This window comes from Corynebacterium marambiense (genome assembly GCF_016342275.1).
Taxonomy (GTDB): Bacteria; Actinomycetota; Actinomycetes; order Mycobacteriales; family Mycobacteriaceae; genus Corynebacterium; species Corynebacterium marambiense.
In genome coordinates this window covers 115,344-230,686 of the sequence record NZ_JAEIOT010000015.1, presented here as the reverse complement: position 1 = coordinate 230,686, position 115,343 = coordinate 115,344, and the positions used below count along the sequence as shown (strand labels likewise).

The window sequence follows — 115,343 nt, the reverse complement described above, 5'->3', positions numbered from 1 at the left end:
ACAGCTCTCCGGCCGTGGTCTCGGGCACACCGGTGGCACCCTCGACAAGCTCGAGGCGATCCCCGGCTGGCAGGCCGACATCTCCACGGAACGCATGATGAAGATCCTCCGTGATCCGGGGTGCGTCGTCTGCGCCGCCGGAACCGGCCTCGCCCCGGCCGACCGCAAGCTCTACGCACTGCGCGACATCACCGGTACCGTCGATTCGATCCCGTTGATCGCCAGCTCCATCATGAGCAAGAAGATCGCGGAGGGGACCTCGGCCCTGGTCCTCGATGTCAAGGTCGGCGACGGTGCCTTCATGAAGGACCTGGACACCGCCCGCGAACTCGCCCGCACCATGGTCGACCTGGGCCGCGCCGCGGACGTCGACACCCGCGCCCTGCTCACCGACATGTCCACTCCCCTGGGCCGCACCGTGGGCAACGCCCTCGAGGTACGGGAATCCCTCGAGGTTCTCGCCGGTGGCGGACCCGCGGACGTCGTCGAACTCACCGTGGAACTCGCCCGGGAGATGCTCAACGCCGCAGGGGTCCGGGACGCCGACGTCGAGGCTGCACTGGCCGACGGCCGGGCCATGGACACCTGGCGAAAGATGATCCGCGCACAGGGCGGCGACCCGGACGCGGAGCTGCCCACGGCTACCCACACCCACGAGATCACCGCCGACAGAGATGGCGTTCTGGAGCGCCTCGATGCCCTCCCCGTCGGTGTCGCCAGCTGGCGCCTCGGCGCCGGGCGCGCCCGCAAGGAAGACAGTGTTCAAGCGGGGGCCGGTGTCGAGATCCACGTCGCCCCCGGGGACGCTGTCACCGCCGGCCAAAAACTGTTCACGCTGCACACCGACACCCTCGAACGCTTCGAGCGGGCCATCGAATCCCTCAACAGGGGCTACAGTCTCGCACCGGCGGGAAGCGACATCCCGGCACGCGAATCCGCCATCCTCGACCGCATCAACTGACCCATCCAAGGAGACCTGAGAAGACATGAGTACCCACACCCGCGCAGAGATCGCCCACATCATCGACCACACCCTCCTCAAGCCGGAGGCCACCGCCGACCAGGTCGCAGACCTCGTCACCGAGGCCGCGAAGCTGAACTGCTACTCCGTCTGCGTCTCCCCCTCCCAGCTGCCCGTCGAGGTACCCGAAGGGCTGCACGTCGCCACCGTCGTCGGATTCCCCTCCGGCGCGGTCAAGCCCGAGATCAAGGCCGCGGAGGCCGCCCGCGCGGTCAGCGACGGCGCCGACGAAGTCGACATGGTCATCAACATCGCCCTGGCGCAGGAGAATCGCTTCGATGAGCTCGAGTCCGAGATCCGCGCCGTACGCAAAGCCTGCCCCACGCCAGTGGTCCTGAAGGTCATCATCGAGTCCGCTGCACTGGACGACGACGCGATCGTCGCGGCCTGCCGAGCCGCGGAGGCCGCCGGTGCCGACTTCGTCAAGACCTCCACCGGGTTCCACCCGGCCGGTGGCGCCAGCGTCCACGCGGTGAAGCTCATGGCCGACACCGTCGGTGGTCGGCTCGGGGTCAAGGCCTCCGGCGGCATCCGCAGTGCCGAGGACGCCGTCGCGATGGTCGAGGCCGGGGCCACCCGGCTCGGACTGTCCTCCTCAGCCACCGTCCTCGACGGACTCACCGACTGACTCGTACCACCCCTATTCCGCCAGAAAGGCGTGATCTGCATGACCCTCATCGACCGGGCGCGCGACTGGGCGTCCCACGACCCCGATCCCGCGACGCGGGAGGAACTCAACCAACTCATCGACGCGGCGGCGAGCTCCACCGCGGACAGTGCAGCCGTCACAGAACTGGAGTCCCGCTTCGCGGGCCCCCTGATGTTCGGCACGGCCGGACTGCGGGGCAGAGTCGGTGCCGGGGAGACCCGGATGAACCGCGCCGTGGTCACCCGCGCGACCCACGGACTGATGTCCTGGTTGAACGATCAGGTCGACGACACCCCCACGGTGGTGATCGGCTGCGACGCCCGCCACGGTTCCGCCGACTTCCGGAAGGCCGCGGCGGGTGTGGTCGCCGCAGCGGGGGGACGCGCACTGGTGCTGCCCGCCCAGTTGCCCACCCCGGTCACTGCATTCGCGGTCCGGCACCTGGGCGCCGATGCGGGAATCATGGTCACCGCCTCCCACAATCCCCCGGACGACAACGGCTACAAGGTCTACCTGGGTGGCCGAGTCGCTCCGGGGCCCGCGGAAGGTGTCCAGCTGATCAGCCCGGCGGACGCCGAGATCGCCGACGCCATCGCCGCGGCATCTCCCGCGGACGAGATCGCGCTCGCGTGGGAGAAGGTGGAGCACGTCGATGTCCTCGATGCCTACCTGTCCCGTGCCGAGGAGATCGGGCGGGCGTTCCCGGCGACGGATGAGTCCCGCTCGGACCTCAAGGTGGTGCTCACACCGATGCACGGAGTCGGTGGGTCCACCGCTGTCAGCGCCCTGGAAGCGGCCGGGTTCACGGACGTGCACCTCGTTCCCGGCCAGGCTGAGCCGGACCCCGACTTCCCCACCGTCGCGTTTCCGAACCCGGAGGAACCTGGGGCACTCGACCTGTCGATGGAGCTGGCCCGGGAGATCGACGCCGACATCATCATCGCGCTCGACCCGGACGCCGACCGCTGCTCCACAGCCATCCCGGACGCGGACGCACCCGCCGGGTGGCGGCAACTCACCGGTGACGAGATCGGGGCTCTCCTCGGCGAGTTCCTGGCGGCCCGGCGAGAAAACGGTGATACCGGGGAAGGCACAGTGCTGGCGAGCTCCATCGTCTCCGGTCGTCTGCTCGCCCGGATCGCGGAGGCCCACGGTCTGCGGCACGAGGCGACCCTGACCGGATTCAAGTGGATCGCCCGAACCCCGGGCATGATTTTCGGCTACGAGGAGGCGATCGGGTACTGCTGTGACCCCACCCGTGTCCGCGACAAGGACGGGGTAACCGCCGCGGTGACCCTGTGTTCACTAGCCGCCGGGGTGAAGTCCGACGGGCGGTCCCTGCAGGACGAGCTCGATGACCTCGCACGGAGACACGGTCTCCACGCCACGGCCCCACTGACGTTCCGGGTGGCGGACACGTCGCTCATTGCGGAAGGCATGCGCACGCTGCGTTCCGCGCCGCCGAGTCAGCTCACGGGCTCTCCCGTCGTCGAGTGTGCGGATCTCCTCGACGGCTACCGGGGTTTACCCCCGACCGACGGCATGCTCCTGGTCACCCGCGACGACGATCGCGTCATCGTGCGACCCTCCGGAACCGAACCAAAGCTCAAGTGCTATCTCGAGGTGGTCCTGCCGGTAGCGGCCAACGATAGCGTCCCGCACGCAGCCGCTGCCGCCCGTCTGGAGCAGCTCAAGACGGACATGGCCGCAGCCACCGGGATGGGATAATGATCCCGCCCGCAGCCAGGCTTTGACCAGTCCATTCCCAGCCCAACCCGGAAAGGACACGGTCCTCTTCCGGGTTGTCCCATTTCCCCAGGGGTCTGCCTTATAGTGTCCCGTAGAAACAGTCGGGTGGCGCGGCGGTCCTGCACCCGCGTCCGACGATGACGAGGAAGGACGTCTCGGATGACACCACCCCGGGGACGGCACGCCCGCAACGATGACGACGTTGTTGCCCCCGCTCCTGTTGTCCGACTGGACACCGAGTCGTTCCGGGTGCCCACCGGTGCCGAATTCATCGCGATCAGCCACGGGGCCCCGACCACCTCATCGTGGCCCCCGCCGACGCCAGGCGGAAAGCCTGCGACAACACCCACCGGTCTCCCGAGGCCGGAACCCACCGACTTGTTCCGGCAGAAGGTGAACTCGCACCGGGATACCGTGCGCAACACCCCAGCCCGTTCCCTCACCCCACCGGCAGAGCCCGAGCCGCCCGTTTCCCCGGGGCCCGTGGCCGACACTCAACCTGAGCCCACCCGGCGCAGACACCACCGGGCGGCACGCCCCGGAAGGGCGTTCTTCAGCCTCTGGCGGTTGCCCTCGGGGACTGAGGCGTATCTTCTCCGCCCGACGGCGCAACGTCAGTTGAGCTACTGGCTGGTGGCGACCTTCCTCTGCTGCGTCGCCCTGGGGATCGGCCTGGCGCTGCTCATCCACGGCCTCACGGACAATATCCGGAACAACGTCCACACCGGGTGTCTGTTGTCCACAGTCGCACTGTGTCTGTTCTTCTGGGCCAGCGCGTTTCTCCGACCCGGGGATGTTCTCCGATGATCGGTTACACAGCAGCGGCGATCTTCGCAATCGGGCTCTCACACATGTTGGTCACTCTCATCAGCCTCGCGGGCGCGCGAACCACGGCGCGACGGGCGTGGACGACCGCCCTGAAACCTCGACCCCGTGGCCCGGTAGCCGAGTTCGAACTGCTCACCGAATCCGGATGCCCCCCTCTGCGGGATCTTCCGGCACTGGACAACTACATCCTTGGGCGCGCTGACGACGCGGTGCTGGACGTGGAACTCGGAATGATCCGTTCAGATCTCCGTCGTCGGGCACATCTGTGGGGCACCGCGGCGAAGGTGCTCTGGATCGTCGCTCTCGTGCTAATCGCAGGGCGCCTGCCGGGCCTCCTTTCCGGATCAATGTCCGATCGGGCAGAGATCACCGCCTGTCTGACCATTGTGGGACTCATCGCCGGAGCTTCCTGGGCGACCACGGCGGCTTCCGTTCTCCGGAGCCACGCAATCAAGATCCCGGCCCCATTCTGATCGACCACCGGCCGACGGCGGGCCACACCCGGTGTCCCCGACCCAGCCGCGCACCATTTTTTCGGCGGCGACTATCAGAATCGCGCACTTTTACACTGGAAAGCAAAACCCGCTTCATATCTGGCAATAAATACAATCACCCTCCCGCCGCTGAAACCTCGGAAGGTGTCCAGCCCCTTCCCTTTGGGTGGACACCATCAATTACAATCTCCAAGGATATTCTGTAAAACACTTTGACTCCGGTAGGGGTGTGACCGCCTCCGGTTCGCAGTACCGGATTCCAATACTCCACCCCTAAACTCCCTTGACCCTGCAGCTCCCGGCACCTTTTCTGAAAAAGATGTCTACCAACTGATGTTCTTCGATGGTGACAGGTCGAGACAGTCGGGGCTAAATCTCACCTGCCGCGGCCGCAATCTCACCTGCCGCGGCCGCACAGCTCCCCTCAAACTGCGGAAAATCGAACAAAGAAAAGGGCCACCACTATCATTTGTCGACACATGTATGTTTCCGCTCTTTCGTTCATACCCGGACGCCAGTCACCTAGTCTGCGACGGTTCCGCACTGCTCCTCGGTCGTTGTCTTCTTTACGATCCACACCGCCCCCGGACAGAATCCACCTATCCCCAGATTTTCTGTGTGATTCATCCCAGTCGGGTCCAATCCAGCGAGCTGATCCCGGTCTGTGGACCATCGCTTGGCCCGGGTCAGCTCCGCGACCACAGAAAACGAGATCCGGAAGACACAAACCGGTTCTTCTGGTTTTAGAGTGCGTTGATCTGGTTGGGGAGTCACCCGGAGTGGGCGAAGGGACGCAGGATGTTGGTTGGGCTTGCGGAAAACCCACGGCGATGCCGCGAAGGTATCCGAGGCGTGCGTTGATCGCTTCGACGAGGGCTGTTGCTTGTGCCGGTGTCGAAATAAGCCCAGATCTTGCGGCGTCATGTCCACAGTGACCGGCCGAGATGGACAAGTTCCGGCCAAGAGCCTTTGGCACACCGCGATGGATCGAGCGAAGCACCTTGTCCATGGCGATCCTGCCGTCCCGGCGCCGAGGATCAGCACAGGTATCGATGAGTCGCTGGTAGACGCGGTAGACCACCACCCCAACGCGTCAGTCATCGGCGGTCAAAGCAAGTGTCGAGACGGGTGTATTACCGCTCGGTGCACAACCCGGTGCGGATCAGGATCATGCGTGCAGCAAGCACTGCCGCCGCGGCCGCGGTGTGCTATCCGGCGAACCCGCCCATGGTCACGACCTTGACCCGGTCCCGCAACTGCCGATCACAAGCACCCAACCAGCCGGTGAAGGCCTTCGCGCAGCGGACCTGGACCATGTCTCCGGCAGACAGGCCGACCCGCTACCCGTCGACCACCGGTGTGAAGGTCCACCAAAACGGTGGCGAACGCGCTGCTGCCCTCCCCGCGAACCTGTGCTCATCGACGCCCAGCACCCGTCCCCCCTTCAAGGTGATGCCCATCGTCGTAGACCAGATCCCGCACGGCTTCTACTGCGAGGCCGTTAACCAGGGCCCCACCCACACCGAGTGCTGCTACGAGGATCGCGGGAAAACCCTGGCGCGGTCGACCGCCGAACCGTTGCAGGATCCACCTCGTGCCCCGGCAGGTAATCGTGGCCCTCGATTCTGCCGGAAGCGGTAACTGCGCTCGGAATACCCTCGTGCCGCAGTTGCCGCAGATGAACCCGGGTCACCACACGTGCAGCCCGGTGGGCTGCCCGACAACCAGCGAACCGGTGACCGGGCACTCGAGATGATCACGCAACCGGCCCGCGACCTTGTGTCCCGGGGTATGCCGGGTCCATGGTGACCGGGGCACAGAAACAGGTACATCCGGTCGTCCTCGACCACGGTATCGGTGATCGTCACCCCGCAACTCCACGGTGCGGCACATGGTCTCCGCGAGCAGACTGGCGGTAAGTAGTGTTCACGGCAGGTCCTGGTGGTGTGGGACACAGGCGTAGACAACCCTCATCTTCACATCCCCAGGACCGCCGACCTCACCCCGGTCACCACCACGGTCCTGCGCCCATGACACACCCCCAAACGAAAGAGCCCACAAACCACCCACGTGACGCTGGCGGCGCTCCTCTCCGCCGTGGGCTACTGCCGACGCGGCCGAGGCCTCCACGGACGCCCGAACATGCGAGGCGGGCGCCGACGGGCCGTCAACTTCCGTGCCGCAGATGGCTCCGAAACCGCCTTCCCCGTCTACTGCCACAACCTCGGCTACCCCATGGCTGCGGCCGAGGATCGGGTGTCACAGTCCCCACCGACAAGAAGACCTCAATCTCCAGCGCACGGGAACGGGACCTGGACAACTATCCGCAGCTCCGAGCGTGGGGCAAGGATGATGACCCAGCTCACCGTGTGGCACGCGACCAACGGGCCGCCATCTACTGACTCCCACTCCTCGATCAATCCGGTGTCACACTGAGCGGGCTCACGCAGCGTGGGACCGAGTCGCCCATCCGCGACATGCGGGATGAACTCCCCGAGAAAACCTGACGAGGCCGGGAGACCCCGTCACCATGAAGTACACCCGCGCCCCAGAAACCCCGGTCGCGTCTTCCACCACGCTCCCTTGGTCAGTTCTCCTCCTGATTCCGCTCGGCGTCCTCGGCATAACCGGATGGGCGACATCCAGTTCGTCTTCCAGCGACACCGCCACCGCCCCGACCGGCGCCACGGTGCCCACCGACTCGGCGACGACCGCCACCTCAATCCCCTCCTCGACGACTGAAGCTCCCCGGAAAACGAACGGCGGCGGGTCACCGACACGCAGCCTGGACACCACCCGACCGAGAATCCCGGAACCCCGGAGTCTCGGGAACACCTTCGCGGACGTCACGGTGTTCGTACTCGCTGCACCCGTCCCGATGATCCTCGGAAGAGTCTTCGCGGTTGGCCATCGACGTGCCTGACGCACCCCGAGCCCCAGCGCCTGGTTGATATACGATCAGCGCATGCAGCTGCTGACATTCCGAACCGACGGCGGCACCCTTCCGGGGTGTGTCGCTGATCCGGCTAGCGCGGAAGCTACCCTCACCGAGGCACTGCGCTCCGGTGACGCCGCATCCGCGGTTTTCTCCGTGCGTCCGATCACCCTCCCCGGAGCGCTGAACGTCGGTGATCTGCTGCGACACCACAACTGGCGCGAGCTGGCGTCCGCGCGGTCCGGTGAGCCGGTGGAGATCACCGGATCAGACATCGCCCCCGTCATTCCGCGCCCCGGGAAAATCCTGTGCACCGGACTCAACTACGCCGACCACATCACGGAGATGGGGCACGATCTCCCCGACGTCCCCACTCTCTTCGCCAAGTTCCCCGACGCCCTGACCGGTCCCTTCGACCGGGTCACCGTCCCCACGGAGAATGCGAAGGCCCTCGATTTCGAAGGTGAACTCGCGGTCGTCATCGGCCGGCATGTCCCACTCGGTGGGGCACCGGACACCGGGACCGCGGAGGACGCGATCGCCGGATACGCGGTGTTCAACGACTTCACCATGCGGGACCTGCAGTACCGGACCGCCCAGTGGCTGCAGGGTAAGAACCTGGTGTCTGCCTCCGGTTTTGGCCCGTGGCTCACCACCAGTGACGCATTCACTCCGGGCGAGGCCACTCTGGTCACGCGCGTCAACGACGTGGAGAAACAGCACGCGGACATCCGGGAGCTAGTTTTCGACCCGGTGGCCCTGGTGCAGTTCATCACCACGTTCATCGACCTTCACCCTGGCGACGTCATCGCGACCGGGACGTCTGGGGGAGTCGGCTGGGCACGATCGCCCCGGGAGATGCTCACCGACGGTGACACCGTCACCATCGAGATCTCGGGGCTCGGTGGGATCTCCAACCGGATTGTGGTCTGCTAGGTCACGGTCGGGGAGATCACCGCACACGTCGCGGGGGTAAGCTCGGGGCCCATGAGACGCTTCCTGATCGCACTGTTCGGCTTCGCGGGGATCATGCATTTTCTGCGTCCGGAGGGTTTCGACAAGCTCGTTCCCGAGCAGCTGCCCGGTGATCGAAGGACCTGGACATACGGCTCGGGATACCTCGAACTCGGCACAGCGCTCCTGCTCGCGGTCCCGAGGACCCGGCGTCTCGGGGGCCTGGCGACCGCCGTGTTGATGGCGGGGGTCTGGCCCGGAAACATGAAGATGGCGTGGGACTTCCGAAACAGGGCGCCGTGGCTGCAGGCCATCGCATATCTTCGTCTCCCCCTGCAGATTCCGCTGATCCGCGCCGGGTGGCGGATCTGGCGCGAGAGGTAGTCCCCGTGCGGTCGGTGAGCGCATGAGTCGGTACTTCATCGTCGATGTCGAAGCCACCTCGGCGACCCCGTTCTCCGGTGTCATGACGGAATTTGCGGTGGTCCACTTCCGGAACGTTCCCGAGGTCGATCGGTGCCGGGACACCTTCCACGCCGTCTTCGTTGAGACTCTGCCTGCCGACGGGCCAGTACCGGTTCCTGATCCGACAGCACCGACCATCGACCCACTGCCGATCGCCCGGTCGCTCGAGCGATGGCTCGCGGCCCGGACGGACGCCCGTCCGACCTTCGTCAGCGACAACCCGGCCTTCGACTTCATGTGGATCGCGTGGCTCTTCGACAGCCTCGGCCGGGACAATCCCTTCGGGTTCTCCGCCCGCCGCATCGGGGATTTCCACGCGGGGCTGAACGGGGACTTCGATGACGCCCACCGGTGGAAGACGCTGCGTCGCACTCCGCACACTCACCATCCGGTGGATGACGCCGTGGGAAACGCCGAAGCCCTGCATGAACTGGTGCGCCATCCGAACAGGCCCGTACCGGAGCGGTTCCCGGGACGGCCCACATCCGAATGATGCCGATGGCTCGGCGGCTCTGTGCGGAAGGACATTGATGCCGGACCGGTGCAGGCCCGGTCAACGGCACCGGATACCGGGATCATTACCCGTGGCAGTCGCCGCCGCGCTGGCACAATGGCGGGGGGTGAAACCAAACCGGACTCCCCGGATCCGTGCCGTCCCAGAACTACCGAGGAAACACATGAATAAGCAGCTTCCCGTCACCGTCGTCGGTTCCATCAACGCCGATCTCACCGTCTCAGTCACCCGGCGCCCCGGCCCGGGTGAGACCGTCATGGCGTCGGGCGGAGGTATCTCGCCCGGTGGCAAGGGGGCGAATCAGGCGGTCGCCGCCGCGCTGCAGGGTGCAGAGGTCTGTTTCGTGGGTGCCGTGGGCGATGACGCGTACGCGGCACCGGCGACAGCGGTCCTCCGATCCTCTGGTGTGAACCTGACTGCGGTGGAAAAGGTTCCCGGCGCGACCGGCCTCGCGGTGATCACCGTGGATGAGACCGGGGAAAACTCGATCATGGTCATTCCCGGTGCGAACGGCGCGGTGGACGCGGATCTCGTCGACCGGTGGCGGGATACGGTGTCGGCTGCGGGGATCGTACTGTTGCAGGGTGAGATACCGGCATCCGGTTTTCTCGCCGCCGTGCAGGCGGCCACGGGGCGGGTCGTGGTCAATCTCGCGCCTGTGGTGGAGGTTGACCGGGACGCTTTGCTGCGGGCCGATCCGTTGCTGGCGAATGAACACGAGGCCGGCCTGATCCTGACGCAGCTGGGGTGTGACGGTGCCGCCGCGGTTGCGGCCGGCCCGGAGTCCTGTGCCCGGGTGCTCGTGGAGGCGGGTTTCTCCTCGGTCATTCTGACGCTCGGCGCGGAGGGCGCCCTGGTGGCGACGCCCGAGGGCTGCGAGCGGATCCCGAGTCCGTCGGTCACCCCGGTGGACACGACCGGTGCGGGGGACGCGTTCGCCGGGGCGTGCGTGGCCCGACTCGCCGCCGGGGATGATCTCGTGACGGCCACGCGGCACGCGGTGCGGGTCGGCGCGTTCGCGGTCACGGGGCACGGCGCCCAGGATTCCTACCCGGAGCCCGGTGTGGAGCTACCCGGTCAGGAGTAGGCCTGCGGCAAAATCCGTTCGAGGTCCAGCACATGCTCCTCATCGATACGGAAGCCGTCGAACAGGCCCTCGAGTTCTTCCGGGATATCGGCACCGTGTCCGGTGCCGTCAAACGCCCCGGTGTCGAGGTGGTCCTTGTCATTCACGTGGTGTGTCCTCCGTGACGGTGTCTGTCGTCTCCGAATCATCCCCGGTGTGCGGGTGCCTCCACCCTAGCGCGTGGGAGCGCCCGCATCTCGCCCGGTGTCTCAGTGGTCGCGGACCAGCTCGATGAGGCGACCGAGGATACCGGCGCCGTCGTGGTGGATGCCGTCGTGCTGGAACCGGTTGGTGATGTGGGGTCTCAGGTCCCGGTAGACCTCCGCGGTCTCCAGCGACAGCTGCATGGGAACGTAGATGTCGTCGACGTAGATCGCCGCGGCGGCAACAGCCGGTGACGAGGCGATCGCGTCGGCGTCGTAGAGGCTGGACCAGTCGTCCTTCGCCGCGAGGTCCTCGGCGACGTTCCGGAACGGAATCAGCGCGGGGTCCTCCTCAAACTGCCAGGGGTAGACGTGTTCGCCGGTGAGGTAGAAGGGCACGGAGCGGTCGCGGGGGTCGGCGTTCTCGGCGAAGCCCTCCACTGCGGTGCGCAGGCGGTGCGCGGACCAGTGGGTGGCTCCGGGGACGGTGCCGCCGTAGATCGACTCGTGGATCACGGCGTAGAGCGGGTGGCGCTCCAGGCTGACGCGGGCGCCGACGTCGTCGAGGAAGTCCCGGCGCAGCCGCTTCTCTCCCCGCACCTCGTGGAAGGGCTGTTCGAAGAGGTAGGAGAGGGTGTCGAAGCCGGTACCGCGGCCGAGTTCGGTGCCGATGAGCCTAAGCCTGCGGGAGCTGAGGCGTTCCCCGGTGGGGAGTCGTTCGTCGGAGTTGTCCAGGTGGTGGCAGACCTCGCGGATCCGGTCCTCGACCCCGTCGAAGCGCGCGTAGAAGTCCCGGTGGCGGCGGGCCAGCTGGGTGTAGGTTGCGCGGTAGACATCATCGATGCTTCGGCTGATCGTCGGCAGCCCACCGGTGAGCAGCGCGGTGTCCACACGATCGGGGTGGCGGGAGAGGTAGGTGGTGATGCAGAAGCCGCCGAAGCTCTGCCCGTAGAGCGACACCCGCTCCACCCCGAGGTGCTCGCGGAGCCGCTCGCAGTCCTCGACGATGAGGTCAGCACGTAGCAGCGTGAGCCGTTCGGTGAGGTCCGCGGCGTCGATGTGCGGGGAGGCTGCGTCGATCCGCCCGGACCTCCCGGTTCCCCGCTGGTCCAGGAGGACGAGGCGGTGGGTTTGCAGGACCTCCGAGATCCAGCCGCTGATTCCGGTGGGTCGGGGTGCCGGGTTGCCGGGGCCGCCCTGCAGGAAGATGAGGACGGGAAGATTCTCCCCGCCGTCGGGGATGATCTCACGGGCGTAGAGGTCGAGGTTTCCCCGCCCCGGGTCCGCCGGATCCCAGGGGACCGGGAGGGTGTGGCTGCGGAAGGTGTGTCCGAACCGTCGGCTGGTGGTGGTGACCGTCATAGGGCCCCAGACTACCGGCCGGGCCGGTGCCCGGAGGACTACATTCGGGAGGTATGGATGCACATGATCTGATCACCTCGAACGGCCTGACCTTCCACCCCGCCGGCGCCCACCTCGTGTCGGTGGAGACCCCGGGCGGTGAACTGCTCTTCGTCAGCTCCACCACCGGCTGCGGGGCCGGCACCCCGATCCGCGGCGGCGTGCCGCTGCTCGCCCCGTGGTTCGGGACGCTGTTGGGGGAGGAACCCGCCCACGGGTTCGCGCGGCGCATGGCGTGGGACTGCCGGAAGACGGATACCGGGCTCGCCGCGACGTTGGACCACGACGACTGGCACCTCTCGTTCCGCGCGGACCCGACCACCAACGGTGTCTTCGTCGAACTGTCCGCCCGCAATGATGCCGATGCCGAGCGGCTGCTGCAGCTGGGGTTCCACCCGTACTACCTGATCGACGACATCGATCAGGCGACGGTGACCGGACTCGATGGTTCCCCGGCTCTCGACCGCGTCACCGGCCACACCGGCACCGTCAAGGATGCGATTTCCTTCGACGGCCTCTACGACACCATCGTGACCGCGCCCGCGGGCCGGACCGCGACACTGTCCGACGGCACCCGGACGGTGGATGTGACGGGCCGTGGAACGGACTCGATCATCGTCTGGAATCCCGGCGCGGTAAACGCCGCGGGCATGCGGGATCTCGGGGAGGGCGAATGGCAACGTTTCGTGTGCGTCGAACCCGCCCTCCTGGGGCCGGATCTCGCGGGTGTGTCCGTGGCGCCCGGGGAAGCGGTGACGATCGGGATGACTGCGCAGCTCACCGTCCCCGAGGTGGGCTGAGAGCCTCTCAGACGCTGGTAAGGTTCCACTTCGTCGGCCCGCCCGCTGCGGGGAACACATCGAAGGAGAACCATCGTGCCCCAGGTCAGCGTCGTGACGCAGTCTGTTCCCGGCCCGGGCGGCGGGTCGGGATCGCGGGTCGCGGGTATCGACGTCGCGCGGGCGCTGGCGATCGTCGGGATGATGTTCGCCCACATCGGCGGGTCCAGGGATTCCTTCGTCGGAGATGCGGCGCACCTGCTGGCGACGGGTCTGCCGTCCGCTCTCTTCGCGGTGCTCACCGGTGTCTCGCTGGGTTTCATGGGGAGCGCGGGCGCTTGTGCCGGGGGCGAGCGCCTGGCTGCTTCACGGAGCAGGCTCTATGTCCGGGGGATGCTCGTCGTCGTGATCGGCCTGGCGCTGACCTACATGCAGTCCAGGATCGCCGTCGTACTCATGGCCATCGGTATCGAGATCATCCTGCTCGCCCCGGCCGTGCGGTGGCGGACCCGGACCCTCCTCATCTGGTGGGCTGTGCTGTTCCTGCTCGGCGCGGCGGTGACCACCCTCCTACGCTTGGGTGACCTCTATTCCGAGCTGATCACCCTCGGTTATCCACTCCCGGCCTGGCTGCTCTACGGGATCACCGGGATCCTGCTACACCGTCATCTCATCTATTCCGGGCCTCGAACGTGGACGATCGCCACGGTGATCGGGGCGGTGGTCGTGGCGGTGGGTGTCTGGTGGTGGCGCCTCGACGTGCTCGACATCGGGCACGACTCACCGTTCTTCGATTTCCGCGACCCCGATCTCACGGTTGCCCGGGATCTGTTTCTCTCCGCGGCCCCGCACAGCGGTGGCCTGGGGGATGTGGTGGTCAGCGTCGGTGCCGCCGTCGCCACCGTCGGTCTCTGCCTGCTGGCGTGTCACGTCCGCTGGGCCGAGGTGCTGCTCTACCCGCTGCGCGCCACGGGTTCGATGGCGCTCACCGTCTATGTCGCGCACATACTCACCGCGACGCTGCTCACAGGATTCTCCCTCATGACGTTGATCGGGCACGGGGACTCCCCCTCCGGTGCCGATGGGTTGGGTGCCGACCACGGGCGGACCGTGTACACCCCGTTGAACGACGCGGATCCGACGTCCGCACCGACAGCGGAGCTCCCGGACGAACCTGCGCGGGAGGATTTCTCCGCCGAGCAGGAACGTCTCTTCGCCGAGTACATCGAGGAACAGGACGACGACGTCGACGCGGGCGCCCCGCTGCCCGCTGCAGGGAGTGGATTCGATCTGGACGGCTTCGCGGTCACTGCCCTCGCGGCGCTGCTGCTGTCCTCCCTGTGGCGATGGCGGTTCCGCCGGGGCCCGCTCGAGGGGCTGCTGCGCTGGATCATCGGGAAGGCGACCCGCAGCGATCTTCCGCCCCGGGTCACACCCGCCAGTCCCTGACCTCCCGCCACTGCTGCTCCATCCGGGCGTAGGCACCGCCCGCTGCACTCAATTCCTCCCGGGTCCCCGATTCGACGATTCGGCCCTCCGCCATGACCACTACCCGGTCGGCGATCTCCAGCACGGCGGGCCGGTGGGTGACGACGACGGTGGTGCGCCTCCCTTTCACCCGGGCGAGGGACGAGACGATGGCGCGCTCGTTGAGGGCGTCGAGGTTCGCCGTCGCCTCATCGACGACGAGCAGGTCGCCGGGGGCGGTGAGTGCCCGGGCGATGCCGACCCGCTGACGCTCACCGCCGGAGAGCCGATTCCCAGATTCCCCGACCCTCGTGTCCGGGCCGTCGCCGGATGAGCCGGGCACCGAATCCAGCTGGGCGGCACTGATCACTTCGTCGAGTTCTGGGCCGGTGATCCGGAGGTTGTCCCGGATCGTCGCGTTTCCCAGCACGGTGTCCTGGAACACCGCCGTGGTCATGGCCCGCAGGTCAGCGGCGCTGACCGGCAGCTCCCCCACCGACACGGTGCCGGTCGTCGGTTCGACGAGACCCGCCAACACGTCGAGAAGTGTGGATTTGCCACACCCGGAGGCCCCGACGATGACGGTCGTCGTCCCGGGTTCGAGATCCAGGTCCACCCCGGTCACCGCAACGGTGCCGTCCGGGTGGGTGACGCCGATTCCGCGGGCGCGGATGGCCCCGGGGGCGGGGCGTCGCCCGGGGCCGGTTGTGGGACGCTCGACGAATTCGCGGAGCTGGCGCAGCGTCGCGCCGACAGTGTGGAGGGAGCTGGCGAGCATGGACACCGCCGTGATCTGTTCGATGACGCGCATGAGGACGATGACCATCACGGCCGCCTCGACGCCGTCCAGTCGCCCGTCGTCGTACGCCAGCCAGGTCGCCGCGCCGAATCCGAGAAGAGTCAGCTGCAGGGCAGTGCTGGTGAGCATCTGCCCCGGGATCTGCCACAGCAGGAGTCGACGCACCGCACGGACCCCGCCCGCGACGGCGTCGTCGACGTGGGTCGATCCGCGTTCCACCCGTCCCGCGGTGCGCAGCGCCGGTTGGGCGACGGCGAACTCGACGAGCCGCTCGTCGAGTTCGAGGGTGGCCCCGGTGAAGGCATCGTCGGCGCCGCGTTCGATCCTCTCGGACACCAGTACCGCGCCGAGGAGGAGCACCGCGCCCGCGATGGTGACCGGCGCGAAGCGCCAGTCGATGAACAGGAGCGCGACCGCGAGGAAGCAGGTGAACGAGACGGCGGTCAGGATGGGGGTGATGAGCAGGACGACCATGCTGGTCAGTTCGATGCCGCCGCCGCCGACGAGGGAGCGCAGTTCTGATTTCCGTGCCGGTGTCAGCTGCTCAAGCGGGGTGTCCCGGATCGCCCGGACCCCGTGCCGTCCGACGGCCCGCATGGCGTGCAGTCCGAGCTCGACGCCGGTTCCGGCTGCGCTGCGTTCGATCATCCAGATGGCGGCGGTGACCGCGATCAGCGCCGCGGTCCAGGGACCCGCGCCTGCGGCGTTGTGGTCGAAGAGGTGGTGCAGCAGGGGTATGAGCAGGACGACGGCGGCGACCTGCAGGCCGGAGGAGAAGACGGTCAGTGCGGTGAAGCGGCGGAACGCGGTGGTTCCCGCGGCGCCGGTGATGCGGCGGATGTCGGTGACGATCATCGTGTGCTCCCCGCCTTCCAGAGATCGGCGTACGTTCCGTCGGCGGCGAGGAGTTGGTCGTGGGTGCCAGATTCGGTGATGCGTCCGTCCCTCATGACGACAATCCGGTCGGCGCCGGTCACGGTGTGCAACCGGTGGGCGATCATGAGTACGGTCTTGCCTGCCAGCAGGCGGTCGAGTCCCCGGCGGATCGCCCATTCGCTCTCCGGATCGGCGGAGGCCGTCGCCTCGTCGAGCACCACGATGTCGGTGTCGGCGAGCAGTGCCCGCGCCACCCCGATCCGTTGTCGTTGCCCGCCGGACAGGCGGTTGCCGTCGATGACGGTGTTGTAGCCGTCCGGGAGCGTGTCGATGAAATCGGCGATGCCGACCGCCTCGGCGGCGACGATGATGCTGTCGCGGTCCGCACCCGGTGCGGCGAGCGCGATGTTCTCCGCCACGCTGGTGTGCAGCAGTTGTACGTCCTGCAGCAGCACGCTCACCCTGCCGTAGAGCTCCTTCTGGCTGAGGTCGCGGATGTCGCGGCCGTCGATGCTGATGGATCCACCGTCGACGTCCCATAGCCTGGCGAGCAGGGCGGCGACGGTGGATTTTCCGGCACCCGAATCACCGACGATGGCGGTGACCGTTCCGGGTTCGAGGGTGAGCGAGAAATCCGGGAGGACGGGCTGTCCGGGCCCGTAGCCGAAGCGGACGTGGTCGAAGACGACGTGGCCGGGGCGCCCCGGGCGGTCCGCGGCTTCCGCGAGGGTGGGCGTGGCGAGCAGGAGGTCGAGTCCGGCGACCGCGTTGAGGCCCTGCTGGAGGGCACCGATGCTGTGGGAGACCGCGAGCAGCTGACCCGCGAAGGAGGTCCCGAGGATGAGGAAGGGAATCAGGTCCGTCGGGTCGATCCAGCCGACGAGGAGGAACAACCACGCAGCGGTGCAGAGCAGGGCGATGACGGTGGCCGGGCGGTTGAGCATGACCATCGTGACTTTTGCCGGGGCGGTGTCGTGCTGCCAGGTGCTGACGAAATCATCGATCTCACGCATGGTGCCGTCGACGTCGACGATCGCGTCGTCACCGAAGATGCGGGATTCCCGTTGGGTCTCGAGGTGTGTCTGCACCACGGCGTTGGCCTCCGCGACGAGACGCTGGGAAGTGTCGAACCGATCCCTGTCGCGGGTCATCATGCGCGACATGACCACGATGAAGAGCACGACGGGGATGAGCAGCACGAGGCCGAGTCGCCACTGCACGGTCATGAGATAGACGAGGACGGCGACGGGTGTGACCGCTGCTGCGACGACCTCCGGGACAGCGTGGGTGACGAGGTGGTGTAGCGCGGCGACGTCGCCACCGATCAGTTTCCGTACGCCCGCCGATTCCCGCCGGTTGAACCACCCGAGGGGTAACCGCGTGACCTTCTCTAGGAGCCTGAGCCGCAGGGCCGCGGCGAAGTGCGCGTCATAGAAGTGGAGGGCCGTGGTCAGACCCACGGTACCCAGGCCGCTAATCCCCATCACCACGAGGGCGGTGACCGCGGCCCGGAAGAAATCCTGCTCCGGGGCGCCGTCCAGGAACATCTGCGCGATGTGGGCGAACAGAATCAGCGGGACGATCTGCAGCACCGACAGACACCCCTGGGCGATCCCGGAGAGAATCAGGGCGGTCTTCGCGCCGGCGAGCACACCGCGCGTCGGTGTCGCGGGTGTCGCGGCTGCGTCGTGGGGTGATGCGTGCTGTTCCGGTGCATCGGTGTCGCGGTAGGCGCCCATAGCCCGCCCGCGGATCCAGTAGCCCTGCGCGTGGAGCAGAGCCTTCGTCGCCCCACACTCCCGCCGGAGATATGTCCGGGCGTGCCTGACGGAGGTGGCTTCCGCGGTGAGCCAGGTGTACCAGCCGGACCAGTTTCCGCCCCGTATCGCCTGCACGAGCGCTTGTCCGTCGGGGAGGGCGTCGATCCAGGTTGCGGTTATGTTGTCTCCCGCTGGGAGCGGGAGCTGTTCGTCCCGGTCGCTGATCTTCTCCAGACAGATGACGACGGGCACCGAGGGATCGATCGCGGCGGCGATGTCGCAGATCGCGGGATAGCCGGAGGAATCACCGAGCAGCAAATATCCGGGTGGCTGCGGATCGAGTTGGACGAAGGGCTCCTCCGACATCCGCATCGCGCTGATCTCCACACCGGCTTCCGCGTGCCTGGCCCAGTGGGAGGCGGGGCCTGCGGGTTCGTGGAGGACGAACTCGAGGGTGAACTCGCCAGTAGCCGGATCGGCGTCCCTGATGGTGTAGCCGCGCTGGAATTCCTTCGCTCCCCCGCCCGGGTCCGGGAACCACGCCCGGATCCAGGCACCTGGTTTCTCTCCCTCGGGATTGAGCAGGGTGTCGGACCGGAGTCGGAGCCGAACGTAGTTGTCGGTGACCCACTCTCTGTCGATGAGACGGACCCTGTGGTCCTTCGCCCCCATGGCCTTCATGATCGAACCGGATACGCCTTTGCCCATACGTGGTCTCCTGTGTGCGCTGCGGAACTGGATTCACCGCAGATTTCTTGCATTGTGAGCGCAAGAATACACAATAGGCGAGCCTCGCCTCATCTTCCGGGGATTCACGGGGCACCCGCCCGGCGGAGCGGCGGGTGCGGTGTGATCAGCCCTTCCGCACCTTGATCCGCCAGCCGGCGTCCCCGGTGGCCCGGAACTCGGTCACCTCGTGCCCCGCCTCGGCAGCCCAGCGCGGAATCGCGTCGGTGGCCTGGGTGCAGTCGAAGTCGATGACCAGCGCCTGCCCCGAACGCAGTTCATCCATCGCCGAGACCGCCTCGATCAGTGGGAACGGGCACACAGCACCGAGGGTGTCCAGGGCGAACTCCCCCGGCACGATCTCGGCAAGCCCCGCCGGAGCGGCCTGTGCCTCCCGGACCTTCAGCGCGACCGGCGCGACGGCGTACGCGGGGGCGGCCACGGACGTGGTGGTAGCCTCCGGGTGGGCGGCGCGCCCATCGACACTCTCATCGGTACTGTAGGTCCCGGTCGCCGTCTTCCGCCCGGAGGGCTTCAGCCAGATCTTCGCGGCGACGCCGACGCCGACGGCGAAGAACGCGAGCGCGACCCAGCCCTGGTAGGTAAACAGAGAGGTCTGGACCATGCCGTTGCCGACGGTGCACCCGCCGGCCCAACTGGCACCGACGCCCATCCCGATGCCGCCGACCACGGCACGCGACGAGGTTCGAGCGTCGGGCACGCGGACGCGGAACTCACCGGAGACCCTCGCCGCGACGAGCGCCCCGACGAGGATCCCGAGGACGAGGAGTGCACCCCAGTCCAGGAAGGAGCTGTCCCCGGTGACGATGTAGTTGGCGACGTTCTTCGACGGCGTCGTGATCCCGAGACCGTCGTTGCGGCCGGTCGCGGCGGACAGCGGCCAGGCGATGACGCCGATGATCCCGATGATCACCGCGGCGAGGTACACGTGCAGCGGCCTGCGGTGCAGCGGCTGGGCGAGGGAGACCTGTCGCGGGCCGGAGAACTCCGTCTGGAGGAAGCGCGCCGCGAGGTAGGCGGTCAGCACCCCGAGACCGATGACGAACCACCAGGGGGAGAGCCCGAAGGTGGCGGGCACGGTGGTCTGGTCGACCGTGAACTGCCTGAGCCAGGCGTTGACCCCGCTCAGCGGGCCGGTCTTCATCGCGGCGGCGGACAGCGCGTACCCGACCAGGGCGAGCCAGGAACCGACCAGCCCCTCCCCCGCGCGGTACCACGTGCCCGAAGCGCAGCCGCCAGCGAGGACGATGCTGACGCCGAAGATGAAGGCCCCGACGATGACGGCGGCGGGCGCGAAGGGCGAGTAGTCGGGCGCGATGACCCCGGTCGAAGTGAGCGCCGTGAGCCCGACGGCGTGCACGGAGATGACGATGAGCAGTGCGGTGAACGGGCGCCACGTGCTGCGGGTGAAGATGTCGCGGAGCATGCCCGTCACGCAGAACCTTCCGCGCTGCATGACCGCGCCGAGTACGACGCCGAGGATAAGTCCGGTGATGAGCATGGGAACCTCCTGGGGTTCTTCTGGTGTGTCTGTTGCCGCTGAGTCCCGTCCGTGGGGAATCCAATACCGGAACCATACAGAGCTGTCTATTATTTGTGAACATTTCTGTTCATTTTCACTTTCGGCAACGCACCGATGGAGTGTTTCCCGTGCTCGTAGACACCCCGGAAATCCGGTAGACGATAGAATTCGGGCAGAACCCCGCTGGCGGCACCAGTGCCGCTCCGCGGGTGTCGGCTGACACCGTCCCCCGGGTCCGCCCCACCAACGACGAAAGGCATCCCATGCACAAACTCTTCACCACACGTACCACGGCACTCGCTGCCGCATCCCTCATCTTCGTGGCACCGCTCGCCGCGTGCTCGAATTCCGAGACCTCCGAGACAACCGACACGTCCGAGGTCAGCTCCAGTATCTCCGAGATGAGCAAGTCCGCGTCCGCAGGTCTCTCGGAGAAGTCCTCCGAGAAGTCAGAGCCGTCCTCCACCTCGGCGAAGGCTGCCTCCGGGTCTTCCGACGTCGAGATCACCGTCGACAATGCAGACGGCATCAAGGCCGGCGATACCGTCGCCGTTGAGGTCTCCGGGCTGAACCCCGAATCCGGCTACTACGCCGCGATCTGCGCGGCGAAGGGCCCCGAAGGTTCCCCCGTTCCGGTCTGCACCGGCGAGATGGGCGACACGGAGAGTCAGGCGTGGTTGCAGAACGAGCGCGGCAACGCGAAGATCTCCGAGGACGGAACCGCCTCCTTCACCCTGACCGCGAGCCCCTCCGGTGACGGCGTCGACTGTCTCACCGACGAGTGCGTGCTCAAGGTCTTCGGTGACCACTCCGAGGGATTCAAGGACGTCGCCGAGGTCCCGGTGACCTTCGCGTCCTGATCTACGCAGAACAATGATGACGGCCCCCTCTACGGTGGGCCGTCATCATTGTTCTGGCCGGGAACAGGTCCCGGATCAGGATCACTCCCGTTCAGCGTAGGGGTCGGTGACACCGATGTACTGGATACTGGTGTACTCGTCGAGTCCTTCGGCGCCGCCCTCCCGACCAAGACCGGACTGCTTCACCCCACCGAAGGGTGCCGCCGCGTTCGAGATGATCCCGGCGTTGAATCCCATCAGCCCGAAGTCGAGGCCGTCCGCCATCCGGTACATCCGTGAGGCGTCGGTGGTGAACACGTAGGACGCGAGCCCGTATTCCGTGTCGTTCGCCAGGGCCAGGGCCTCGTCCTCGTCGCGGAACGTGATGATCGGCGCGACGGGACCGAAGATCTCCTCGGTGAGCACCCTGGCTCCCGCTGGCACATCCACCAGGACCGTCGGCGGGTAGAACCAGCCCGGCCCCGGGACGGGACGACCACCGGTGAGCACCGTCGTACCACGTTCGACGGCGTCGTCGACCAGGCCCGCGACCCGGTCTCTGGCCTGCCGGGAGATCAACGGCCCGCAGGTGATTCCGGGTTCCATCCCGTTCCCGAGTTTGACGGTGTTCATCCGCTCCGCGAACAGGGCGGCGAACTGGTTTACCACGCTCTCCTGCACGAGGAACCGATTCGCGGCTGTGCACGCCTCACCGATGTTGCGCATCTTCGCGGCCATCGCGCCGTCCACCGCCGCATCGAGATCCGCGTCGTCGAAGACGATGAACGGGGCGTTTCCCCCCAGTTCCATGGAGGTGCGCAGCACGCCGTCGGCGGCCTGCCGCAGCAGCAGCTTGCCCACACGCGTGGAACCTGTGAAGGAGACCTTGCGCAGACGGGCGTCGGCAAGCAGCGGGGCCGACACCGCCGCGGGGTCAGCCCCCGGCAGCACCGCAAGGACGCCTGCCGGAAGGCCCGCATCCATCAACGTCTGGGCGAGGAACTGGCTGGTCAGCGGAGTCAGTTCAGCGGGTTTGAGAATCATCGTGCACCCGGCGGCCACCGCAGGGGCGATCTTCCTGGTCGCCATGGCGAGCGGGAAGTTCCACGGGGTGATCAGCAGGCACGGACCCACGGGTTTGCGGCGGGTGAGCATCCGCAGCCCACCCTCGGGGGCGGCGTCGAAACGGCCGTGAGCCCGCACCGCCTCCTCGGCGAACCAGCGCAGATACTCCGCACCGTAGGCGACCTCACCGCGGGCCTCCGCGAGGGGTTTACCCATCTCGAGGGTCATCAGCGTGGCGAACTCCTCCGCGCGTTCCCGCACCAGCTCGAAGGCGCGACGCAGAATCTCCGAGCGTTGTCTGGCCGGGGTCCGTGCCCACCGGTTCTGCACCCGGCACGCCACGTCGAGGGCAGCCAGGGCCTCCCGCTCCCCCGCCGACGCGACCGTCGCGAGGCGTTCCTCCGTCGCCGGGTTGACCACATCGAAGGTCGCTCCGTCGGCGGCCTCGATGAACTCGCCGTCGATCAGCAGCCCCGTGGGAACACTCCGCACCAGGGCGGAGACGTCGATGGTGTCGGTGTTCATCACCTAATCCTCTTTTCTGAAATCGGTGACCAGGGCCCGGGACGCGGTGGCCGCCAATTGGACATCGGCACCGATGTTGACGAAATCGGCTCCTGCGTCGATGTACTGTCGCGCCTGCTCGATGTTGAAGGCGTTGACGCCGACGAAAACACCCGCGTCCTTCGCCGCGCACATCGCCCGGGAGACGGCGTCGAGCACATCCGGGTGGGACTGCTGGCCGATAACCCCCATTGAAGCGGCGAGGTCGGATGGGCCGATGAACACGGCGTCAACCCCGTCGACGGACGCGATCTCGGCGGCGTTCTCCACCGCCTGCGGCGACTCGATCTGCACGATGCAGCTCACGGTCTCCCCAGCTGTGCCCAGGTAGTCCGGCACCGCATTCCACCGGGAAGACCGGGCCAGCGCACTACCCACCCCACGGACACCTCGGGGCGGGTAGTGCATCGCCGCGACGGCCGCCTCCGCATCCTGTCTGGTGTGCACCATCGGCACCATGATCGACTGGGCGCCGAGGTCGAGGTACTGCTTGATCAGGGCGGTGTCGAGCACCGGTACCCGCACGACCGGGATCGCCGGATAGGGGGCAACGGCACGCAGCAGACTGGTGATGGTTTCCAACCCGATCGGGGAATGCTCGCCGTCGATCAGCAGCCAGTCCGCACCGCTGCAGGCCATGATCTCCGCCATCGCGGGCGACCCGGAGCACACCCACAGACCGGTGAGCGGCCGGTCGGCACCCACGAGACGTCGACCGAAGGGTTCGGGGAGGCTCACTCGAAACGACATGTCACGCTCCCCAACTCGCCATAGTCCGCGTGGACCGTGTCCCCGGGGTCCACCCACATCGGGCGGGTGAAGGAACCGGCGAGAATGAGCTCCCCAGGTTCCAGGTGGTCACCGTGTTCGGCGAGCTTGTTCGCCAACCAGGCGACACCCGTGGCGGGGTGACCGAGGACCGCAGCCGCGACGCCGGTCTCCTCGATGGTCTCGTTGCGGTAGAGCAGTGCGGGAACCCAGCGCAGGTCCACCGCATCGGGCGCCACCGGGCGCCCCCCGTAGACCATCGCCCCCATCGCCGCGTTGTCACTGATGGTGTCGACGATGGTGCGGCCCTCCATCTCGATCCGCGAGGACAGGATCTCCAGAGCCGGTACGACGTACTCGGTGGCGCGCAGCACATCGAAGACCGTGCAGTCCGGCCCCCGCAGGCCCTCCTTCAGTTGGAAGGCGAGCTCGACCTCGATACGCACATTGGAGAACTGACCGTGCTCAATGACCGAGCCGGACTCGTACACCATGTCCGCGAAGATCGCGCCATAGTCCGGTTCGGTGATACCCGTGGCGACCTGCATCACCTTGCTGGTGAGCCCGATCTTGCGGCCGACCGGGCGACGCCCGGCGGCGATACCGCGGCGCCGCCACTCGTTCTGTACGGCGTAGGAGTCCTCCACCGTCATCTCCGGGTGTCGGGCGGTGAGCAAGGGAATCATCGTGCGATTGTTTTCGGCGTCGCGGAGTTCATCCGCGATCGCCTCAATGGTCCTGCTGTCGAGCATGGTGCCTCCTGCGTGGGCCGGTTGTTCGGGGAGTCGATTGGTGGCTAGAGCTGGTGGCCCAACTTGTACTCGCCCTTCTTCCAGTCAGGCATGTCCTCGTCATCGGCGCGGGTGTAGGAGAACCCGTCGGCGCCGATGGTCTGCTCCATTTCGGAGGCGTCGGTGCGTTCCACGAGGGGAACGAGGTTGCCGTCGAGGTCGAGGACCCGGGAGGCGTCGGTGTACCAGCTCGGTACGACGGGGGTTCCCCACCAGTCGCGGCGCTGGTTGTCGTGGACGTCCCAGGTCACACGCGGGTTGTCCGGGTCACCCGTGTAGTAGTCCTGGGTGTAGATCTCCACGCGGTGTCCGTCGGGGTCCCGGAGATAGAGGTAGAAGGCGTTGGACACGCCGTGGCGCCCGGGCCCGCGCTCGATGCGGTCCGACAGCCGCAGGGCACCCATCTTGTCGCAGATCGCCAGGATGTTGTGCTTCTCGTGGGTGGCGAAGGCGACGTGGTGCATGCGGGGGCCGTCGCCGCCGGTCATGGCGGTGTCATGGACGGTGGGCTTGCGGCGCATCCAGGCCGCGTAGACGGTGCCGTCACCGTCCTGGATGTCCTCGGTGACGCGGAACCCGAGATCCTCCATGTATTTGACGGCCTTCGGAACGTCCGGGGTGACCTGGTTGAAGTGGTCGAGCCGGACGAGAGCACCTGGGGTATAGAGATCGTAGCGCCAGCAGAGCCGCTCGACGTGTTCGACGTCGAAGAAGAACTCGTAGGGGAAGCCCAGCGGGTCCTGGACGCGCACGGAATCACCGATGCCGCGGACGAAGCCATTCGGGTTGCGCTCGACCCGGCAGCCGAGTTCCCGGTAGAACGCCTCGGCACGGTCGAGGTCCTCGGGGCTGCGGACGCGGTAGCTGAACACCGCGACGGCGGCGGTCTCACCCTTACGGAGGATGAGGTTGTGGTGGATGAACTCCTCCATGGAGCGGAGGTAGATCGCCTCGTCATCCTCGTAGGTGACCACGAGGTCGAGGACGTCGACGTAGAAATCGCGGGACCGCTTCAGGTCGGTGACGACGAGTTCCATGTACGCGCAGCGCAGGACGTCCGGCGGCGGCGAGGTCGGGGTGGTGATGGGGTTGGACACGTACTCTCTCCTTGGTGCTCAGGGGCGCCTGTCGACGCCCGTCCCTCCCGCAGCGGGTGCGGTCGGGGGCGGCGTCTGACGGCGGTGGTGGGTAAGTCTGATCAGTCCTGCTTGCCGAAGACGGGGTTGTGCACCTCGCCGAGGTTGATGTGAACGGCCTGCTGGTCGGTATAGAAGTCGATGGAGCGGTAGCCGCCCTCGTGCCCGAGACCGGAGGCCTTCACGCCGCCGAACGGGGTGCGCAGGTCACGGACGTTGTTGGAGTTGAGCCACACCATTCCGGCCTCGACATTCTGGGCGAAGTTGTGGGCGCGTTTGAGGTCGCCGGTCCAGACGTAGGCGGCCAGCCCGTAGCGGGTGTTGTTCGCCAGTTCGAGGGCTTCCTGTTCCGTGTCGAAGGGGGTGATGGCGACGACGGGGCCGAAGATCTCCTCCTGGAAGATGCGGGCGTCGGCGGGCACGTCTGCGAAGACGGTGGGCTGGACGAAGTTGCCGTTCTCGAAGCCCTCCGGGCGGCCACCGCCGGCGACGAGTCGGCCCTCGGTCTTGCCGAGTTCGACGTAGGACATGACCTTGTCGAAGTGTTCGGGGTGGACGAGGGCGCCGACCTCGGTGGCGGGATCGGAGGGCAGGCCGACCTTCACGCGCTTGGCCTGGGCGGCGTAGCGCTCGACGAACTCGTCGTAGATGGAGCGCTCGACGAGGATGCGGGAGCCCGCGGTGCAGCGCTCGCCGTTGAGGGAGAACACGCCGAAGATGGTGGCGTTGATCGCCTCGTCGAGATCGGCGTCGGCGAAGACGATGGCCGGGGACTTGCCGCCGAGTTCCATCGACAGGCCCTTGAGGTGGGGGGCTGCGTTGCCGAAGATGATCTGGCCGGTGCGAGACTCCCCGGTGAACGAGATCAGCGGGACATCGGGGTGCTTGACCAGGGCGTCACCGGCATACTCACCGAAGCCGTTGACCAGGTTGAACACCCCGGCGGGGACGCCGGCTTCCTCGAAGATACCGGGCCAGAGGCTCGCGGACAGCGGGGTGAACTCGGCGGGCTTGAGCACCACCGTGTTGCCGGTGGCCAGAGCGGGGGCGAGCTTCCAGGATTCCAGCATGAACGGCGTGTTCCAGGGAGTGATCAGCCCGGCGACGCCGATCGGCTTGCGGTTGACGTAGTTGATCTGGCGACCGGGAACCTTGAAGGCGTCATCAGTCTGGGCGACGATGAGGTCCGCGAAGAAGCGGAAGTTCTCGGCGGCGCGGCGGGCCTGCCCCTTGGCCTGGGTGATCGGGAGACCGGAATCGAAGGACTCCATCTCGGCGAGTTCGGCGTCGCGGGATTCGACGATATCGGCGATGCGCATGAGGATGCGCGCCCGCTCGCGGGGGAGCATCTGCGGCCAGGGGCCGTCGTTGAAGGCGGCCGTTGCGGCGGACACAGCGGCGTCGATGTCGGCCTGTTTGCCGGAGGCCGACTGGATGTAGGTCTCGTTGGTCACGGGGTCCAGGACATCGAAGGTGTCCCCGTCGGCGGAGTCGACGAATTCGCCGCCAATGTAGTGGCGGATCTTCTCGGGCAGGTTCGCGGGGAGGCGGTCGGTACTCATCTGTCTGTGTTGTCCTTTGTCTTGGCTGTTTCTTCGGTGTTCAGATAGTGGTCAAGTGTGGTGAGTCGGTGCTGGCGGACGATTCTCTCGATGTAGTCGGCGTCCGCGCCGGCCTCAATCATGGTGAGGATCCGGTAGTGCTCGACCACGGATTCCTCGGCACGGTCGGGGACGAACGCGAAGATCGACTCCCGCAGATAGTTGAGGCGACCCCATTCCTGGGTGACCAGGTCGACGAGGTGGCAGTTGGGGCACCGTCCGACGAGGGTGCGGTGGAACTTGCGGTTGAGGGTGGTGAACTCGACCGGGTCGAAGTCCCGGAGGGTGGCCTCCATTTTCTCGTTGAGTTCCCTGGCCTTGGCCAGTTCCCCGGCGGTGAGGAAGGGCGCGGCAAGCGCCGTGGCTGCGCCTTCCAGGACTGCGAGGCTCTGCATGCAGTCGAGGTATTGGCGCTGGTCGATCATCCGCACCTTCGCACCGACGTTGCGTTCGAAGGTGACCAGGCCCTCGGCCTCAAGCTGGCGGATTGCCTCGCGGACGGGAACGACGGACACACCCAGGTCCTCGGCGATCGCGGAGAGGATCAGCCGGTGTCCGGGGGCGAATTCCCCGGACATGATCTTCGCGCGGATCAATTCGTGGGCCTGCTCCGTCTTGGACAGCTTGGTCAGATCAGATCTGTCCGCAGAGGATGAGCCGATCATGGTGTTGCGTTCCCCTCCTTGTTTTCTTCCAAGGCTGCAGAGTCAGCGGTGTAGCGTTCACGCCACGCCCCGACCGGTGGGAAAAGACCGTCCACGGGGTTGCCCTCAGCGACGCGGGCTGCGACCCACTCGTCCTCCCGTTCCTTGGCGAGTGCCGCGTCCGCAACCTCGTCCGCGAGGTCCCGGGGAATCACGATGACGCCGTCATCGTCGCCGACGATGATGTCGCCGGGCAGGACGGTGGCGTTGCCGCAGGCGATGGCGGTGTCCGATTCCCACGGGACGTGGCGGCGTCCGAGGACCGCGGGGTGGGCGCCGCGGCCGAACACCGGCAGGCCGATCTCGCGGACGGGTCCGTAGTCACGGATCCCGCCGTCGGTGACGATCCCGGCGGCGCCGAGGCACTTCGCGCGGAGTGCGAGCACATCGCCGAGGGTCCCGGACTCGGGTTCATTGCGGGCCTCGATGACGAGGACCTGACCGGGCTTGAGGGCATCGAAGGCACGCTTCTGGGCGTTGTATCCGCCGCCGTGGGACTTGAACAGGTCCTCGCGACCGGGCAGGAAGCGCAGCGTCTTGGCGACACCGACCATCTTCGTTCCCCGGGTCTGCGGGTGCACCCCCTCGATGACGACCTGGTTCAGGCCGCGGGAGCGCAGCTGCGCGGACAACCCGGCGGTGGGCGCCGCCAGCAGCTTTTCACGAAGTTCGTCGCTGATGGCGGTGGGATCCTCCGGCAGGCCGGCAGCCTCCCTGGAACCCCATGCCTCCTCGCGCTGCTTGTCATCGATGGCGGGGGTCATACCGATCTCGGGATCGGCCTTCCCCTGCCCCTGTTCCACGGTGGTGCGCAGTTTCCCGGAGGTGGGGTGACCGGGGGTGTTCGGGGCGTCGACCTCGACCTCGACCACATCTCCGGGGGCGATGACCGTCGAGCCGGCGGGGGTGCCGGTGAGGATGACGTCCCCCTCCTCCAGTGTGAAGTGTTGGGAAAGGTCAGCGACGAACTGCGCCAACGGGAAGATCAGGTCCTCTTCCGTCGTCCCGCCCTCCTGGACGAGTTCACCGTTGACCCAGGTCCGGATACGCAAGGCGGTGGGATCGACCGTTCGGGCGTCGATGAGTTCGGGCCCGATCGGGGTGAACCCGTCCCGACTCTTGGAACGGATGTTGGACCCCTTGTCCTGGGCACGCCAGTCGTAGACGCCGAGATCGTTGGAGGCGGTGACCGCCGCGACGTGGTCCCAGGCTTCATCGAGGGTGACACCACGTGCTGGTCGCCCGATGACCAGCGCGATCTCCCCCTCGAAGGCGAGCAGCTCGCAGCCCTCGGGCCGGGTGACCACGTCGCCGGAGGCCCCCAGGGAGCTGGGGGCCTTGAGGAAGTAGGAGGGGCGGGCGGGACGTCGACCGCGTTGGTCCGCACGGGAGAAGAACGCGGTGTGTACCGCGATGATCTTGCCGGGCCTGACTGGTACGGGCTGGGGGTGATTCACAGGTTCTCCTTCATTGGGTCTTGATCCCTCACCAAGATCGTATATGATCCTGAGTCAGACCGGCAAGTAACGCAGAACACACTATGCCTCTATGTCACCCCAGACCACAGAACAAGCCCCGAGGAGATTCAGTGCACCATTCACCACCGGAAGAAGAAATCACCCCCGCCCGGGATACCGAGCACAGGCGCGTCGCGGCGGCGACGATCATCGGAACCGCCATCGAGTGGTACGACTATTTCCTCTACGCCATGGCTGCGGCCCTGGTGTTCCGCCAACTCATGTTCAGTGGCTTGAGCTCCGGAGCATCAACCATCGTCGCCTTCCTCACAGTGGGAATCAGCTTCCTGTTCCGCCCACTGGGGGCATTCCTCGCCGGGCACTACGGCGACAAGATCGGGCGCCGCAAGGTGCTCATGTTGACGCTCATCGTGATGGGCACAGCCACCGCCCTGATCGGCCTACTGCCCACCTACGAAACAATCGGCGCAGCCTCCCCGATCCTGCTGATCACACTTCGCATCATCCAGGGCATCTCCGCCGGTGGCGAGTGGGGCGGCGCAGTCCTCATGGCCGTCGAACATGCTCCCGTCAGACAACGCGGGCTCTACGGCGCCTGCCCCCAGATCGGTGTCCCCGCAGGTCTACTCCTGGCATCCGGCGTGCTCGCGGTGATGAGCCAGATCGCCCCCGGCGACGCCTTCCTCACCTGGGGCTGGCGCGTCCCCTTCCTGCTGTCGTTCCTGTTGATCATCGTCGGCGCCTGGATCCGGCACAGCGTGGAGGAATCCCCCGTATTCGTTGAGATGGCCGAGCTCGCGGAGACCGAGTCCGCGCCAGTCAAAACCCTGTTCCGCAAGCACTCCCCACTGGTATTTGTCGCCGCACTCATCTTCGCCGGCAACTCGGCGGTGGGCTACATGACCACCGGCGGATACATCCAGGGCTACGCAACCGACCCCGACGGCCCCGTCGGCCTGTCCCGGGATGATGTGCTGTGGGCCGTCACCGGTTCGGCCGTCACCTGGCTGATTTTCACCCTGTTCGCCGGCTGGTTCAGTGACCGGGTGGGACGCCGCACCTCCTACATCATCGGTTTCATCCTTCAGTTCCTCGGTGTTCTCGTCGTGTTCCCACTGGTCAACACCGCTAATGTCGGCCTGTTCTTCCTGGGCATCGGCTTCCTGACCTTGGGGCTCGGCCTGACCTACGGCCAGCAAGCCGCGCTCTACGCCGAGATCTTCCCCGCTTCCATCCGGTTCTCCGGCGTATCCATCTCTTATGCCATCGGCGCAATCGTGGGCGGTGCATTCGCGCCGATGATCGCCGCCTGGCTGGTCCAGACCACCGGTACCACCAACGCCGTCACCGTCTACCTCGGCGCGATGACCCTGATCGGGCTTGCCGCCGTTCTCTCCCTCCGGGACCGGAGTGGAATCCCGCTCGGCCCCGAGCACGAAGCGGAACAGAACGTCAGCCCGATTCGTTGGTTGAGCCGCACCTGATACCCCTTTTCGGGGTATTCCATAAAAGTGGAATAAACTCCTTCCACTTGTCAGATCATATCTGATCCGGGCATCTGGTCTTCCCGCACCGCACCACCGGCCCCGTCACCATCACAGGAGAAACACCATGCAGTTCCACCACCACGGATATGTTTCCGGCGATCCCCGCAGGCACCCCGCGGCGGGCACCGGTCTCGACCGGCCCACCGACTTGCCCGACACAATGGACGTCCTCGTTGTCGGTGCCGGGCCCGCCGGAATGATCACCGCAGCCCAGCTGTCGATGTTCCCGCATCTATCCACCAGGATCATCGACCGCCGACCGCACCGCCTCGAGGTCGGCCAAGCCGACGGCATCCAGGCACGAAGCGTTGAGACCTTCCAGGCGTTCGGATTCGCTAGTGAAGTCACCGACGAGGCCTACCGGATCACCGAAATGGCGTTCTGGAAACCGGACCCCGCCAACCCGGACCACATCTACCGAGCCAACCGCGCAATCGATGATGAGACCGGGGTCTCCGAGTTCCCGCACCTCATCGTCAACCAGGCCCGTGTCCTGGACTACTTCGCGGAATTCATGGACAACTCTCCGTCGCGGATGCGCCCGGACTACGGCTGGGAGTTCGTCGACCTCACCGTCGCCGACGATCCCGACGCCACCGACTACCCCGTCACGGTCCGTCTGCGACGCACGGGCGACGATAATCCGGACGCCGGGACCGAACGCACCATCCGCGCCCGCTACGTCGTCGGCTGTGACGGCGCGCGATCCGGCGTACGCCGGGCGATCGGCCGCAAACTTGAGGGCGACCAGGCTAACCACGCCTGGGGCGTCATGGATGTACTCGCCGCCACCGACTTCCCCGACATCCGGCTGAAGTGCGCCATCCAGTCCCGCTCCGGCGGCAGCATCCTGCTGATCCCCCGGGAGGGCGGGCATCTGTTCCGCATGTACGTCGATCTCGGCACCGTTACCGAGGAGCGCAAGGCCACCATCCGCTCGACGACGATCGAGGAGATCATCGCGAAGGCCAACGAGATCCTCACCCCCTACCGCGTCGATGTCCGGCACGTCGCCTGGCATTCCGTCTACGAGGTCGGCCACCGGCTGACCGACAAGTTCGACGATGTTGATGACGGTGAGCGCACGCCCCGGGTCTTCATCACCGGCGACGCCTGCCATACGCACTCCGCGAAGGCCGGCCAGGGCATGAACGTCTCGATGCAGGACGGCTTCAACATCGGATGGAAGCTCGGGGCGGTTCTCTCCGGGACCTCCCCCGCCGAACTGCTCCACACGTACTCGGCCGAGCGCCAGGTCGTGGCGAAGGATCTCATCGACTTCGACCGCACCTGGTCCACGCTCATGGCTACCCCGCCGGAGGAGTTCGACGATCCATCCTTCCTCGAGGACTTTTACGTCAAGACCGCCGAGTTCCCGGCCGGCTTCATGACGGAGTACGCCCCCTCGCTGATCACCGGCGGCACCGAGCACCAGGAGCTCGCCACCGGCTATCCGGTGGGTAAACGATTCAAGTCCGCGATCGTCAGCCGTGTTTGCGACACCAACCCGATCCACCTGGGGCACCAGGCGACCGCCGACGGCCGCTGGCGCGTGTACGTGTTCGCCGATGGTGCACCCGCGGGAACGCAGGACTCCGCCGTGGCAACGTGGGCGGAGTGGGTGGCCACCGACCCCGACTCGCCCCTGGTGTGGGGTCCGAAACCGGGGCCGGACGATGACAGTCTCCTCGATCTGCGGGTGATCTACCAGCAGCTCCACGCGGACATCCTGATCAACGAGGTCCCGCGCGTGTTCTTCCCCGAGGTCGGGCCCTTCCGGCTCACCAACATGGAGAAGGTCTTCGGCGTCACCACCTCCGACGACATCTTCACCGACCGCGGGATCAGCAGGGACGGCGCGGTCGTCGTCGTGCGGCCCGACCAATACGTCGCGGCGGTCCTCCCCCTCAATGAGCCAGAGGCCCTGGGCGCGTTCTTCCGCCCGGTGTTCGGCGGCTGACGGCTCTTCGACCCGACTTAAGCGCCTGGGTGCCTACCGACCCGGCGGCATGCGGGGACGAGTTCAATTAATGCGCTGAGCAGCATCCCCCCAGCCGCCATTCGGTCCGGGTGCTGAACGACCGGGAAAACGGCGTTTTTCCACGCCCTATCCGAGGATCAGATCGACGGAGGGAGCTCCTGCGGAGCGAACACCATCACCTCGACGCGGGCCTGGCCCTCACTTCTTTCGTGTCCTTCCCACGGGATAATTTTCATCCTCTCCGGTCGAACCTGCCCCACTACGCCAGCATGAATGAGCTCATCCAGCACAAGAGTTCCCCGATGGCCTCCTGCCCCCCGGCTTCATCGGCAGTAACGACCGGCGGGTCCCGGCTTCCCCCACGCAGATCCGGTAAGAGCTACGTCACAACCGCACCTGGCGGATTCACCACTCCACCGTGAGTGAGGTACGACTAGTGTTGTGCCATGAATAAAACCCGTGAGGTGATTCCTGGCCTGCTGCTCTGTCTGGTGGGGGCAGCCGCGTCCTTCGTGGTGGACACCTTCATCGAGAAAGCTACCGGAATCAGTGTCCTACTGCTGGTGGCAATTATCCTGGGCAGCATCGTCGGCAATATCTGGACGATCCCCGGACGGATGCTGCCCGGTGTCGCAGTCTCATCGAAGATCATCCTCAAGATCGGTGTCGCACTCCTCGGCCTCGGCGTCCCAGCAGCCACGGTGCTCGCACTCGGTTGGCCCGTTCTCATCGTCGCGGTCCTCACCGTCGTCCTCGGGTTCGCAGCGACACTCATCCTTGCTCCCGTCTTCGGCCTCCGCCGCCAACAGGCTCTGCTCATCGGAGCTGGTTGTTCCATCTGTGGTGCGGCGGCGATCGGAGCGGTCGACGGTGTCCTGACGAAGAAGAAGGAACACGAGTTCGTCACCGCCATAGCGGTGATCGCTCTCCTCGGCACGATCCTCCTGGCACTGGCGCCCGTCATCGGGTATCTAGCCGGGTGGGATCCTCGGCAGGAAGGGATCTTCATCGGTTTGAGCGTCCACGAGGTCAGTCAGGTCGTCGCAGCGGGAGGCCTCGCAGGAGCAGCAGTACTACCGATTGCGGTAACCGTCAAACTCGGTCGTGTCCTTCTCCTCGCCCCGATGATGATGATCCTCGCGGCACTCGAACGTCGGCACGCGGCCCGAGCCGCCGCCGCCGGGGAGATCACCGGAGCTCTTCCCCCGCTGGTCCCCGCATTCGTCGCAGCCTTCATCGGGCTGGTCCTCCTCCGAACCTTCGTCTCCCTCCCGACGTCCCTCATCGACACTGTCGGGGCCACCCAACACTGGATGTTCGCTGCAGCGATGTTCGCTCAGGGGACCGGCGTGACAGCGGCCACCATCCGGGCGGCCGGTTCGCGACCATTCCTCTTCGCTATCGCGGTGACAGTCGTCGTCGCCACCACCGGGGTTCTCGGAGCTCTCCTCGCCTAGGCTGAGGCCCACCCGGCAGCCCCCACCATATGGTTCCCACCAGCGAATAAACACACCAGGTGAAAACCAGCTAACTAGGGGAGCTTGCACCACTTTCGACACAAAGACATACTCGGGAGGAACAGGCTCCGGACAGCGCCCGTTCACCTGCTGTTCCACTCCTTCAACCGGAGTCCTCGCGACCGGCCTGGGCAGGGATTCCCGCCCCGACGATGTCACGGCATGCGGAAGGAACACCCGAAACGGGATTCCCGAACACGTCTTCTGGACAGGAGTTCTCAGATGAACCACCGCACAGATTCTCCCCGCACCCGACACCTCCGAACGGTCGCTTTTCTCGACATGGAGAACCTATGTGACACGAACACACCGGATGAGCTGATCGCCGGACGAATGACAGACGTCATGCTCCACACCTATCCATGGGGCCCCCGGGACCTCTGGTACGTCGGTTCCAGGCGGTCCAACCTACTCGCCGCGCAGATCGGGGTACGTGGATTCCGGGACGCCACCTTCCTCGCGGGATTCCACGGATCCGCCAGAACAAGAGAACAGATATCCCGGATGATCGACGACTTCCTCGAAGACGGACACCGGGACCACACCGTCATCGCAAGCGGCGATGATTGCTTCCTGGAGGACGTGCACAAACTCCAGGAACACGGTATCCACGTCACCGTGATGAGCCGCGGAAAACTCCTCTCCTGGCGGCTCGCTCTCGCAGCCGACGACGTCGTTCTACTCAATCAGTTCCCGGACATCCCCCTCGCCGACCCTTATCAGGTATTGAGGGACAGCGCCTGATCTACACAGGAGACGGTCTGCAGAGCGAGATATCCCTCGGCATCCGGATCCCCTCTGCGAGCAGCAACACACGTAGCTCCACATTGAGGCATCGTGTTTCTTGGCCGACGCGATCCTGCTTCACGCAGCCTCCGTGTTCCACAACCCGGAACGAAGCCACCTTCGCCAGTGTGGCACCTCCTACATTGGGCACACAGCATGACCCACCCCACAGCCCAAGGAGCACGCCGTGCCTGACATTGATTCACTCATCGATCCCGTCGGAGGATACGTCTCCGGCAGGATCTTCGTCGACGACGACATCTACCAGCAGGAACTGGAACAGGTGTGGCAACGCACCTGGGTGTTCCTCGCACACGACTCCATGCTGCCGAAGAAGGGCAGCTACCTCCAGACATACATCGGTGAAGACCCCATTGTTGTCGTCCGGCAGAAGGACAACAGCATTAGAGCTTTCCTCAACCAGTGCCGCCACCGGGGCATGCGCATCTGCCGCGCCGACCGGGGCTTGTCCAAGGGGTTCATGTGCTCGTTCCACGGCTGGGCGTACGATCTGGCCGGCAATCTCATCGACATCCCGCACGAGGACACCGCGTATCCGCAGGGAATCGACAAGTCCAAGCTCAGTGCAATCAAGGTGCCCCGCATCGAGAACTACAAGGGATTCATCTTCGGTTCCTGGGATGACACCATCCCTCCGCTCGAGGAGTACCTCGGAAACGCCAAGTACTACCTGGACGGATACCTCGACCGCTACGAGGGCGGTATGGAGGCGATCGCGGTCCACAAATGGGTGCTGCCCGCGAACTGGAAGTTCAACGTCGAGCAGCCGACCTCCGACATGCAGCACTCCGAGATCAGCCACATCTCGGCGGTGGAGGCCCTCGCCAGCGGGTCCGACACCTTCGACCGGAAGAAAGGCCGCGAGAAGATCCCCACCGGACGCCAGTTCTTCAGCCCCTACGGTCACGGCGGCGCCTGGTTCGGTCGCCGCGGCAAGGAGATCCCGAACACCGCGCCCGCGTTGATCGAATGGGAGAACTCGGTCCGCGGAGCCATCGAGGAACGGTTGGGCGAGTTCCGCGAGATCCGCGGGCACATGAACGTCTTCCCGAACTTCATGCTCCTCGGCAACTACACGTTCCGGGTGACCCATCCGCGCGGACCGAACGAAATGGAGATCTGGTCCTGGGCGTTCGTCCCCAAGGACGCCCCGGAATCCGTCAAGGAGGCGATCCGTGTCGACGTCATGCGCACCTTCTCCCCCGGCGGCATGTTCGAGCAGGACGACGCCGAGAACTGGGAGGAGATGCAGCACATTCTCCAGGGTGCGATGGCCCGAAAAACCGGGTTCACCTACAACATGCGCGGAGTTCCCGTCAGTGCGGACGAGGACGGCTACCCGGGTGGTTCCACCGCCCACGTCTACTCCGATAATGCCGCGCTCAACATGTACGGGTTCTACCGGGATCTCATGAGCGGAGCCAGCTGGGAGGATCTCAAAGCCGTGCGTGGTGGCGAACCGGAGATCAGGAACGCCGACTACTCCGCGGTCATGGCGGAGGGGGTCGACGCACTCAACACCGAGGCGGAATTCGGCATCGACGAAGCGAATGCGGCACTCGACGCGGCGGCCGATGCGGCCGCACGGATCCCGGCGGCGGCGCGCGTGGAAGCCACACCGACCGGAGCCGCCGGCAAGGCGGACGCCACAGCCCGGGGCGTCGACGGAAGCAGCACCCCAACCCGTGAACACGACGGCCCCACGGCGGCGACGATGCGTGACATCGTCCGCGCCGAGGCAGCGGCCGAGTCTCGTCAGCGCACGATGGCCGGTACCGCCGCTCACCCCACAGCAACCGATCCTAAGGAGCAGCAGTGACCAGCCCGAACCCGACACTGGCGGAACGTATCCCCGTTACCGCGGAGACCGAACGGGCGATCACCCGTTTCCTCTACGACGAAGCTGAACTCGTCGACAACATGGAGTGGGACGCCTGGCTCGAGACCCTGCACCCGGATGTCTACTACTGGGCGCCGGTCCGGGAGAACAGGGTGTTCCGGGAACGGAAACACGAGTTCTACCCGCGGGGGACCTCCGTGTACTTCGAGGAGAACTGGGAGTACCTCCGCCAACGTGTGTTCCGTCTGCAGACGCAGAAAGCCTGGGCGGAGGAGCCCGCGTCCCGCACGCGCCATCTCGTGACGAACGTCCGGGTCGACGGGCGGGAAGACGGCAACTTCAACGTCCGGTCGAACTTCTACATCTACCGCTCCCGCGGGGAGCGGTACCAGGACCACATCTCCGGTGAGCGCCGGGACATCATCGTGCGCGACGAGTCCGCGCGCTGCGGTTTCCTCATCCTCGAACGGGAGATCCGGTTCGACATGGCGACCATCCTGATCAAGAACCTGAGCCTCTTCTACTAGGAGAACCATGAAGACAACGAACCTCCTGCGCGTCGGCGTCGTCGTCACCGACCTCGATGCCGCGATGGACAGCTACCGCCGTATCCACGGCATCACCGACTGGGACGTCTCCCGCGTGGACGCGGAGCAGACCTCGTCCGCGGTCAGCTACGGCCGCACGACCTCGACCACCCCCGGGACCTGGCGGGCCGCGGTCGGGACGACCTGGCCCGCACCTGCCGCGACGGGCCCCGGGGGCGGCCCCGCCCGGCCCGTGACCTTCGAACTCATCGAGCCCACGGGCGGGGAATCGCCATTCAACGAGTACCTGCTCACCAAGGGGCCCGGGATCTGCTTCATCCGGGTCCTCGCCACCGGCGACGACGTCGCCGGACATTTCGGCAGGCTCGGTGTCCCCGCCATCTACAGTGCCGACATCGGCGGCTCCCGACGGACCTTCTACGACACGCGGGCCGCTCTCGGGGGATTCCTCGTGGAGATGGTCACCGGGGCAGCCGAACCGACGGCGGACGCCACCGACCGGGAACCCACCGGCGGAGTCCTTCCCCCGCTCCAGGGAATCCACCATTTCGGCGTCATCGTTGACAACGTCCTCGAGAGCCTCGAGGCGTACCGGGACATCTTCGGGATCACGAGATTCGAGTGCAAAACCTGGCAGACAGGTCGCGGTCGACTGGATGATCCCCAGTATCGCGGGGAGAAAGTCGATCACGGCTACTTCACTGCGCAGGGCACGGCGGGGGACTTCGGTTTCGAGATCATCCAGTGCAAGTACGGACCGAGTCACTACGACCGCGAATTCTCGGACATCCGCGGCCCCGGGATACACCACATGTTCAGCTGGATGACTACGGACGAAGGGGAATGGCAAGACACGGTCGCGGCGATGACCGAGGCAGGCCACGGCCTGTGCATGGGATCTCCCCTGCGGGGACACGCCGCCGAGTTCGGTTACTTCGACGTGTTCGATGCTCTCGGCGGATACCTCATCGAGGGAGTGCTGCGCCGACGTCCGCCGGCGCCGGAGTACCTGCGACCCGACTGGGTCGTCGACTTCGGGCAGCAGCAATGATCCGCGTCATCCACACCTTCGGCCCCCTTCCCGACGGTCTCGTCGACGAGGTCCGCGCGCTCCGCGGGCGGGTGGAGCAGGCGGAAGTCTATTCCACTCTCGCAGCCGACGAAGAGGAACACGCACTCGCACTGCTACTGCCCGACGATCGCGCGTACGGGGACCTGCTCCGCGGGATCACGGATCATCCGGTCCTGCACGATCTGCTCCGCAGCGACGGGACCGGGACCGCGATCTACCGGCAGGTTCCCTATGCGCTGGAGGGCGCCGTCTGGCGGCCTCTCGAACGCCCCGATCCGGCAGTGCTGTGGCCCGCCCGCGGGCCGGTGGACATCGTGATTCAGGGTGCCTACGAGGACGAACCAGAGATGCGCGGCCTAACCGCGAGGGAGATCTCCGACACTCGACGGGAACCCGGCTGCCTCGCCTATGCGTGGTACGAGAACATCGAGCTTCCGAATCACCTCATGCTCCTGGAGACGTGGGCGGATCAGCAGATCTACGATGCGCACTGGTTTGGGCGCACGGAGACGGCCGCGTACCGCGGTGATTCGGGTCGGCGTCCCACGCCACCGGAAAGAGGGGAACCAGTCCGGGAGTTCTACCGGAGCCAAAGGTTCGAGTTCCACTACGGGCGGATGCTGCCGATCGATGTCCGCGCCTACTCCCAGACCGTGGAGTGGTCGGCGAGCTGACCGTCGAGACGTCCGCCGGGGTGAGGCGCCATCCGCGATTCGCGGATGGCGCCTCACCCATTCAGTCAGGGCACCCGTGAGACCGGGCCGCGGCCCCGCATTCCGCCTGATGAAACGCCGTACCACCCACCGGAACGAGTTGTAGCTCACAGTCGACACGGATGTTTCTCTTGGATCACACACCGTTCCCTACCTTCATCTGGAGCACCCATGACACAGTCCACCCCGGCGGGCACCGACCCGACGGATCTCGCTGCGACGGCCAGCGCGGTCGTCCCGGAGAGCACCGATCCCCGCGAGCGACGGCGCGCCGTTGTCTCCAGTTTCCTCGGCAGCACCGTCGAGTACTACGACTTCCTCCTCTACGCCGCGGCAGCCGGCCTCGTGTTCCCGAAGCTGTTCTTCGGTTCACTGAGCCCGGAGCTCGGCACGACACTCTCCTTCCTCATCCTGCTGATCGGCTACATCTCCAGGCCGATTGGCTCGATGGCCTTCGGCCACTTCGGTGACAAGTACGGGCGAAAGAACGTGCTCGTCGTCACCCTGCTGACCATGGGCCTCGTCTCGGTGACCATCGGACTCATGCCTTCAGCGGATCAGATTGGGGTCGCCGCACCGATCATCCTCGTCGTCCTGCGGACGGTGCAGGGGCTGGCTGTCGGCGGTGAATGGGCGGGCGCGACGCTCATGGCGATGGAACACTCCAAACGGAAGAACAAGGGTTTCGGCGCGTCCCTCGCCATCGCGGGTGGCCCCGCGGGCGCCGTGCTCTCCACCCTCGTTCTCGCGGTCTTCTCCAAGATCTCCGGGGACAACTTCGCGAACCCCGAGAAGTACTTCGTCACCGACTGGGGCTGGCGCGTGCCCTTCCTGTTCTCCGCAGGAATCGTCATGTTCGGCCTCTACCTTCGTTCACGGGTGACCGAGTCGCCGGAGTTCGAGGCCGCCCGGCGCGAGGGCCGCGTGCACACCGGCGTACCGCTGGTGAAGATGCTCCAGAATTCACCCCGCGAACTGGTCCTCGGTTCCCTCGCCGGCATGGCCGGACTGTTCATCCAGGGGCTCCAGGCATCCTTCATGGTGCCCTACATCGTCCGCCAGAGCGCTGACTCCGCCGACCCCATCTCCCGGGGAGATGCACTGATGATGCTGACCATCGGCTCGGTGGTCGCGATCTTCGTCATGCCGGGACTCGCGGCGCTCTCAGATCGGTTCGGGCGTCGCCGCGTGATGCTGCTCGGCGGTCTGGTCTCGGTGGTGGGTCTTTGGATCGTCCTCCGGATGATCCAGACAGGCGACCCATCCAACGTGTGGATCGGCATGATCCTGATGGTCTGTGTCGTCCAGCCCGCCCAGTACGGCCCCATCGGCGCCTTCCTTTCCGAGAAGTTCGATCCGGCCCACCGCTACACGGGAGCCGGAATCACGTTCCAGGTCTCCGCGATCCTCGGCGCCGGAACCGCCCCGCTCATCGCCAACAAACTGATGGGCACGAACACGGATCTGACCCCGGTCGCGATCTACGCGACCATGCTCTTCATCATCAGTTCGATCGCGATCTACGTCTCCAAGGAGACCGCCCACCGGGAGACCCCGGAGGAGCATTTCCAGGAGACCGCGGTTTTCAAGGCCTGACCGCCACTCAGCCGGTGTTCCGCTCCGTGGAACACCGGCTGAGGGCAGTTCCCGGGGGCCATACGATCGGTCCTACCACCGGTGATACCGGTTGATACCGGTCTCTACCCGTCACGCGCCGGTCGAACCCAGGCCCCGGGCCCCAACGGCGTTCACCACCCCACGCTCCAAGGAGAATAAAGATGACCCCCCGTAGTTACACCAGCACCTGGGACGATCTCGCCGAGGTGGCATTCGATCAGGGATACATTGAGGCCGGCGGCTACCGTACGCGGTACCTCCACGCCGGAACTCCGGACAAGCCCACCCTGTTCATGCTTCACGGGATCACCGGCCACGCAGAGGCCTACGCGCGGAACCTCGCCGCCCACGCGGAGCACTTTAACGTGTACGCCATCGACTTCATCGGCCACGGTTACAGCTCCAAGCCGGAGCACCCGCTGGAGATCAAGCACTACATCGGCCAGGTCCTCGCCATCATGGATGAGCTCGGCGTCGAGAAGGCGTACTTCTCCGGTGAATCACTTGGTGGATGGACCACCGCCCGCCTGGCGCAACAGCACCCGGAGCGCGTCGAGCGCATCGTTCTGAACACAATGGGCGGAACGATGGCCAATCCGAAGGTTATGGAACGCCTACTCACCCTGTCCACCGAAGCCGCCGAGGATCCGAGCTGGGAGCGCGTCAAAGCCCGATTGGAGTGGCTGATGGCGGATCCGACGATGGTCACCGCCGATCTCATCCGGACCCGGCAGCGGATCTTCGAGCAGGACGACTGGAAGATGGCCTGCCAGATGAACATGGCACTCCAGGATCCGGAGATCCGCCGCCGGAACATGCTCTCGGACGATGATCTCCGCGAGATCCAGGCGCCCGCTCTCGTCCTGTGGACCACCAAGGATCCCTCCGGCCCGGTTGACGAGGGACGCCGGATCTCGGAACTCATCCCGAACGGTCAGCTCGCCGTAATGGAGAACTGTGGACACTGGCCCCAGTACGAGGACACCGAGACCTTCAACAAAATCCAGCTGGACTTCCTGCTCGACCGGACGTCCTGAACAGCGAATCAAGGAGAACCACATGAGTATCCAGCTGCTGGCCATGTCGCACAGCCCCTTGCTCGGCATCGCCGACGCACCCTCCGATGTTTCCGCCGAGCTCGACGAGGCCTTCGCTACGGTTCGCGCTGCGGTCGATGAGTTCGACCCCGAGCTCGTCGTCACTTTCGCCCCCGACCACTACAACGGATTCTTCTACGACCTGATGCCGCCCTACTGCATCGGCTACGAGGCCCTCGGCGTCGGCGACTACGACTCCCAGTCGGGTCCACTCGACGTGCCCACCGGAATCAGCGAGGAGATGGCGCAGTTCGTCATAGACCGGGATGTCGACATCGCGATCTCCCGCCGTATGGAGATCGACCACGGTGCCGTCCAACCGCTCGAGGTGCTCTGGAACGATATCGCCGCGAAGCCAACCATCCCGATCTACGTCAACGGTGTCGCCCGGCCCTTCGTCCCTATGCGCCGGGTCCGCAGAATGGGCCAAGCGGTGGGCGAGTTCCTGGCCGGCCGCGACGAGCGGATCCTGCTCATCGCATCCGGTGGTCTCAGCCACGATCCCCCGGTCCCGCAGTGGGCCACCGCCACGGATGAACAGCGCGCTCTCCTGCTCGCAGGCCGCCACCCAACCGAGGAGGCACGCAACGCACGCCAGCAACGGGTCATCGACACCGCGAAGAAGTTCGCCGAAGGTGAGGCCGACATCCTCGACCTCAACCCCGAATGGGATCGAGGTTTCATGGCCGCCTGCGCGGCCTCTGATCCAGAACGGTTCGACCGGTACACCGCCGATGAGATGGATGCCGAGGCAGGCCACTCCTCCCACGAGGTCCGCTCCTGGGTCGCAGCGTTCTCCGCGCTCCACGCAGCCACCGGCGGCTACCGCGTGACCTACGAGTACTACCGGCCCATCCGGGAGTTCATCGCCGGCTTCGGCATCATGTCCGCCCGATGACACGAGCCCCATTCCCACCATCTCTCCCCCTCTAATCCAGCCCGAGCAGGAGTCACGTTCACCCATGACAGATCAGTACCAGCGGATGGCGGATGAACTCGCCGCCGCCTACCGCACCCGACGGCCCGTCGCCCCACCCCGCACCGTGATCGACGGTCTCGACGTCGACGGCGCCTACCGCATCCAACAGCTGACGGAGGCCGCATTCACCGCCGCCGGTCAGCGGATCGTAGGCAGGAAGATCGGTCTCACCTCGGCCGCCATGCAACAGCAGCTCGGTGTTGACAGTCCCGACTTCGGGTTCTTCACCCAGGACATGGTCCACCGTGCCGGCGAACCGATCGCCGCGGATCAGTTCATCGCCCCCCGGATCGAACCGGAGCTCGGTTTCCGGCTGGGTTCGGACCTGGCCTCCAACGCGACCTTCGACGATGTCGTCGCCGCCATCGATGAAACGTATCTCGCGGTGGAAATCATCGATTCCCGGGTCCGCGACTGGGACATTCGACTCGTGGACACCATCGCCGACAACGCGTCCTGCGGTGCGGTCGTCATCGGCGGTTCCCCCGTCGATGTTCCGGTGGACCAGCTCCCGTCGGTTGCCGCCGCGATGCGTGTGGACGGCGAACTGACCGGTGAAGGCACCGGCGCCGCCGTGATGGGGCATCCCCTCGAACCACTGGTCTGGCTCGCGGGAGTCCTGGGTGAACAGGGGGTCACGCTCCGCCGCGGCGACCTGATCCTCACCGGTAGCTTCTGCGCCGCCGCCCCCATCGCGCCCGGCACCGTCGTGGAAGTCGACTACGGATCTCTCGGAACCCTGACCACATCCTTCACCTAAAGGGAAGAAAGCACATGAGCGACAAATACACCGCAGCCATCGTAGGCCCCGGGAATATCGGGACCGATCTGCTGATGAAACTGCTGAAGAACTCCCGCAACATCGAACCTGTCTACATGATCGGCGTGGATCCCACCTCCGACGGTCTCGCCCGCGCGGAGAAGCTCGGCGTCGAGGCGTCACCGGGTGGTGTCGACTGGTTGCTCTCCCGTGACCGGCTCCCGGACATCGTCTTCGAGGCGACCTCCGCCGGCGCGCACCGTGCGAACGCCCCCCGATACCGGGAGGCGGGTATCCGGGCCATCGATCTGACCCCTGCCGCCGTGGGACCCCATCTGTGCCCGTCCGTGAACATGGACACGTTGCGCACGGTGGACAACGTCAACATGATCACCTGCGGTGGTCAGGCGACCACCCCGATCGTCGCCGCCGTCTCGAGGGTGGTGCCCGTCGAATATGCGGAGATCGTGGCGTCCATATCCTCCAAGTCCGCAGGTCCGGGAACCCGCGCCAGCATCGACGAATTCATGGCGACGACCTCAGCTGCCCTGGAGAAGGTCGGCGGCGCGAAACGCGCGAAGTCGATTCTCATCCTCAACCCGGTGGAACCGCCGATGCTCATGCGCAACACGGTCTACTGCGCCCTTCCCCCGGAGGCTGCGGAGCCCGGACCGCTCCAGGACCGGATACGTGAATCCGTGCAGCAGATGGTCGCCGACGTCCAGAAATACGTTCCCGGCTACCACCTCACGGCGGAACCCCAGTTCGACACCGCGCGTTCCGACTGGCGGGGATGGGGCCGGGTGACCGTCCTCATTGAGGTACGGGGCGCCGCCGACTACCTGCCGGAGTACGCCGGAAACCTCGACATCATCACAGCGGCGGCGGTCGCGACCGCCGACACCTACGTCGACCTCCTCCGCCGGAACGACGCCACCACCGCACCGGTCAGTGCAGCCCGGTGATCCCGACAGAGAAGAAGAGAACCGACATGACCAGAATAAGACTGAACGACACGACCCTCCGCGACGGCTCACATTCCGTCCGCCACCAGTACACGCCAGAACAGGTGCGCGCAGTGGTACGGGCGTTGGATGACGCGAACATCGAGATGATCGAGGTCACCCACGGTGACGGTCTCGGTGGATCGTCCTTCAACTACGGGTTCTCCCACACCAGCGACCTCGATCTCGTCGAGGTCGCGGTGGACGAGGCCCGCCACGCAAAGATCGCTGTCCTCCTGCTCCCCGGACTCGGAACAGTGGCGGACCTGAAGGAAGCCCATGCGCGCGGTGCCGGTATGGTCCGCATCGCCACGCACTGCACCGAGGCGGACATCTCCATCCGGCATTTCCAGGCCGCCCGGGAACTCGGTCTGGAAACAGGTGGCTTCCTCATGCTCTCCCACCGGATCAGTCCGGCGGAACTCGCGGCGCAGGCCAGGATCATGGTCGACGCGGGATGTCAGTGCGTCTATGTCGTCGATTCCGCAGGAGCGCTGATCATGGAGCAGGCGGAAGATCGCGTGAAGGCGCTCGTGGATGAGATCGGTGACGAAGCCCAGGTCGGCTTCCACGGACACCAGAACATGTCCTTCGGGGTCGCGAACTCCGTGCTCGCGGTTCGCGCCGGGGCCCGCCAGATCGACGGATCACTCGCCGGGCTGGGCGCCGGTGCAGGCAACTCCCCCACCGAGGTTGTCGCCACGTCCTTCGCGGTCCTCGGAATCGAGACCGGTGTGGACGTGGAGAAAATCCAGGCCGCGGCCGAGGATGTCCTCAAGCCGATGGTGTCGCGCCTACCCGCCATCGACCGCAGCTCCATCGTGCAGGGCCAGATGGGTGTCTACAGTTCCTTCCTGCTGCACGCCGAGCGGGCGAGTGAACGATATGGTGTCCCCACAGCTGACATCCTGCGCGAAGTTGGTCGCCGGGGTTATGTCGGTGGCCAGGAGGACATGATCATCGATGTGGCGGTGCATCTGAGCGACGCCGCAGCGTGAACGTAGATCCAGAAACCGGGGTGTGCCCCGCCCGTTCGCCGGGCGGGGCACACCCCGGTTTTCTTGTGCGGTCGCGTTGAGATCCTGCTGCGGCGCCCATCTCGCCGGGCAGTGCCGGTCTCGGTTCCGCTGGTCCCCGGAGAGAGCGGAATCAGGCAGAGGACGCCACCTGCTCCTGTTGCATCTGGTGGAAGAGAACGGCCTTTCCCGCTGCAGCACAGATCCGCTTCAGAGCCGGGATGTGAGCTCCGGGATCAAACTGGCTGGCGGGGCCGGAGACCGACATGGCGGCCACCGGCAGGTTGTAGCGGCCGTAGATCGGCGCAGCGACGCAACTCAGCCCGACGAGGATCTCTTGGCGGTCGAATGCTACTCCATCGCGGCGGACCTGCCCCAGTTCTTCGCGGAACGCATCCGGGTCCGTGATCGTATAGGGGGTCCACCGGTGGAGGCCGCCCTTGATGGCGGCTTCAATCCGCATCTCGTCCCAGGCCATCAGAGCCTTTCCCACTCCCGTGCAGTAGGCCGGGGCCCTGCCTCCGATCCGCGACGGTGAGGTGACGCGCCGCGCGGAGAAGAGCTTGTTGACGTAGACCACCTCGTTCCCCTGGAGGAACGCGAGATGAACGGTCTGACGGGTCTCCTCGAAGAGTCCGGCGAGGAAGGGGGTGAGCACCTCACTGATGAACTCGGTGTGCCGCGAACCACGTTCGCTCGTCAGCTCGTAGCAGAGTGGTCCCAGGCGGTAGACCTCCCCCGACCGTTCCACGGCGCCGTTGGCCACCAGTGTGCTCAGCAGACGGTGTGCCGTGGACTTTGGCAGGTCGGCCCGGCGCGCCAGTTCGCTCACCCCGACGCCGAGTGAATCATTGTCACTGAAACTCCGGAGCAGGCTGAATGCCTTGTCGACCGCACTACGGGGGTCGGACTGGGGGCTGGTGGGCGTCATCGGTTCTTCTCCTGGTGAAACGTCGTCCTGGCAGTCGTGGCGACTCGGTGCCATCTATTGTGCTCGTCGTCACACAACTACGGTGGGCGCCGTTCCACGATGTGGCACACCGGCGGGGGTACCGCACAAACCCCCACCTCCTCCACAAAAAAGGTGACGACGTGAGATAAGACTATCCCGAGCAGCGTATGCCCGAGATGTGCACCGGTTCGACAGGGGGGAGCGTCCGTGAGCGCAGGACGACAGAAAACTCCCGTGCACCGCGAAGGTAGTGGAGCAAAACCATCGCAAATCGGGGGCCCCCATAACAGACAATTAACAGGCTGGAGATGACCGGTGGAAACCCTTTCTGACTAGGCGCTTCCTCTGCTCGGGACAGTCCCATCACCGAAAGATCCATGTCCACCGCCCCACCCGAATGTCGGGACCGTTCCACCCAACGGAACAAGACCTGACCCCCAACCAACTGTGTCGGCAAGCTGTAGACACATTCAGATGTGAGTCATATAACACCCGCCCCGCCGGACCCGATCACTACCCGACTCATCTCACAGTCCAGATCGATTCCGGCTCCCTGAACAGACGAGGAGATGAGACCTTCACCGTGTCTGCATCCACCAGCCCACTCCCCCGCGGAACCCTGTCCCGCCCCACCGGTCTCGACCAACCACTCGACGTCTCGGGCATGGTTGACCCCGACGGTGGTCTGATCGACCGTCGGATCTTCGCTGATCAGCAGGTCTATCAGCAGGAAATGCGCCGAATCTTCGCACGAAGCTGGTTGTTCATCGCCCACGAGGATCAGCTCCAGAAACCCGGTGACTTCTTCCAGACGTACATGGGTGAGGACCCCGTCATCGCGACGATGAATAAGAAACGTGAGTACCGGGTCCTGCTCAACAACTGCCGCCATCGCGGCGCCCGCGTCTGCCGTGCGGACTACGGCAAAACCAAAAACTTCACCTGCACCTACCACGGCTGGGCCTACGACCTGGACGGCAACCTGTCCAACGTTCCTGCCCAGGACTCCTACCCGGATACCTTCAACCCCGCCGACTGGGGCCTGGTCACTGCGCCCCGCGTCGAGAGCTACAAGGGCCTGATTTTCGCGAACTGGGACGCGGACGCGGAACCACTCGCCGATGCCCTCGGCGACATGAAGTGGTACATCGACGCGTTCATGGACCGCGACCCGGAGGGCACCTGTGTCGTCGGTGGGGTGACGAAGTGGGTGCTCGAAGGCAACTGGAAACTCGCCGCCGAGCAGTTCGCCACCGACTGGTACCACGTCAACATGTCCCACGCCTCCGCACTGATGGTCATGTCCCCCACCGGTAAAGGGCCGAAGAAGGAAATCGCCCAGCGGTCCGGCAAGCAGTACACCGACGACCACGGGAACGGCGCCGGGTTCCCCGTGCACCCGAGGAACCGGTTCGACGCCCAGCCAGTCCACGAGTACTACGACTACGACTTCCTCAGGGAACGTCTCTCACCGGAACAGGTCACCGGACCACTCACCAACGGGCACGCGACGGTGTTCCCGAACTTCTCCTACCTCCCGGTCAACGGCTCCATCCGCGTGTGGCACCCCAAGGGACCAAATCGGATGGAGGTCTGGTCCTGGACGGTCTTGGACAAGTCGATGCCCGAGGACGTCCGCCGGGCACAGCGGCTCTACAACCTCCGCACCTTCGGTCCCTCCGGCATCTTCGAGCAGGACGACGGGGAGAACTGGTCCGAATGCCAGGCCAACGCCCACGCCTTCATGGTCGGAAACACGGCCCTGAACTACCAGATGGGCATCGGCACCGAACAGGAGAACCCGGGATACCCGGGCACGACCTCCGAGCTGTACTCCGATGCCGCCGGCCGGGGACTCTACCGCCGCTGGCGCGAACTGATGTCCACCCCAGCCTGGCACGAAGCGTGATCCGAGCAGCCCCTCATTCTGAAAGGTCCGAACATGTCTGAACCCATCAGAGTCGGCACAGTCGACGACATCGATCAGGAAGAAGCCCTGGTCATCGATCCGGAAACGTCCGGTCATCCCGTCGGTATCGCCGTCTTCCACACCGATGAAGACGAGTTCTATGCGCTCGACGACATCTGCACGCACGCCGACGCTTCCCTCGCCGACGGCTGGATCGAAGGCAGTGAGGTCGAGTGCCCCATGCACGCCGGGAAGTTCTGCCTGAAGTCCGGCAAGGTCCTCTCGATGCCCGCCGTCGAAGACACCAACACGCACAAAGTGGAGATCCGGGATGACGAAATCTGGCTCTACCCGGGCGTCCCCGCAGAGGAGAACGACGATGAGTGACTCCCAAGGACGGAACCCCGAATCCGTGACCGTGATCGGCGGCGGCATCGGCGGGTTCACCGTCGCCAGTGAACTCCGCAACCACGGCTACACCGGCCCGGTCGTCATCATCGATCCCGAGGGACACCCCTACGACCGACCCCCGCTCTCCAAGGAAATGCTCACCGGAGAGAAGAACGCCGAACAGCTGCTCCTCGCGGCACGCAGCTGGTACGGGGACAATGACATCGAGCTGCTCCGCGACTCGGTCGTCCGCATCGATCCGGAGGCCCGGACCCTGGTGCTGGAAAATTCCGGGGAACGCCCCTTCCACGATCTCGTCATCGCAACCGGCGGCATCCCCCGGCAACTCCCCATCCCCGGTTTCGACAATCCCGATCTCCTGGTCCTCCGCAGTTTGGACGACGCCCGGAAACTGCGCCAGAACCTGAAGCGCGGAACACACCTGGCGATCATCGGCGCGGGCCTGATCGGTGCCGAGGTCGCATCCTCCGCGATCAGCCTGGGGGCCACCGTCACCCTCATCGATCCGGCGCCGGTCGCCCTCGTCCCCGCCGTCGGTGCGGAGATCGCACACCGCCTGCACGACCTGCACGCCGCCAACGATGTCGCCTACGTGCAGGGCATGACAACGGGTATCCACGAGAACCACGGCACCTTCACTATCGACGTCGACGGGCATGACAGCATCGAAGCTGACTGCGTCCTGCTCGCGGTGGGCATCGTCGCCGAAGAGCGCCTCGCGCAGTCCGCCGAACTCGACTGCGACGGCGGCATCCTGGTCGACGCCGCGCAGCGAACCACGGCAGACGGAATCTGGGCCGTGGGCGACTGCGCCCGACTGCGCACCGCGGACGGCCACCTGGAGCGCAGGCACGAGCATTGGGAATCCGCGGTGTTCGAAGCGCAGACCGCCGCCGCGTCGATTCTCGGCCGCCCGCTACCGGAGCACGGTGCGAGCTGGTTCTGGACCGACCGCTACGGGGTCCACGTCGAATGCGTCGGCTCGATGACGGCCGAGGGAAACACCATCATCCGACCCGATGGTGACGGCAATCCCGACATCGTCTTCCGGCTGAACCCGGACGGGACCATGGCCGGTTGCGCCGCCTACGACAACGGCATGGCCGTCCGCGCGGCCCGACGGATCATCGACCGCGGCATCGTCGCGGACCCGGAGAAACTCGCTGATCCGGGAATCAACATCAAGAAACTCGCCCGGTGACCGACCGGACGCGGAGAAGGAGAACACCATGACCGACTACCTGCGGCGCGAAGACATCACCGTCGGCGAGCGCGTGGACCACGCCCTCTACTACGAACTCGTCAACTTCTACAACGACGAGGCCGACCTCCTCGACGAGGGGCGGTACGTCGACTGGCTCGAACACTTCGCACCCGACCTCTACTATTGGGCCCCCACCCGGACGAACCGGCTCCGCCGCCAACAGGCACTCGCGATCGCCGGGCCGGACGAGGCAGCATTCTACGACGAGACCCACGATTCCCTGGCCTGGCGCATCCGCCGCTTCGACTCCGGAATGGCCTGGGCAGAGGACCCGCCGTCCCGAACCCGGCACCTCATCACCAACCTGAGTGCCCGACACGCGAGCGGCGAAGACGAACCCGACATCATCGAGGTCCGAACGAACTTCCTCGTGTGGCGGACCCGACTCGAACGCGAACGCGACATCTTCGTCGGCACGCGCACGGATCTCCTCCGTCGGACCGACAAGGGCTTCCGGATCTTCGACCGCCGGATCCTCCTCGACATCAACGTGCTGCCGAGCAAGAACATCTCCACGTTCTTCTAGAGAGGAGACACCATGACACCCGGCAGAACGACACTGATCACCGGCGCCGGCTCCGGACTGGGGGCGGCCCTGGCCGCGCGCTTCGCACGGGAGGGCTCCAACGTCGCGGTCCTCGACATCGACCTGGACAGGGCTCGGGCCGTCGCCGCGGACATCGAATCCAACGGCGGATCCGCGCTCCCCCTCGCCGCCGATGTCCGGACACCGAAGGACCTGCACGCCGCGGTCGATGAGACCATCGGTACCTTCGGGCGCCTCGACACAGTCATCCCCAACGCGGGGATCTGGGACTACCAGCGCTCCCTCACCCGCCTGGACGGCGAGGAACTCTCGGCCATGTTCGACGAGATCTTCGCCGTCAACGTCAAGGGCTATCTCCTCACCGTCGAAGCGACCTGGCGGGAACTCGTCAAGACCCGCGGCTCAATCGTGATGACCCTGTCCAACGCGTCCTTCTACGCCGACGGCGGCGGTCCGGTCTACACGGCCAGCAAGTTCGCCGACCGAGGCCTCATGCTCCAGTTCGCCCACGAACTGGCGCCCAAGGTCCGCGTCAACGGTGTCGCCGTCGGCGGAATGCAGACCGATCTCCGCGGCCCCAAGGCGATCGGTCTCGACTCCCGGAGCTTCTCCGACACCATCGGACGCCGCTCCGGCACCTCAAACCCCTACATCCCGCTCCACGACATCTCCACGGATCCGACGGGATTCACCGGCCCCTACGTCCTGCTCGCGTCACCCACCGACGCCGGTGCAGTCACGGGCGCCATCATCAACGCCGACGGCGGAATCGCCGCCCGAGGCTTCAGAAACTCAGCAGGAGGCGATGACCTGTGATGATCACGGGAGTCCACCACAGTTCCGAGAAACTCGACGTCAACCCCTGTTCCCAGATCCTCCGCCACGCCCTCTACCAGCCCGAAGAGGTGGCGGTCGTCTACGAGGACGAGTCCACCAGCTACGCGGACCTGGTCGCGGAGATCCGCGCCTGGGCCGCCCACCTCGATGAAGCCGGTGTCAGGCAGGGCGACCGCGTGGCGTTCCTGGGAATGAACTCGAAGTCCTTCGTCCTGACGATGCTGGCCAGCTGGTGGCTCGGTGCCACCTTCATGCCCTTCAACTTCCGGCTCTCCGCACCGGAGGTCACCCAGCTGCTGCTGCAGGGCACCCCGCACACCATCGTCGTGGAGGGCAGCCACCTCGACATGGCCAGGCACATCTACGGAATCGACAGGCACCACGTGCTCGTCATCGACGATGACCCGCACGCGGCGGCCGACGGCGACATACCGATCTACTGGAAGCGAACGTCCTGCGCGCTGCCGGATCTCGACACGACAATGGTCACCCGCCCACGCCCGATGACGATGGCAGACCTGGCGCTACTGCTATTCACCTCCGGCACGACGGGGCTCCCCAAGGGCGCCCAGCTCACCTTCGGCAACCTCTGGTGGAATGCCATCAACGTCGACACGATGGTCGACTCGCGCCCGGGTGACACCACGCTCGCGACCGCACCGTTGTTCCACGTCGGGGCATTGAACTCCTTCGCGATCCGGGCTCTCGTCCGCGGAAACAGACTGCTCATCCACCGCCACTTCGACCCCGCCCGGGTACTGCGGGATATCGACCACTACCAGGTCGGGTCGGCGTTCCTCGTCCCCGCACAACTCGACGCGATGTACTCCCACCCAGACTTCGCGAACTCCGAATTGAAGACGCTCCGAGCCACGATCTGCGCGGGCGCACCCGTACCCCCGGTCCTCATCCGTCGATACCTGGCCAAGGGCGTCAACGTGCAGCAGGCCTGGGGATTGACCGAGACCGCCCCGTTCGCCACCTATCTCCCGCCCCGGATGACCGAGCAGAAGGCAGGCTCCTGCGGGATCCCGATGCCCTATACAGAGATCAAACTGGTCAACCCCGACACCGGCGAAGAGGTGAAGAACGCCGGTGAGACCGGTGAACTGTGGGTCCGGGGTCCGAACGTCGCCACCGGATACTGGAACAACCCCGAAGCCACCGAGAAGGCCTACACCGCGGGCTGGTTCCACTCCGGTGATCTCGGGAGCAAAGATGAAGACGGATACTACTACATCATCGACCGACTCAAGGACCTCATCATCACCGGTGGCGAGAACGTCTACTCGGCGGAGGTGGAGCGCGTCCTCGCCGAAATTGACGGTGTCCGCGGAAGCGCCGTCGTCGGACAACCCGACCCGAAGTGGGGTGAGATCGTGGTCGCGGTCATCGAATCGGAATCGGGCCATGAGTTCTCGCTCGAGGAGGTGCGTGACCACTGCGGGCATCACCTCGCCCGGTACAAACTCCCGAAGCGAGTGATCATGGTCGATCAAATCACACGCAACTCCGCCGGAAAGGTCGACAAGATCGCCATCCGGCAGATCGTCCGCGATTCGAAGGAGCAGGAGCAGTGAGCGCGGTCCACATCTCCCAGTCTCCACTCCGCCACACCTACCCCTACGGTAGCGACGACATGGAGCTGCCGTTCGGGACGGTCGAGTCGATGCGCACGGGTGTGGGCGAGGTTTTCACCGCGCACCCGGAGTGCCGACGCATAGTCATCGCAGTGCCGGAAGGAGACCTCATGGCCATCTCCGAGTGCGAGGCAGCGGGTCTCCGCTACGTCGTCGACGTCGAGACCCGAGAAGGCGCCGACGTATCCCTCATGGTCGCCGAGCCCGACTGGCTCACCCGACAGTCCACCGACATCTCTGAACTGGAGCTGAAATGAACTTCACCGAACAATGGGAACGTTTCTACGCAAAAGTAGACGACGTCGCTGTTACGCTCAAGCTGTACCCGGTGTCCGGCGACAAGGAACACGTCACCGTGGGCATGCCGCTACACAAGGCGATCACCCAACCCGCCGGGATGTTCTCCGCACCGGCACTCTTCGGGCTCGCTGACATCACCGGAACATGGCTCGCGATGCAGCAGGTCGAGCCGGGGGTGTTCCCGCTGGCGGTCTCATCCTCGGTAAACGTGGTGTCGAACACGCGGGAGGGGGACGCCGTGGCAACCGCCGACATCGTCCGCGCCGGTCGTACCGTGATCGTCACGGACACCACGGTACGTTCCTCCGTTGACGATTCCGTCCTCGCGAAGGTGGTGACCACTTACACGGTTCCGCGAGGTAGGTAATTTGGAAATCGTTAACCTCAGTGCAGGTCGCACTTCTCCACCTTGGGGTTGACCATCCGGACGCCCCACAGGGAGAACAGCGAGATGATGATGAGGTAGACGCCGATGGACAAGGACGTCCCGGTCTCGTTCAGCAAGAGCTGCGCGATCATTGGGGCGAATGCACCTCCGATGATGGATCCCGCCGCGTATCCGATGGAGATGCCCGAGAGCCGGACTTTCGCAGGGAACATCTCGGCGTAGAGCGCGGCCTGTGGTCCGTAGGTGGCGCCGAGAAGCTGCCCGAGGATCACCACCGCGAGTCCGAAAAAGAACACGTTGGCGGTGTCGATCATGATCCACATGGGGATGGCGAACAGTGCCATGATGATGTAGCCCCAGGTGAACACGTTCCGTCTACCGAGCCGGTCGGAGAGAGCACCCCAGAGGATGGTGCCGACGGTCCAGGATACGGCTCCAGCCAGGGATATAAATAGAACCGTTGACCGGGGCATTCCCAGTACTTTCGCCCCGTAGGAGCTGAAGAAGGCGATCGCCAGGTAACCGGCGGCGTTGTCTGCGGCGAAGATCATGGCGCAGAGGATCACCGGTTTCTTGTGCCCGGAGAAGAGAACCTTCAGGGGCGCCGAGGATTCCTTCTGAAGTTTCTCCAGCTCGGCGAAGACCGGGGATTCCTCGCACATTTTCCGGATCAGGTAGCCGATGATGATCATGACCACCGATGAGAGGAACGGGATGCGCCAGCCCCAGGACTCAAACTGCTGGGGTGTGGTGATCGTGGTGAGCACGAGCATGAACAGGGTCGCGAGGATCATGCCGCACGGCACACCTACTTGTGGAAAGGAACCGAAGTAGCCGCGTCGGTGGACGGGGGCGTGTTCGACAGCAAGGAGTGCGGCACCGCCCCACTCACCACCTGCGGAGAAGCCCTGGAGGAGTCGGAGGCCGATGAGGATGAGGGGGGCGGCCATGCCGATCTGTTCGTAGGTGGGCAGGAAACCGATGGCGACGGTAGCACCCCCCATTCCCAGCAGGGTGAGGGTGAGCACGAATTTTCGGCCTTTCCGGTCCCCGAGGTGTCCGGCGACAACGGCGCCGAGGGGACGGACGAGGAAGGACAGACCGAGGGATGCCCAGGAGACGATTTGTGCCAGGGCCGGTGAGTTGTTGCCTGCGGGGTTGAAGAACTGGGAGGCGAAGATCAGGCCTGCAGCTTGCGCGTAGATGAAGAAGTCGAACCATTCGACGGTCGTTCCGACCATCGAACCGGCAAGAACCTTCTTGTGTTCTTTTGTCAGTGGACCGGAGAAGGAGTTCTTGGGTTGCCCGGTCGTGATATTGGTCGTCATGGTGACCTTCCTGGCGGGTGAGAGGGATGGTGTCCCGGTGGGCGATCAGTCTTTGGGCCGGTTATCGACGAGGCGCTTGGCTTTTCCTTCACCACAGTCGACGTGGTCGTGGATCTCGACGATGACGCTGATGCCGATTCGATTCTTGATCTGACGGACGAGGTGATTTCTGGACTGTTCCCTTTCCTCGCTGGTTCGGTCCGGTGCGGATTCCACGAGCAGGCGCAGTGCATCCATTCGCCCCTTGCGCTCAAGAACACACTGGTAGCGGGGGCGCAGGTTCGTGTCCTCGGTGATGAGCTCCTCGAATTGGCTGGGGAAACAGTTGACTCCGCGGAGGATGATCATGTCGTCGTTGCGGGCGGAGATGCGTTGCAGGCGGCGCATGGAGCGTGCGGTTCCGGGCAGCAGGCGGGTGAGGTCGTGGGTGCGGTAGCGCACGACCGGGAATGCCTCCTTCGTTAGCGGGGTGATGATGAGCTCGCCAAATTGTCCGTCGGGGACCGGCTGGAGGGTTTCGGGGTCCACGATCTCCGGGTAGAAGTGGTCTTCCCAGAGGGTCAAGCCGTCCTTTGTCTCCACGCATTCCTGGGCGACGCCGGGACCCATGATCTCGGAGAGTCCGTAAATGTCGGTGGCGTCGATGCCCAGTCCGTCCTGGAGCTCACGGCGCATGCCCTCACTCCAGGGTTCCGCGCCGAAGATTCCGTGGGTGAGAGAGGTGGTTGCCGGGTCGATGCCCTCTTTCCGCATCTGGTCGAGCACGTTGAGCATGTAGGACGGGGTGGCCATGATGGCATCCGGCTTGAAGTCCTGGATGATCTGGATCTGGCGTTCCGTCATGCCGCCGGAGGTGGGGATGGCGGTGGCTCCGAGCTTCTCGACGCCGTAGTGCGCGCCGAGTCCACCGGTGAAAAGGCCGTAGCCGAAGGCGACCTGGACCTTGTCGCCGGGGCGGACGCCACCTGCACGCAGTGAGCGGGCGACGAGATCGGCCCAGGTCTCGATGTCTCGGCGGGTGTAACCGACGACGGTGGGTAGCCCGGTGGTGCCGGAGGATGCATGGACGCGAACCAATTGGTTGCGGCCCACGGCAAACATACCGAAGGGATATTCGGCGCGGAGGTCGTTTTTGTCGGTGAACGGGAAGAGCGCGAGATCGGCCAGCTCGCGGAAATCGTCCGGGTGAACGCCCTTCTTATCGAAGGCGCGACGGTAGTGCGGGACGTTGTAGTAGGCGTGCCGCAGGGTGTTCTTGGCGCGGGCGGTCTGTAGCGCGGTGATCTCGTCGCGGGAGGCGAATTCAATGCCGGTTTCCGGGCCGTGGATCGTGGATGTGATGTCGTACAGGGAGGTCACAGTCGATTCTCTTCTCTGGGTGGGGGCCTGCGACACGGATTTCGGTCGTAGACCGTCAGATGGAATCCCTCGCTGCACCGACGGGGAGTGCCGTGGCGGTGGGGCGCGCGGGGAGATTGGCGGGTGTCCGGGGTTCAGCGGCGAGAGCAGCGAACCCCCATTTACCGACCACTTGGTCAGTTTGTGTGATCCACGATACATAGAGAGGGTGATACGGACCACTCTTTTTCCAGAAATTCCCGAATCAACCACAAAACCACCCCCGAACAACAATCCTAAAGATCGCCAAAAATGGCCAGACAAATGCGAATACTCTGCACTTCACACGTGTCCCGACCACCCCCACACACAGCAGATGAGCGAACCCCTCAACCGCAGGACCCGACGGAAAAGGAATCAGGAGCGCGGAACGAGTCCGCCGAAAGCCATCTTCCCGATCAGTTCCGCCAACTCTTCCGGAGATAGATCACCATTGGGGCGATACCACTCCACCAGGGAGTTGACCATGCCGAAGAGTAGGCGCCCGACCGTCGGCGGATCGACATCTGCACGAAGGTCCCCGTCCGCCTGCGCACCGGAAACCAGGTCAACGACGGTTCGCGTGTAGGCGCGTCGTCGATCCATTGCACGGAGCTCCACATCGGAGTTACCCCGGAGCCGGAGAAGCAGAGTCACGGAGGGCGCCTCCGCACAAAGCGCAAGGGTGGTGCCACGAACCAGGAGGCGCAGCCGTTCCATATCAGTCCCATCGAACTCCGTAACCTCGTCGATAACCCCACCGAGCGCCCCCAACGCGTGATCGAGAGCCTCTCCGAGCAGTTCTTCCTTGGACGAGACATGGTGATAGAGCGCAGACTTCGTCACCCCGAGACGATCCGCGAGCGCCCCCATCGACGTCGCTTCATAACCTGCAGCATTGAATGCATCGACTGCCGCGCGCAGTATGTCCTCCCGCGAATACCCGGGACGCCCCCGACCACCGCCCGATTCCAGCACAGCCCGACCCCGTCGCATCTCATCCGCCTTCCAGTACCACCACCGATACATTCCACCCCAGGTCAGAGTATTGGATGCCGGTGGCAACCGCCACCAGCCAAGACCGGTGGAAACCATCCCAACACCGGACACCATCCCCTTTCGCAGGCGAGGGTGACGGGGGTGAGTTGCAGATCACAAAAGCCATTGACACACATCACACTCGTTCATATACTGACCGAACGATCAGTTTTTCAGACATGCAATCGTCGGGCACCGGCCTCCAGCCGCCAGACCGCCCCGCACCAGCGGCGAACGCCGCACCGTCACCCGCAGCATCTCGAACACGCCCGGACACTCTGCGGGACTCCGAAGGAGAACACCGTGACATTCCCCGCCACCCCCCGAACCAGCACCACAAACCCCGTGACCAACAACGAGGGCCAGCAGCATTTCGACCGGATCATCACCGAGGATTCCCGCATCGAACCCACCGACTGGATGCCGGACGGTTACCGCCGCACACTCACCCGACAGATCTCCCAGCACGCCCACTCGGAGATCATCGGCATGCAACCCGAGGCGAACTGGATCACCCGCGCCCCCTCCCTCAAGCGGAAGGCCATCCTCATGGCCAAGGTCCAGGATGAAGCCGGACACGGTCTCTACCTCTATTCCGCTGCGGAAACCCTGGGCACTGGCCGTGACGAACTCGTCGAACAGCTACTCACCGGGCGTGCCAAGTACTCGTCGATCTTCAACTACCCGGCGCGGACCTGGGCCGACATCGGGGCCATCGGCTGGCTCGTCGACGGCGCAGCGATCTGCAACCAGGTTCCCCTCTGCCGCTGCTCCTACGGCCCCTATGCTCGGGCAATGATCCGGGTCTGCAAGGAGGAGTCCTTCCACCAGCGCCAGGGCTGGGAGATCCTCTACTCCCTGTCCCACGGCACCGAGGCGCAGAAACAGATGGCGCAGGAGGCGATCAACCGCTTCTACGGACCTGCACTGCAAATGTTTGGGCCTCCGGACGATGATTCCCCCAACTCGCGGCAGTCGATGGCGTGGAACATCAAGCGTTTCTCCAACGATGAGCTGCGCCAGCGGTTCGTCGACATGATCGTCCCGCAGGCCGAAGCACTCGGGCTTCACTTCGAGGATCCCGATCTCAGGTGGAACGAGGAGCGAGGTCACTACGACTTCGGTGAGCTCGACTGGTCCGAGTTCAAGGCCACCATAAAAGGCTCCGGTCCGTGCAATGTCCAGCGCCTCCAGAGGCGTCGGCAGGCGTTCGAGGAGGGCGCGTGGGTCCGCGAAGCCGCCGCCGCGTACGCCGAGAAAACCGCCGCAACAAGCCCGGCGGAACGTGGCCTTCGCGTCGCCTGAGTCCGACCCACCACCTCGTATCTGATTCCCCCTCACCAGCCCAGACGAAAGAGGAACACCATGCCCGATTCCACCACCTGGCCCCTCTGGGAAGTCTTCGTCCGTTCTTCCCGTGGGCTCTCCCATGTCCACGCGGGTTCCCTCCATGCACCCGATGCAACGATGGCGCTACGCAACGCCCGGGACCTTTACACCCGACGCAACGAAGGCTCAAGCGTGTGGGTGGTCCCGTCCGATGCGATCACCGCCTCCGACCCGGACGCCAAGGGCGGCTTCTTCCAGTCCGCGCAGGGCAAGAACTACCGGCACGCCACCTATTACACGCGGAGCGAAGGGGTGAAGCACCTGTGAGTACACCGAACACTGACACCGCAACGCATCACTGGATGGGTGATGCCATCACAGCCGAGGACATCCAGGCCTCGGGTGCGATCGCTTCCGATCCCGTCGCCCGTTACGCGCTGATGCTCGGGGATGACTCCTTGATCCTCGCCCAGCGTCTGGGGTGGTGGGTTTCCCGCGCTCCGGAGATGGAGGAGGATATCGCCCTCACGAACATCGCCCTTGATCTACTCGGCCACGCTCGATTCCTGCTCTCCTACGCCGGCACCGCGTGGGGCAAGACGGAAGACGATCTCGCGTACTTCCGTTCCGAGGAGGAATTCCGTTCCTGCCGACTCGTGGAACAGGAGAACGGGGACTTCGCCCACACCATCGCCAGGCAGTTGCTCTTCTCCTACTACGCCTACGGTCTCTACACCCGTTTGCAGGATTCCACGGATGAGACGCTGTCGGCCATCGCAGAGAAGGCCATCAAGGAGGTCGAGTATCACGTCGACCATTCCAGCCAGTGGCTCCTGCGGCTCGGTCACGGTACCGAGGAATCGCATCGCCGGATGCAGACCGGGTTGAACTACATGTGGCCCTACCTCGATGAACTCTTCGAAGATCTGCCCGTGCACGCGGAACTCAAAGGAATCGCCGTCCCCCCGTCAACGTTGCGGGAGGAGTTCGATGGACGGATCGCCCACATCGTCGCCGAGGCTGGCCTGGAGATCCCCGATTATCCGCAGGCCCGGTCCGGTCAGCGCACCGGGCGGTTCTCCGAACACCGTGGCTTCATCCTCGCAGAGATGCAGTGGTTGGCTCGTCAGCATCCGGGCGCGACCTGGTGATTACCGTGTCCGCAACGAACACGAACACCGTCCATCCGCTCCGACCGGAGGACCCGGCCGCTGCGCTGCTGTGGGACACGGCATCGACTGTCCCGGACCCGGAGATCCCCGTGGTCTCCATCGCTGACCTCGGGATTCTGCGTGACGCGCGTTTCGACGGCGAGATCCCCGTCATCGTGATCACCCCGACGTACTCGGGGTGCCCCGCGATGGGCACGATCACCGCGGACGTCACCGCCGCGATCACCGGGGCCGGTTATCCCCGTCCCCGTATCGAGACCGTTCTCCGGCCCGCCTGGTCCACCGACTGGATCACCGAACTGGGGAAACAACAGATGCGTGAATACGGTATCGCGCCTCCCGTAGCTCGGGAACGAAGCACCGGCCCCATCCCCATCACCCTCACCCCGGCGGTACGGTGCCCGCTCTGCGGCTCAATGAACACCACAGAATCCAGCCGTTTCGGCTCCACCTCCTGCAAGGCGCTCTACTCCTGCCGGGAGTGCCACGAGCCGTTCGATTACTTTAAGGGGCACTGACTTGTCCACCACCACAACCGGAACCCGACGGAAAACCTCCTTCAACCCCCTCGAAGTCACCCGTGTCCGGCGCTTGACCGAGGACTCCGTCGAGGTCACGTTCACTGTTCCCGAGCACCTCGCCGACGACTACAACTACATGCCTGGACAGTATGTGGCGCTACGGGCCGACATCGACGGGCGGGAGGTGCGTCGCTCCTATTCCATCTGTGACATCCCCCGTCGCGGAGTGATCCGCGTGGCGGTGAAGAAGACTCCGGGCGGCGTGTTCTCCACCTGGGCAAATGAGATCCTGGAGCCGGGGTTCACCATCGATGTGATGAATCCCCAGGGGGCGTTCACCTCCAAGGTCCACACCACCTCGATGAATGATCCGGAAGGGATCGCGGAACGCGCACGGGACACGGAGCGCACGACCGCGACCGCAACCCACCTCGTCGCCGTCGCGGCGGGCTCCGGCATCACCCCGATCATGGCGATCGCGCAGACCGTCCTCGCCGCGACCGATAACGCCACCTTCGAACTCGTCTACGCCAACAAGGGGTCTGGCGACGTGATGTTCGCCGAGGAACTCGGCGATCTCAAAGACCGCTACCCCACCCGTTTCGCCGTGCACCACGTTCTCTCCCGGGAGAGCCGCGTGAATCCACTGTTCTCCGGGCGTATCGACGCCGAAAAGCTGCAGTTGCTGCTGGGCCGGGTTTTGCAGCCGGAGCACGTCGACGAGTGGTTCCTCTGCGGACCCTTCGAACTGGTGCAGCTCTGCCGGGACACACTCACGGACACGGGTGTCGACGCCGAGAAGGTCCGTTTCGAATTATTCACCACCGGGCAGTCCACCTCCGGTCCGCAGCCGGGCCAGACCGGCCGCGCTGTCGAGGCCGATCCGGAGGGCGACAACTATGCCATCGAGTTCCGCCTGGATGGGCTGAGCGGCACCGTCGAATCGCCGAAATCCGCCCGGGAGACGATCCTCAACGCCGCGCTGCGCAAACGTCCCGATGTGCCCTTCGCCTGCGCCGGCGGAGTCTGCGGGACCTGCCGCGCGAAGGTCGTCGCGGGTGAGTACGAGATGGACGAGAATTTTGCCCTCGAACCCGATGAGGTCGAACGCGGCTACGTACTGACCTGCCAGACCCGCCCCACCACGGATTCCATCACCGTCGACTACGACGCCTGACCCCTCACGAGGACTCCCCATGATCGAACTCGATTTCCACCCCGCCGGAGACACAACCGTCGCCGTGGTCACCCTGAACAACCCGAAGGCGATGAACGCTCTCGACTCCGCGGCAGTCAGTGACCTGGCCGACGCCTACACCCGAGCCGCAGACGAGGGCGTCCGCGCACTGCTGCTCCGCGGGGAGGGACGGGGGTTCTGCGCCGGGCGCAACATCGTCGGCATCGACCCCGCCACCGATGACGCCACCGCATACCTGGACCACGAGGTCACACCGCTGCTCAAGCAGATGGCCGCGTTCCCCGCCCCCACATTCGCAGCAGTCCAAGGCGCATGTCTCGGCGTCGGGCTGGGGCTCGCACTGGCAACCGACATCGTCTATGTCGCCGACGACGCCAAGATCGGTTCCCCCTTCGCCAACCTCGGCGCGACCCTTGATTCGGGCGGGCACTGGCTGTTCGTCGAGCGGTTGGGCCCCCACCGGGCAATGGATCTCATCGTCACCGGGGATCTGATCAGCGGTCAGGAGGCGGTGTCCGCCGGTCTGTTTTCCAGGTCTGTCCCCGCCGAGGATCTGGATTCCTTCACTCGCGCCGCCGCCGAGCGTGCCGCCTCCGGTGCGACGAAGGCGTTCCTCGCGTCCCGCGAACTCGTCCGCATGATCCGTGACGAACGTGTCGGTCTCTGGGAATCCGTGCACGCCGAGAACATCGCCCAGGGCGAGCTCTGTTCCTCCGCCGACTACGCCGAGGGTTTCGCGGCGTTCAAGGCAAAGCGGCACCCCACGTTCCACGGGTACTGATCCCTGCCCGGTCACCGCACAACCCGCCCGATCACCCAGGAGAAACTATGACCGCACCACACCGTGACTCCGCGTTCATCGTCACCGGTAAACGCACACCTGTCGGCCGCTACGGCGGCGCACTGTCCACCGTCCGGCCTGATGACCTCGCCGCCCTGTGCCTCCGCGCTGTCGTCGAGGATGCCGGGATCCCGCCGGAGGCGGTCGATGAGGTGATCCTCGGCAACGCCAACGGCGCGGGTGAGGAAAACCGCAACGTCGCCCGACTCGCCTGGCTGCTCGCCGGATACCCGGACAGTGTTCCCGGCATCACCGTGAACCGGCTCTGTGCCTCCGGAATGTCCGCCATCACCCTCGCCGCGACCATGATCCGCGCCGGAGAGGCCGACATCGTCATCGCCGGTGGCGTCGAGTCGATGTCCCGCGCCCCATGGGTACTGGCGAAACCCGAGGGCCCGTTCGCGAAACCTGGGGAGATTGCCGACACCTCCATCGGCTGGCGTTTCATCAACCCCGTTCTCGCCGCGCGGGACAAGGCGACGTTCTCCATGCCGGAGACCGCCGAGGAGGTCGCCCGGGTCTGCGGGATCAGCCGCGCAGACGCCGACGCCTTTGCCGCACAATCACAGCAGCGTGCAGCGGCTGCCATCGATGCGGGGCATTTCGGCGACGAGATCATTCCCGTCGAGGTCACCGGACGTAAGGGATCGGTGACGGTGGTGGACACCGATGAGGGCCCACGCCCGGGCACCACCACTGAAGTACTCGCCCGCCTGAAACCTGTCGTCACCGGAGGTGAGGTCGTGACCGCGGGCAACAGTTCCTCACTGAACGACGGCGCCTCAGCGGTGCTGGTGTGCTCCCGACACGCCGTTGAACGCTTCGGGCTGACCCCTCGTGCCCGGGTCGTCGGTGGCGCGTCCGCCGGTGTCGCACCTGAGATCATGGGCCTCGGCCCGATCCCTGCGACCCGGAAACTCCTCGACCGCATCGGCTGGGACATTGGCGATCTGGAGGCGGTCGAACTGAACGAGGCGTTCGCCACGCAGTCGCTGGCCTGCATCCGTGATCTCGGACTCGACCCGGAGATCGTCAACGCGTGGGGCGGGGCTATCGCACTGGGACACCCGCTCGGGTCCTCCGGTTCCCGGATCGCCATCACCCTGCTCAACCGCATGGAGCACGAGAGGGCACGGCGTGGGCTGGCCACGATGTGCATCGGCGTTGGGCAGGGTGCCGCACTCGCCCTCGAACTGTGCGGGGAGGACCGATGACGTACACCACCCTCGACGTCTCAAGGCGCGCTGATCGGCTGGTCGTGGCGATGAACCGGCCCGAGGTGCGCAACGCTATCGACGACCAGATGGTCGCTGAACTGCACGAACTGTGCGGTGAACTGGAACGCAAACCGAAGATCCTGATCCTCACGGGCACCCGGGTCGACGGGCGCGGGATCTTCGCCTCCGGCGCGGACATCGAACAGTTGAAGGAGCGGTCGCGTGACGACGCCCTGCGGGGCATCAACTCGGCGATCTTCAACCGCATCGCCGCGCTCCCCATGCCGGTCATCGCCGCGTTGGATGGTTGGGCGCTGGGCGGGGGCGCGGAGCTCGCGCTCGCCGCCGATTTCCGGATCGCGACCCGGAATCTGAAGTTCGGCCAGCCGGAAACCGGTCTGGGCATCATCGCCGCCGCCGGTGGGCTGTGGCGGCTGAAGGAGATCATCGGCCCCACCGTGGCCAAGGAGATCCTGCTCGCCGGCCGGATTCTCGACGCCGGAGAGGCACTGGACCTGCACCTGGTCAACGAGGTCGTCGATGCCCCGGAGGGGCTGATCGATGCGGCCGATGCCCTGGCCGACCGGATCGCGAAGCAGGATCCGCTGGCGGTCCGCCTGTCGAAGCAGTTGTTCGCCATGCCAGCCTCGGCGCATCCGGCCATCGACAACATCACCCAGGCCATCTGTTTCGAATCCGAACAGAAACACGTTCGTATGCAGGCGTTCCTCGACCGCCGAAACAACAAGTAGCCACGAGTAGAACAAAGGAACCCTATGAACGACACACCCCGCATCCCGAATCGTGTCGGTATCCTCGGCGGCGGACGCATGGGCGCAGGTATCGCCCATGCCTTTCTCGCCGCAGGCAGTACCGTCACCGTCATCGACATTAACGACGACGCCGCCGCCGCTGCGCGACACCGTATAGAGAAGGCGGTTCACGGTTCCATCGAACGCGGAGCCCCTGGGCCTCCCTCGGAATGGCTCGACCGGTTGAGCTGTGGAACCGACCATGCCGACTTCACCGACTGTAACCTCGTCGTGGAGGCCGTGCCCGAAGATCCCAGGCTGAAAGCCGACGCCTTCGCCTCCATCCGGGAGCATGCACCGGACGCGGTGATCGCGACGAACACCTCGTCGCTGTCCGTGACGGAGCTGGCCGGTGCCGTCGACGGCTCCGGCAATGTCATCGGCCTGCACTTCTTCAATCCGGTCCCGGCGTCGAAACTCGTGGAGATCGTGGTCGCTGACACCACGGATGAACACCTGGTGGACACCGCACGCGGCTGGGTCGAAGCGCTGGGCAAGACGCCCGTCGTGGTCCGGGACTCCCCCGGCTTCGCGTCCTCTCGTCTCGGTGTCGCCATCGCGTTGGAGGCAATCCGCATGGTGGAGGAAGGCGTGGCCAGCCCCCGTGACATTGATGCCGCCATGGTGCTGGGCTACAAGTTTCCAGTCGGGCCGCTGGAGCTGACCGATATCGTCGGCCTGGATGTCCGGCTCGGTATCGCCGATTATCTGCATTCGACACTCGGTGAGCGTTTCGCCCCGCCGCAACTGTTGAAGGACATGGTCGCCCGGGGTGACTGCGGGCGGAAGTCCGGCAGGGGCTTCTACGACTACGCCGAGAGCTAGCCGCGGGGTTCAATGATCGCGTTGGTCACCCGGATGGTGGAGAGCCGTTTTCCCTCGTCGTTGAGCACCACGACTTCATAGGCGGCCAGGGTCCGGCCCAACCTGATCGCGGTGGCCGTCGCGGTGACGTAACCGCTGACACCGGACCGATGGTGGGTGGCGTTGATGTCCACGCCCACGGCGGCCTTGCCGAAGGAGGAGGCGTAGATCAGGGCGCCCCATCCGGCCACCGCCTCCCCGAGGGCGATCATCGCACCGCCGTGGAGAACCCCGTGGGACTGCCTGTTCCCGTCGATCGGGATTCTGGCGACAACCTTCTCGGCGGATTGTTCCAGCACCTCAATACCCATTTTTCGGTCAAATTCGCCGGGTGTGACGGTCCAGATCTCGTAGTGTGCGCTCACGTGATGCTCCTCCTGTTGGGTGGGGCCGGGCCGGGAAACGCCCGTGTTGAATGTGATCCAGGTTATACTCTACCCCAAGTGACTGACCATTCGGTCAGTAATTCCACTATTCCGTCACCCGGTCACCAGCCCACACAGAAAGGCCTCCATGCCCACCATCACCCCACCCCTCGTCCCCAGCTACCTCAACGGCGGTTGGGTGACCCCGGAGAACCCTAACGCCGTCCTCACCGCCACGGACCCCTCGACCGGCGATGCCGTGGCACGCGTCAGCGCAGACGGACTCGACATCGCCGGAGCCGTCGAGTTCGCACGCACCACTGGACAGCGGAGCCTGCAGCAGCTCACCATCCACGAGCGCGCCCTGAGAATCAAGCAGCTCGCGCTCCATCTCGACGAGTACAAGGCCGAACTGTACGAGCTGTCAACCCGCACCGGAGCCACGAAACGGGACAACGGCATCGACATCGACGGCGGCATCGGCACAATGTTCGTCTATTCCTCGAAATCCCGGCGCGAACTGCCAAACTCGACGGTAATCGTCGACGGCCCCACCGAACAGCTCTCCCGCGATGGGTCCTTCATCGGCGGACACATCTACACCTCCATCCCCGGCGTGGCCGTGCAGATCAACGCCTTCAACTTCCCCGTCTGGGGCATGCTGGAGAAGTTCGCACCCGCGTTCATTGCCGGTGTCCCGACAATCGTGAAGCCGGCACCACAGACCGGCTACGTCACCGAACGCTGTGTCCGACTCATGGTGGACTCCGGCCTCCTGCCCGAGGGGTCCCTGCAGTTGATCTCCGGCGGGAGCGTCGACCTCCTGGAACACCTGGACTACCGCGACCACCTCGCCTTCACCGGCTCCGCACGGACGGCGAACATCCTGCGCTCCCACGACGCGATCCTGAGCGGCGGGGTCCGGTTCACCGCCGAGGCGGATTCCCTCAACGCCGCGGTCCTCGGGCCGGACGTCACCCCGGGCTCCCCCGAGTTCACCGCCTACATCCGCTGCCTGTTCGGGGAACTCGTCGCCAAGGCCGGCCAGAAGTGCACCGCTATCCGCCGCGCCATAGTACCCACTCCCCTCGTCGGCACCGTCGCCAACGCACTCGGCGCCATGATCGCGGAGAAGGTCACCGTCGGCGCGCCGGACGCGGAGGGCACCACCATGGGGCCACTGGTCTCCACGGAACAGTGCGACGCTGTGATCGATGCCCTGTGCGAACTGATCGCGGCAGGCGCTACCGTCCACACCGGCGGACCACAGACCGCCGAGGGCGCATTCCTCAACCCGACGATCCTCACCATTGATGCGACGACCGCAGCCGATCCCGGGGCCGCGGTCCACTCGACCGAGGCGTTCGGCCCGGTCGTTTCGATTCTGGGTTATGACACGCTGGATGACGCCATCCGGTTGACCACGTACGGTCGCGGCTCACTCGTGGCCACCCTGTGCGCTCACGAACCGGACACCGTCCGCGACTTCACCCGGGGGATTGCCGCCCACCACGGGCGTGTGCACCTGCTCGACCGGGACGACGCCCACACCTCCACCGGCCACGGATCACCCATGCCGCACCTCGTGCACGGCGGCCCTGGCCGCGCCGGTGGCGGCGAGGAGCTGGGCGGTGTGCGCGGCGTGAAGCACTACATGCAGCGTAGCGCGGTCCAGGGCACCCCGAACCACCTCACCGCCGTCACCGGAATCTGGCACACGGGCGCCGATGTCCAGCGGGTGACCCGCGCGGACGTGGACAACGGGACCGGTATCCATCCGTTCCGTAAGTCCCTCGCGGAAATCCGTGTCGGCGACCAATTCGCCTCCGACCTGCGTACCGTCACACTGGACGACATCACGGCCTTCGCAGAGGAGACCGGAGACAGATTCTACGCCCACACCGACGAGGAAGCCGCCGCCGCCAATCCCTTCTTCCCCCGGCGCGTCGCCCACGGCTACCTCCTGGTCAGTTGGGCCGCCGGGCTGTTCGTTGATGCCGCCCCCGGCCCAGTCCTGGCCAACTACGGACTGGAGAACCTCCGGTTCCTCACCCCGGTCACCTACGACGACTCCATCCGGGTGGAACTGACCGCCAAGCGGATCACGCCACGCGTCACCGACGACTACGGCGAGGTCTGCTGGGATGCCATCCTGTACAACCAGAACGACGAGGTCGTGGCCACCTACGACGTCCTCACACTGGTGGCGAAGGAGCGGTGATCAGCGCGCGCAGTTCGTCGACCTCCATCCGGCAGATCTGCGCCGCGCGGCCCGCCCTAAGCCCAAAAGGGAGGGCATCCGATTTCAAGCATCGACAAATTCTTGCCAATGGCGCTATCCCTCAAAACAATCCATCAGCCACGGAATGATAATATGAAATCTTCAAAACTCTACCATACCAGCAGCCAGTTAAAAACACCAGGACGATCGTCAATCCCGATCGAGAAGTAAGATAATTCCCACCCCAATAAGACCACCCCAACCGACCAAAACAACTTACCCCTAAATAAGGCATCAAATGTCTAGATCAAAAAATATGTGGATTTACATACCATATTACCACTCAAGACAATAGACCATTTGGCCAGGTTCGCCCCAAAAGCAAAATACACGCACACCAAAACTTCTGTAATTATCCACCGCAACCCTACCATGCGCCTTCCCGCCATGGACCCACACGCAGCGTTTACAAGGTGTTTTTAGACTGCGAAATAATAAATTCCCACGGCCTCAAAAATTGAAATACCCCCCCTTACCCCCTCCCCCTTCTCAAACCCCGCCAAAAATTGAGATCCGGGGCTACCGACTCGGGATCAAGTAGATCTATCGATTTTTTTATATGCTCACGAATGGCAAAATACGATTGCAGCTCGTCATCAGTCAATAAACGTTTTTCATCCCTTAATTGAGCGCGAATACCATTAATTCGACGCACACCCAATTGCCCTCCCTCAACCAACTTCCACGACTCGGCATCTAGATAAAGAGCTAGATTCATAGCATTATCATCATATCCACTAATAGATATTTCCCCACACTCTGGCCCCAGTTCGCGAAACTCCACCTCATGCTCCGTAACCGCTATCGCCTTGTGAAAATCAGTTATCAGTAACCTCAGGGCCCCACGACACACCCTCCTTCCGGAAGTTGATTCAATCGATTTTCTACGCAATTCCTGAAATAGAAAAGTAAAAAATGATCCAAACACTATGCCAATTAATCCAATTAGTGAAGAGTCCATAAGTGCATGATAAAACAGTAAATAACATAAATCAATGGTAGATCGCAAGAAAAAGGCTACCATTTCATAATTGGTTCGACATTTCAATCCTTCGAAGAACAAATGTCAGCCACCAAATACTGCAGATTTCAGAGTTTTCTAAGATGTCGAAACCGATGTCCCACACTGATTAAAAGGCCATAGGAGTTTCAGTGTCAGACTTTTAGGCACCGATTTCCCTTGCGGTTTAATAGTAAAATCCTTCAACCGCAATCATGATACGTGTTACCAATGACTACATCAGGAAAGACCTTATACATTCTACGTTGATCTTTGCTAATCTAAAAAAAGATCAAGAAGTTCGACGTCAAGTCCCCGGCTCGTCGACTGGCAACCGCGTATCGCGCTCGGTGCCCCCGGTGGAAGATCCGCCACAGGACGCCTCTGTCCGGTGGAAGAACGCGACTATCTCAAGGAGTTCACATGAGTGAGCACACCAACCCCGAACATCGGAACATCACCAGCACCCCGGACTATCTGCCGGAGCTGGGAGCCACCGCGCTTCCTTCCGGATGCACGCTCTACGGCACCGGGCATTCGGTGCACTGGATCAGAATGAACCATGCCGCGAGTGGGGACTGGGAACCCGCCGTCATCCTCGGGGCCAGGGAGAACCATCTCATCTTCACCCACGGGGACACGAAGGAACGGCGGTGGAACCACGATCCGGAGCGCCTGCGGGCCATCGCAGACCTCATCATGCTGGAGCCTGACGCGGAAGTCCTGTGGTCAGACCGGTACAGCATCCTCAAGGTGACCATCGGTACCAAAGCCTGGTTGTTGGGTCTCGATGAACAGGACGGTTCCCCCTGCCAGAAGCAATAGCAGCCTTCCCCCGACATAGCAGGCGCGTACACCACTGTCCGGTGTTCGGAATCCACGAACAAGATCGGGGGTAGCGGAGATTCCCTCATCCACATTCCATCCCACATCCGGGATACCGCTCCCCCTCAGACGTGTCGACGACAGTCCTGGGCGAGAGAAACGCTGAACTGGACTATACCCGCAGGAAATACAACCAGTTTCCGGAACGGCGGGGCCGACGGTTGCCCACTACCGACAACGAACTCCACGCAGCGTAGCGCTCGCCTCCCACATCATGGGAACCACATTTAAAGATACCACCATGGCGACATTCGGCTAACGGGTGTAGTTCCGGGGGTGCCTCTGACGAGGGATGATCCCGGAGGATGCTCCCCCACCCCACTAGGCCTTGCCACAGCCCGTAACCTGAGTCGTGAGCCAGGCCACTTTCCAACCACCCGTAGGTGAATCCCGGAGTTTTCCCGTCTCGGTCGGCCCGATACCACGGCAGCCCGCCCACACCACCTCCGACAGACCCACAAAGGAGCACCATGACCCAATCCGGCAGCAGCGGCTACACCGTCTCGGACTATCTGTTCGACCGGATCGCAGAGATCGGCATCAGTCACGTCTTCGGTGTCCCCGGCGACTTCAACCTCACGTTCCTGGACACCGTCACCGCACACGACCGACTGACCTGGGTCGGTAACTGCAACGAGTTGAACGCCGGATACTGCGCCGACGGCTACGCCCGACTCAAGGGTGCCGCGGCAATGGTCACCACCTTCGGGGTGGGCGAGCTCTCCGCCATCAACGCCACCGGCGGCTCCTATGCCGAGTACGTCCCGGTCCTCCACATCGTCGGGGCACCGGTCACGGAAATCCTCACCTCCCGGAAGAAGATCCACCACAGCCTCGGCGACGGTGTGTTCACCCACTTCTACGAAATGGCCGGGCACGTGAACTGCGCCCAGTCCTGGCTCACGCCGTCCAACGCCACCAGCGAGATCGACCGCGTGATCACCGAGATGCTCGCCCAGCGCCGTCCGGCCTACCTCGTGCTCTCCCCCGACGTCGCCGCCGCCGAGGTGTACCCATCCGACGAGCCCCTGGAGATCGACCTCGCCCGGAAGCGGTCCTCCAGCGCCGCCCTCAAGGCGTTCGAACGGGCAGCCCGGGAGTTCCTGGATGGTCACTCCGCCACGGTGCTCGGCGACCTGCTCGTCCACCGCGTGGGCTGCATCGGGAACTTCGACCGGATGATCAACGCCAACGATCTGCCCTACGCCACACTCACCTGGGGAAAGACCCTCGTCGATGAACGCAGTGACCGGTTCGCCGGCATCTACCTTGGCGCGGCGTCCACCCCCCGTGCCAGGGACGCGGTGGAGAACGCCGAGCGGCTGATCACGATCGGCGTGGAGTTCACCGATTCCACCACGGCAGGTTTCTCCATGAACCTCGGTGTCGACCGGGTGCTGGAGATCTCACCCACGCAGTCCGCCGTCGGTGGACGCACCTTTGCGCCGCTGCAGATGGGCGACGCGATCGACGCCCTGGCCCGCGTCCTCGCCGACACCGAGGTCGCGCCCCATGAGCTCAAGAAGCCCCACGTCCCCGCGGAACCCAACCCGGCCCCCGACGAACCGCTGACCCAAAATGTCCTGTGGTCGAAGGTCTCGGAGTGGTTGCCCGAGGATTCCCTCGTCATCGCGGACCAAGGCACCAGTTTCTTCGGAATGGCCGGCAGCCCCCTTCCCTTCGGGGTGAGCTTCATCGGCCAGTCACTGTGGGCCTCTATCGGCTACTCCATCCCCGCGGCCCTCGGGGCCGGAATCGCGAACCCCGACCGGCGCATGGTCGTCCTCGTCGGCGACGGATCGGCCCAGCTGACGGTGCAGGAGATCGCCACCATGTTCCGCGAGGGCATCAACCCGCTGATCATCCTGGTGAACAATTCCGGCTACACCATCGAACGCGCCATCCACGGCCCCGACGAGGTCTACAACGACATCACCCCGTACAACTGGCAGGACATCCCCCGCGCCTTCGGCGGCAACGAGGACAACTGCCTAGTCCTCGACGCCCCGACCCCGGCGGCCCTCGAGGATGCCCTGGCCCAGGCCGACCGGAACCGCGACAAGCTCGTGATGATCGAGGTGCACACCGACCGCGACGACTACCCGCAGATGATGCGCAGCTTCACCGAGACGCTCGGCAAGAAGCACTAGTCGACGGCATCCCGGCGGCTCCACCACAGCGATGGTGGAGCCGCCGACCGGTTTGCTCTCCCCACATTTCCTCCTTCCGCGTTCTCCACTTCGCTGCTAAAATTAGGCTCGCTCTAGGTTCCGTGCGCCTTATTCACCGGTCACGCCAACCAGTGCAGTCCCCGGTCCGGCGAAACGGACCTCTCCTCACACACCCGCCACGGGACACATCTGTCCCGGGCCCGGTTCGAAGAGGAGAGCACATGAGCACGTACACCGCCGATGGGGAGACCAACACCTACGCCACCCCGGATTCACTTCCGGGATTCCCGGGCTTCGCCCCGTCCTTCGACTGTGTTGAACACCGTTCCACGCACAGCCACGGGTACATTGCGTTGACTGCGCCCACCGATGAGGTCCTGGAGCCAGCCCGCATCATCGCCGTCGAAGGCCATTTCCTGACGTTCGCCCTTCAGAACACCGTCGACCGCCGTTGGACGCACAACGCCGAGCGTCTGCGCGCGGTCGCGGACATCGCAGTGCTTGAGCCTGCCGCGCTGACTCTGTGGTCACCCGGTCGCCGGATGCTGAAGGTTGCGATCGGGGACATCGGGTTCCTGGTTGACCTACACCAGGGCACACAGGTCGGGCGCTGCTGCCGCGACGACGACAGGTGACGATTCGGTGCCGCCCAGCCCGGGCGGCACCCTGCGTTTTCCCAGCTTACACACAGTTTTCACCCCCGCACCCACCGCCCTTGCCTAATGAAAATACCTCGCAGTAGGCTATTTCGGTCAACACTACTGGAAGGATTTTTCACTTGAATGTCCATCGCTTGCGGGCCGGCGGCACCCTCGCCGCACTCGCCTGTTCATCCCTCGCACTCACCGCGTGCAACCCCGTCGACTACATCAACTCCATCACCACAGCCACCGGATCCACCACCATCTCTTCCGAGTGGCGAGGCCTGGCCGATCGGCTGACCTCGGGATTCAGCTCCGGGAGCAGTGGAATTGGGAGCAGTGGAACCCCGCCGACAGCCCCGCCCCTCGCCACGATCGTCGGTGACACGAACCGCGACGGCCGGATCACCGACGCCGACCACGCGGGCAGGACAACGGCCAACGTCAACGAGGGCGCGATCTTCCTCGCGAACATCGACGATGATTCCGGCCGCTGCACCTTCTCCCCGGACACCCCCCGGGCGGAACTCGCTGCGTGCAATGACGCCGCCGACGATGTCGTCAACGGTGAGGCCGACGCTCGCGACCTGGCTCGCCTCGAGGTCAAAGCAACACGGGACCTGTCCGATTCTGCGGCCGCGACCCTGGCGTATGACACGAACCGGGCCCGCGTATTCCTTCTCACCGGTGACGGCTCATGGGCACCCGTGACAGCCACCACCATGCTGAACGCGGAGCAGTTGCGCTCCGGTGCAATCCTCGGCGTTGAGGGGCTCGACGTGATGCGCAATCACGCCGAGTGGGACGGTCGACTCACCGTGACACTCACCACCACCGACGACGGGGTGTCGACAACAGACAGCGTCCAGCTTCAGCAGGCCCCACTGCGCGCCCACGACCACACCCAGGATCTACGCACGGTGCTGACCCTGGACGATTCCTTCAAGGATGCCGCACCGTTCAATGCCCGTCTCGACGCCGCTCTCGGCGATGACGTCGAGCTCCGGAAGATCCCGGACATGGATGTCCAATGGCTGCAGGACGGAAGTGAGATCTTCTACACCGCGCTCCCCGGTGCAGAAGGACCGCAGTACATGCGCGTCATCATGCGACTCGATCAAGGTGACGACGGACAGAACGCGATGTATCACCTAAAGGGGCGGGATGTCGCCGTCGCCGAGGTCGACACAGACGGCAAGCACTCCGATTCCAGTGCGGGCGGCAACCTTGAGTTCCTACCCCCGACGCCCGCCCACCCGCAGGGCCGCGCCATCATCGGTGTCCGCCAGCACCCGGATCTGGTCGCCGATGATGATGGACACGATCACGGGGATGGCGGTGCACATGACCACCAGGACGACAACAGTCCGACGAATGAGCAGATCCTCTTCCTGGCCGCCCAGGGCTACACCGATCCGCTGATCCTGGACACCAGCTTCCTTGCGGTCGGACACGTCGACGAGTTCGTTCATGTTCTCCCAGCGGACAATGCCGCAGGTTTCAAGCTTCTGGTTGCCGATCCGCAACTAGGCAAGGTGATGCTTGAGGACCTCGTCGCAAATGGTCATGGTGACGTCCAACTGGTGGATCACCCGCAGGCCCGGACGACAGTGGCTGAAGCAACCGATGACATGATGCAGCGCCAGCACGCCGTGGCCATCGAGGTGATGAACCGAAACATCGCCACGCTGAAGGCCGAAACTGGTCTGGGCGAGGAGGACATCATCCGGCAACCCGCCTGGTACCGAATGGATCTGCACGACGCTTACGACGCCACGAAGATCTACCCGATGGCATCCTTCACGCCGAATGCCGTCAACGGTATCGTCCGGGACCGAAAGACGTACCTCTCTCCAAAAACATACGGCCCCAACATCAACGGGACGGATGCGTTCGCTGACCACTTGACGAAGGAAATGGCTAAAGCTGGCTACGACGTCATCTTCGTCGATGACTACGATTACCTCCACCGTGGAACCGGTGAGATCCACTGCGGGACGAACCAGTTCCGTGAGATGACGGCCTGGTACACGAAGTAGAGGGCGGCGCACCGGGCCGAATCCCTGCGCCCGGTGCGCCGCCCTGCAGGCCCTGGGAGTGAGATGCAACCACACCGGAGTACCGGTCCACGGTTGCAGCCTCCACCACCCCGCGACGCCCGGACCCAGCGGCTTCGACCGGACCACGGATGGTGCCGGCGGATAGCCGGACGGGTGTCCGGTCTCCGACCCCGGAGCCCCCTTACCGGACGGTCAATGACACCGGACGGGCCGTAGCCGGATCCCGGGGCACAACCCCCGGCGACTGTGCCCCGGCTCGGAAGCGTCGGTCACTTCGCCTGATAGAACTCGGGGGCGCGGTCCCGGGACGGGTCCAGCTGGACGTTCGTCACCACGAACTCCCCACCGTCGTAGACCATCTGCGCTTTCATGAACCGCGTCGGGCAGCACGCACCGTCATTCGGCCCCGGCGCGTACCAGCTGAAGTTGACCCGGCCGTCCTGGATGGTGAGCTCATCGGCCGGGCCCCGGCCGGGATTCTCAACGACCTCGGATCGGGGTGCCGCGCCGAGATACTCCCCACCGTTGGTGTAGAAGACGAGGACCGACGGCCAGGGCACACCTCCGGCACTGCAGTAGATGTCGATCATCCCGTCATCGACACCGTCGCCAGTGACGTCGCCGATGACGATCGCCGGATCCGGGGGCGAGCCGTCCCACGGATCGACCCCGGCGATTTTCGCGAAACCGCTCAGCTGGTCCGCGACCGGGAGGACACCGTCGACCAGTTGGCCCGCGTCGTGCCCGCAGACCGGGGGGATCCAGGCGTTCATGAGCTGCTCAGCTGACACGGGAAGCGCCACTGGTTTAGCCGGGCTCTCACTGGACGGCGCGCCCGCTGTCTCCGATTCCCCATTGGGCGCAATCGTCCGGTGCCCGGTCGTCTGCGGGACATCCGCACCGCTGTCGTCGGTGGCTCCGGCGACGGTCGCCGTGTCGACAGCCGTACTCGGCTCGGCACCCTCATCGGCGCCGGTGCACGCCGACGCCGTCAGTGCCACGCCGAACAGTACAGCTCCCACTCGTCTGATTCTCATTGTGCACGCCCCTCGCGGTGGTCGGATCAGTGGAGTTGCGGACGGATCGTCCGTTTCTCAAGTGTAGGAGCAGTGGGGTGCCTCGAAGTGGAATCTTGGCGCTCCCACCCCGATCCGTGGTCACCCACTCGAAGCGGCGCGCCCTCAGCGGGCGGGTGGACGGGCGGTCTGCTGTGTCGTTGCGTCAGGGCGCCTGTGCGATGAACCTCGCGGCCGCTGGCACCGCCTCGACCATGACCGGCAGGCCCGCCACTGGACCGCGCCGGATCAAGAGGCCCCTGTGAACTTCGGAGGACCACCCGGACAGGCGTCTGTGGGCCAGTATTGGAGGCATACTCAGAGTTAAATCGTTGGCGCGACGGGGACGGGCCCGACGTTGTTGCCGCCTTCACCGCATCCGGGAAGCTCCAGCGCCCCTGCCCGCTGAGCACTTCGCCGCGCGTACTCGAGTCGGTGAATCCTCAGATCCACACCTCTCTGGCTCTGGTGGTTGAGTGATATCGGGGATCACTCAGCCACCATAGAGCTCGTCCCGGTCTTTCAGACGGTCAAGCTGAATGTCTGCCACGACGAGTTCCGTGCCGTCGTACATCAACCGCGCCTTCAGATACTGTGTCGGACAGCATGCGGGTTCACTCGGTGTCTTCGGTCCGTACCAGCTGAAACTGATCCACCTGTCTTCGATGGTCAGCTCGTCCACCGGACCCCTGCCGGGATTGTCCACAATGTCAGACCGGTGTACCGAACCGAGATATTCTGAACCATTGGTGTATAAGACGAGGGTGGACGGCCATCCGACCCCTCCGGCGTTGCACACGATGTCGACAACCCCGTCATCAACACCGTCACCGGTGACATCACCGATGACGATCGCGGGCCGTTTTCCCCCTCCAACACCCGCGATATTCGCGGACCCCTTTCGTTCGTCTTCTACGGGCAAAACACCATCGACCAGATGTCCCGCTTCGTGGCGGCACACCGAAGGAATCCAGGCGTTCATGAGCTGATCCGCTGTCACGGGCAGAGCCTCCGGCGTGGAACCGCTTCCCGTGGTCCCCTGCTCCGAATCAGTTTCCCCGCCGATAGCTGAGCAACCGATGAGCATCACTATCGCACAGACCAGTGCCGCTCCCGTTCTCCACAATCCCATGGACCACGCCCCCTTTTGCAATGTTCAAGCCAGCACGCCACTAACCAGCACCATACTTTCACTCAGTGACGAAGGAGGAGAGCTGCGTGGTTTGAAACTACTATGCGCTCTATCACACTCACCCCACCCTGAAACACCGCCCATGACCGTCATTCACTTCGGTGACGGGGAGGTGAGCTTTCGGGCGCTCACCAAGGTCACGCCATGGCACACCTAGGTCACAATCAGGGAGCAGGAACGATGAAACGCCCCACTGCCGGAACCGCCTCAACGGTAACCGGAAGCTGCGACATCCGCTCACCATCCGCATACGCATCGACGCCGTACACCCACACGTCAGCACTACGCACCCGGTAACTGTGCACCTCCGGGAGTTCCACATGCGTGCCCTTGATGATCTTCCCCATGCAAGAGGCGAACCGGATTCTCCCGGATGGATCCACCAGCGTCACATCAAGCAACCCGTCCCGATGATTGGCGAAGGGACACACCGGCAACCCACCACCATAGGTCCGGGTATTCCCGAAGGCAGCGAGCATCGCGGCTCCACGGATCGTGACCGATTCCCCTTCCACGATTCCGGTCTCCCCGGGTAACGCGTGCCTGCCGTGCAACTCCATGGAAAACGACAGCGGGCGAAGATTGACGAGTTCGGCGGCGATCGAGAGGTTATAGCGGGCGGAGCCGTGCGGCCAGGTCATCCGGTTCGCCCGATCACTGACCAGGGAATCAAATCCGGCCGTCATCACGGTTCCGAACCACCGTTCGTTCCCCGCGGAATCGGTAATCCGCCCCAGATCCGTCGTCACCGTGAAACCCGCCGCAATGACCTCCGCAGCGGCCTCCGGGCTCGTCCGAGGAAGGTTGTACTCCCGGGCGTGATCATTTCCGGTACCTGCAGGTATGACCCCGACCGGGATCTTCTTCCCTGTAGTCTCCTGGAGCACTAGGTTGATCATGCCGTCGCCGCCACAAACCACGATCGCGTCAAAGCGCCCCGATTCAACGGCTTCCCGGGTCAACCGCCGGGAATCCTTCGTCGTCCGCCCTTGAAAAGCTAGAACCTCGACACCCGCATCGCGAAACGCCGCCATCGCACGCTCGGTGGAATGCCGCGCACGACCGTGTCCGCTGTCCGGGTTCGTGAGCATGGCGACGGCGCCGATGTCGACGAAACCCATCGGATAGTCGGTCATGTGGTTACTTTCGTTGTCCAAGTTTCTGATGTGAAGGACGCCGGGCAGCACCGCTATCCGGCTCCCGTCACTGCGGGTATCTTGATCCTTTCACAGACTAGGTTGAGAACTCACACAGGCCCCTCATCTCGAGTTCTGGACTCCTTCAAAGAGACTCGCCGACGCCACCACTGTCCTGGTCGGACATCTCTGGGGCCCTGCTCAACCGGATGGGGATGTCCCCGGTTTTCACCCTTCCGGCGAGAAACACGTCTTGCTGAGCACCGTGAACGTTCGTTCCATTCTCTCGGCACGGTCCATCTTCGGGTCACCCACATCACCACCAGCAGCATGACTTGTTAGTTACCTACGAGACGAACATTCTCCCGCTTGACGTTGACGACCTTCTATTCCAAGCGGTGTAGGTCACGACGTGCTACCCGAGCCGATGTACCGGTCCTTGGACTATAAACGACGAACCCCGCATACCTCGCTGCTACCAATCCGAGGCCACTGCCGTTTCCAAAAGCTCCACCAACAACCCGGGCTGACCCACTCCACATCGAGATCTACCGGATATCGGACCGAAGGACATCAGTTCCCCGTCACACCCGAACAGAAAGCTGTGAATAGATACTCGCGGCGAGCCGGGTCATCTCGAAGGAGTACACGGCGATGATCAGGGTGAACAGTGCTTTCACACTGTCACCTAGAACGAAGATGTCTCCACCCCGTGAATACTGATAACAGAGCAGCGAAATCACCAGAGTGAGGGCGTAGACCCCGATGGCGAACACCCTGTTCCATTCATGGATCAGAGTGTCCTTGTCACTCTCCGGGACCTCCGGCCAGACGCGTTCGGTCACCAGCCAGAAGTAGAAGATGAAGGCCGATGGAACCGCCATCAGGTTGATCACCAGGAACATCAACGGCAGCACACCACTTCCGCCACCAATGAACAAGCCCGCCGGTATCAGCCCAACCACGAGCACGAGTATCAGGAACGGGAACAGCGTCGTCACCACCAGCGGGATGAGCGAGCGACTGAAATCGGAATAGGTGATCGTGCGGATGAGCAGATGCCGGTTCTCCGTCGACCGGGCAACCGACGGAGCCGGATTCGGACTCTTCGCCCGGAACCCACGGAACTTGATCACCGCGATGATCAGTACCGCCAGCTCGATCACTGCCATGATCTCCACGGGAAAGCCCTGGAAGAAATCCAGGGTCCGCTCGATGATCACCGGAACACTGTTGACTTCCATCTCTACGGCTGCACCCCTCGCGTGTCTCATGAAACAGATCGGGGGAACCTTAGACGATGATGCTGTGAGTCATCTGGGAGTGCCCTACGAACCAACCGCTCTCATTTCGGAGACCAACTGAGGACTGTGCCACCGGCCGATTTTCGCCGCTGACGCCTGCCTCATCAACGAAAGAACGAAACCCCGCAGCTCACTGAGCAGTCCAGGAGTATCGCGGATAAGGTTATGGAGCGATCCTGCCGGAAATGTGAGCGCATCCACCGTCGCAGATCGGTAATGCCGTCGGAACAGGACGCCCTGGTGTTTCTTCTGTGACCACCACCGTCTCCCCACGACACCGGGAGGGCAGTTAAGTACACACACCGGGGATGAGCTGGATTCGGTGCGTGGGGCGTAAAGCAGTTCAAGATTCCCGACAGTCAGGGTCGCGTATCTGCCGCCTGCTGTAGACGGCAGATCCGAGACCGTCCACCAGACCCCCTCTAGTTCTTCGCATGAGGGGATCAACAGCGAAAGTGCACAGTGAAAATCGCTGATCACCTTCCGATACGTCAGATGTTGCCCCCGGGAATCCGTGTAACGACGTAAACGTGAGGCACCGCACCCCCGAGGATCTGGCATGGGCACCATTCCGACGGACATGGTTGTGTATTCTTCTCCGCCTGTCGCCCAGTGACTCTGATCGTCAACACTGATGATGACGTCAAGTGAGGAAGGCTGGCGGTGTCCCCTGTTCCATGCCCGATTCCGCAGCGATTTACCTGTTCTGCGGAGCCGGATGATTTCGGAACGCTCCACGGCATCCAGAGAATCTGACGGGACAACGGCGAAGAGTAGCGTCTCAATATCCACCCACGCTGCATGATGCCTCGAACCGTGCCTATGGGCAGAAAAACGCCTCACCATGTCGGTTGTCTGCCCCACATAACACGAGCCATCCGTGAAACCGAGGATGTAGATTCCTCCTGCAGAACCAGGCAACAATGGGGCGATACTGGTCAGATCCGAAACTGTCCATCGCCGGTACCTCAGTTCTCTGGACGAGAACACCACGCCCCACCGAGCCTTCTATCCCTCGTCCGTCGAGAGCGCCGCGACGAAGGCCTCCTGCGGAACGGAGACGGAACCGATGTTCTTCATCCGCTTCTTGCCTTCCTTCTGCTTCTCCAGGAGCTTGCGCTTCCGGGAGATGTCGCCGCCGTAGCACTTCGCGAGGACGTCCTTGCGCAGGGCGCGGATGTTCTCGCGGGCGATGATCTTCGACCCGATGGCCGCCTGGATCGGCACCTCGAACTGCTGACGCGGGATGAGGTCCTTGAGCTTCACGGTCATCTTGTTGCCGTACCACTGGGCGTTGTCGCGGTGCACGATGGCACTGAACGCGTCGACGGGTTCGCCCTGAAGGAGGATGTCGACCTTCACCAGATCGGATTCCTGCTCCCCGGCTTCCTCATAGTTGAGGGAGGCGTAGCCGCGGGTGCGGGACTTGAGCATGTCGAAGAAGTCGAAGATGATCTCGCCGAGCGGCATGACGTAGCGGAGTTCGACGCGATCCTCGGAGAGGTAGTCCATGCCGCCCATCTGGCCGCGTTTGGCCTGGCACAGTTCCATGGTGGTGCCGACGAACTCGGCGGGAACGATGACCGTCATCTTGACGATGGGCTCCCAGACTTCCTTCGGTTTGCCGCCGGGCCAGTCGGAGGGGTTGTGCACGGTCATTTCTTCACCGGATTCGGTGACCACGCGGTAGCTGACGGATGGTGCGGTGGAGATGAGATCGAGGTCGAACTCGCGCTGCAGCCGGTCCCGGGTAATCTCCATGTGGAGCAGGCCGAGGAAGCCGCAACGGAACCCGAATCCGAGGGCGACAGAGGTCTCGGGCTCGTAGACGAGCGCGGCGTCGTTGAGCTGCAGTTTGTCGAGTGCGTCGCGAAGATCCGGATACTGCGCCTGGGAGATGGGAAACAGTCCGGAGTAGACCATCGGGTTGGGTTCCGCGTAGCCCTTGAGGGCTTCCTCGGCACCCTTGTTGGCCCAAGTGATGGTGTCGCCGACCTTGGACTGGCGGACATCCTTCACACCGGTGATGAGGTAGCCGACCTCGCCGGGACCGAGTCCGACGCATTTCTTCGGGGTGGGGCTGACGATGCCGATTTCGAGAAGTTCGTGGGTGGCCCCGGTGGACATCATCTTGATTTTCTGACGGGGTTCGAGGGTGCCGTCGACCATGCGGATGTAGGTGACCACGCCACGGTAGGTGTCGTAGACGGAGTCGAAGATCATGGCGCGCGCGGGGGCGTCGGCACCCTTGTCGGAACTTGGCGGCGGGACGAGTTCGCAGATGCGGTCGAGGAGTTCGGGGACGCCTTCACCGGTCTTGCCGGACACCCGGAGAACGTCCTCGGGTTCGCAGCCGATGATGTGCCCGATTTCCTCGGCGAACTTGTCGGGGTCCGCGGCGGGAAGGTCGATCTTGTTCAGGACGGGAATGATTTCGAGGTCGTTCTCCATCGCGAGGTACAGGTTCGCGAGCGTCTGTGCCTCGATGCCCTGCGCGGCGTCGACGAGCAGGACCGCGCCCTCGCAGGCGTCGAGCGCGCGCGAGACCTCGTAGGTGAAGTCGACGTGGCCGGGGGTGTCGATGAGGTGCATGACGATCTGCTCGCCCTCGTGCGCACCGGAGCGCGGTACCCACGGCAGGCGCACGTTCTGCGCCTTGATGGTGATGCCGCGTTCACGCTCGATGTCCATGTTGTCGAGGTACTGGTCACGCATGTCCCGGGCATCGACCACACCGGTCAGACCCAGAATCCGGTCCGCGAGGGTGGACTTTCCGTGGTCGATGTGGGCGATGATGCAGAAGTTACGGATCTGCTTGGGGTCTGTGTACGTAGCTTCGGCAAAATTGGCGGCCATGTGTGTGACGGTCCCTTCCTAATTGGAGCTCTCCTGACACTACCCGACTGTGCAGCCGCAGCCCACGCGCATCGGACACACCACCGTCGGGCACGGGAGGACACCCGTCCCCTCGGCACCGGATACCCGCCCCCGACGTCCCGGCAACGACTAGGATTGTGAGCTGTGAACGATGGTGGACGACGCGAGGACAGCTGGTTCCACCGCGCCCTGACCTCGGTACTCGGGCGGGGGGACAGTGCGCTCGATCAGGGGCTCGAGGTGATCAACGACCGCCTCGGGCTGAATCCGGCGAGTCATGCACCCGTTCATCGGAACATCAAGTCGGGTACCAGCTACGCGACACAGCCGACGGCGGCCATGGCACGCAGCATCTACTACGCCCCCGATATGGATGGCCAGGCTGATCCTGGCGAGGTGGTCTGGATCTGGGTGGACACCGACGGTCCCGCCTCCCCGGCCCGGGAACGGGCGATCATCGTTATCGGTCGTTCCCGGCAACATTTGCTGGGACTCGTGATCTCCCCCAACCCGGAGCATGCGGAGGAGGACAACTGGCTCGGGATCGGCTCGGGTCCGTGGGACGAGTCGGGTAAACAGTGTTGGGTTCGCATGGACAAGGTGCTCCAGATCCCCGAGCTGGAGATCCGCAGGCAGGGAGCGGTCATCCCCCGGCACAGGTTCGAACGCATCGCCAACCGGCTGCGCAGTAACTACGGGTGGGGATGACCCGAACCACGAGGTTTGGTGGGCACCCCGGAGACTGGTACTCTGTCAAGCTGTTATTCACTTTCCGGGCGTGGGTGTCGGAGCGGTCAGGACCTTGGGTCCGCTCAAGAGAACGCATCCACCGCGACCGTGATCCATCGTGATCACAGGTCTGGACGGTTCCGGCCGGTGGTTTCATCACACCCAACCACGAGTTCAAGAGGTATGTTCAATGGCTAACATCAAGTCCCAGATCAAGCGCGTCCGCACCAACGAGGAGCGCCGCCAGCGCAACCAGCACGTTCGGTCCGCGGTCCGCACCGAGATCCGCAAGTTCCGCGCGCTGGTCGAAGAAGGCAAGAAGGACGAGGCCACCACCCAGCTGCGTATCGCTTCCCGCGCCCTAGACAAGGCCGTGACCAAGGGCGTGTTCCACCGGAACAATGCCGCCAACAAGAAGTCCGCCATGGCGTCCGCACTGAACAAGATGGACTAGTTCCGCCCCCACAGTGTGGGAAGCGAGAAGGTCCCTGTCCCGGTGATTCCAGGACAGGGACCTTCTCGCGTTACCCCCCTCCAACCGACGGACGCTCAGGTCATTCTCCGCGGCAGATGGGCGCAGGTTCCGGATCCCCAGCGTAGTCGGGGGCGCGGACTCCGGGGTGATCATCCCCGATTCTGAACGGTAGGGACCGGCAGAAAGGCTGGTCGCCCATACCCTCCGGGATGCTCGTGGAATGATTCCGAGACCAGCACCGGATGGGGCTGTCCGATTCACCCATCGGGAGTGACACCGGACAGCCTGACCCCGCGACATCGACGTATCTGAAAGCACTGTTGGTGACGGGACTCATCATCGCCGTGCTTCTGCTCGTGATCGTGATCATCGGGGGCTGTCTCTCGAATGGGATCCCAGGATGACGCAAACGCCTCCGAACAGGGCATATCGAGGCGCATCCAGGATGGGGACAATTCCGGGGAGGCCGGGCCCGTGACGGCAACGGAGACGACGACCCTCACGGCAACGAAGCAGATCACCCCACCCGTCGGCAGTACACGGTGCCGAACCTCCGGCGGCTGGGACGTCTTCGCCGCGACAGAGCGGACCAGCTGCCCCTTCTCCGTCACAGTCGGAGAACAACTGCGCGCCGGTCGCGCCGGCCCCGGATGGGAAACCCGGACATCACTGTTGGTCTACAGCCCCGTCACCGAGAAGAATTACGTCGTCGTCTGCGGTTCGTCGGGGGGAGAGAACTACGACTGCGCCACAACCACCGATGCCCGGGTTATCCTCATCAAGCGATGATCTCCCGACGACCCGATGTGCGTAACCATGCGCCGACGTTCATGTAAGGACCCCCATGACCGACAACCAGGACTATCAGTGGGATTCCTCCGAGGTCTACGATGACTGGGGGCAGTTGATCCCCCCAGAATCGGAACCACCGGAGCCTGGAGAACCCACGCGGAACAGCTCACCCGGGTGGCTCCCGCAGAGTACCACCGCATCCACCGGGCGCAGCACCGCGACAGTTCCGGTCCTTCTCAGTGTCGCTGTACTGACCTCGCTGACCACCGCTCTGGTCATCTATCTGCTATTCCTCACCGCTGGTGACACCCCTGACAGTAAGATGGTGTCGCAGGCTCAACCGGTGTCCACCGTACCGCTCACCGACGCTGTCACAGAGAACACTCCACGCAAATCAACCGTTTCCCCATCCTCCCGAAGCACCACAACCTCCACGGACCCGGTGGTACGTACGGCCTCACCGAAACGGGATTATCCGACCCAGTTCACCGGGACGGGATGGGATCTCAAGGCATCCAGGTTGATAGCTGCGTGCGAACCCGGTGAAGACGCCGTCCTCGCTGCACGCAACAACTCGGTGTTCGTGACAGTCTGCAGTACCGGGTCCAGGAGTACCTACCACGGTTTCGTCACCGGCACCGGAGCCCTCGACTGGCCAGTGGATGCATCCAGGTCGGATCCCCACCTTCACCGCTACGTTGTGGACACTGGCGACGCGAAGATCACCGTCACCCCGACCAGACTCACGGTGTCCGTCGGGAGCAGTCTGGAGATGGACGAGACATTCGACGAGTGGTGGATCGACGTCAACTAGCAGAGGCAGCGGCACGCTGCACCTGCCCGGAACAGGCGAGATCCGCGACGTAGAACCCGGAAACCTCCGCAACACCGACGTAGTACTCGCCGGCCTTCGCCTCGGTGATTCCTCCCCCAGTGTCGGCCGCCAACCCCCATCGTCGATCTCGATCCCCGTGATCGGCCACCTCACTGCCTCCCAGATGTGCGATCAGGGCATCGGTCTTGGCTCGATCCAGTCGATCTTCCGCCACAACCAGGCTCATCACCCCGCGTACACCGTGGAAGTAGCGGTGATCCAGACTCAGGAGGAAGGTTAAATCCGCCGCCACCGACTCCACCAGTGTCTGCCCGGTAGCGGCCTTGAATAGGGTGACCAGGTCGAGCTCCGGATGAATAGCACGTGGATTTCGTAGTAGCGGGGATCCTTCGGGGCACCTACTTGCCTGCCTGGGGCAGGATGCGGGCCTTATCTTTATTGAATCAGGTCAGGGAGTAACACTCATCGTCGCTGCGGTTGCCGATGACCCACCAGATCACGACACGGTCACCATTGACCACCTCGTAGATGATGCTCAGATCGCGGTCTCCCACGGCGAGTTTCCGAAACCCTGTCAGGTCACCGCCTCTGCGACTGCCCAGAGGATGGCCGTAACCCTGGGGAGCGACGGCGAGCTTGTTCTTGATAGCGGCTGCCACCCGCTTCTGCGATCCACCGTCAAGATCCCGGAGGTCCTCTTTTGCGTCCGTAGTGAATTCCACCTGGAAATTACCGTCTGACATATCAGGCTGGACGCACCGTAGTCCTTGTCGCTGTCTTCGCTGCTGTCATCGTGGAGGTTATCCCCGTCGATGCCGGACTCTGCGAAGACATCCGCAGCTGTTTCGCGCTTCCCCCATCGGCGAGCTTGCGGGTCAGTGCCAACTCCAGATCAACGGCATCCTGGTGTTCAGCGTCCAGACGCTCGAGCTCTTCGGCTGACACCACCACCGCGATGGGGCGTTATCGCGCAGAATTACTTTGCGCTCGCGCCCTTTGGGATCGGCAATGTACGCCGATGGCCGCTGAGAGAAGTCTGTGATGCTGGTCAGGACGGGTATCGGTGTGCATGTTCCGCTCCTTTTCGGAGGTTTATTCACCCCCTCAATACGTGGAATCAAACGTATTTAAATCCCTTTCCTAATGCAGTCCAGCACCGCATCGCTGCCGAACAATACCGGGTCCTCAGGATCCCATCGCATCGCTGCCGCCAGCGAAGGCATCCCCAGAATTAACCTGCACATCGCCATAGCACCAGTCTTTTCTCAACCGAGGCGGCATGAGCCAGATGAGATACCTTTGCGCTCAACATGTGCTCCGCTGACCGCCGAGAGGTGTTAGCGCCCGTAGTCGAGGTATATCAGGCGCTGGTTCCCGGATTTCCCGCTGGTGTCACCCAGCACCATTCCCCAGACCAGAACCGCGGATTCGGGGCCCATCCGGTGGGACGTAACCTGGGTGAACGAATCTCGGACGTGCCCGGAAAATGGCGCCATCCCCAGAGACCGCGCAGTTCCTCGAGGGACTGCGCGGTGAGTACGACGGTTCGGTTCCATGTTCCCCGATCAGCACTGACCTGCACCACGGACCCCGCAGCAGCTGCGCGTTCCTCCTCGCCCCGGAGGAACGCGGGAAGCTCTACCGGGTATCCGGATCCCCGGAGCCGCAGCAGCCAGGACCCATCCCGATGTGTGTCGCCCGGTGACGATCCGGCTTTCAACCGTGGCGTGTCACACCGACGCCAGCTGATGCCGCTCAGCGGCGTTCCCCCGGAATGAAGTGGTCACTGCGGTGATCGCCCCGCATCCAACGATCAGGGGAACGTGTCCGGGTGCCCGGGGCACCACCGCGAGTGCCGCTGCCGCGAGGACAGGTGTGTGACCCCGGCCCTCCCCGTGCGGGACACGAGGACTGCGGCAACAACCGTTCGCACGACAAATGCCGACGTCAGGAGCCGCAGCTCGCTCACAGGGTAGCCAGACCGTCGAAACGTGCGAGCGTCGCGAAAACGATTCCCGGCACTGAGCCGAGATCGGATGGCCAATCGATAGTAAAAACCATAGGTTCCGGCCACAGCTACTGGGTCGACGTTGGCGACGCACACATTTACGTCACTTACGATGAGACCGCTGTCATCGTAAGCACTGAGATAGCCAGGTACGAACAGCTCACCAAATGCTCGCGAAGTGAATCAATCCGGTAGGCGTTCCACACGGTGGACTGTCCTGTGCACGACGCCACGGTTCAACTGGCCAGCTCAGCTATCCTCCGCACCGCGTGCTCGATGGCGTAACCGTCATCGGCGGCCTGCCCCTTCACGGCCGCGTCGAGGTCCGCGACGATGATCACGGCCTCCGACACAGCCTCACCGTTCCATGTTCGCGCCAACCGCGCGGTCTTCTCAACCTTCCACGGCGGCATCCCCACGACCCGTGCCAAACCGTTCGCATCGATCCTCCCGCGGGTGGAGTAGAGCCGGGCGATGGACCCGACGGTGGTGGACAGTGCCGCGGCGAGCATCACGGGTGACAGCCCGAGTTGGAGTGCCCTGCGGGTGGAAGCGACGGCACGCTGCACCTGCCCGGAGCAGGCGAGGTCCGCGATGTCGAACCCGGAAACCTCCGCAACACCGACGTAGTACTCGCGGACCTTCGCCTCGGTGATCTCTCCCCCGGTGTCGGCGACCAGCTGACTCACCGCGCTGGCCAATTCCCGCAAATCCGAGCCCACTCCCTCCAGGAGCGCGCGCGTGACATCGGAGGTAACCCGCACCCCGTGGTTCCGGAACTCCTGGTTGACGAAGGCCGGGCGTTCACTGGGCTTGACCTTGTCCGCACGGTGGACCTCCGCCAGTTTGGACAGCTTCGGCACCATCGCCTTAGTCCGACCCGCCCCGGTGTGCAGGATGATGAGATAGATCCCGGGTGCGGGATTCTTCGCCGCAGACAAGATAAGGTCAGCCGCGTCCTTTCCGGCGTCCTGGGTACCGGTGAGAATGAGGACACGGTCCTCACCGAACAACGAGGGGCTGAGGAGTTCGGCGAGGTCGTTGGCGTTGACGTCCCCGGCGCGCATGGTGGTGACGGGGAGTTCGGTGCCATCGGGGAGAGACTCCCGGACGGCGGTGGTAACCGCGATGCGGGCTCGCTCGGCGAGGAACTCCTCTTCACCGAGGATCAGGTGCACGGGGCCGGGGGCAGACGGTTTCACGCGCTCCATCGTGCCACAGTCCGGGATCCCGTCATCCCGGCGCCGGAGGGTACGCGGTCAGATGCGGTCCGGACAGTGATCCCAGCACCGCGGCGGACACCGCGACACCGATCAGAATCCGGACATACCCGGCACAGACCGCCCACACGATCCAGCAGCAGCCGAGGGTCACCCACGCGACCCCGAGCCATCCCTCCGCCACCGGCACCACCGCCAGGGGCAGGGAGGACAACAACTCAGCGACTCCGGTGATCCACCGGGTACACGGTGTGATCAAAAACAGCGGCAACCCCGCGAGTGCCTCCCCGGCGCCGGGTATTACGGCGAGAATGGCGGCGATAATCCCGAGGATCGTCACCGGGGCGACGGCAGGCGCGGCGAGGACGTTCGCAGCCACGGACACCAGGGAGACCCGTCCGGCCATGACCGCGACGATCGGCATGGTGACAACATCAGCGGCGATCGCCACGGACAGCGCCCGGACGACGACCGCCGGCCAACCGGTCGCCGCGAGCGGGCGGTGGAACAGCGGATGTAGGGCGATGATCCCGACGGTCGCAGCAACCGACAGGGCGAATCCGTATTCCACCGCCAGGTCACTACGCCAGCACAGCAGCACGATGACCGCGAGACACAGCGCATGTACGGGTTCAGCACGGGTGGATGCCACGACGGCAACCAGCCCTACGATCCCGGTGGCCGCGGCGCGCAGCACGCTCGGTTCGGTGCCGACGAGGATGACGAATCCGAGGAGCACGGCGACCGCCCCGCCCACCTGGGCACGGGGACCGAGTCCCAGAGCACGGGCGAGAAGAAACGCCGCGGTGGTGACGATCGCGACGTTCGATCCACTGACCGCCGAGAGGTGGGACAGCCCGGTGTCGAGGTACAGCTGCCGCTGTTTCTCCGACTGCCCGCCGGTATCCCCGAGTACCATTCCGCGGACCAGACCGGCGGAGTCGGAATCCAGCCACCGGGTGGTGGCATCCACCAACGCCGAGCGGACTCGCCCGGCCAATCGGTCGGGGCCCGTCGGCTCACGGAGTTCGATGATTGAGTGTGCGTCGAGAACCAGGGTTCCGACACCGGGTCGATTACCGGCCTGCACATCCGCGCTCACCCGCACCACGGACCCAGTGGTTCCCGCATGGGTATCGTCTCCTCGGAGGAACACCGGGAGATCCGCCGGATATCCAGCGATCCGTAGCCGGAGCAGCCGGACACCATCTCCAACGGATGCGGGCGTCGCGACAACCCGCCCCTCGACCGTGGCGCGCCCCACCGAATTCAGTGGGTGTCGGTCAGCGGCGACCACCCGCATCAGGGATGTGACCATAGCTGCCGCCCCGCACGCCGCGATCAGGAGACTCTGCCCCGGAGCACGGAACGCGACGGCGATCAGCGTTGCTAAGGCAACGGGCACGAGCCCCACCCATGCCATCCGGGTCATCAGCACTACGACGACAGTCGCCCAGACGACCACGGCGGACGGGAGGAGCCGGAGCTCCGTCACAACGAGACCAACCCCTCGAGTCTGGCGAGCTTGGCGGGCCCGATGCCGGGTACCTCGACGAGGTCGTCGACGGCGGTGAAACCGCCGTGTTCCGTGCGGTATGCGATGATCGCCGCACTGGTGGCCGCCCCCACGCCAGGCAGGGACTCAAGCTGTTCCGCGGTCGCCGAATTCAGCGGGACCGGCATGCCCGCAGTCGCCGCGTCAGCAACGGGGACGGCGGCGCCCGGTTCGGGGATCACCAGCTGCATCCCGTCGACGAGGCGGGCGGCGAGGTTGATGTGCCGGATGTCCACGTCCGGGAGCACCCGGGCCGCGGACAGAGCATCCGCGGCGCGACTACCCGCTGGGAGTTCGTGGAGGCCGGGATCCTCCACCGCCCCGACGACAGAGACCACTATCGACTCCTTCACAGGTGCATCCTGCGTCGGGGTGCCGCCCGGTACCTGCGCACTGGCGACTGCAGGCGGGGATGGCGGCTGGGGAACCTGCGGCGAGGTGGCCGGGGCGCGGAGCATCAGCCACCCGAGGATCAGGACCCCAACCACGGCGAGGGCGATCACCCCCTGCCGGAGCGTGACGTGGAAACGGGGGCGGGGAAACGGGACATCGAGAAACTCCTCCTCTCCGGTCGGATGAGTGAGTTCCGCGAGTCTGTCGGTGATCCGCTGGCGCATGCGGTGAACCCTAGATCGCCCGTTCGACCGGCGGCGACGTGGGCGTGACGGGCTGTGTATAGCTGCAGTTGTAGCAGCTAGCCTCCTGTGGAGATCCCGTCAGCGAGTTCCGCGGCGTCCGCCGAGTAAACCATGGACACGGCGACCGCACCCGGCCCCGAGTGCACGGCAAGCACCGGGTCCATGTCGACGATCATCAATGTGGAGCCCTCGGGTAGCCTCTCGGTGAGCATCTGTGCCAGTGCACGGGAGGCTTCCCGGGCCTCGTGCTGCTGGACCGCAGCGAATACCGGCGTGTCCCCGACTCCCTGGCAGGAGAGTTCGACCAGCTTCGCCAGTCCCTTCGACTGCGTTCGGGTCTTGGCGAGGATCTCCAGCCGCCCATCCTTGAGATGCAGGATGGGCCGGTTCGCCAGTCCCGTCGGGACGGTGGAGATCAGTTGCGTCGCGGTGGACAATCGGCCTGAGCGGCGCAGCTCATCCATCCGGTGCACGTACAACCACATGTCGCCGCGGTCGAGGACGTCGACCGCGGCGTCGTAACAGGTCTCGAGATCCGCGCCGTCCTGCGCCAGCTTGGCCGCGGCCATGACCGCGGCCCCCACCCCCATGCCCATCGAGGAGCTGTCCACGACGCGGACCAGATCATCATCGAACACGGCGGCGGCGGTCACGGCGTTGGACCAGGTGGAGGACAGTTCCTTGGACAGGTGAAGAGCTAACACGCCTTCATCCCCGCCGCGTTCCAGCTGTCGTGCGTAGACCGCCACCAGTTCCAGGGCGGACAACCCTGAGGTGGAGCTGTCCTTGCCGTTGCGCATCATGTGCAGATCGATGACGGTGATGTCCAGGTCATCGACGACGGCGTCAGGCAGACAGGCCGCCGAATCTGTGACGACGCGTACGGGCATGGGGACGAAGGCTCCTCACAGTGGGAATTCTCACAGTGGCATTTCAGGTTTTTTGTTCACCTAAACGTAGCACCGGGAGTGGACCTGGTCCGAACCGAGAGGATCAAGCCGCCGGGTAGCTGACGCCGGCGTTCCAGACATCGAGGTACCAGCGGGCGCGGGTAACGTTCTCCGGGGTGAAGATCGCTTCGGGCATGACCTGGCCAGCATCACCGAGGGCATCCCTGCTACCGGGGTAGAACGGCGGTCTGGCGGTCAACTTCGCCCAGTGGCAGTTGTCCGGTCCATTCAGGATCGGCAGCTGCTCGGGGGCGATGTTGAGGAGGGATGCGGTGAGCGCCTTCAGCGTGCCGCCGTGGGCTACGAGGAGAACCGCGCCGGAGTCCCAGTCGTCGTATGCCGCCATCAGCTCATCAACAACCTCACGCGCCCGGGCACCGACCTCAAGGTGGGTTTCCCCACCAGGCGGGGCCCAGTTGACGTCACGACGCCAGATCGCCCGGGCGCCGGGGTGCGCGGCATCAACCTCGACGTTCGTCTTCTCTTGCCATTCACCCAGATCCGTTTCCCGGAGGCGGCGGTCCTTCTGGACGGGGAGACCGAGCGCGTCAGCGAACGGCGTCGCCGTGTCGTGTGCCCGGGTCAGGTCGGAGGAGAGGATCCGGGTGATCCCGAAGGAACGGAGCGGCTCGACGACGGCCCGCGCCTGAGCGCGCCCGATGTCGGAGAGTGAGGAGTCGTAGTGCCCCTGCATCCGTCCGGTGGCGTTGTAGTCGGTCTGGCCGTGGCGGAGCAGGATCAGTCGGCGGGTCACAGTTCGTTCGCGTCGGGTTCCTCCGACGCGAGCGGAATCTCGTCGATGGAACCGACGGTACGGACGTCGACGTCGTTCAACCAGGTCTCCGGACGTTCCGGGGTCTCGATCCCGTCCACCTCGATGAAGGGACAGTCGCGCCAGAGTCGGTCTAGTCCGTAGAACTCGCGTTCCTCGGAGCGCTGGACGTGGACGACAATCTCACCGTAGTCGAGGAGGGCCCAACGGCCCTCGCGGACACCCTCGCGGCGGATCGGCTTCGCGCCGGCCTCCCGGAGCTTGTCCTCCACCTCGTCGACGATGGCGCCGACCTGGCGGTCCGTCGCCGCGGAGGCGATGACAAAACAGTCGGTGATGATGAGCTGTTCGGAGACGTCGATGACGGCGATCTCTTCCGCGAGCTTCTCTGACGCGGCCTGGGCGGCGACGGTGGCGAGCTTGATGGAGGTGGTGGTTGCAGGCACAGGTTCTCTTCCGTGGGGGGTCTTCTACTTCTGGTGCGTCTATCCGGTTGAAACAGGTTCCAACGCCGCGGTGATCATCGCGCGGATGCACACTCTTGGCTTCAAGTGTCCCACGGTTTGCTCGTTACGGCACATTTACTCGTGGTCACCTGAGTGGGAGGCGCAACTCTACCGCACGACCGGTGCTCCTTCGACTCAGGACCTCACGGGGTGGGATCGAGAGCGTCATCGGCGCCACCCGGACGATAGAGCTGTCGTTTCGCGATGTACTGGACGATCCCGTCCGGGACGAGATACCAGAGGGGCCGCCCTTCGGCGGCGCGCGCGCGGCAGTCGGTCGACGAAATCGCCATCGCGGGGATCTCGATAAGGGACAGCCGCTTCCGGTGCATCTCGGGGAGGATGGCGGCGTCGAGTTCATATCCGGGGCGGGTCACCCCGACGAACTCCGCAAGCGAAAACATCTCCTCCCAGTCCCGCCAGGTGACGATCTTCGCCAGCGCGTCGGCTCCGGTGATGAAGAACAGTTCCGCCGTGGGGAACTGCTTCCGCAAATCACGCAACGTGTCCACGGTGTAGGTCGCTCCCCCACGGTCGATATCGACCCGGGAGACGGTGAACCGTGGGTTGGACGCGGTCGCGATGACCGTCATCAGGTAGCGGTCCTCCGCCTCACTGACGTCGCGGCCCGCCTTCTGCCACGGCTGTCCGGTGGGTACGTACACCACGAGATCTAGGTCGTGGAGATCGGCGACCTCACTCCCTGCGACGAGATGCCCGTTGTGGATCGGATCAAACGTCCCACCCATGATTCCGATTCTCCGAGGCGCAGAGGGGAGACGCGCGGCACCCGCAGATGGCCCGCTTCGTTCCTGGGAGGTGGTCATGGGCGGAAATTCTACCTGTTGGACGTCCGGAGGGGCGGGCGTCCCGTCCACGGTGGCTCAGGGTCGGGTCTGCCCGTCGCCGGTGAGCACCCACTTCGTGGTAGTGAGTTCGGGCAACGCCATCGGCCCGCGGGCGTGCAGTTTCTGGGTGGAGATGCCGATTTCCGCGCCGAAACCGTACTGTTCCCCGTCGGTGAACGCGGTCGAGGCGTTCACCATCACCGCTGCGGAGTCAACACCCGCGACGAACCGGTCCGCTGCCCTGATGTCGGTGGTCACGATCGCGTCCGTGTGCCCGGATGACCACCGGGAAATGTGCTCGACAGCCCCGTCGACGCCGTCAACCACACCGACGGCGATGTCCATCGACAGGTACTCGTCAGACCAGTCTGCGTCGGTCGCAGGTTCGACGTCCTCCGCGCCGAACGCCGCGAGCGTGTCAACGTCCCCGTGGATCCGGACACCCGCCCCCTGCAGCGCCTCCACGACCCGCAGCTTGTCGTCGTCGGGGAGCGCGGCGTCGAGAAGCACCGTTTCGGTGGCGTTGCAGACACTCGGGCGGCGGGTCTTGCCGTTGATGACGATGGCGATGGCCTGCTCCAAGTCCACCGCGCCGTCGATGTAGACGTGGCAGTTGCCGGTCCCCGTCTCGATAGCGGGCACCGTGGCACCGGTGACCACGGCCTCGATCAACCTGGCACCGCCACGCGGAATAACGAGGTCGACCAGGCCACGTGCGGTGATGAGGTCCTGCACGCTGTCATGGGTCTCACACGGCAGGAGCTGCACGGCCTCACGCGGCAGCCCCTCCTGTGCGAGGACATCCTGCAGCACGGCGACGAGCGCGGCATTGGAGTTGCGGGCCGACCGCGACCCGCGCAGGAGCGCGACGTTGCCGGATTTCAGGGCGAGACCGAAGGCGTCGACGGTGACGTTGGGGCGGGCCTCGTAGACCATGCCCATCACCCCGAGCGGTACCCGGACCTGGCGCATGCGGATACCGTTCGGCAGGGTCTTCCCGCCGGTGACGTCCCCCACCGGGTCAGGAAGGGCCGCGACCTGACGCAGGCCACTCGCGATCCCGGCGATCCGGTCCTCGTCGAGGGCGAGCCGGTCGATCAAGGAGTCACTCATTCCGGCGTCACGCCCGAGTGCGATATCGCGGGCGTTGGCTTCCAGGATTTCCCCGGAGCGGGAGACCAGCGCATCGGCTGCGGCGAGTAGCACGGCGTTCTTGGTGCCGGTGGTGGCCTGTGCGATCGTCCGTGCGGCACTCTTCGCGGCGCGGGCCTTCGCCAGAACTTCCTCGCGTTCCTCCTCGCGGGATCCGGAGATCGTGTCAGCATTCTTAGCGGGGTTCATGCCGCCGAATTTTAGCAGTGCGGAATCATCTTCGGGGCGCTTCAGCACAGGTCGGAGGCACGAACTGTCTTCCCTGCCCCGTACCGGCCCAGATACACACCCCCACACACATTAGAACATGTATTCGATTCAGGTCGGGTGGTGCCCCTCCTCCAATTAAGCTGTCCGGTAACGAGCAGTCCCCGCCCCGTCACCTCCGGAACAGATCCCGGTGGTGCGACGACAAGGATCCCCGCATGAGTGCAGACACCGTCGCAGCCCAACTGACCGCAGCCATCGCCGAGATCCGCCGCACTGATCGGCTCCGGCCGGTCACAATCCTCTGCGGACCGACCGCCCGTGGCGACATCCTGGAGGAACTCACGTCCACGGGCACTCTCCTCGGAGTCACCGTCACCTCGTGCGTCGGGTACATCCTCGGTAGATCGGCGGAGTTGACGGAGAGTGGTGCCGGCGGCGTCCTCCTCGACCGTTCCCGAATCACCGGCTCGGTCATGCGGTTGCTCACTGACACGGACACGGAGTTCACCAGGTACGGCACCGCGGACCAGCCGGCGACGAGAAACGCATTGGTCGCCATCGTCACTGAGCTGCTCTCCCTCCCCGAACATCTCCGGGACCAAACGGGCGGTCGGCTCCTACCCGGTGCATGCATCGACATCGCGCACCACGTCCGGGCGCTGAATCCCGACTGTTTTACCTGGCACGATGCGTGTCAGCACGCCCTCACACCGCCGCCCGACGGAGCTGCGATCATCATCGTCAACGTCATTCCCGCGGACCCCACCCAACGGTGGTTCCTCGACGAACTGGACGCACTCCGAATCGACACCGTCGGGCAGGGCCTCACCGAGGAACGCCCGGAACCTGTGGTGTGGTCCTGCAGCGACGAGAACGATGAAGTGATGCGGGCAGTGCGCCACATCAGGAAACTCGTGGCGGAGGGAACACCGCCGCACCGGATTGCCTGCGGGTGGTGCAGCCCGGACTACGGGCACCGACTCGCTGATGCCCTGACCAGAGCAGCTGTTCCATTCACCGGGTTCTCGGACCTGCGGTGGTCGGATTCCCCCGAGGTACGCGCTCTCCTCCGCATTCTGGCGCTCGATCCGCAGGTACTGCCGCGCCGCGAACTGGCCGCGATTCTCGGGACCGGCACAATCCGGCATCCGGTCGACGGGAAGCCGGTCCACCGGGACGCCTTCGACCGGGTCACCCGGCGCGCGGAGCGTTTCGATGTCCTCGCCGATTGGGAGGAACCGAGTACTTCGGACACCTGTTCCGGTGGGACAGACGGGCATCCGGATACTGACCGGATGAGGCAGTGGGTGCTCGCCCTCCGCGACAATCTCACTGCACTGTGGAACGCTACGACCTGGGATCAGTTCACCAGTGCTCTCCGTTTCCTCGTGGCCACCCAGCTACGCCCAGGCAACAATCCGGACCGGGCAGCCGCGCTCGCCGCGATCACCAGGGCCATCGACAGATTATCCGGCATGGGAGCGCAGCTTCCCCGGTTCCGGATCGATCTCGCGACCGAACTCCTCCGGACGTTCTTCGACGAACCCCAACCTGTCGACACACCGGTCAACGCGATATCCATCGGTGGAATCGACGATCTACCGGGGCGGATCCTCGATGCGGTACTCATTCTCGGTGCCACGGAGCAAGCACTACCCGGATCCGTGAACGAATCCAGCGCCATCACCTTCGCGCAGCGTGGACAGACACCGGAAGGTATCCAGAACACACGAATCGAGGTCTTTCGCCGGGCATGCGCCACGGCACCCGGACACGCCATCGTCAGCTACCCCCGCAGCCACTGCGACGGCTCCGGTGGGGTCGGCCGCTCCCGCCTCATCGACTCCACCCCGGCGGTGGTCTCCGGCGGACTCGTCGATTCTCTCTCTGGAGAGGATGCCGCAGTCCCCGCCGACCCTCAAGAACTGTTGCTGGCGCAGATACTCTCCGGCGCCGAACCGGAACCGTCGATCCGGCGGGCCGCAGACATCATCGGGGCCAGGGAAACCGGTGCCGCCGCCGGGGAACCTTTCAGCGAATACAACGGGTGGATCCCGGAGTTCACCACGGACCTGTTCCAGCGGGAACTGTCGGCGACGACGCTGGAGAGTTACCCGGAGTCCCCGCTGACGTTCCTCATCGAGCGGATCCTCGGTTGCCGGATACTCGAGGACGCTCCCCCGGAAACCGGCATCGACGCCCGCGACCGGGGAACCGTCTACCACCGGATATTCGAACTCTGGACCAAGGAGACCTGGCTGGATGCCACGCCGCGCCCGACCTGCTCGGCGGACATTGACTGGGTACAGGCCCGGTCCCGGCTGGACGCCATCGTCGATGAACAACTCACCGCACTCGCCCCTGCGTCAGGCGCGGGCGCACGCTGGAGTCTGTTTCGTGCGGAGGTGCACACCACAGTCGGCGCCTGGTTCGAGGAAGAACGGCGGGACGCCGTTGAAGGATGGGTACCAGTAGGTGCAGAGCTCGCATTTGGCGGCGTCAACCATGACGGGCAGAACGTCGTTCACCCCCTTGAAATCACCCTGCCGGAGGGGACGGCCCTGAAATTCCGCGGTTCTATCGATCGCCTGGATTACCACCCCGGACAACGGGTTCTCCGCATCACCGATTACAAGTCGGGAAAGCAGATCTACTCCGGGAAGATCAATCAGGAGTATCCCACCGGCGAAAAGATCCTCCGACTACAGCTCGCCCTCTACGGTGCGGCCGTTCGTGCGGCACTCGATGCGGCTGCCCCGCTCTTCCCCGGCCTGAAGGTACCGAGCCACCCCACCACAGGTGCACCACTCGTGGAACTCCCCGACATCGATCCACCGAGCATCGAATCCCGGTATCTGTTCTTTACCGACCACACACCCCAGGACTCGCCGCGCACATCAGCGATCATCATCGATGACACGGTGCTGAAGCATCTGGAGTCGACTCTCCTGGCACTTCACACCCTGATCAGTTCCGGAGTGTTTCCGCCCCAGAGCAGGAACGGAAACACCGGAAACATCCCCCGGCCGAACTACCTCCGGCTCGGCGCCACGAACTACGACCGGGCGGCAGCGGCACTGGCGCTGCGCGGGTTCAACCCGCTCCAAATCACCACCGACGACCACCCCCGGGATCATTCCGGCCCACACACGAGCACGCCCACCACCGCAGCCCCGAGGAAGCAGTGACCCGATGACCACACCCACGCTTCACGACGACGCAGCACGTCGGACGATCACCACCGCAACCGGCATCAACCTCTTCGTCGAGGCCGGCGCCGGATCGGGGAAGACCCACCTCCTCGTCCAGCGCCTCATCACCCTCATCGTCGAAGAAGGCGTCCCCGTCAATAACATCGCGGCAATCACCTTCACGGAGAAAGCCGCCGGTGAACTGGCAGAACGTCTCCGCTCCGCACTTGAGGCCATCGCCGGGACAGGCGTACACGATTCAGGTATCGCGGTCCGCTCCTTTACCGACACCGACACCGCCCGCCGCAACGCCCAGGCCGCGCTCGAACAACTCCCGGCCGCGGCCATCGAGACACTGCACGCATTCTGCCTGCGCATCATCACCCTGCACCCGCTCGAGGCAGGGGTTCCACCAATCATCAAGGTCGCATCCGACTTCACCAGTCTGCTCGCCTCCGATGATCTCGCCGCCGAATTTCTCACCCTCTGCGACGACACGATCACCGGGGCCGCACCGGACCTCACGGGGTTGCCGAACTGCCGCGTACGAGGGGAACAATTCGCCGAGAGCCTCACTGCACTCTCGACGCACGGGGACTGGTTGAACACGGTGCGGGACCGCATCCGGTGGATGGACGAGCACTGGGGAGACCTCGGTCCGACCATCGCTGCTCCCCTCGTCCGACCGGAACCGATCACCACACATGACATCGACGACTACCTCCGGCGTCTCCGCGAACTCCTCCGGAACTGTACGAACACCGAAGACAAGTTCGCCCTCACCGTGGCTTCCTGCATCAACAACGCGGAGGAACTTCTCGCCCACGCCCACCCTGCCCCCGAGTCACTGAAACCACCGTCATTCTCCTGCGGGCGTGGCGGACGGAAGGCCGACTGGGACATCCCCATCGATGACGCCAAGGACCGATTCCAGGCCATCGGCGACGATTGGGCAGCCAGATACAATGCGGAACCTGCCTTCCACGTGAACGTTCTGCGACACGTCATGGCGTGCCACGTCCTCGCCGCGGCGCAACGTCGGATCAACGGTGGCACCCTCGATTACCACGACCTGATCTACGTCGCCGACCGTCTGCTCACCCCGCCACCGGTAAACGTCCAGGACATCGCCGCAGAAACCCGCGAGGTCGTCCGAAACGAACTCCACCGGCGTTTCACGCATCTGTTGATCGACGAGTTCCAGGACACCGACCCCGCGCAACTCCGAATCATCACGGCGATCGCCGGTAACGGTGACGAGCCACACCCCGGACGTCTGTTCACAGTCGGTGACCCGAAACAGTCAATCTACCGTTTCCGGCGCGCCGACATTGACTCATACCTGGCGGCCCGACCGACGGGAGCCCCCGGGCAGCCGGAACTCGTCGAACTCACCACCAACTTCCGTTCCACCGCACCCGTCATTACCTGGGTCAACAACATCTTCGGCGAACTGTTCGCGGACGACGACACCACCGACGACACCCGGCCCCCCGTCCCCTTCGCGGAACTGAGTCCACGCCCCGACGCCCCCACCGGGAACTGTGGCGTCGTCGTGATGAACAACAACCGCGACAACGCCGACGAACTGACCCCCGAGGAAGCGGAGAACACGGACATCGTCGCCGCCATCCGTGCCGCACTCGTCGGCCAGTGGCTTCACCACCCGAGGGGCAGCAGACAGCCCGAACCGACTCCCCTCCGACTGCGCGACATCGCGGTACTGGCCGTGACACACAAGGCCGCCCGCGCGACGATGTCCGCGCTCCGGGACGCGGGGATCCCCTACATCAGTGAAAACTCCTCCCTCGTCTACCAGGGCACCGAAATCGTCGACCTGCACACGGTGCTGCGGGCTATCGCCGACCCGGTGGATGAATTCACCGTCGCAGCGGCCCTGCGCACCAGTCTCATCGGATGCTCCGACAATGATCTCGTCCGGTGGCGGGACGACGGGAACCGCTTCTTCCCCCACCACCGCACCGACGACGTGGACAACCCAATCGCTCCATCACCGGTGGCCGCAGGCCTCACCCTGCTCGGAGCACTCGCCACCGCAACCACCGGGGTCCCCGTCGGTCGGGCCGTCGCCGTGACCATCAATGCGCTGAACATGGACGCCGTCGCCGCCGCCGTCCACCCCGATCCGACCCCGGCTCTCCACCGGATACGGACCGTCCGGGACAACGCCCACGACTACGACCAGGAGGTCGGCGGCGATCTCCGCAGCTACCTCGAATGGGCCGACACCCAAGCCGTCACCACTTCCCGGATGGCGGAACCCGTCATCGACGACACCGGGGACGTCGACGCTGTCCGGGTGCTCACCGTGCACGGCGCGAAGGGCCGAGAATTCCCGATGGTGATCCTCGCCGGGCTCAGCGGACAGAAACGCAACCACACCCCCGAGATCGGATTGAACCGGGATGAATCAGGAAGAGTGGCGATGCGATTGAGTGCCACCTGCCCCGAACTCCGTACCGCTGACTGGGAAACCTGGTCGCAGAATGAGAAGACCGCATCAGAGTCCGAGTGGATCCGCCTGCTCTACGTCGCGGCAACCCGCGCCGAATCAGTGCTCGTCATCCCCATGGAGCCGAAGCTGACGAAGGCCGGGAGAGCGTACTCGAACTGTTCCGGATACCTCCTTCACAATCTCCTTGACCCCGGGAAAGTGACGTTCCCCCGTCTCGCGGACATCGCTCCCGCTCCCGCCCCGGGAGGTACCTCCACCCAGACTCCGGACGACCTCGTACGGAGTACGCAGGAGGTGAACGCCGCCATGTCGGCCGCAACGAGCCGCCCCGGCAGGGCAGCCGTAACCAGGCTCGCACACGGCGACCCCGCTTTCACCGATCTCCCTGACGACTATCCACCCACCACCGGGTTCCGGCTCGCCGGGGCACCGGTGTCAAAGGACCACGGAACCGCATTCGGGACAGCGGTGCACCGGGTCATGGAACGTATCACCGACCCCGGAGAAACCCGCGAACTCGCCGCCGCTGCCGCCCGACTCACCGGACTTCCCCGACAACAGGCCGCCTCCGTTCGCGCGGCGGCGGAGAGTTTTCTCTCCTCACCGCTGATCCAGCGCGCGCTCGCCGGGGAGCACCACAGGGAGTTGCCGGTTGCCGGGCGCGTGGGTGGCATCACCGTCGACGGCATCATCGACCTGCTCTACCGTGACGATGACGGCTGGGTGATCCTCGACTACAAGACCGACGCCGGGCTCAGCGCCACCACCGTCGACGAGTACTTCCGGCAACTGGCGCTCTACGCACACCTCATCGGCGACCAACTGGGATCACCCGTGACCCGCCTGGAACTGGCGGTGGCCCGAAAAGGCCACCCCGAGATCATCACCAGGCACCGCGCACCAGTCGCCGAGTGAACCGGAACCCGGGGCAAATCAGTACCCCTGTTTCGGGTCCACCTCAGTCGGCATCCGGTCCCCAGCTTCCAGTGCATCCAGATTCGCTAACACAGCGTCCGGCATCAGGCGCTGCATGCTCTCGAAGGTGTTCGCCGTGTGCGGGGTGATCACCACATTGTCCAGACCCCACAGCGGATGATCGTCGGGCAGCGGCTCCGGATCCGTGACATCCAACCCTGCCGCCCGGAGCTGTCCCCGCCGCAAAGCCTCCACCAGGTCATCGGTGACCACCAACGGGCCACGACCCACGTTGACCAGCACCGCCGTGTCCTTCATCAGGCCAAGTGTCCGGGTGTTGATCATCCCGCGAGTGTCCTCCGTCAGCGGCGCAGCCAGAATCACGTGATCCGCCCGACGCAACACATCCTCGGTGTGCTGCGCGGTGACGGTCTCGACAGCGCCCTCAACCGGGCGACCGGAATTGTTCACCGCGATGACCTCGCAACCAAACCCAGCGAGCATGGGGATCAGGTCACGGCCGATCCCACCCGCGCCGATCACCGCGACGGTCGAGCCAAACAACCAACCAGTCCCCTCATGCACCGCAGGCGCAGTGTCGAAAGAACGCTCACGGGCCACCTGCACATGCATGTGCAGCGCGGAGAGCAGCAACGCCACCGCAGACTCCGCCACCGGGCGACCGTACACCCCGGAAGCATTCGCCCACCGTCGGGAAGCATCGATATACCCGGCTTCGAAAAAGGCGTCGATCCCGGCCAGACACAACTGGACGAAACGGATGTTGTCCGGCAGGGACTCCGGGAACTCACCGGGCACACCGTTGAATACGAGAAAATCGGCGTCCTCCAGTTTCTCCACCCGCTCGTGACCGCGACCGGACAGCGCATCCACGATGCTGTCCCACTCCCGGGTCTGCATGACGTACTTCATCTGGCCGTTCCTTTCCCGCGCTCGAACGCACCCGGCGCGGCATTGAATCATCTGTTGTCGCTCCAACCTAGCCGTCCACCCGGGCAGCAGGTGCGCGTTTCCGTTTCCCGTCGGCAACGCCACCCGATCGGGATTGATCGCCAACTCCCCGGGTGGTGGGGAGCATGTGAGGAACCAGTCCCTGTGTGTGGTGGCCCGACACCGGTTCACGCCCTCGACGCGTAGTCCGACAGGTAGTCGGCGTGCACCACGGGGCGATGCATCCCCTCCGGAAGTTCAGAGGTCTGTTTCCCCAGCATCGGGGCGAGGGTGTGGGCATCATAGGCGACTTCACCTCGACCAATGATCTCCCCATCGGGGCCGACGATGTCAACGATGTCACCTGAGTGGAACTCTCCGTCGATGCTCGTGATGCCGACCGCCAGGAGGGAGTTACCCCCAGCGGTCACCGCGCGCACAGCACCCGCGTCGATGCGCAGAGTACCGGCACTGTCTGCGGCGTAGAGCGCCCAAAACTTCCACGCCGAGATCCGTGTCGTCTTCGGGTGGAACACCGTCCCCACGTGCCCGGAGTCCAGGGCTTCACCGATCTGCACCGCGGAGGTCAGCAACACGGGGACACCGCACCGGGACGCGAGACGTGCGGCCGACACCTTCGACGCCATGCCCCCGGTGCCCACTCTGCCGCCGTCACCCGCGACGACATCCCGTAGATCGTTTCCGTCCCGGACCTCACCGATGAAACGGGCCTCCGGGTCGACCGGGTTGCGGTCATACAGGCCGTCCACGTCGGACAGCAGGTAGAGTGCCTCCGCACCGGCGAGGTGCGCGACGATTGCAGCCAGCCGGTCATTGTCCCCGAAGCGCATCTCGGAGTGGGCCACGGTGTCATTCTCATTCACGATGGGTGTCACCCCGAGCTGACGCAGCTTGTCCAGTGTGCGCTGTGCATTCCGCGTCCGGTCCCGCCGCCCTGCGTCCGAAGCGGTGAGCAGTACCTGCGCGGTCGGGCGCCCGTAGCGGGCGAAGGATCTGCCCCACTCGTGGGCGAGATACACCTGCCCGACAGCCGCGACAGCCTGCTTCGCCGCGAGGTCGGTGGGACGTTCAGTGAGATTCAACGGTCCCATCCCGGATGCCACCGCACCGGAGGACACGATGATCACGTGGGTTCCCGCGCCCTGCCGTGTCTGCACCGCATCGACGATGCGGTCGATGGCAGCCGGATCCACCCGATTGTCTGCACCGGTCAGAGATGATGAACCGATCTTGACCACGACGCGGCGGGCCGCGGTGATCCGCGCCCGCAGTGCGGTCTCAGCATCGGGTCGGGTCGGGGAAACGGGAGTCCTCGTCATGTGGACAGTCTAGAACCAGCACCCGGATACAACGGACGCCCGCCCCGCCGAAAGGAACTTCCGGGAGAGACAGGCGTCGACAAGCAGTGGATCAGCCCTGCCAGCGCTCCCGGTCGGCTTCTTCGCCGTCGCCGAAATCGAACTCGTCGATGAGACCACGGCGCACCTGGGACGCGCGCTTGCGCTCCGCGGCGGACACGCGGCCGGTCTGCTCGAGTCGGCCGTCCGTACCGCGGCCGGTCGGGGTCAGGTCCACACCAGCGGCGGTCATCGGCTCCCACTCGAAGGAAAGCTCACCGATGGTCACGGTGCAGCCCGCTTTGGCTCCGGCCTTGAACAGCGCATCCTCGACGCCGAGCTTCGCCAGCCTGTCCCCGAGGAAGCCGACCGCCTCGTCGTTCTCGAAATCGGTCTGCCGGATCCAGCGTTCGGGCTTCTCACCGCGAACGAGGAACGCGCCCTCCTCCGCCGGATCAGCCTCGATGACGAAGTCCCGGGTCTTGCCCTTCGCGTCGACGGGCTTCGGACGCACGATGGTCCGCGCGTCCGATTCGGCGATCGGATTCTCCCTGCGGTGGGTCTCCACCATCTCCATCAGCTTGTACTTCAGGGGGTCGAGGCCCTTCTGCGCCACGGCGGAGATGATGAACACCGGCCAGCCGAATTGTTCCTCCAGGTCGGCGCGAACGAACTCAGCGAGTTCCTCCGCCTCCGGAATGTCAGCTTTATTGAGGATGATGATGCGGGGCCGGTCTTTCAGATCACCGAGGCCGGTGTCCTTGTCCAACGCGGACTCGTAGGCCGCCAGTTCCCCTTCGAGGGCCTCGATATCGCTCGCCGGGTCTCGACCCGGTTCGAGGGTCGCTGCATCCACGACGTGCGCAAGCACCGCCGTCCGTTCGATGTGCCGGAGGAAGTCCAGGCCAAGCCCTTTGCCTGTCGACGCCCCCGGAATCAATCCCGGTACGTCGGCGATGGTGAAGGTGCCGTTCCCGACGTTCACCACACCCAGGTTCGGGCGCAACGTAGTGAAGGGATAATCCGCGATCTTCGGCTTCGCGGCACTGAGTACGCTGACCAGTGAGGATTTACCCGCGGACGGGAACCCGACGAGACCGACGTCGGCCATCGACTTCAGTTCCAGGATGACGTCATGCTCCTCGCCGGGTTCGCCCTTCAGTGCGAAGCCGGGGGCCTTGCGCGCGCGGGATGCCAATGCGGCATTACCGAGGCCGCCCTGCCCGCCCTGGGCCGCAATGTAGCGCATCCCGTTCGCGGTGAGGTCGGCCATGACCTCGCCCTTCTCGTTCAGCACGACGGTGCCTGCGGGCACCTCGAGGACGAGGTCCTCACCTCGGGCGCCGTTGCGATGATCACCCGCGCCGTTACCACCACGGGACGCCTTGATGTGCGGGCGGAAGTGGAAATCGAGGAGGGTGTGCACCTGGGGCGTCACCTCGAGGATGATGTCACCGCCGTGCCCACCGTTGCCACCGTCGGGGCCGCCGAGGGGCTTGAACTTCTCACGGTGAACGGAGGCGCAGCCGTTCCCGCCGTCGCCGGCGGACAGATGCAGGACCACGCGGTCCACGAAACGGTTGCTCATTACGTTGAAAGGCTTTCTTGTTGAAGAAAAATGCTCCCTCCAACCTACCGAACATGCGGCTCAGGGCCTACTCTCCGGGAAAACCGTCCGACACCGGGACCGCACAATACCGGCGTCTGACAGTCGGAAACTCACAGGAGCGGAGGGTCGGACGATACCGCGTGACACCCACGAGCCCGGCCGTCGTCGTCACCGGGCCGGCTGCCCGGAGTACCCGAACGAACCGGCACATGAATGGTGGGACCCCGCGCGGTTCCCCGCTGAACTCCTTCCTCAGGGGCGTTCATCTAGGCTCGGGATAATCAATCAGATAGCGGGAGTGAAACGCATGCCCGAACACCCGATCACCGTCGTGGGGGCCTCGGGATACCTGGGGCGGTATATCGTCGCAGAACTCGACGCCCGCGGCCACCGGGTCCGTGCCGTGGTGCGCGATCTCACCCGCTCTGCTCAACCGGGCCCGCACGGTTCCCCCGCACTGTGCGGTGCGGGCACGGAACTGGTTCGTGCGGACGTCACCGTACCGGGCCAGGTCACGGGGCTTCTCGACGGTTCGAGGCGGGTATTCTCTGCGCTCGGTGTGACCCGGCAGAAGGCAAGCCCGTGGGATGTAGATTTCCGGGCCAACCTGACGATTCTCCGGGAAGCGGAGCGGATTGGAGTGGAGTCGATGCTCTATGTCGGTGTACTCGGCGTGGAGCGGGGTACGTCACTGGTGGCCCGGTCCAAGACAGCTTTCGCCGCAGCCCTGGAGTCTTCATCGGTGGGCGGTCAGATCGTCAACCCCTCCGGATATTTCTCGGACATGGCGTCTTACGTGACGCTCGCCCGGAGAGGGTTCGTGATCCTTCCCCCTGACCCCGATATGCGCCTGAACCCGATCCATGGGGCTGACCTCGCGGCTTTCTGCGCGGACCTGTCCGGGAATCAATCGGTGCCCCACTCCATCCGGGTTGAGGTCGGCGGCCCGGATGTGCTCACCGCCCGGGAAATAAGCCAACTCGCCGCCGACGCAACTGGAACCAGGCCGCATACGTTGCGCATACCCAGGCGGCTACTCAACGGCGCGGTCTGGACCGCAACCCGGATCAGCGAACGCCACGGAAACCTGGCGAGGTTCTTTGCGGAAGCCAGGACGGGAGACGCGGTCGGACGGTGCACCGGCACCCGTCATCTGTCCGACTGGTTTCAAGAGATCGCGTGATGGCATGAACCGCGACATCTTGACCAGCCGGGATCGACCAGCCATCCCAAGTTCCACACGTGCCCCGGGGAATGAGAAAACTGCCGGCTCCACAGTGGTAAAGCAACGCGGAGACCACCCAGCGGTCTAACCTTCAGCATCTCGTTCCAGAATATCGAGTATCTCGGTCGCCTCCCAGAATTCCGCCGCTCCACGACCGAACTTCCCCTTACTCGTGACCCAAGCATACTCCGAGGATGAAGCAAGGTTGAGCACATTTCGAGCTCCTTGATTCGAAATTCCGAGTTCATTCTGCACCTTTTTTACGGTCACGATCGGCATACCGATCAGAATGTCAGCGAGGCCGTATAGATTGGGTTTCCCGCTGCCCCGTGCCTGTTCTCGGAATTTCTCCCGGACTTCCACAAGGCCTTGTGCACGCTCGACGGCGTCGATCGACTGATCGCGGACAGCCCCAAGAAAGAACTGCAACCAAGGAACCACGTTTCCTTCCTCACGAACAGTCTGGAGCGTCTCATAATAGCGATTCCGGTTCCTCTCAAAATAGCCTGAGAGGTAGAGCAGTGGCTCGTTCAGCCTGCCAGAGCTCTTGAGAAAGAGATTGATCAGGAGTCGACCCATCCTCCCGTTTCCGTCAAGGAAAGGGTGAATCGTTTCAAACTGATAGTGCATGAGTGCTGCTCTAATGAGTACCGGCATGTCGCTGCACTGCTCGTTGACATAGCATTCCCAGTCAGTCAGCAGCGCCGGTAGTTCATCGGCGACGGGAGGGACGAACCGTGCGGTGTTCAGAGTCGCTGATACTCCGCCTATCCACACTGGGCTTCGCCTCAGCTCGCCTGGATTCCTTTCAGCCCCCCTTACATCGCACATAAGGTCGGCGTGCACCTGACAAATCAACCGCTGACTGATCGGTAGTGACTCTAACAACGTATAGGCGAGTTTTGAAGCAGAGAGATAGCGTTGAACCTCTCTCGTATCGTCGCTGTTCTGGCTTTGCGACAACTCACTCTTCAAGACATCTGAAATGGTCGCTCTTGTACCTTCAATCCTGGTACTGGCCACTGCTTCAGCTTGCTGATACGGGCGTATCAGCAAGCTGACATCTTTGACAATCGATCCCAGTCCGTCAAGTCTCCCGAGCGCGGCGTCCGCTTCTGACAGGATCACCATCAATTCCGCCGCTTCAGGCAGTGTGCGTGGGATTTTCTTCGGTAAATAATAGTCAAAAGGTGGCCCTACGCGGCAGGTACGAACCTCTCCGAACTTAGAGTCTCGGTACTGTTCCCTATCCCATCAATCTCCTTCTTCAGTCATTTGGCGCGCCGCTGTACCGACCGGTGCATGGGGTGCACTACAGGGCGCCCCCAGACCATCACTGACTGCCGCGAGACATCCAGGATGCCCATGATGGCACGAGCTTACCGAGGATTCGGGAGCAGTGAGCGCACGAGAACACCAGCCAATGCAGCCCTCCGATCGCGCCCATACCCGGCGAAAAGCACCGGAGCCCCGGGGCTTCTTCGCCTACGGCTCCCGACCTCAGCTTCCCAACCGTTGGGAAGTTCCCCACCACGCTCCCAGAAAAACCCCACATCGTGGGAAGTATCACATCAGCTTCCTAACTATTGGGAAGTTGCCTACCACGCTCCCAGAAAACCCCACATCGTGGGACGTCGAGGCCGGTCAACCGTCATGAGCACGAAGATGCCGAATGCGCGATCGCCGCCCGCTGCGCGGTGTCGGGGAATGTCGTGAAACGCCAAGAGCGGCGCCCGCCTTCCCGCTCGGGGAGGTGGGCGCCGCTCAGACAGCTTCGCTGAGAAGTGAACCGGTGGGACTAGACCGCAGCCGGGACTTCCTCGACGATATTGATCATGCGACGGTTGCGCTTGGTGGAAAACTGCACGGAGCCCGCCTTCAGAGCGAACAGCGTGTCGTCTCCGCCGCGGCCGACGTTCTCACCGGGGTGGAACGAGGTACCGCGCTGACGAATCAGGATTTCGCCGGCCTTGACCCGCTGACCACCGAAACGCTTGACGCCGAGACGCTTTGACTCGGAATCGCGACCGTTGCTGGAGCTGGAAGCACCCTTCTTATGTGCCATTGTCTGTCTCCCTCCTTCAAAGGAAAAGATCGATGAAAGCCGGCAGGCTTACTTGATGCCGGTGACCTTGATGACGGTCAGCGGCTGACGATGGCCCTGACGCTTCTTGTATCCGGTCTTGTTCTTGTACTTGAGAATTCGGATCTTCGGGCCCTTGGTGTGCTCGACGATCTCTGCGTTGACGCTCACCTTGGCGAGCTGGTCAGCGGCGGTGGTGACGTCGGCGCCGTCGACGAGCAGAACCGGGGTGAGAGCCACGGACGAACCCGGCTCACCCTCGATCTTCTCGACCTTGACGAGGTCACCTTCGGCAACCTTGTACTGCTTGCCGCCGGTCTTGACGATCGCATACATAGGAGGGCTACCCCTTTTTCTAAAAACTCGGATGAGTGCGCCGCCGTAGAGCAGCAGCACTTTCAATGGACTGTGTTGAACACTTGCGTACCAGACCTCACGGCCCGCGGTGAAGCGGGCCGTGCAACCGGCGGATAGTGCACACCGACATGGTCTGGAACAGCGACTGTCAAAGACTACCGCCCCGGACAGTCAAAAGACAAACCCACTACCGCCGTCCGGGAACTTTCCGGACGACACGCCGCCGTCCGCGTTGTCCCCGCTTCGGGCGTTCAGCTGTGGAGCCGTCGTTGACGGGCGACTGTGACCCGACGCTCTCAGAGGTATCACCGGCGGGATCACCCGATCCGGGGCCCTGTGCCTCCACGGCGACGGGTGTGGCGATCCGGCGGACGATGCGGCGCCTACCCCGGCGCAGCTTCTTCACCTGAACACCGCCACCGGTCGATTCCACGGGGGCTTCTACTACTGTGTCTACCGGGGTGGGTGTCTCGGCGGCGGCCGCCTCAGCCGCCTCGGCGTCCGCGATCTGCTTCTTCGTCAGGCGCTTCGTCACCCGACGGCGACCACGACGCCCCGCCGGGCTTTCCTCCGTGGATGCGGAGTTGGGGTCCTGCGCCCGCGGGGTGATGGAGTTGTCCTCCGCAGCTGCCTGATCATCGGATTCGCCGGCAGCGGCCGTACCGGAGCCACTGCCATCGGGGATCAGCCGTACGTTCTTCGCGATACGGCGACGGTCCCGGCGCGCGGCGGAGGCGGAACGCTCCTCCCGGTCTGCACCGAAATCGGGTTCCCGATCCGCGTTCCGACGGGCGGGTTCCTCTGCGGGCTCGTCGTCGCGGTGGACTTCTTCGATGTCTTCATCAGCCAGCGGTCCCGAAATGAAGTCGGACCGCTTCGGCGGGAAGTCGGACACGGAGTTACCGCGGGTCCTGCGCTTGCGACGCGGAGACGCCTCGAATACTGCGAGCGCTTCGCGGTAGCTGTCCGCAGGCAGGTAGTCGGCACCCGATGGTTCGTCGGGATCCTCTACACCAGCACGTGCGACCGCCGCAGCAGCGATGGACTCGACAGTATTCATCTCCTCCGCGCGATCGTCCCGTCCGGAATGGCGCGCCGGTTCCCGAGGTGATTCCTCTCCGGAATTGGAGACACCGGAGCGCTGGTCATCGGCCTGCGGCGCCCGGGTCGACCGCCGACGACCACGGCGACCACCGCGCGGGCGGTTGTCCCGGTCCGTCTGCCCATCCTGCCCGTCACGGTCAGCCCGGGGGTCATCGAGATCGGTCCCCTGGGTGTCCTCGACGGACACGTCGGTGTCGTCCGCATCCCTACCAGTGATTTCGGTGGTTCCGGTACTGGTACGCCGGGTGCCGCGACGACCTCGACGAGAAGAACCGGGACGGTCTCCGCGACGGGTGTCCTTCGCCTCGATGTCGTTGCCACTCTCCTCGTCGACACCCGCAACAACGGCGTCGGCGAGCTCCTCGATGGACGGAGTGTCCGCGGAATCGCTGTCGCGGTTGTCTGCGTGTGATTCTTCGTCGTGGTCCGTGTCCTTGTGCAGGGCCACGGCAGCGGGATGCTCCGCCGGGCGGCGTCCAGCGCTATCGTTACCGCCCTTGCGTCCACGGCGGGAACGCGGCGGCTCATCCTCGTGCTCGACGGGGTCGGCGTGGATCACGAGACCACGGCCGTCGCAGGTTTCACACTCGGTGGAGAAGGTCTCCAGAAGACCGGTACCGAGCTTCTTTCGCGTCATCTGAACGAGTCCCAGCGAGGTGACCTCGCTGACCTGGTGGCGGGTGCGGTCACGGCCGAGTGCCTCGGTGAGACGGCGCAGCACGAGATCCTGGTTCTCGGGGAGAACCATGTCGATGAAGTCGACGACGATCATCCCGCCGATGTCGCGCAGACGCATCTGCCGGACGATCTCCTCCGCGGCCTCGAGGTTGTTCTTGGTGACGGTCTCCTCGAGGTTGCCTCCGGATCCGGTGAACTTACCCGTGTTGACGTCGATGACGGTCATCGCCTCGGTGCGGTCGATGACGAGGGAGCCTCCGGACGGCAGCCACACCTTACGGCTCAGTGCCTTCTGCAGCTGCTCATCGATGCGGTAGTGCTCGAACACGTCGACGCCGCCGTTCGCGTTCGCATCGTAGCGTTGCATCCGCTCCTCGAGATCGGGTGCGACGCTACGGATGTAGGCGTTGACGGTGTTCCAGGACTTGTTGCCCTCGACGACGAGCGCGTCGAAATCCTCATTGAACAGGTCGCGGACAACCTTGACCAGCATGTCCGGCTCCTCGTAGAGGGTGACCGGCTTCGATCCTTTGGACTTCTTCTCCTCCTTGACCTTCTCCTGGATGTCCTCCCACAAGGAATGCAGGCGGTTGACGTCCGCCGCGATCTCTTTTTCATCGACTCCCTCGGCCGCGGTCCGGATAATCGCACCACCACTGGAAGGAACAACCTCCTTCAGGATCGCCTTGAGGCGCTTGCGCTCGGTCTCCGGCAGTTTCCGGGAGATACCGGCGCTGCGACCACCGGGTACGTAGACGAGGAAGCGCCCCGCGAGAGAGATCTGGGTGGTCAGGCGGGCACCCTTGTGCCCCACCGGGTCCTTGGTGATCTGGACGAGAACCTGATCCCCGGAATGCAGCGCGTGCTCGATGCGGCGGGAGCGGCCGCCAAGACCGGCGGACTTCCAGTCGACCTCGCCGGCGTAGAGCACACCGTTGCGCCCCTTGCCGATGTCGATGAACGCGGCCTCCATGGAGGGCAGGACATTCTGCACACGCCCGAGGTAAATGTTGCCGACCATGGACGACTGGGTCTCGGAGGTGACGAAGTGCTCGACCAGCAGGTCGTCCTCCAGGACGCCGACCTGGGTGACGGAACCGGGATGGTCCGTCCGGGCCTTCTCACGGACAACCATGGTGCGTTCGACGGATTCGCGGCGGGCGAGGAACTCGGCCTCCGAGACGACGTGCCGCTTCTTGCGCCCTTCTTCGCGCAGTTCGGTCCTGCGGCGGCGCTGCGCCTCGAGGCGGGTGGAGCCCTTCAGGGCGACGGGTTCGTCGGGCAGGTCCGCGGTGTCGTCGGTGTCGTCGTCCCTCGGCGTCGTATGGCGTTCGTCACCGCTCTCGTTGTCACTGTCCTCCGTGCCTCGGCCGCGGCCCTTGCCACGGCGTCCGCGGCGCTTGCGTTTGCCGCCGGACTCGGATTCGTCGTCACCGGAGTCAGTGTCGTCATCCTGCTCGTCCGCGTCATCGCGGGTCTCCGCAGGTGTCGGCGGCAGAAACACGGGAGCGATGAACGCCGGGCTCTCCGGGGCCGGGGTGACTGCGGAGATGACGTCCTCGAGGGGCTCCGCCTCCTGCTCCTCCCGGACAGCTTCCTCGATATCGATGTGAGCCGCGGTGGACGTTTTCCCGTCATCGTCGGCGTCGCGGTCGGCGCCGCGCTCGCCCTCGGCGAGTTCACGCTCGACTTTCTCCTCGATCTGGTGAATCTCGTTAGCGACGTTCTTCTCCACCCGCACACGAATCTTCTCGACAGGTTCGCCGTTGGGCGGCTCGGGCGCATCATCGGCGGGAACCGACAGAACATCGAGCAGCCGGTTCGCTTCCTCGATGCTCAGCGAGGACTGGGCGACCTTGACGAGCCCCATCGTGTCCAGGGTGAGGATGAGGTCTTTCGAGGTGGTGGCGAGGAGTTTAGCGAGTGCGTGTACCCGGGTCTTGGGGCCCAGTTTCGATCGGTCAAACTCGGCAGCGAGCCGAGCCGTCGCATCTGCGGGGACCTCGGCGGCCGCCGCTATCTCCGACACCGGGGCAGCCGACAGGTCGGGTTTACGCGTGGTCCGGCGGCGTGGTGTCTTCTTCGGTTCCCGGGTCGGCTCATCCCTGGAATCCGAGGCAGGTGCTGGTGCTTTCTTCCGGCTCTTCGCGGACGTCGCGGAACGGGTAGTCCGCTTCTTGGCCGCCACGGGCTTCTCGTCCTCCGCGGGGATCGTATCGTCTGAGGTGCTCTTCCCGGTGGCCGCTGTCGTCCTGGGCGCCGACTTTCTGGTGCCGCGTTTCCTCGCCGGAGCTTTTCCGGCGCCGGATGCAGGCTCCGTCGCGGTGTCCGTGGTGTCCGTGGTGGCGGACTCAGTCGCGGAGCCCTCGGCGGGGCCTGCCGTCTTGCGGGTGGTCCTGCGCGTGCGCTTTACCGGGGCGTTCACGGGTGTGTCCCCGATATCCCCATCCCCGGTGCCGACGGACTCTGCCGCGGCTTCCGCGGAGGTCTTCTTCGTCGTCCGCTTCGCGGTTCGGCGGGTCTTCTTCGGTTCTGTACCGGTGGTCTCAGCCACAGGGTCTCCTCTGTTCGCGACTTCCCCGGGCGCTGGCAGAACAAGTGTGTCTTCGCTTCATCTCGTCTTGTGTTCCTGCCGCCGCCGCGCGGGGTGAAAAAGTCTTTAATTGTCGTGTGCTTTTCTAAAAGTGTGTCTCTCACGGCATCCGCTGCGTTCCAGCGATACCCGTCGGGGCGCGAACGATGCAGCGCGGAGCCGGGTCCATTGTCGCACACATCCGGTAGCCGTTCCCTCATTGAGAGCGCACCGGGTGCAAGCCGCGGCATGACCTGCGGGTCAGTTTCTGACACGGGCCTTTCCCACACCCCCGTATTCCGGTGACCGGGCCGGTGGTACGACGAACGCCCCGTCCCTCCGTGAAAACGGGGAACGGGGCGTTCGTGCTATCGGGTCACCCGAATCAGAGGTTCGGGAACCAGATGCCGATCTCGCGCTCAGCGGACTCGGGGGAATCGGAGCCGTGCACAACGTTGGTCGCGACATCCAGGGCGAGGTCACCACGGATGGTGCCGGGGGTCGCTTTCCCCACCGGGTCGGTGCCGCCGGCGAGCTGACGCCAAGCCTCGATGGCACGGGGGCCCTCGATGACACCGGCAACCAGCGGGGCGGAAGTGATGAAATCGACGAGCTCCCCGAAGAAAGGCTTGTCGGAGTGCTCGGCGTAGTGCTTCTCGGCGGTCTCACGGTCGGTGACGCGGAGATCCATGGCGACGAGCTTGAGGCCCTTGCGCTCGATGCGGGAGATGATGTCGCCGACGAAGCCGCGCTCGACGCCGTCCGGCTTGATCAGGATGAGGGTGCGTTCAGTCATACCACGAATTCTACAGAACCCGACCCGGAGATGAGGGACGTAGGGGTGTCAGAGATCCTTGACCACGCGAGCGGCGTCCGAGATAGTCAACTGCGGTACCTTCTCCCTGAGGACCTTCGCGGCCTGGGGGATGTCTCCCCCGTCACGGATTCGGGTGATCTCCCGGTAGTCCGCGGTAATCAGTCCGACCTGGTCGGTCTCCTCCCCCGCGGCACCCTTACCGGGAGCTGCCGGAAGAGAATCCACGATGATCTCCGCAGTCTTCAGGTTCGGCCACGGCGGAGAGTTCCGGAAGACGGCGAGCGCCGGATTCCGCCGCCCCTCGCCCTTCAGCCGGATGGCTTCCTCGCGGAGCGAGGGATCCAGGGGGCAACCGACCGCGGCAGCGGCGGAGGCTGATTCCTGTTTCCTACGCCACGCTTCGAGTGCCCCCATGAGGGCACCGCAGGCGAGGAACATGGCGACACCGATCACCCGGTGACCGTCCAGCATGAGATAGCCACCCCACAGGCAACCGATACCGAACACGAAATAGAGGACGCCGATCAGGCGCCTAGCGGACAGACTCATGGGACTAGTCTATGCCCCGCTCACGTGTGCTGGGTGACCAGCAGCCCCCGGCGCATCCGCTCGAGCAAAACCTTGCGTAGATGCATGATGTAGAGCCAGACGGCGACGAAGATGAGCGCCATGACTCCCATGGAGTAATGAACGAAGAAACCCGCAACTGCAGCGATCTGGAGCACCCAGTTC

At 64.7% G+C, this 115,343-nt stretch carries 101 protein-coding genes, 1 pseudogene and 1 riboswitch (2 of these 103 cut by a window edge); of the genes and pseudogenes, 58 read left to right on the top strand and 44 right to left on the bottom strand.

What is annotated here, in order from left to right:
* The 11 genes from JDV76_RS11365 to JDV76_RS11315 form a co-directional block, all read left to right on the top strand.
* Nucleotides 1–961, top strand: the 3' portion of a protein-coding gene (locus JDV76_RS11365; RefSeq protein ID WP_198737006.1) for a thymidine phosphorylase. Its footprint begins 332 nt before the window's first position; 961 of the gene's 1,293 nt are visible here — the last part of the coding sequence; its start codon lies off the left edge, out of view; its stop codon occupies nt 959–961.
* Nucleotides 962–986: 25 nt separating this feature from the next.
* The gene (gene deoC / locus JDV76_RS11360; protein WP_198737005.1) at nt 987–1,649 is read left to right on the top strand and encodes a deoxyribose-phosphate aldolase; all 663 of its coding nucleotides are present in this window, start codon (nt 987–989) and stop codon (nt 1,647–1,649) included.
* 39 nt (nt 1,650–1,688) lie between these two features.
* The gene (locus JDV76_RS11355; protein ID WP_198737004.1) at nt 1,689–3,398 is read left to right on the top strand and encodes a phospho-sugar mutase; all 1,710 of its coding nucleotides are present in this window, start codon (nt 1,689–1,691) and stop codon (nt 3,396–3,398) included.
* 180 nt (nt 3,399–3,578) lie between these two features.
* Entirely contained in the window at nt 3,579–4,226 is a 648-nt protein-coding gene (locus JDV76_RS11350) for a hypothetical protein (RefSeq protein WP_198737003.1), read from the top strand.
* Entirely contained in the window at nt 4,223–4,720 is a 498-nt protein-coding gene (locus tag JDV76_RS11345; RefSeq protein ID WP_198737002.1) for a hypothetical protein, read from the top strand. Before JDV76_RS11350 ends, JDV76_RS11345 begins: the two co-directional genes overlap by 4 nt.
* 1,191 nt (nt 4,721–5,911) lie before the next feature.
* Nucleotides 5,912–6,382, top strand: a complete 471-nt coding sequence (locus JDV76_RS11340; RefSeq protein WP_198737001.1) for a hypothetical protein — start codon at nt 5,912–5,914, stop codon at nt 6,380–6,382.
* 889 nt (nt 6,383–7,271) lie between these two features.
* The gene (locus JDV76_RS11335; protein WP_198737000.1) at nt 7,272–7,664 is read left to right on the top strand and encodes a hypothetical protein; all 393 of its coding nucleotides are present in this window, start codon (nt 7,272–7,274) and stop codon (nt 7,662–7,664) included.
* Between the two features lie 42 nt (nt 7,665–7,706).
* A complete protein-coding gene (locus tag JDV76_RS11330) occupies nt 7,707–8,612 on the top strand; it encodes a fumarylacetoacetate hydrolase family protein (protein WP_198736999.1) in 906 nt (301 codons plus the stop codon).
* 51 nt (nt 8,613–8,663) lie between these two features.
* Nucleotides 8,664–9,014: a DoxX family protein gene (locus tag JDV76_RS11325; protein ID WP_198736998.1), complete on the top strand. Its 351-nt coding sequence runs from the start codon at nt 8,664–8,666 to the stop codon at nt 9,012–9,014.
* 22 nt (nt 9,015–9,036) lie between these two features.
* Nucleotides 9,037–9,588, top strand: a complete 552-nt coding sequence (locus tag JDV76_RS11320; protein WP_198736997.1) for a 3'-5' exonuclease family protein — start codon at nt 9,037–9,039, stop codon at nt 9,586–9,588.
* Between the two features lie 184 nt (nt 9,589–9,772).
* Nucleotides 9,773–10,696 (top strand): ribokinase, encoded by a 924-nt coding sequence (locus tag JDV76_RS11315; protein WP_198736996.1) that lies wholly within the window; start codon nt 9,773–9,775, stop codon nt 10,694–10,696.
* Here the strand turns inward: JDV76_RS11315 and JDV76_RS11310 are convergent.
* Complete coding sequence (locus JDV76_RS11310) at nt 10,687–10,842, bottom strand: hypothetical protein (RefSeq protein ID WP_198736995.1); 156 nt, start codon at nt 10,840–10,842, stop codon at nt 10,687–10,689. The genes JDV76_RS11315 and JDV76_RS11310 overlap by 10 nt on opposite strands.
* 102 nt (nt 10,843–10,944) lie before the next feature.
* Complete coding sequence (locus JDV76_RS11305; protein WP_198736994.1) at nt 10,945–12,240, bottom strand: alpha/beta fold hydrolase; 1,296 nt, start codon at nt 12,238–12,240, stop codon at nt 10,945–10,947.
* 53 nt (nt 12,241–12,293) lie between these two features.
* Here JDV76_RS11305 and JDV76_RS11300 point away from each other — a divergent pair, with 53 nt between their 5' ends.
* The gene (locus JDV76_RS11300) at nt 12,294–13,079 is read left to right on the top strand and encodes an aldose epimerase family protein (protein ID WP_198736993.1); all 786 of its coding nucleotides are present in this window, start codon (nt 12,294–12,296) and stop codon (nt 13,077–13,079) included.
* A 75-nt stretch (nt 13,080–13,154) separates the two neighbouring features.
* Entirely contained in the window at nt 13,155–14,507 is a 1,353-nt protein-coding gene (locus JDV76_RS11295; RefSeq protein WP_198736992.1) for a DUF418 domain-containing protein, read from the top strand.
* Here the strand turns inward: JDV76_RS11295 and JDV76_RS11290 are convergent.
* From JDV76_RS11290 to JDV76_RS11280, 3 genes are all read right to left on the bottom strand, one after another.
* The gene (locus JDV76_RS11290; RefSeq protein ID WP_198736991.1) at nt 14,488–16,179 is read right to left on the bottom strand and encodes an ABC transporter ATP-binding protein; all 1,692 of its coding nucleotides are present in this window, start codon (nt 16,177–16,179) and stop codon (nt 14,488–14,490) included. The genes JDV76_RS11295 and JDV76_RS11290 overlap by 20 nt on opposite strands.
* Nucleotides 16,176–18,668 (bottom strand): ABC transporter ATP-binding protein/permease, encoded by a 2,493-nt coding sequence (locus JDV76_RS11285; protein WP_198736990.1) that lies wholly within the window; start codon nt 18,666–18,668, stop codon nt 16,176–16,178. The genes JDV76_RS11290 and JDV76_RS11285 overlap by 4 nt, the downstream gene beginning before the upstream one ends.
* Nucleotides 18,669–18,813: 145 nt before the next feature.
* On the bottom strand, nt 18,814–20,208 hold the full coding sequence (locus tag JDV76_RS11280) for a YeeE/YedE thiosulfate transporter family protein (protein WP_198736989.1): 1,395 nt from the start codon (nt 20,206–20,208) through the stop codon (nt 18,814–18,816).
* Nucleotides 20,209–20,492: 284 nt separating this feature from the next.
* Between JDV76_RS11280 and JDV76_RS11275 the strand changes: the two genes are divergently transcribed.
* Complete coding sequence (locus JDV76_RS11275) at nt 20,493–21,089, top strand: neocarzinostatin apoprotein domain-containing protein (RefSeq protein WP_198736988.1); 597 nt, start codon at nt 20,493–20,495, stop codon at nt 21,087–21,089.
* Between the two features lie 81 nt (nt 21,090–21,170).
* On the opposite strand, the gene JDV76_RS11270 is transcribed toward JDV76_RS11275, so the two are convergent.
* The 7 genes from JDV76_RS11270 to JDV76_RS11240 form a co-directional block, all read right to left on the bottom strand.
* A complete protein-coding gene (locus JDV76_RS11270; protein WP_198736987.1) occupies nt 21,171–22,658 on the bottom strand; it encodes an NAD-dependent succinate-semialdehyde dehydrogenase in 1,488 nt (495 codons plus the stop codon).
* A gap of 3 nt (nt 22,659–22,661) precedes the next feature.
* Nucleotides 22,662–23,447 (bottom strand): HpcH/HpaI aldolase family protein, encoded by a 786-nt coding sequence (locus tag JDV76_RS11265; protein ID WP_198736986.1) that lies wholly within the window; start codon nt 23,445–23,447, stop codon nt 22,662–22,664.
* Complete coding sequence (gene hpaH / locus JDV76_RS11260; protein WP_198736985.1) at nt 23,432–24,217, bottom strand: 2-oxo-hept-4-ene-1,7-dioate hydratase; 786 nt, start codon at nt 24,215–24,217, stop codon at nt 23,432–23,434. Before hpaH ends, JDV76_RS11265 begins: the two co-directional genes overlap by 16 nt.
* 44 nt (nt 24,218–24,261) lie before the next feature.
* The gene (gene hpaD / locus JDV76_RS11255; RefSeq protein ID WP_267173964.1) at nt 24,262–25,353 is read right to left on the bottom strand and encodes a 3,4-dihydroxyphenylacetate 2,3-dioxygenase; all 1,092 of its coding nucleotides are present in this window, start codon (nt 25,351–25,353) and stop codon (nt 24,262–24,264) included.
* 101 nt (nt 25,354–25,454) lie between these two features.
* The gene (gene hpaE, locus JDV76_RS11250) at nt 25,455–26,954 is read right to left on the bottom strand and encodes a 5-carboxymethyl-2-hydroxymuconate semialdehyde dehydrogenase (protein ID WP_198736984.1); all 1,500 of its coding nucleotides are present in this window, start codon (nt 26,952–26,954) and stop codon (nt 25,455–25,457) included.
* Nucleotides 26,951–27,658 carry a GntR family transcriptional regulator gene (locus JDV76_RS11245; RefSeq protein WP_198736983.1) on the bottom strand — a complete coding sequence of 236 codons (708 nt, stop codon included), beginning with the start codon at nt 27,656–27,658 and terminating at the stop codon, nt 26,951–26,953. The genes hpaE and JDV76_RS11245 overlap by 4 nt, the downstream gene beginning before the upstream one ends.
* Complete coding sequence (locus JDV76_RS11240; RefSeq protein WP_198736982.1) at nt 27,655–29,154, bottom strand: fumarylacetoacetate hydrolase family protein; 1,500 nt, start codon at nt 29,152–29,154, stop codon at nt 27,655–27,657. The genes JDV76_RS11245 and JDV76_RS11240 overlap by 4 nt, the downstream gene beginning before the upstream one ends.
* A 131-nt stretch (nt 29,155–29,285) precedes the next feature.
* Between JDV76_RS11240 and JDV76_RS11235 the strand changes: the two genes are divergently transcribed.
* The 14 genes from JDV76_RS11235 to dmpG all read left to right on the top strand — a co-directional run bounded on the left by JDV76_RS11235 (nt 29,286) and on the right by dmpG (nt 45,655).
* On the top strand, nt 29,286–30,659 hold the full coding sequence (locus JDV76_RS11235) for an MFS transporter (protein WP_248140964.1): 1,374 nt from the start codon (nt 29,286–29,288) through the stop codon (nt 30,657–30,659).
* A 127-nt stretch (nt 30,660–30,786) separates the two neighbouring features.
* On the top strand, nt 30,787–32,682 hold the full coding sequence (locus JDV76_RS11230) for an FAD-binding monooxygenase (RefSeq protein ID WP_198736980.1): 1,896 nt from the start codon (nt 30,787–30,789) through the stop codon (nt 32,680–32,682).
* A 467-nt stretch (nt 32,683–33,149) separates the two neighbouring features.
* Nucleotides 33,150–34,160, top strand: coding sequence for a YeiH family protein (locus JDV76_RS11225; RefSeq protein WP_198736979.1), 1,011 nt, complete (start codon nt 33,150–33,152; stop codon nt 34,158–34,160).
* 282 nt (nt 34,161–34,442) lie between these two features.
* Nucleotides 34,443–34,964, top strand: a complete 522-nt coding sequence (locus JDV76_RS11220; protein WP_198736978.1) for an NYN domain-containing protein — start codon at nt 34,443–34,445, stop codon at nt 34,962–34,964.
* A 229-nt stretch (nt 34,965–35,193) separates the two neighbouring features.
* Nucleotides 35,194–36,846, top strand: a complete 1,653-nt coding sequence (locus JDV76_RS11215; protein ID WP_198736977.1) for an aromatic ring-hydroxylating oxygenase subunit alpha — start codon at nt 35,194–35,196, stop codon at nt 36,844–36,846.
* Entirely contained in the window at nt 36,843–37,394 is a 552-nt protein-coding gene (locus tag JDV76_RS11210; protein WP_198736976.1) for a 3-phenylpropionate/cinnamic acid dioxygenase subunit beta, read from the top strand. Before JDV76_RS11215 ends, JDV76_RS11210 begins: the two co-directional genes overlap by 4 nt.
* 7 nt (nt 37,395–37,401) lie before the next feature.
* A complete protein-coding gene (locus JDV76_RS11205) occupies nt 37,402–38,466 on the top strand; it encodes a VOC family protein (RefSeq protein ID WP_198736975.1) in 1,065 nt (354 codons plus the stop codon).
* Nucleotides 38,463–39,161 carry a putative quinol monooxygenase gene (locus tag JDV76_RS11200; protein WP_198736974.1) on the top strand — a complete coding sequence of 233 codons (699 nt, stop codon included), beginning with the start codon at nt 38,463–38,465 and terminating at the stop codon, nt 39,159–39,161. The genes JDV76_RS11205 and JDV76_RS11200 overlap by 4 nt, the downstream gene beginning before the upstream one ends.
* 210 nt (nt 39,162–39,371) lie before the next feature.
* Nucleotides 39,372–40,796: an MFS transporter gene (locus JDV76_RS11195; protein WP_198736973.1), complete on the top strand. Its 1,425-nt coding sequence runs from the start codon at nt 39,372–39,374 to the stop codon at nt 40,794–40,796.
* Nucleotides 40,797–40,978: 182 nt separating this feature from the next.
* Nucleotides 40,979–41,854: an alpha/beta fold hydrolase gene (locus JDV76_RS11190; RefSeq protein WP_198736972.1), complete on the top strand. Its 876-nt coding sequence runs from the start codon at nt 40,979–40,981 to the stop codon at nt 41,852–41,854.
* A gap of 22 nt (nt 41,855–41,876) precedes the next feature.
* Nucleotides 41,877–42,812 (top strand): 3-carboxyethylcatechol 2,3-dioxygenase, encoded by a 936-nt coding sequence (locus JDV76_RS11185; protein WP_198736971.1) that lies wholly within the window; start codon nt 41,877–41,879, stop codon nt 42,810–42,812.
* A 64-nt stretch (nt 42,813–42,876) separates the two neighbouring features.
* Nucleotides 42,877–43,653, top strand: a complete 777-nt coding sequence (locus tag JDV76_RS11180) for a 2-keto-4-pentenoate hydratase (RefSeq protein ID WP_198736970.1) — start codon at nt 42,877–42,879, stop codon at nt 43,651–43,653.
* 14 nt (nt 43,654–43,667) lie between these two features.
* Complete coding sequence (locus JDV76_RS11175) at nt 43,668–44,618, top strand: acetaldehyde dehydrogenase (acetylating) (RefSeq protein ID WP_198736969.1); 951 nt, start codon at nt 43,668–43,670, stop codon at nt 44,616–44,618.
* A 26-nt stretch (nt 44,619–44,644) separates the two neighbouring features.
* Nucleotides 44,645–45,655, top strand: coding sequence for a 4-hydroxy-2-oxovalerate aldolase (gene dmpG, locus JDV76_RS11170; protein WP_198736968.1), 1,011 nt, complete (start codon nt 44,645–44,647; stop codon nt 45,653–45,655).
* Nucleotides 45,656–45,806: 151 nt separating this feature from the next.
* Here dmpG and JDV76_RS11165 read toward each other — a convergent pair whose 3' ends face one another.
* Nucleotides 45,807–46,604 carry an IclR family transcriptional regulator gene (locus JDV76_RS11165; protein WP_198736967.1) on the bottom strand — a complete coding sequence of 266 codons (798 nt, stop codon included), beginning with the start codon at nt 46,602–46,604 and terminating at the stop codon, nt 45,807–45,809.
* Between the two features lie 604 nt (nt 46,605–47,208).
* Between JDV76_RS11165 and JDV76_RS11160 the strand changes: the two genes are divergently transcribed.
* The 8 genes from JDV76_RS11160 to JDV76_RS11125 are packed head-to-tail and all read left to right on the top strand — an operon-like array spanning nt 47,209 to nt 53,900.
* Nucleotides 47,209–48,534 (top strand): aromatic ring-hydroxylating dioxygenase subunit alpha, encoded by a 1,326-nt coding sequence (locus tag JDV76_RS11160; RefSeq protein WP_198736966.1) that lies wholly within the window; start codon nt 47,209–47,211, stop codon nt 48,532–48,534.
* Nucleotides 48,535–48,567: 33 nt separating this feature from the next.
* Nucleotides 48,568–48,921: a non-heme iron oxygenase ferredoxin subunit gene (locus JDV76_RS11155; protein ID WP_198736965.1), complete on the top strand. Its 354-nt coding sequence runs from the start codon at nt 48,568–48,570 to the stop codon at nt 48,919–48,921.
* Nucleotides 48,914–50,146 (top strand): NAD(P)/FAD-dependent oxidoreductase, encoded by a 1,233-nt coding sequence (locus JDV76_RS11150; RefSeq protein ID WP_198736964.1) that lies wholly within the window; start codon nt 48,914–48,916, stop codon nt 50,144–50,146. The genes JDV76_RS11155 and JDV76_RS11150 overlap by 8 nt, the downstream gene beginning before the upstream one ends.
* A gap of 28 nt (nt 50,147–50,174) precedes the next feature.
* On the top strand, nt 50,175–50,735 hold the full coding sequence (locus JDV76_RS11145) for an aromatic-ring-hydroxylating dioxygenase subunit beta (RefSeq protein ID WP_198736963.1): 561 nt from the start codon (nt 50,175–50,177) through the stop codon (nt 50,733–50,735).
* A gap of 12 nt (nt 50,736–50,747) precedes the next feature.
* The gene (locus JDV76_RS11140) at nt 50,748–51,572 is read left to right on the top strand and encodes an SDR family NAD(P)-dependent oxidoreductase (RefSeq protein WP_198736962.1); all 825 of its coding nucleotides are present in this window, start codon (nt 50,748–50,750) and stop codon (nt 51,570–51,572) included.
* Nucleotides 51,572–53,173: an AMP-binding protein gene (locus tag JDV76_RS11135; RefSeq protein ID WP_232959372.1), complete on the top strand. Its 1,602-nt coding sequence runs from the start codon at nt 51,572–51,574 to the stop codon at nt 53,171–53,173. The genes JDV76_RS11140 and JDV76_RS11135 overlap by 1 nt, the downstream gene beginning before the upstream one ends.
* The gene (locus JDV76_RS11130; RefSeq protein WP_248140965.1) at nt 53,170–53,490 is read left to right on the top strand and encodes a hypothetical protein; all 321 of its coding nucleotides are present in this window, start codon (nt 53,170–53,172) and stop codon (nt 53,488–53,490) included. The genes JDV76_RS11135 and JDV76_RS11130 overlap by 4 nt, the downstream gene beginning before the upstream one ends.
* Complete coding sequence (locus JDV76_RS11125; protein ID WP_198736960.1) at nt 53,487–53,900, top strand: PaaI family thioesterase; 414 nt, start codon at nt 53,487–53,489, stop codon at nt 53,898–53,900. Before JDV76_RS11130 ends, JDV76_RS11125 begins: the two co-directional genes overlap by 4 nt.
* 17 nt (nt 53,901–53,917) lie before the next feature.
* Here JDV76_RS11125 and JDV76_RS11120 read toward each other — a convergent pair whose 3' ends face one another.
* From JDV76_RS11120 to JDV76_RS11110, 3 genes are all read right to left on the bottom strand, one after another.
* The gene (locus JDV76_RS11120; RefSeq protein ID WP_198736959.1) at nt 53,918–55,249 is read right to left on the bottom strand and encodes an MFS transporter; all 1,332 of its coding nucleotides are present in this window, start codon (nt 55,247–55,249) and stop codon (nt 53,918–53,920) included.
* A gap of 45 nt (nt 55,250–55,294) precedes the next feature.
* The gene (locus tag JDV76_RS11115; protein ID WP_198736958.1) at nt 55,295–56,608 is read right to left on the bottom strand and encodes an AMP-binding protein; all 1,314 of its coding nucleotides are present in this window, start codon (nt 56,606–56,608) and stop codon (nt 55,295–55,297) included.
* Nucleotides 56,609–57,004: 396 nt separating this feature from the next.
* A complete protein-coding gene (locus JDV76_RS11110) occupies nt 57,005–57,622 on the bottom strand; it encodes a TetR/AcrR family transcriptional regulator (protein ID WP_198736957.1) in 618 nt (205 codons plus the stop codon).
* A gap of 387 nt (nt 57,623–58,009) precedes the next feature.
* Here JDV76_RS11110 and paaA point away from each other — a divergent pair, with 387 nt between their 5' ends.
* The 9 genes from paaA to JDV76_RS11065 are packed head-to-tail and all read left to right on the top strand — an operon-like array spanning nt 58,010 to nt 65,579.
* Nucleotides 58,010–58,969, top strand: coding sequence for a 1,2-phenylacetyl-CoA epoxidase subunit PaaA (gene paaA / locus JDV76_RS11105; protein WP_248140987.1), 960 nt, complete (start codon nt 58,010–58,012; stop codon nt 58,967–58,969).
* A gap of 60 nt (nt 58,970–59,029) precedes the next feature.
* Nucleotides 59,030–59,320, top strand: a complete 291-nt coding sequence (gene paaB, locus JDV76_RS11100; RefSeq protein WP_198736955.1) for a 1,2-phenylacetyl-CoA epoxidase subunit PaaB — start codon at nt 59,030–59,032, stop codon at nt 59,318–59,320.
* Complete coding sequence (gene paaC / locus JDV76_RS11095; RefSeq protein WP_370915706.1) at nt 59,317–60,144, top strand: 1,2-phenylacetyl-CoA epoxidase subunit PaaC; 828 nt, start codon at nt 59,317–59,319, stop codon at nt 60,142–60,144. The genes paaB and paaC overlap by 4 nt, the downstream gene beginning before the upstream one ends.
* 5 nt (nt 60,145–60,149) lie before the next feature.
* Entirely contained in the window at nt 60,150–60,683 is a 534-nt protein-coding gene (paaD, locus tag JDV76_RS11090; RefSeq protein ID WP_198736954.1) for a 1,2-phenylacetyl-CoA epoxidase subunit PaaD, read from the top strand.
* 1 nt (nt 60,684) lies between these two features.
* Nucleotides 60,685–61,863: a 1,2-phenylacetyl-CoA epoxidase subunit PaaE gene (gene paaE / locus JDV76_RS11085; protein WP_198736953.1), complete on the top strand. Its 1,179-nt coding sequence runs from the start codon at nt 60,685–60,687 to the stop codon at nt 61,861–61,863.
* Nucleotides 61,864–61,882: 19 nt separating this feature from the next.
* Nucleotides 61,883–62,665: an enoyl-CoA hydratase/isomerase family protein gene (locus JDV76_RS11080; RefSeq protein ID WP_198736952.1), complete on the top strand. Its 783-nt coding sequence runs from the start codon at nt 61,883–61,885 to the stop codon at nt 62,663–62,665.
* A 47-nt stretch (nt 62,666–62,712) separates the two neighbouring features.
* Nucleotides 62,713–63,939 carry an acetyl-CoA C-acyltransferase gene (locus JDV76_RS11075; protein WP_198736951.1) on the top strand — a complete coding sequence of 409 codons (1,227 nt, stop codon included), beginning with the start codon at nt 62,713–62,715 and terminating at the stop codon, nt 63,937–63,939.
* Complete coding sequence (locus JDV76_RS11070; RefSeq protein WP_198736950.1) at nt 63,936–64,694, top strand: enoyl-CoA hydratase/isomerase family protein; 759 nt, start codon at nt 63,936–63,938, stop codon at nt 64,692–64,694. Before JDV76_RS11075 ends, JDV76_RS11070 begins: the two co-directional genes overlap by 4 nt.
* 24 nt (nt 64,695–64,718) lie before the next feature.
* Entirely contained in the window at nt 64,719–65,579 is an 861-nt protein-coding gene (locus JDV76_RS11065) for a 3-hydroxyacyl-CoA dehydrogenase family protein (RefSeq protein ID WP_198736949.1), read from the top strand.
* Here JDV76_RS11065 and JDV76_RS11060 read toward each other — a convergent pair.
* Complete coding sequence (locus JDV76_RS11060) at nt 65,576–65,929, bottom strand: PaaI family thioesterase (protein ID WP_198737025.1); 354 nt, start codon at nt 65,927–65,929, stop codon at nt 65,576–65,578. The two genes, JDV76_RS11065 and JDV76_RS11060, sit on opposite strands and share 4 nt — an antisense overlap.
* 202 nt (nt 65,930–66,131) lie before the next feature.
* Between JDV76_RS11060 and paaZ the strand changes: the two genes are divergently transcribed.
* Nucleotides 66,132–68,204: a phenylacetic acid degradation bifunctional protein PaaZ gene (paaZ, locus tag JDV76_RS11055; protein WP_198736948.1), complete on the top strand. Its 2,073-nt coding sequence runs from the start codon at nt 66,132–66,134 to the stop codon at nt 68,202–68,204.
* A gap of 532 nt (nt 68,205–68,736) precedes the next feature.
* Here the strand turns inward: paaZ and JDV76_RS11050 are convergent.
* Complete coding sequence (locus JDV76_RS11050; protein ID WP_198736947.1) at nt 68,737–69,225, bottom strand: hypothetical protein; 489 nt, start codon at nt 69,223–69,225, stop codon at nt 68,737–68,739.
* A 329-nt stretch (nt 69,226–69,554) separates the two neighbouring features.
* A riboswitch (SAM riboswitch) is annotated at nt 69,555–69,670 on the top strand.
* A gap of 17 nt (nt 69,671–69,687) precedes the next feature.
* Between JDV76_RS11050 and JDV76_RS11045 the strand changes: the two genes are divergently transcribed.
* The 4 genes from JDV76_RS11045 (at nt 69,688) to JDV76_RS11030 (ending at nt 75,000) form a co-directional block, all read left to right on the top strand.
* A complete protein-coding gene (locus tag JDV76_RS11045) occupies nt 69,688–70,089 on the top strand; it encodes a hypothetical protein (protein ID WP_198736946.1) in 402 nt (133 codons plus the stop codon).
* Nucleotides 70,090–70,619: 530 nt separating this feature from the next.
* Nucleotides 70,620–72,299, top strand: a complete 1,680-nt coding sequence (locus tag JDV76_RS11040; protein ID WP_198736945.1) for an alpha-keto acid decarboxylase family protein — start codon at nt 70,620–70,622, stop codon at nt 72,297–72,299.
* Nucleotides 72,300–72,541: 242 nt separating this feature from the next.
* The gene (locus JDV76_RS11035; protein ID WP_198736944.1) at nt 72,542–72,955 is read left to right on the top strand and encodes a hypothetical protein; all 414 of its coding nucleotides are present in this window, start codon (nt 72,542–72,544) and stop codon (nt 72,953–72,955) included.
* Nucleotides 72,956–73,098: 143 nt separating this feature from the next.
* Complete coding sequence (locus JDV76_RS11030; protein WP_198736943.1) at nt 73,099–75,000, top strand: protein-arginine deiminase family protein; 1,902 nt, start codon at nt 73,099–73,101, stop codon at nt 74,998–75,000.
* A 290-nt stretch (nt 75,001–75,290) separates the two neighbouring features.
* Here JDV76_RS11030 and JDV76_RS11025 read toward each other — a convergent pair whose 3' ends face one another.
* From JDV76_RS11025 to lepA, 6 genes are all read right to left on the bottom strand, one after another.
* Entirely contained in the window at nt 75,291–76,058 is a 768-nt protein-coding gene (locus JDV76_RS11025) for a hypothetical protein (protein WP_198736942.1), read from the bottom strand.
* 511 nt (nt 76,059–76,569) lie between these two features.
* Nucleotides 76,570–77,208 carry a hypothetical protein gene (locus JDV76_RS11020; protein ID WP_198736941.1) on the bottom strand — a complete coding sequence of 213 codons (639 nt, stop codon included), beginning with the start codon at nt 77,206–77,208 and terminating at the stop codon, nt 76,570–76,572.
* Between the two features lie 224 nt (nt 77,209–77,432).
* The gene (locus JDV76_RS11015) at nt 77,433–78,404 is read right to left on the bottom strand and encodes a diacylglycerol kinase (RefSeq protein ID WP_232959318.1); all 972 of its coding nucleotides are present in this window, start codon (nt 78,402–78,404) and stop codon (nt 77,433–77,435) included.
* A 584-nt stretch (nt 78,405–78,988) separates the two neighbouring features.
* On the bottom strand, nt 78,989–79,648 hold the full coding sequence (locus tag JDV76_RS11010; RefSeq protein ID WP_198736940.1) for a hypothetical protein: 660 nt from the start codon (nt 79,646–79,648) through the stop codon (nt 78,989–78,991).
* A gap of 84 nt (nt 79,649–79,732) precedes the next feature.
* Nucleotides 79,733–80,698: a GIY-YIG nuclease family protein gene (locus JDV76_RS13080; RefSeq protein WP_376993026.1), complete on the bottom strand. Its 966-nt coding sequence runs from the start codon at nt 80,696–80,698 to the stop codon at nt 79,733–79,735.
* A gap of 18 nt (nt 80,699–80,716) precedes the next feature.
* The gene (gene lepA / locus JDV76_RS11000) at nt 80,717–82,564 is read right to left on the bottom strand and encodes a translation elongation factor 4 (protein ID WP_198736938.1); all 1,848 of its coding nucleotides are present in this window, start codon (nt 82,562–82,564) and stop codon (nt 80,717–80,719) included.
* Nucleotides 82,565–82,729: 165 nt separating this feature from the next.
* Between lepA and JDV76_RS10995 the strand changes: the two genes are divergently transcribed.
* From JDV76_RS10995 to JDV76_RS10980, 4 genes are all read left to right on the top strand, one after another.
* On the top strand, nt 82,730–83,293 hold the full coding sequence (locus JDV76_RS10995) for a type II toxin-antitoxin system PemK/MazF family toxin (RefSeq protein WP_198736937.1): 564 nt from the start codon (nt 82,730–82,732) through the stop codon (nt 83,291–83,293).
* Between the two features lie 211 nt (nt 83,294–83,504).
* Entirely contained in the window at nt 83,505–83,768 is a 264-nt protein-coding gene (gene rpsT / locus JDV76_RS10990) for a 30S ribosomal protein S20 (protein WP_198736936.1), read from the top strand.
* A 408-nt stretch (nt 83,769–84,176) separates the two neighbouring features.
* Nucleotides 84,177–84,578 carry a hypothetical protein gene (locus JDV76_RS10985; RefSeq protein WP_198736935.1) on the top strand — a complete coding sequence of 134 codons (402 nt, stop codon included), beginning with the start codon at nt 84,177–84,179 and terminating at the stop codon, nt 84,576–84,578.
* A gap of 55 nt (nt 84,579–84,633) precedes the next feature.
* Complete coding sequence (locus tag JDV76_RS10980; protein WP_198736934.1) at nt 84,634–85,395, top strand: hypothetical protein; 762 nt, start codon at nt 84,634–84,636, stop codon at nt 85,393–85,395.
* Here JDV76_RS10980 and JDV76_RS12705 read toward each other — a convergent pair.
* A pseudogene (locus JDV76_RS12705) lies at nt 85,394–85,528 on the bottom strand (DNA polymerase III subunit delta); the annotation flags it as partial. The gene JDV76_RS10980 and the pseudogene JDV76_RS12705 overlap by 2 nt on opposite strands.
* Before the next feature lie 331 nt (nt 85,529–85,859).
* Nucleotides 85,860–86,159, bottom strand: coding sequence for a type II toxin-antitoxin system RelE family toxin (locus JDV76_RS10970; RefSeq protein ID WP_198736933.1), 300 nt, complete (start codon nt 86,157–86,159; stop codon nt 85,860–85,862).
* Between the two features lie 743 nt (nt 86,160–86,902).
* On the opposite strand from JDV76_RS10970, the gene JDV76_RS10965 reads away from it, so the two are divergent.
* On the top strand, nt 86,903–87,121 hold the full coding sequence (locus JDV76_RS10965; RefSeq protein ID WP_198736932.1) for a hypothetical protein: 219 nt from the start codon (nt 86,903–86,905) through the stop codon (nt 87,119–87,121).
* Between the two features lie 539 nt (nt 87,122–87,660).
* Here JDV76_RS10965 and holA read toward each other — a convergent pair.
* From holA to JDV76_RS10925, 8 genes are all read right to left on the bottom strand, one after another.
* On the bottom strand, nt 87,661–88,635 hold the full coding sequence (holA, locus tag JDV76_RS10960) for a DNA polymerase III subunit delta (protein ID WP_198736931.1): 975 nt from the start codon (nt 88,633–88,635) through the stop codon (nt 87,661–87,663).
* Between the two features lie 22 nt (nt 88,636–88,657).
* Complete coding sequence (locus JDV76_RS12955; RefSeq protein WP_198736930.1) at nt 88,658–90,139, bottom strand: ComEC/Rec2 family competence protein; 1,482 nt, start codon at nt 90,137–90,139, stop codon at nt 88,658–88,660.
* Complete coding sequence (locus tag JDV76_RS10950; RefSeq protein ID WP_198736929.1) at nt 90,136–90,816, bottom strand: ComEA family DNA-binding protein; 681 nt, start codon at nt 90,814–90,816, stop codon at nt 90,136–90,138. Before JDV76_RS10950 ends, JDV76_RS12955 begins: the two co-directional genes overlap by 4 nt.
* A gap of 77 nt (nt 90,817–90,893) precedes the next feature.
* Nucleotides 90,894–91,727, bottom strand: a complete 834-nt coding sequence (locus JDV76_RS10945; protein WP_198736928.1) for a DegV family protein — start codon at nt 91,725–91,727, stop codon at nt 90,894–90,896.
* A gap of 103 nt (nt 91,728–91,830) precedes the next feature.
* Nucleotides 91,831–92,541, bottom strand: coding sequence for a histidine phosphatase family protein (locus tag JDV76_RS10940; protein ID WP_198736927.1), 711 nt, complete (start codon nt 92,539–92,541; stop codon nt 91,831–91,833).
* Complete coding sequence (gene rsfS / locus JDV76_RS10935; protein ID WP_198736926.1) at nt 92,538–93,005, bottom strand: ribosome silencing factor; 468 nt, start codon at nt 93,003–93,005, stop codon at nt 92,538–92,540. The genes JDV76_RS10940 and rsfS overlap by 4 nt, the downstream gene beginning before the upstream one ends.
* A gap of 203 nt (nt 93,006–93,208) precedes the next feature.
* The gene (nadD, locus tag JDV76_RS10930; protein ID WP_198736925.1) at nt 93,209–93,892 is read right to left on the bottom strand and encodes a nicotinate-nucleotide adenylyltransferase; all 684 of its coding nucleotides are present in this window, start codon (nt 93,890–93,892) and stop codon (nt 93,209–93,211) included.
* Nucleotides 93,893–93,949: 57 nt separating this feature from the next.
* Nucleotides 93,950–95,254, bottom strand: a complete 1,305-nt coding sequence (locus JDV76_RS10925) for a glutamate-5-semialdehyde dehydrogenase (RefSeq protein WP_198736924.1) — start codon at nt 95,252–95,254, stop codon at nt 93,950–93,952.
* 236 nt (nt 95,255–95,490) lie between these two features.
* Between JDV76_RS10925 and JDV76_RS10920 the strand changes: the two genes are divergently transcribed.
* Nucleotides 95,491–98,463, top strand: a complete 2,973-nt coding sequence (locus tag JDV76_RS10920) for a PD-(D/E)XK nuclease family protein (RefSeq protein WP_198736923.1) — start codon at nt 95,491–95,493, stop codon at nt 98,461–98,463.
* A gap of 4 nt (nt 98,464–98,467) precedes the next feature.
* Nucleotides 98,468–101,857 carry a UvrD-helicase domain-containing protein gene (locus JDV76_RS10915; protein WP_198736922.1) on the top strand — a complete coding sequence of 1,130 codons (3,390 nt, stop codon included), beginning with the start codon at nt 98,468–98,470 and terminating at the stop codon, nt 101,855–101,857.
* Nucleotides 101,858–101,875: 18 nt separating this feature from the next.
* Here JDV76_RS10915 and JDV76_RS10910 read toward each other — a convergent pair whose 3' ends face one another.
* From JDV76_RS10910 to obgE, 3 genes are all read right to left on the bottom strand, one after another.
* Nucleotides 101,876–102,790, bottom strand: a complete 915-nt coding sequence (locus JDV76_RS10910; protein WP_198736921.1) for a D-isomer specific 2-hydroxyacid dehydrogenase family protein — start codon at nt 102,788–102,790, stop codon at nt 101,876–101,878.
* A 206-nt stretch (nt 102,791–102,996) separates the two neighbouring features.
* Nucleotides 102,997–104,148 (bottom strand): glutamate 5-kinase, encoded by a 1,152-nt coding sequence (gene proB, locus JDV76_RS10905; RefSeq protein WP_198736920.1) that lies wholly within the window; start codon nt 104,146–104,148, stop codon nt 102,997–102,999.
* 91 nt (nt 104,149–104,239) lie between these two features.
* Entirely contained in the window at nt 104,240–105,754 is a 1,515-nt protein-coding gene (gene obgE, locus JDV76_RS10900) for a GTPase ObgE (protein ID WP_198736919.1), read from the bottom strand.
* 328 nt (nt 105,755–106,082) lie between these two features.
* Here obgE and JDV76_RS10895 point away from each other — a divergent pair, with 328 nt between their 5' ends.
* Nucleotides 106,083–106,958, top strand: coding sequence for an SDR family oxidoreductase (locus JDV76_RS10895; RefSeq protein ID WP_198736918.1), 876 nt, complete (start codon nt 106,083–106,085; stop codon nt 106,956–106,958).
* Nucleotides 106,959–107,084: 126 nt separating this feature from the next.
* On the opposite strand, the gene JDV76_RS10890 is transcribed toward JDV76_RS10895, so the two are convergent.
* From JDV76_RS10890 to JDV76_RS10860, 7 genes are all read right to left on the bottom strand, one after another.
* Entirely contained in the window at nt 107,085–108,128 is a 1,044-nt protein-coding gene (locus tag JDV76_RS10890) for a Fic/DOC family N-terminal domain-containing protein (RefSeq protein ID WP_198736917.1), read from the bottom strand.
* A 670-nt stretch (nt 108,129–108,798) separates the two neighbouring features.
* A complete protein-coding gene (gene rpmA / locus JDV76_RS10885) occupies nt 108,799–109,065 on the bottom strand; it encodes a 50S ribosomal protein L27 (RefSeq protein WP_198736916.1) in 267 nt (88 codons plus the stop codon).
* A 48-nt stretch (nt 109,066–109,113) separates the two neighbouring features.
* Nucleotides 109,114–109,419 carry a 50S ribosomal protein L21 gene (gene rplU / locus JDV76_RS10880; protein ID WP_198736915.1) on the bottom strand — a complete coding sequence of 102 codons (306 nt, stop codon included), beginning with the start codon at nt 109,417–109,419 and terminating at the stop codon, nt 109,114–109,116.
* 208 nt (nt 109,420–109,627) lie between these two features.
* Nucleotides 109,628–113,251, bottom strand: coding sequence for a translation initiation factor IF-2 N-terminal domain-containing protein (locus tag JDV76_RS10875; RefSeq protein ID WP_418884425.1), 3,624 nt, complete (start codon nt 113,249–113,251; stop codon nt 109,628–109,630).
* A 928-nt stretch (nt 113,252–114,179) separates the two neighbouring features.
* The gene (gene ndk / locus JDV76_RS10870; protein ID WP_198736914.1) at nt 114,180–114,590 is read right to left on the bottom strand and encodes a nucleoside-diphosphate kinase; all 411 of its coding nucleotides are present in this window, start codon (nt 114,588–114,590) and stop codon (nt 114,180–114,182) included.
* A 48-nt stretch (nt 114,591–114,638) separates the two neighbouring features.
* A complete protein-coding gene (locus tag JDV76_RS10865; protein WP_198736913.1) occupies nt 114,639–115,160 on the bottom strand; it encodes a hypothetical protein in 522 nt (173 codons plus the stop codon).
* A 20-nt stretch (nt 115,161–115,180) separates the two neighbouring features.
* Nucleotides 115,181–115,343 carry the final stretch of a DUF4233 domain-containing protein gene (locus JDV76_RS10860; protein WP_198736912.1) on the bottom strand. Its footprint extends 275 nt past the window's final position, so the window shows 163 of its 438 coding nt (coding positions 276–438); the start codon falls outside the window, past its right edge — the gene reads right to left on this strand; it ends in the stop codon at nt 115,181–115,183.

What these genes read in the sequence shown, in the direction of transcription:
- deoC (WP_198737005.1), top strand. Translation starts at nt 987, where the DNA reads ATGAGTACCCACACCCGCGCAGAGATCGCCCACATCATCGACCACACC.
- JDV76_RS11355 (WP_198737004.1), top strand. Translation starts at nt 1,689, where the DNA reads ATGACCCTCATCGACCGGGCGCGCGACTGGGCGTCCCACGACCCCGAT.
- JDV76_RS11350 (WP_198737003.1), top strand. Translation starts at nt 3,579, where the DNA reads ATGACACCACCCCGGGGACGGCACGCCCGCAACGATGACGACGTTGTT.
- JDV76_RS11345 (WP_198737002.1), top strand. Translation starts at nt 4,223, where the DNA reads ATGATCGGTTACACAGCAGCGGCGATCTTCGCAATCGGGCTCTCACAC.
- JDV76_RS11340 (WP_198737001.1), top strand. Translation starts at nt 5,912, where the DNA reads ATGCGTGCAGCAAGCACTGCCGCCGCGGCCGCGGTGTGCTATCCGGCG.
- JDV76_RS11335 (WP_198737000.1), top strand. Translation starts at nt 7,272, where the DNA reads ATGAAGTACACCCGCGCCCCAGAAACCCCGGTCGCGTCTTCCACCACG.
- JDV76_RS11330 (WP_198736999.1), top strand. Translation starts at nt 7,707, where the DNA reads ATGCAGCTGCTGACATTCCGAACCGACGGCGGCACCCTTCCGGGGTGT.
- JDV76_RS11325 (WP_198736998.1), top strand. Translation starts at nt 8,664, where the DNA reads ATGAGACGCTTCCTGATCGCACTGTTCGGCTTCGCGGGGATCATGCAT.
- JDV76_RS11320 (WP_198736997.1), top strand. Translation starts at nt 9,037, where the DNA reads ATGAGTCGGTACTTCATCGTCGATGTCGAAGCCACCTCGGCGACCCCG.
- JDV76_RS11315 (WP_198736996.1), top strand. Translation starts at nt 9,773, where the DNA reads ATGAATAAGCAGCTTCCCGTCACCGTCGTCGGTTCCATCAACGCCGAT.
- JDV76_RS11305 (WP_198736994.1), bottom strand. Translation starts at nt 12,240, where the DNA reads ATGACGGTCACCACCACCAGCCGACGGTTCGGACACACCTTCCGCAGC.
- JDV76_RS11300 (WP_198736993.1), top strand. Translation starts at nt 12,294, where the DNA reads ATGGATGCACATGATCTGATCACCTCGAACGGCCTGACCTTCCACCCC.
- JDV76_RS11290 (WP_198736991.1), bottom strand. Translation starts at nt 16,179, where the DNA reads ATGATCGTCACCGACATCCGCCGCATCACCGGCGCCGCGGGAACCACC.
- JDV76_RS11285 (WP_198736990.1), bottom strand. Translation starts at nt 18,668, where the DNA reads ATGGGCAAAGGCGTATCCGGTTCGATCATGAAGGCCATGGGGGCGAAG.
- JDV76_RS11280 (WP_198736989.1), bottom strand. Translation starts at nt 20,208, where the DNA reads ATGCTCATCACCGGACTTATCCTCGGCGTCGTACTCGGCGCGGTCATG.
- JDV76_RS11275 (WP_198736988.1), top strand. Translation starts at nt 20,493, where the DNA reads ATGCACAAACTCTTCACCACACGTACCACGGCACTCGCTGCCGCATCC.
- JDV76_RS11270 (WP_198736987.1), bottom strand. Translation starts at nt 22,658, where the DNA reads ATGAACACCGACACCATCGACGTCTCCGCCCTGGTGCGGAGTGTTCCC.
- JDV76_RS11265 (WP_198736986.1), bottom strand. Translation starts at nt 23,447, where the DNA reads ATGTCGTTTCGAGTGAGCCTCCCCGAACCCTTCGGTCGACGTCTCGTG.
- hpaH (WP_198736985.1), bottom strand. Translation starts at nt 24,217, where the DNA reads ATGCTCGACAGCAGGACCATTGAGGCGATCGCGGATGAACTCCGCGAC.
- hpaE (WP_198736984.1), bottom strand. Translation starts at nt 26,954, where the DNA reads ATGAGTACCGACCGCCTCCCCGCGAACCTGCCCGAGAAGATCCGCCAC.
- JDV76_RS11245 (WP_198736983.1), bottom strand. Translation starts at nt 27,658, where the DNA reads ATGATCGGCTCATCCTCTGCGGACAGATCTGATCTGACCAAGCTGTCC.
- JDV76_RS11230 (WP_198736980.1), top strand. Translation starts at nt 30,787, where the DNA reads ATGCAGTTCCACCACCACGGATATGTTTCCGGCGATCCCCGCAGGCAC.
- JDV76_RS11225 (WP_198736979.1), top strand. Translation starts at nt 33,150, where the DNA reads ATGAATAAAACCCGTGAGGTGATTCCTGGCCTGCTGCTCTGTCTGGTG.
- JDV76_RS11220 (WP_198736978.1), top strand. Translation starts at nt 34,443, where the DNA reads ATGAACCACCGCACAGATTCTCCCCGCACCCGACACCTCCGAACGGTC.
- JDV76_RS11205 (WP_198736975.1), top strand. Translation starts at nt 37,402, where the DNA reads ATGAAGACAACGAACCTCCTGCGCGTCGGCGTCGTCGTCACCGACCTC.
- JDV76_RS11200 (WP_198736974.1), top strand. Translation starts at nt 38,463, where the DNA reads ATGATCCGCGTCATCCACACCTTCGGCCCCCTTCCCGACGGTCTCGTC.
- JDV76_RS11195 (WP_198736973.1), top strand. Translation starts at nt 39,372, where the DNA reads ATGACACAGTCCACCCCGGCGGGCACCGACCCGACGGATCTCGCTGCG.
- JDV76_RS11190 (WP_198736972.1), top strand. Translation starts at nt 40,979, where the DNA reads ATGACCCCCCGTAGTTACACCAGCACCTGGGACGATCTCGCCGAGGTG.
- JDV76_RS11185 (WP_198736971.1), top strand. Translation starts at nt 41,877, where the DNA reads ATGAGTATCCAGCTGCTGGCCATGTCGCACAGCCCCTTGCTCGGCATC.
- JDV76_RS11180 (WP_198736970.1), top strand. Translation starts at nt 42,877, where the DNA reads ATGACAGATCAGTACCAGCGGATGGCGGATGAACTCGCCGCCGCCTAC.
- JDV76_RS11175 (WP_198736969.1), top strand. Translation starts at nt 43,668, where the DNA reads ATGAGCGACAAATACACCGCAGCCATCGTAGGCCCCGGGAATATCGGG.
- dmpG (WP_198736968.1), top strand. Translation starts at nt 44,645, where the DNA reads ATGACCAGAATAAGACTGAACGACACGACCCTCCGCGACGGCTCACAT.
- JDV76_RS11165 (WP_198736967.1), bottom strand. Translation starts at nt 46,604, where the DNA reads ATGACGCCCACCAGCCCCCAGTCCGACCCCCGTAGTGCGGTCGACAAG.
- JDV76_RS11155 (WP_198736965.1), top strand. Translation starts at nt 48,568, where the DNA reads ATGTCTGAACCCATCAGAGTCGGCACAGTCGACGACATCGATCAGGAA.
- JDV76_RS11150 (WP_198736964.1), top strand. Translation starts at nt 48,914, where the DNA reads ATGAGTGACTCCCAAGGACGGAACCCCGAATCCGTGACCGTGATCGGC.
- JDV76_RS11145 (WP_198736963.1), top strand. Translation starts at nt 50,175, where the DNA reads ATGACCGACTACCTGCGGCGCGAAGACATCACCGTCGGCGAGCGCGTG.
- JDV76_RS11140 (WP_198736962.1), top strand. Translation starts at nt 50,748, where the DNA reads ATGACACCCGGCAGAACGACACTGATCACCGGCGCCGGCTCCGGACTG.
- JDV76_RS11135 (WP_232959372.1), top strand. Translation starts at nt 51,572, where the DNA reads ATGATCACGGGAGTCCACCACAGTTCCGAGAAACTCGACGTCAACCCC.
- JDV76_RS11125 (WP_198736960.1), top strand. Translation starts at nt 53,487, where the DNA reads ATGAACTTCACCGAACAATGGGAACGTTTCTACGCAAAAGTAGACGAC.
- JDV76_RS11120 (WP_198736959.1), bottom strand. Translation starts at nt 55,249, where the DNA reads ATGACGACCAATATCACGACCGGGCAACCCAAGAACTCCTTCTCCGGT.
- JDV76_RS11110 (WP_198736957.1), bottom strand. Translation starts at nt 57,622, where the DNA reads ATGCGACGGGGTCGGGCTGTGCTGGAATCGGGCGGTGGTCGGGGGCGT.
- paaB (WP_198736955.1), top strand. Translation starts at nt 59,030, where the DNA reads ATGCCCGATTCCACCACCTGGCCCCTCTGGGAAGTCTTCGTCCGTTCT.
- JDV76_RS11080 (WP_198736952.1), top strand. Translation starts at nt 61,883, where the DNA reads ATGATCGAACTCGATTTCCACCCCGCCGGAGACACAACCGTCGCCGTG.
- JDV76_RS11075 (WP_198736951.1), top strand. Translation starts at nt 62,713, where the DNA reads ATGACCGCACCACACCGTGACTCCGCGTTCATCGTCACCGGTAAACGC.
- JDV76_RS11070 (WP_198736950.1), top strand. Translation starts at nt 63,936, where the DNA reads ATGACGTACACCACCCTCGACGTCTCAAGGCGCGCTGATCGGCTGGTC.
- JDV76_RS11065 (WP_198736949.1), top strand. Translation starts at nt 64,719, where the DNA reads ATGAACGACACACCCCGCATCCCGAATCGTGTCGGTATCCTCGGCGGC.
- JDV76_RS11060 (WP_198737025.1), bottom strand. Translation starts at nt 65,929, where the DNA reads ATGGGTATTGAGGTGCTGGAACAATCCGCCGAGAAGGTTGTCGCCAGA.
- paaZ (WP_198736948.1), top strand. Translation starts at nt 66,132, where the DNA reads ATGCCCACCATCACCCCACCCCTCGTCCCCAGCTACCTCAACGGCGGT.
- JDV76_RS11050 (WP_198736947.1), bottom strand. Translation starts at nt 69,225, where the DNA reads ATGGACTCTTCACTAATTGGATTAATTGGCATAGTGTTTGGATCATTT.
- JDV76_RS11045 (WP_198736946.1), top strand. Translation starts at nt 69,688, where the DNA reads ATGAGTGAGCACACCAACCCCGAACATCGGAACATCACCAGCACCCCG.
- JDV76_RS11040 (WP_198736945.1), top strand. Translation starts at nt 70,620, where the DNA reads ATGACCCAATCCGGCAGCAGCGGCTACACCGTCTCGGACTATCTGTTC.
- JDV76_RS11035 (WP_198736944.1), top strand. Translation starts at nt 72,542, where the DNA reads ATGAGCACGTACACCGCCGATGGGGAGACCAACACCTACGCCACCCCG.
- JDV76_RS11025 (WP_198736942.1), bottom strand. Translation starts at nt 76,058, where the DNA reads ATGAGAATCAGACGAGTGGGAGCTGTACTGTTCGGCGTGGCACTGACG.
- JDV76_RS11020 (WP_198736941.1), bottom strand. Translation starts at nt 77,208, where the DNA reads ATGGGATTGTGGAGAACGGGAGCGGCACTGGTCTGTGCGATAGTGATG.
- JDV76_RS11015 (WP_232959318.1), bottom strand. Translation starts at nt 78,404, where the DNA reads ATGACCGACTATCCGATGGGTTTCGTCGACATCGGCGCCGTCGCCATG.
- JDV76_RS11010 (WP_198736940.1), bottom strand. Translation starts at nt 79,648, where the DNA reads ATGGAAGTCAACAGTGTTCCGGTGATCATCGAGCGGACCCTGGATTTC.
- lepA (WP_198736938.1), bottom strand. Translation starts at nt 82,564, where the DNA reads ATGGCCGCCAATTTTGCCGAAGCTACGTACACAGACCCCAAGCAGATC.
- rpsT (WP_198736936.1), top strand. Translation starts at nt 83,505, where the DNA reads ATGGCTAACATCAAGTCCCAGATCAAGCGCGTCCGCACCAACGAGGAG.
- JDV76_RS10985 (WP_198736935.1), top strand. Translation starts at nt 84,177, where the DNA reads ATGGGATCCCAGGATGACGCAAACGCCTCCGAACAGGGCATATCGAGG.
- JDV76_RS10980 (WP_198736934.1), top strand. Translation starts at nt 84,634, where the DNA reads ATGACCGACAACCAGGACTATCAGTGGGATTCCTCCGAGGTCTACGAT.
- JDV76_RS10970 (WP_198736933.1), bottom strand. Translation starts at nt 86,159, where the DNA reads ATGTCAGACGGTAATTTCCAGGTGGAATTCACTACGGACGCAAAAGAG.
- JDV76_RS10965 (WP_198736932.1), top strand. Translation starts at nt 86,903, where the DNA reads ATGGCGCCATCCCCAGAGACCGCGCAGTTCCTCGAGGGACTGCGCGGT.
- holA (WP_198736931.1), bottom strand. Translation starts at nt 88,635, where the DNA reads ATGGAGCGCGTGAAACCGTCTGCCCCCGGCCCCGTGCACCTGATCCTC.
- JDV76_RS10950 (WP_198736929.1), bottom strand. Translation starts at nt 90,816, where the DNA reads ATGCGCCAGCGGATCACCGACAGACTCGCGGAACTCACTCATCCGACC.
- JDV76_RS10945 (WP_198736928.1), bottom strand. Translation starts at nt 91,727, where the DNA reads ATGCCCGTACGCGTCGTCACAGATTCGGCGGCCTGTCTGCCTGACGCC.
- nadD (WP_198736925.1), bottom strand. Translation starts at nt 93,892, where the DNA reads ATGACCACCTCCCAGGAACGAAGCGGGCCATCTGCGGGTGCCGCGCGT.
- JDV76_RS10925 (WP_198736924.1), bottom strand. Translation starts at nt 95,254, where the DNA reads ATGAACCCCGCTAAGAATGCTGACACGATCTCCGGATCCCGCGAGGAG.
- JDV76_RS10920 (WP_198736923.1), top strand. Translation starts at nt 95,491, where the DNA reads ATGAGTGCAGACACCGTCGCAGCCCAACTGACCGCAGCCATCGCCGAG.
- JDV76_RS10915 (WP_198736922.1), top strand. Translation starts at nt 98,468, where the DNA reads ATGACCACACCCACGCTTCACGACGACGCAGCACGTCGGACGATCACC.
- JDV76_RS10910 (WP_198736921.1), bottom strand. Translation starts at nt 102,790, where the DNA reads ATGAAGTACGTCATGCAGACCCGGGAGTGGGACAGCATCGTGGATGCG.
- proB (WP_198736920.1), bottom strand. Translation starts at nt 104,148, where the DNA reads ATGACGAGGACTCCCGTTTCCCCGACCCGACCCGATGCTGAGACCGCA.
- obgE (WP_198736919.1), bottom strand. Translation starts at nt 105,754, where the DNA reads ATGAGCAACCGTTTCGTGGACCGCGTGGTCCTGCATCTGTCCGCCGGC.
- JDV76_RS10895 (WP_198736918.1), top strand. Translation starts at nt 106,083, where the DNA reads ATGCCCGAACACCCGATCACCGTCGTGGGGGCCTCGGGATACCTGGGG.
- rpmA (WP_198736916.1), bottom strand. Translation starts at nt 109,065, where the DNA reads ATGGCACATAAGAAGGGTGCTTCCAGCTCCAGCAACGGTCGCGATTCC.
- rplU (WP_198736915.1), bottom strand. Translation starts at nt 109,419, where the DNA reads ATGTATGCGATCGTCAAGACCGGCGGCAAGCAGTACAAGGTTGCCGAA.
- ndk (WP_198736914.1), bottom strand. Translation starts at nt 114,590, where the DNA reads ATGACTGAACGCACCCTCATCCTGATCAAGCCGGACGGCGTCGAGCGC.
- JDV76_RS10865 (WP_198736913.1), bottom strand. Translation starts at nt 115,160, where the DNA reads ATGAGTCTGTCCGCTAGGCGCCTGATCGGCGTCCTCTATTTCGTGTTC.